This window comes from Dactylosporangium sp. NPDC000244 (genome assembly GCF_040300725.1).
In the GTDB taxonomy this organism is placed as follows: Bacteria; Actinomycetota; Actinomycetes; order Mycobacteriales; family Micromonosporaceae; genus Dactylosporangium.
This window is the reverse complement of the sequence record NZ_JBEPEH010000008.1, coordinates 227,500-317,769: the sequence shown is the minus strand read 5'-3', so window position 1 is coordinate 317,769 and position 90,270 is coordinate 227,500. Positions and strand designations below refer to the sequence as shown.

General features: G+C 70.5%; 80 protein-coding genes, 1 tRNA gene and 1 other RNA gene (1 of these 82 only partly in view). 28 read left to right on the top strand and 54 right to left on the bottom strand.

All coding sequences use genetic code 11. The annotated features are described in order from the left end of the window. Positions 1 to 75: 75 nt before the first annotated feature. Positions 76 to 342 carry a hypothetical protein gene (locus ABT369_RS14095; protein ID WP_350612142.1) on the bottom strand — a complete coding sequence of 89 codons (267 nt, stop codon included), beginning with the start codon at positions 340 to 342 and terminating at the stop codon, positions 76 to 78. A 367-nt stretch (positions 343 to 709) separates the two neighbouring features. On the opposite strand from ABT369_RS14095, the gene ABT369_RS14090 reads away from it, so the two are divergent. Both ABT369_RS14090 and ABT369_RS14085 read left to right on the top strand, forming a co-directional pair. Further along, positions 710 to 2,536: a S8 family serine peptidase gene (locus ABT369_RS14090; protein ID WP_350612141.1), complete on the top strand. Its 1,827-nt coding sequence runs from the start codon at positions 710 to 712 to the stop codon at positions 2,534 to 2,536. A gap of 5 nt (positions 2,537 to 2,541) precedes the next feature. Then, the gene (locus ABT369_RS14085; RefSeq protein ID WP_350612140.1) at positions 2,542 to 3,585 is read left to right on the top strand and encodes a ComEC/Rec2 family competence protein; all 1,044 of its coding nucleotides are present in this window, start codon (positions 2,542 to 2,544) and stop codon (positions 3,583 to 3,585) included. Between the two features lie 53 nt (positions 3,586 to 3,638). On the opposite strand, the gene ABT369_RS14080 is transcribed toward ABT369_RS14085, so the two are convergent. The 4 genes from ABT369_RS14080 to ABT369_RS14065 form a co-directional block, all read right to left on the bottom strand. Next, the gene (locus tag ABT369_RS14080) at positions 3,639 to 3,902 is read right to left on the bottom strand and encodes a hypothetical protein (RefSeq protein ID WP_350612139.1); all 264 of its coding nucleotides are present in this window, start codon (positions 3,900 to 3,902) and stop codon (positions 3,639 to 3,641) included. Between the two features lie 240 nt (positions 3,903 to 4,142). After that, positions 4,143 to 4,592, bottom strand: a complete 450-nt coding sequence (locus tag ABT369_RS14075) for an ASCH domain-containing protein (protein WP_350612138.1) — start codon at positions 4,590 to 4,592, stop codon at positions 4,143 to 4,145. Next, positions 4,589 to 6,709, bottom strand: a complete 2,121-nt coding sequence (locus tag ABT369_RS14070; protein ID WP_350612137.1) for a GNAT family N-acetyltransferase — start codon at positions 6,707 to 6,709, stop codon at positions 4,589 to 4,591. The genes ABT369_RS14075 and ABT369_RS14070 overlap by 4 nt, the downstream gene beginning before the upstream one ends. A gap of 52 nt (positions 6,710 to 6,761) precedes the next feature. Then, positions 6,762 to 6,965, bottom strand: a complete 204-nt coding sequence (locus tag ABT369_RS14065) for a hypothetical protein (protein ID WP_350612136.1) — start codon at positions 6,963 to 6,965, stop codon at positions 6,762 to 6,764. A gap of 103 nt (positions 6,966 to 7,068) precedes the next feature. Between ABT369_RS14065 and ABT369_RS14060 the strand changes: the two genes are divergently transcribed. Then, complete coding sequence (locus ABT369_RS14060; protein WP_350612135.1) at positions 7,069 to 7,701, top strand: hypothetical protein; 633 nt, start codon at positions 7,069 to 7,071, stop codon at positions 7,699 to 7,701. 225 nt (positions 7,702 to 7,926) lie between these two features. Here the strand turns inward: ABT369_RS14060 and ABT369_RS14055 are convergent, their stop codons facing one another. The 3 genes from ABT369_RS14055 to ABT369_RS14045 all read right to left on the bottom strand — a co-directional run bounded on the left by ABT369_RS14055 (position 7,927) and on the right by ABT369_RS14045 (position 10,189). Continuing rightward, positions 7,927 to 9,078, bottom strand: a complete 1,152-nt coding sequence (locus tag ABT369_RS14055) for a site-specific integrase (RefSeq protein ID WP_350612134.1) — start codon at positions 9,076 to 9,078, stop codon at positions 7,927 to 7,929. 407 nt (positions 9,079 to 9,485) lie between these two features. Beyond that, positions 9,486 to 9,558, bottom strand: a tRNA-Ala gene (locus ABT369_RS14050). A gap of 76 nt (positions 9,559 to 9,634) precedes the next feature. Next, a complete protein-coding gene (locus ABT369_RS14045; RefSeq protein ID WP_344619484.1) occupies positions 9,635 to 10,189 on the bottom strand; it encodes a YqgE/AlgH family protein in 555 nt (184 codons plus the stop codon). 220 nt (positions 10,190 to 10,409) lie between these two features. Here ABT369_RS14045 and ABT369_RS14040 point away from each other — a divergent pair, with 220 nt between their 5' ends. Next, positions 10,410 to 11,168, top strand: a complete 759-nt coding sequence (locus tag ABT369_RS14040) for an S-methyl-5'-thioadenosine phosphorylase (protein ID WP_497986707.1) — start codon at positions 10,410 to 10,412, stop codon at positions 11,166 to 11,168. On the opposite strand, the gene ABT369_RS14035 is transcribed toward ABT369_RS14040, so the two are convergent. Genes ABT369_RS14035 through ABT369_RS14020 form a run of 4 tightly spaced genes read right to left on the bottom strand, consistent with a single transcriptional unit; the run spans position 11,104 to position 13,734 of the window. Then, positions 11,104 to 12,147, bottom strand: coding sequence for a sensor histidine kinase (locus ABT369_RS14035; RefSeq protein ID WP_350612132.1), 1,044 nt, complete (start codon positions 12,145 to 12,147; stop codon positions 11,104 to 11,106). The genes ABT369_RS14040 and ABT369_RS14035 overlap by 65 nt on opposite strands. Beyond that, positions 12,140 to 12,820, bottom strand: a complete 681-nt coding sequence (locus ABT369_RS14030) for a response regulator transcription factor (RefSeq protein ID WP_350612131.1) — start codon at positions 12,818 to 12,820, stop codon at positions 12,140 to 12,142. Before ABT369_RS14030 ends, ABT369_RS14035 begins: the two co-directional genes overlap by 8 nt. A gap of 18 nt (positions 12,821 to 12,838) precedes the next feature. Beyond that, positions 12,839 to 13,231, bottom strand: coding sequence for a hypothetical protein (locus ABT369_RS14025; RefSeq protein WP_350612130.1), 393 nt, complete (start codon positions 13,229 to 13,231; stop codon positions 12,839 to 12,841). Between the two features lie 53 nt (positions 13,232 to 13,284). After that, on the bottom strand, positions 13,285 to 13,734 hold the full coding sequence (locus ABT369_RS14020) for a MarR family winged helix-turn-helix transcriptional regulator (RefSeq protein WP_350612129.1): 450 nt from the start codon (positions 13,732 to 13,734) through the stop codon (positions 13,285 to 13,287). 82 nt (positions 13,735 to 13,816) lie between these two features. Here ABT369_RS14020 and ABT369_RS14015 point away from each other — a divergent pair, with 82 nt between their 5' ends. Further along, the gene (locus ABT369_RS14015; protein ID WP_350612128.1) at positions 13,817 to 15,448 is read left to right on the top strand and encodes an MFS transporter; all 1,632 of its coding nucleotides are present in this window, start codon (positions 13,817 to 13,819) and stop codon (positions 15,446 to 15,448) included. A 664-nt stretch (positions 15,449 to 16,112) separates the two neighbouring features. On the opposite strand, the gene ABT369_RS14010 is transcribed toward ABT369_RS14015, so the two are convergent. Continuing rightward, the gene (locus ABT369_RS14010) at positions 16,113 to 17,285 is read right to left on the bottom strand and encodes an NAD(P)/FAD-dependent oxidoreductase (RefSeq protein ID WP_350612127.1); all 1,173 of its coding nucleotides are present in this window, start codon (positions 17,283 to 17,285) and stop codon (positions 16,113 to 16,115) included. A 93-nt stretch (positions 17,286 to 17,378) separates the two neighbouring features. Then, positions 17,379 to 18,323 carry an RNA polymerase sigma-70 factor gene (locus ABT369_RS14005; RefSeq protein ID WP_350612126.1) on the bottom strand — a complete coding sequence of 315 codons (945 nt, stop codon included), beginning with the start codon at positions 18,321 to 18,323 and terminating at the stop codon, positions 17,379 to 17,381. A gap of 105 nt (positions 18,324 to 18,428) precedes the next feature. On the opposite strand from ABT369_RS14005, the gene ABT369_RS14000 reads away from it, so the two are divergent. After that, positions 18,429 to 19,412, top strand: coding sequence for an aldo/keto reductase (locus ABT369_RS14000; RefSeq protein ID WP_350612125.1), 984 nt, complete (start codon positions 18,429 to 18,431; stop codon positions 19,410 to 19,412). A gap of 76 nt (positions 19,413 to 19,488) precedes the next feature. Continuing rightward, positions 19,489 to 20,109: a Uma2 family endonuclease gene (locus tag ABT369_RS13995; protein ID WP_350612124.1), complete on the top strand. Its 621-nt coding sequence runs from the start codon at positions 19,489 to 19,491 to the stop codon at positions 20,107 to 20,109. A gap of 99 nt (positions 20,110 to 20,208) precedes the next feature. Here ABT369_RS13995 and ABT369_RS13990 read toward each other — a convergent pair whose 3' ends face one another. Further along, positions 20,209 to 20,376 (bottom strand): hypothetical protein, encoded by a 168-nt coding sequence (locus tag ABT369_RS13990; protein ID WP_350612123.1) that lies wholly within the window; start codon positions 20,374 to 20,376, stop codon positions 20,209 to 20,211. Positions 20,377 to 21,276: 900 nt separating this feature from the next. Between ABT369_RS13990 and ABT369_RS13985 the strand changes: the two genes are divergently transcribed. Together ABT369_RS13985 and ABT369_RS13980 are read left to right on the top strand one after the other, a co-directional pair. Continuing rightward, entirely contained in the window at positions 21,277 to 21,528 is a 252-nt protein-coding gene (locus ABT369_RS13985; RefSeq protein WP_350612122.1) for a type II toxin-antitoxin system Phd/YefM family antitoxin, read from the top strand. Continuing rightward, positions 21,525 to 21,896, top strand: a complete 372-nt coding sequence (locus ABT369_RS13980) for a type II toxin-antitoxin system VapC family toxin (RefSeq protein WP_350612121.1) — start codon at positions 21,525 to 21,527, stop codon at positions 21,894 to 21,896. Before ABT369_RS13985 ends, ABT369_RS13980 begins: the two co-directional genes overlap by 4 nt. A 257-nt stretch (positions 21,897 to 22,153) precedes the next feature. Here ABT369_RS13980 and ABT369_RS13975 read toward each other — a convergent pair whose 3' ends face one another. From ABT369_RS13975 to ABT369_RS13920, 12 genes are all read right to left on the bottom strand, one after another. After that, on the bottom strand, positions 22,154 to 22,723 hold the full coding sequence (locus ABT369_RS13975) for a DUF6036 family nucleotidyltransferase (protein WP_350612120.1): 570 nt from the start codon (positions 22,721 to 22,723) through the stop codon (positions 22,154 to 22,156). Beyond that, a complete protein-coding gene (locus ABT369_RS13970) occupies positions 22,720 to 23,274 on the bottom strand; it encodes a helix-turn-helix domain-containing protein (RefSeq protein ID WP_350612119.1) in 555 nt (184 codons plus the stop codon). The genes ABT369_RS13975 and ABT369_RS13970 overlap by 4 nt, the downstream gene beginning before the upstream one ends. 231 nt (positions 23,275 to 23,505) lie before the next feature. After that, positions 23,506 to 23,879: a transfer-messenger RNA gene (gene ssrA / locus ABT369_RS13965) on the bottom strand. A gap of 71 nt (positions 23,880 to 23,950) precedes the next feature. Then, entirely contained in the window at positions 23,951 to 25,312 is a 1,362-nt protein-coding gene (locus tag ABT369_RS13960; protein WP_350612118.1) for an SRPBCC family protein, read from the bottom strand. A gap of 69 nt (positions 25,313 to 25,381) precedes the next feature. Next, complete coding sequence (gene smpB / locus ABT369_RS13955) at positions 25,382 to 25,861, bottom strand: SsrA-binding protein SmpB (RefSeq protein ID WP_350612117.1); 480 nt, start codon at positions 25,859 to 25,861, stop codon at positions 25,382 to 25,384. Positions 25,862 to 26,188: 327 nt separating this feature from the next. Next, positions 26,189 to 27,475 carry a peptidoglycan DD-metalloendopeptidase family protein gene (locus ABT369_RS13950; protein WP_350612116.1) on the bottom strand — a complete coding sequence of 429 codons (1,287 nt, stop codon included), beginning with the start codon at positions 27,473 to 27,475 and terminating at the stop codon, positions 26,189 to 26,191. A gap of 515 nt (positions 27,476 to 27,990) precedes the next feature. Beyond that, positions 27,991 to 28,866, bottom strand: a complete 876-nt coding sequence (gene ftsX / locus ABT369_RS13945) for a permease-like cell division protein FtsX (RefSeq protein ID WP_350612115.1) — start codon at positions 28,864 to 28,866, stop codon at positions 27,991 to 27,993. A 66-nt stretch (positions 28,867 to 28,932) separates the two neighbouring features. Further along, positions 28,933 to 29,613: a cell division ATP-binding protein FtsE gene (gene ftsE, locus ABT369_RS13940; RefSeq protein WP_190251422.1), complete on the bottom strand. Its 681-nt coding sequence runs from the start codon at positions 29,611 to 29,613 to the stop codon at positions 28,933 to 28,935. Between the two features lie 220 nt (positions 29,614 to 29,833). After that, the gene (prfB, locus tag ABT369_RS13935) at positions 29,834 to 30,952 is read right to left on the bottom strand and encodes a peptide chain release factor 2 (protein WP_350612114.1); all 1,119 of its coding nucleotides are present in this window, start codon (positions 30,950 to 30,952) and stop codon (positions 29,834 to 29,836) included. Between the two features lie 29 nt (positions 30,953 to 30,981). After that, positions 30,982 to 31,497 (bottom strand): PadR family transcriptional regulator, encoded by a 516-nt coding sequence (locus ABT369_RS13930; protein WP_350612113.1) that lies wholly within the window; start codon positions 31,495 to 31,497, stop codon positions 30,982 to 30,984. A 104-nt stretch (positions 31,498 to 31,601) separates the two neighbouring features. Next, complete coding sequence (locus ABT369_RS13925; RefSeq protein ID WP_350612112.1) at positions 31,602 to 33,449, bottom strand: serine/threonine-protein kinase; 1,848 nt, start codon at positions 33,447 to 33,449, stop codon at positions 31,602 to 31,604. A 90-nt stretch (positions 33,450 to 33,539) separates the two neighbouring features. Further along, positions 33,540 to 34,361, bottom strand: coding sequence for a tryptophan 2,3-dioxygenase (locus ABT369_RS13920; RefSeq protein WP_350612111.1), 822 nt, complete (start codon positions 34,359 to 34,361; stop codon positions 33,540 to 33,542). 26 nt (positions 34,362 to 34,387) lie between these two features. On the opposite strand from ABT369_RS13920, the gene ABT369_RS13915 reads away from it, so the two are divergent. After that, positions 34,388 to 36,121: a hypothetical protein gene (locus tag ABT369_RS13915; protein WP_350612110.1), complete on the top strand. Its 1,734-nt coding sequence runs from the start codon at positions 34,388 to 34,390 to the stop codon at positions 36,119 to 36,121. A gap of 536 nt (positions 36,122 to 36,657) precedes the next feature. On the opposite strand, the gene pruA is transcribed toward ABT369_RS13915, so the two are convergent. Next, complete coding sequence (gene pruA / locus ABT369_RS13910) at positions 36,658 to 38,277, bottom strand: L-glutamate gamma-semialdehyde dehydrogenase (protein ID WP_350612109.1); 1,620 nt, start codon at positions 38,275 to 38,277, stop codon at positions 36,658 to 36,660. 122 nt (positions 38,278 to 38,399) lie between these two features. Here pruA and ABT369_RS13905 point away from each other — a divergent pair, with 122 nt between their 5' ends. Beyond that, the gene (locus ABT369_RS13905) at positions 38,400 to 39,266 is read left to right on the top strand and encodes a hypothetical protein (protein WP_350612108.1); all 867 of its coding nucleotides are present in this window, start codon (positions 38,400 to 38,402) and stop codon (positions 39,264 to 39,266) included. Here the strand turns inward: ABT369_RS13905 and ABT369_RS13900 are convergent. Continuing rightward, complete coding sequence (locus ABT369_RS13900) at positions 39,263 to 39,775, bottom strand: DUF6912 family protein (RefSeq protein WP_350612107.1); 513 nt, start codon at positions 39,773 to 39,775, stop codon at positions 39,263 to 39,265. The genes ABT369_RS13905 and ABT369_RS13900 overlap by 4 nt on opposite strands. A 103-nt stretch (positions 39,776 to 39,878) precedes the next feature. Between ABT369_RS13900 and ABT369_RS13895 the strand changes: the two genes are divergently transcribed. Both ABT369_RS13895 and ABT369_RS13890 read left to right on the top strand, forming a co-directional pair. Then, positions 39,879 to 40,112: a helix-turn-helix domain-containing protein gene (locus tag ABT369_RS13895; RefSeq protein ID WP_350612106.1), complete on the top strand. Its 234-nt coding sequence runs from the start codon at positions 39,879 to 39,881 to the stop codon at positions 40,110 to 40,112. Between the two features lie 928 nt (positions 40,113 to 41,040). Beyond that, positions 41,041 to 41,406, top strand: a complete 366-nt coding sequence (locus tag ABT369_RS13890; protein WP_350612105.1) for an Rv3235 family protein — start codon at positions 41,041 to 41,043, stop codon at positions 41,404 to 41,406. A gap of 1,154 nt (positions 41,407 to 42,560) precedes the next feature. Here ABT369_RS13890 and secA read toward each other — a convergent pair. After that, complete coding sequence (secA, locus tag ABT369_RS13885; protein ID WP_350612104.1) at positions 42,561 to 45,476, bottom strand: preprotein translocase subunit SecA; 2,916 nt, start codon at positions 45,474 to 45,476, stop codon at positions 42,561 to 42,563. Positions 45,477 to 45,647: 171 nt separating this feature from the next. On the opposite strand from secA, the gene ABT369_RS13880 reads away from it, so the two are divergent. The 3 genes from ABT369_RS13880 to ABT369_RS13870 are packed head-to-tail and all read left to right on the top strand — an operon-like array spanning position 45,648 to position 49,052. Continuing rightward, positions 45,648 to 46,796, top strand: coding sequence for a GNAT family N-acetyltransferase (locus ABT369_RS13880; protein ID WP_350612103.1), 1,149 nt, complete (start codon positions 45,648 to 45,650; stop codon positions 46,794 to 46,796). A 7-nt stretch (positions 46,797 to 46,803) separates the two neighbouring features. Then, positions 46,804 to 47,856, top strand: a complete 1,053-nt coding sequence (locus ABT369_RS13875; protein WP_350612102.1) for a GNAT family N-acetyltransferase — start codon at positions 46,804 to 46,806, stop codon at positions 47,854 to 47,856. 41 nt (positions 47,857 to 47,897) lie between these two features. Beyond that, entirely contained in the window at positions 47,898 to 49,052 is a 1,155-nt protein-coding gene (locus tag ABT369_RS13870; RefSeq protein ID WP_350612101.1) for a glycerophosphodiester phosphodiesterase, read from the top strand. A 203-nt stretch (positions 49,053 to 49,255) separates the two neighbouring features. Here the strand turns inward: ABT369_RS13870 and hpf are convergent, their stop codons facing one another. From hpf to mtrA, 5 genes are all read right to left on the bottom strand, one after another. Further along, the gene (hpf, locus tag ABT369_RS13865) at positions 49,256 to 49,903 is read right to left on the bottom strand and encodes a ribosome hibernation-promoting factor, HPF/YfiA family (RefSeq protein ID WP_350612100.1); all 648 of its coding nucleotides are present in this window, start codon (positions 49,901 to 49,903) and stop codon (positions 49,256 to 49,258) included. Positions 49,904 to 50,236: 333 nt separating this feature from the next. Then, a complete protein-coding gene (locus ABT369_RS13860; RefSeq protein WP_350612099.1) occupies positions 50,237 to 51,136 on the bottom strand; it encodes a ComF family protein in 900 nt (299 codons plus the stop codon). A gap of 225 nt (positions 51,137 to 51,361) precedes the next feature. Next, the gene (locus tag ABT369_RS13855; protein WP_350612098.1) at positions 51,362 to 53,233 is read right to left on the bottom strand and encodes an LpqB family beta-propeller domain-containing protein; all 1,872 of its coding nucleotides are present in this window, start codon (positions 53,231 to 53,233) and stop codon (positions 51,362 to 51,364) included. A gap of 77 nt (positions 53,234 to 53,310) precedes the next feature. Further along, positions 53,311 to 54,909, bottom strand: a complete 1,599-nt coding sequence (gene mtrB, locus ABT369_RS13850; protein ID WP_350612154.1) for an MtrAB system histidine kinase MtrB — start codon at positions 54,907 to 54,909, stop codon at positions 53,311 to 53,313. A gap of 76 nt (positions 54,910 to 54,985) precedes the next feature. Next, positions 54,986 to 55,675 (bottom strand): MtrAB system response regulator MtrA, encoded by a 690-nt coding sequence (gene mtrA, locus ABT369_RS13845; RefSeq protein ID WP_223098678.1) that lies wholly within the window; start codon positions 55,673 to 55,675, stop codon positions 54,986 to 54,988. Between the two features lie 140 nt (positions 55,676 to 55,815). Between mtrA and ABT369_RS13840 the strand changes: the two genes are divergently transcribed. The 5 genes from ABT369_RS13840 to ABT369_RS13820 are packed head-to-tail and all read left to right on the top strand — an operon-like array spanning position 55,816 to position 61,001. Further along, complete coding sequence (locus tag ABT369_RS13840) at positions 55,816 to 56,673, top strand: hypothetical protein (protein WP_350612097.1); 858 nt, start codon at positions 55,816 to 55,818, stop codon at positions 56,671 to 56,673. Continuing rightward, on the top strand, positions 56,670 to 57,239 hold the full coding sequence (locus tag ABT369_RS13835; protein ID WP_350612096.1) for a DUF4129 domain-containing protein: 570 nt from the start codon (positions 56,670 to 56,672) through the stop codon (positions 57,237 to 57,239). The genes ABT369_RS13840 and ABT369_RS13835 overlap by 4 nt, the downstream gene beginning before the upstream one ends. Continuing rightward, the gene (locus ABT369_RS13830) at positions 57,236 to 58,663 is read left to right on the top strand and encodes a DUF4350 domain-containing protein (RefSeq protein WP_350612095.1); all 1,428 of its coding nucleotides are present in this window, start codon (positions 57,236 to 57,238) and stop codon (positions 58,661 to 58,663) included. The genes ABT369_RS13835 and ABT369_RS13830 overlap by 4 nt, the downstream gene beginning before the upstream one ends. 5 nt (positions 58,664 to 58,668) lie before the next feature. Then, positions 58,669 to 59,658, top strand: coding sequence for an AAA family ATPase (locus ABT369_RS13825; protein ID WP_350612153.1), 990 nt, complete (start codon positions 58,669 to 58,671; stop codon positions 59,656 to 59,658). Beyond that, complete coding sequence (locus ABT369_RS13820; RefSeq protein WP_502891743.1) at positions 59,655 to 61,001, top strand: DUF58 domain-containing protein; 1,347 nt, start codon at positions 59,655 to 59,657, stop codon at positions 60,999 to 61,001. Before ABT369_RS13825 ends, ABT369_RS13820 begins: the two co-directional genes overlap by 4 nt. On the opposite strand, the gene ABT369_RS13815 is transcribed toward ABT369_RS13820, so the two are convergent. Further along, positions 60,968 to 61,114 carry a hypothetical protein gene (locus tag ABT369_RS13815; protein WP_350612094.1) on the bottom strand — a complete coding sequence of 49 codons (147 nt, stop codon included), beginning with the start codon at positions 61,112 to 61,114 and terminating at the stop codon, positions 60,968 to 60,970. The two genes, ABT369_RS13820 and ABT369_RS13815, sit on opposite strands and share 34 nt — an antisense overlap. A gap of 139 nt (positions 61,115 to 61,253) precedes the next feature. Continuing rightward, the gene (locus ABT369_RS13810) at positions 61,254 to 62,252 is read right to left on the bottom strand and encodes a stage II sporulation protein M (RefSeq protein ID WP_350612093.1); all 999 of its coding nucleotides are present in this window, start codon (positions 62,250 to 62,252) and stop codon (positions 61,254 to 61,256) included. Positions 62,253 to 62,345: 93 nt separating this feature from the next. Here ABT369_RS13810 and ABT369_RS13805 point away from each other — a divergent pair, with 93 nt between their 5' ends. After that, complete coding sequence (locus ABT369_RS13805; RefSeq protein ID WP_350612092.1) at positions 62,346 to 63,314, top strand: RDD family protein; 969 nt, start codon at positions 62,346 to 62,348, stop codon at positions 63,312 to 63,314. A 22-nt stretch (positions 63,315 to 63,336) separates the two neighbouring features. Here the strand turns inward: ABT369_RS13805 and ABT369_RS13800 are convergent, their stop codons facing one another. The 10 genes from ABT369_RS13800 to ABT369_RS13755 form a co-directional block, all read right to left on the bottom strand. Further along, positions 63,337 to 65,094 carry an ABC transporter family substrate-binding protein gene (locus ABT369_RS13800; RefSeq protein ID WP_350612091.1) on the bottom strand — a complete coding sequence of 586 codons (1,758 nt, stop codon included), beginning with the start codon at positions 65,092 to 65,094 and terminating at the stop codon, positions 63,337 to 63,339. 22 nt (positions 65,095 to 65,116) lie between these two features. Further along, positions 65,117 to 66,355, bottom strand: coding sequence for an iron uptake transporter deferrochelatase/peroxidase subunit (efeB, locus tag ABT369_RS13795; protein ID WP_350612090.1), 1,239 nt, complete (start codon positions 66,353 to 66,355; stop codon positions 65,117 to 65,119). A gap of 17 nt (positions 66,356 to 66,372) precedes the next feature. Continuing rightward, the gene (gene efeO, locus ABT369_RS13790) at positions 66,373 to 67,521 is read right to left on the bottom strand and encodes an iron uptake system protein EfeO (protein WP_350612089.1); all 1,149 of its coding nucleotides are present in this window, start codon (positions 67,519 to 67,521) and stop codon (positions 66,373 to 66,375) included. A gap of 40 nt (positions 67,522 to 67,561) precedes the next feature. After that, positions 67,562 to 68,392, bottom strand: a complete 831-nt coding sequence (efeU, locus tag ABT369_RS13785; RefSeq protein ID WP_350612088.1) for an iron uptake transporter permease EfeU — start codon at positions 68,390 to 68,392, stop codon at positions 67,562 to 67,564. Between the two features lie 136 nt (positions 68,393 to 68,528). Further along, the gene (gene ahcY, locus ABT369_RS13780) at positions 68,529 to 69,995 is read right to left on the bottom strand and encodes an adenosylhomocysteinase (RefSeq protein ID WP_350612087.1); all 1,467 of its coding nucleotides are present in this window, start codon (positions 69,993 to 69,995) and stop codon (positions 68,529 to 68,531) included. 343 nt (positions 69,996 to 70,338) lie between these two features. Beyond that, positions 70,339 to 71,487 carry a mannose-6-phosphate isomerase, class I gene (gene manA / locus ABT369_RS13775; RefSeq protein WP_350612086.1) on the bottom strand — a complete coding sequence of 383 codons (1,149 nt, stop codon included), beginning with the start codon at positions 71,485 to 71,487 and terminating at the stop codon, positions 70,339 to 70,341. 2 nt (positions 71,488 to 71,489) lie between these two features. Next, a complete protein-coding gene (locus tag ABT369_RS13770; protein ID WP_350612085.1) occupies positions 71,490 to 72,458 on the bottom strand; it encodes a cation diffusion facilitator family transporter in 969 nt (322 codons plus the stop codon). Then, positions 72,455 to 73,663 carry an SIS domain-containing protein gene (locus ABT369_RS13765; protein WP_350612084.1) on the bottom strand — a complete coding sequence of 403 codons (1,209 nt, stop codon included), beginning with the start codon at positions 73,661 to 73,663 and terminating at the stop codon, positions 72,455 to 72,457. Before ABT369_RS13765 ends, ABT369_RS13770 begins: the two co-directional genes overlap by 4 nt. Continuing rightward, positions 73,660 to 73,899: a Trm112 family protein gene (locus ABT369_RS13760; protein ID WP_350612083.1), complete on the bottom strand. Its 240-nt coding sequence runs from the start codon at positions 73,897 to 73,899 to the stop codon at positions 73,660 to 73,662. The genes ABT369_RS13765 and ABT369_RS13760 overlap by 4 nt, the downstream gene beginning before the upstream one ends. Positions 73,900 to 73,930: 31 nt before the next feature. Next, the gene (locus ABT369_RS13755) at positions 73,931 to 75,301 is read right to left on the bottom strand and encodes a phosphomannomutase/phosphoglucomutase (RefSeq protein ID WP_350612082.1); all 1,371 of its coding nucleotides are present in this window, start codon (positions 75,299 to 75,301) and stop codon (positions 73,931 to 73,933) included. A gap of 126 nt (positions 75,302 to 75,427) precedes the next feature. Between ABT369_RS13755 and ABT369_RS13750 the strand changes: the two genes are divergently transcribed. Further along, complete coding sequence (locus ABT369_RS13750) at positions 75,428 to 76,408, top strand: cation diffusion facilitator family transporter (RefSeq protein WP_350612081.1); 981 nt, start codon at positions 75,428 to 75,430, stop codon at positions 76,406 to 76,408. Positions 76,409 to 76,566: 158 nt separating this feature from the next. Here the strand turns inward: ABT369_RS13750 and ABT369_RS13745 are convergent, their stop codons facing one another. Further along, complete coding sequence (locus tag ABT369_RS13745; RefSeq protein WP_350612080.1) at positions 76,567 to 78,003, bottom strand: aldehyde dehydrogenase family protein; 1,437 nt, start codon at positions 78,001 to 78,003, stop codon at positions 76,567 to 76,569. 97 nt (positions 78,004 to 78,100) lie between these two features. On the opposite strand from ABT369_RS13745, the gene ABT369_RS13740 reads away from it, so the two are divergent. From ABT369_RS13740 to ABT369_RS13720, 5 genes are read left to right on the top strand one after another with little or no spacing between them, the layout of a single operon-like run. Continuing rightward, positions 78,101 to 79,531, top strand: coding sequence for a gamma-aminobutyraldehyde dehydrogenase (locus tag ABT369_RS13740; RefSeq protein ID WP_350612079.1), 1,431 nt, complete (start codon positions 78,101 to 78,103; stop codon positions 79,529 to 79,531). Then, positions 79,531 to 80,853 (top strand): 4-aminobutyrate--2-oxoglutarate transaminase, encoded by a 1,323-nt coding sequence (gene gabT / locus ABT369_RS13735; protein ID WP_350612078.1) that lies wholly within the window; start codon positions 79,531 to 79,533, stop codon positions 80,851 to 80,853. The genes ABT369_RS13740 and gabT overlap by 1 nt, the downstream gene beginning before the upstream one ends. Positions 80,854 to 80,903: 50 nt before the next feature. After that, on the top strand, positions 80,904 to 82,157 hold the full coding sequence (locus ABT369_RS13730) for a GAF domain-containing protein (RefSeq protein ID WP_350612077.1): 1,254 nt from the start codon (positions 80,904 to 80,906) through the stop codon (positions 82,155 to 82,157). Between the two features lie 9 nt (positions 82,158 to 82,166). Beyond that, complete coding sequence (adh, locus tag ABT369_RS13725) at positions 82,167 to 83,690, top strand: aldehyde dehydrogenase (protein ID WP_350612076.1); 1,524 nt, start codon at positions 82,167 to 82,169, stop codon at positions 83,688 to 83,690. A gap of 2 nt (positions 83,691 to 83,692) precedes the next feature. Next, the gene (locus tag ABT369_RS13720; RefSeq protein WP_350612075.1) at positions 83,693 to 84,061 is read left to right on the top strand and encodes a DUF779 domain-containing protein; all 369 of its coding nucleotides are present in this window, start codon (positions 83,693 to 83,695) and stop codon (positions 84,059 to 84,061) included. A 17-nt stretch (positions 84,062 to 84,078) separates the two neighbouring features. Here the strand turns inward: ABT369_RS13720 and speB are convergent, their stop codons facing one another. From speB to ABT369_RS13690, 6 genes are all read right to left on the bottom strand, one after another. After that, positions 84,079 to 85,059 carry an agmatinase gene (speB, locus tag ABT369_RS13715; protein ID WP_350612074.1) on the bottom strand — a complete coding sequence of 327 codons (981 nt, stop codon included), beginning with the start codon at positions 85,057 to 85,059 and terminating at the stop codon, positions 84,079 to 84,081. 18 nt (positions 85,060 to 85,077) lie between these two features. After that, positions 85,078 to 86,283 (bottom strand): saccharopine dehydrogenase family protein, encoded by a 1,206-nt coding sequence (locus ABT369_RS13710; protein ID WP_350612073.1) that lies wholly within the window; start codon positions 86,281 to 86,283, stop codon positions 85,078 to 85,080. Between the two features lie 6 nt (positions 86,284 to 86,289). Then, positions 86,290 to 87,093 (bottom strand): ABC transporter permease, encoded by an 804-nt coding sequence (locus tag ABT369_RS13705; RefSeq protein WP_350612072.1) that lies wholly within the window; start codon positions 87,091 to 87,093, stop codon positions 86,290 to 86,292. After that, entirely contained in the window at positions 87,093 to 88,001 is a 909-nt protein-coding gene (locus tag ABT369_RS13700) for an ABC transporter permease (RefSeq protein WP_350612071.1), read from the bottom strand. Before ABT369_RS13700 ends, ABT369_RS13705 begins: the two co-directional genes overlap by 1 nt. A gap of 174 nt (positions 88,002 to 88,175) precedes the next feature. After that, positions 88,176 to 89,312, bottom strand: a complete 1,137-nt coding sequence (locus ABT369_RS13695; RefSeq protein ID WP_350612070.1) for an ABC transporter ATP-binding protein — start codon at positions 89,310 to 89,312, stop codon at positions 88,176 to 88,178. 3 nt (positions 89,313 to 89,315) lie between these two features. After that, on the bottom strand, positions 89,316 to 90,270 hold the 3' portion of the coding sequence (locus ABT369_RS13690; protein WP_350612069.1) for a polyamine ABC transporter substrate-binding protein. It continues 242 nt past the right edge of the window; the window shows 955 of its 1,197 coding nt (coding positions 243-1,197); its start codon lies beyond the right edge, outside the window; the stop codon is at positions 89,316 to 89,318.

Here is a 90,270-nt window from a genome sequence, read left to right as displayed (position 1 = left end):
CTGCGGGTGCCTTTCGTCGGGATGGATAAGACCCTCAGCAAGTCCTATCTTCCCAGCTCAGAAGGCACCCGTTCCTCATCCACCCACCATGTGGGAAGCCCTCAATGAAGGGCCGGGGCTAGCGCGCAGCTCACCGGGCTCGTAGTCCAGTTGGTGCACCGTCGCTGCGCCGCGACGCAGCCGGTACAGAACGATCGTCGACAGCAGACTCTCCTCGATAATGCGCGCCCTCTTCCGGTGCCGCTCGCTATCGTCGATCCACTCCTCGACCCGATTCGGCAACGTGAACGACAACCGGTACGCGTCCGGGCGCTCGCGCGGGAACAACTCCCACTGGGTCACATGCGAACCGGAACGCCGACGACGCAGACCGACCGTATGTCTCTGCCGATGCTGTGTGAACGTCAGGAAATGCTTCATCGTGTACGGCGGCTGTGCCTCTCGGATCTTGGCTCAAGGCACCGATGGCCTCGTCGTTCGCGCCCTCAAGGACTCTCCGAGCTCGTACACCCGGTCGGCAGCAGTCGCGACACCGGACGGAAGCCACGCGAAGCTGTCACCGACGGGTCAACAAGGGAGATCTGACGGGTGATCGCATACTCCTGGGCCAGGCGGAGAAGCCTGAGGTGGAGAACACTTGCGGCGTCGACAGCGGACCAGCCGGTTCTCGAATCTTCACGACCAAGGACAATATCGTTCGCTGAGTCCTGTGTCCTGTACCCTGCTAGTCGGCATTACCCCGGAGGTGTTTGTGCAACGTGAACAACTCGCCCGCGTGTTCTACGGTGACGTGCTTGCACCGTCACCGTGGGCTACGGATTGCCCGATCAAGTTCGACGTGTGGTGGGCCTTCGCGCAGCATGAGATTGGCCAAAGGGTCGAACTGATTCTGACAAACAGCGAGGACGACGATGGACAGGAAACATTCGTCCAACTGTCGGAAAAAACCGGGTCAATCGCCATGGGTGGTTTTATAGTGGTCCGATTGACCCTTCCAGAATTGGTCCGATCGGTGCTACCCATGACGCGACTAGCGGAACTTCTGCAACTGGCGCGCAATCTTCCCGAATTCCAAGAGGACGTCGCACAGTCTGATCTTCGTGAGCCGCCGATCGAACATGAAGGACTGATTCGACCCGAGCTTCGGTACTTTCAGGGCGACGAGACCGAACGACTGTACGAAGTAGATCGACAACTTGACTGGTTTCTACGGTTACTCCAAACCGTGGCCGAGGCTTCGCTCGAGCTCCACGACGATTTTCCGTTCCTATTCGTCGATGCAATGGAGGTTCGCGCGATGATGCGGCGCATAATCTCCGTGTCTCCGGCCGACCGGAACACTAGCCTCCAACCACAAAGCGAGTCGAGCACCATAACCGAGGGGTGGCAGCGATACCCGATAGCGTCGGTCAGCATAAACCGGCCCGCGTCAGTAGCCGTCACTCGCTCGCGCGCCACGGTGAAGGCCGACGCAGCCGAGCAACTCTTCTCGGTTGACTGCGGCCAAATCGGCTGGGCGGTTATTGACACCGGCATCGACGTCAACCACCCAGCCCTCGCCGAATGGGACGCCAGCACGGACCCGCCGAAGCAGATCAGAAGTCGCGTGGTGCGAGCGTTCGACTTCGTCGATGTCGTTACCAAACTCGGCCCCCACCTGGGCCAGCTCCGGTTCGTTGACTGGCCAAGGGTCCTACGGAACCTGGAGATCAAGCTGCCGGACAACCCGCGCTCCTCGGGACCGATGGGACCTCTGCTGCGCTACGAGGCCCCGACGGACCCTCACGGCACACATGTCGCGGGGGTGCTCGGCGGTTGCTGGCCCAAGCGCCGCTTCCGGGGCATCTGTCCCAACATCCGGCTATACGACTTCCGCGCCGTTGGTGCCGGCGGCACCGGCACCGAGGTCTCCATCATCGCCGCATTGCAGGCCATCCGGCACATCAATGAAGCGGCAGGGCGCCTCGTGATCGCGGGGGTAAACCTGAGTCTCTCGGTCCCGCACGACGTCGCCGTGGGCTCCTGTGGCTGGACCCCGGTCTGCCAGGAAGCCGAGCGGCTGGTCCGCTCGGGCGTCGTGGTGGTGGCCGCAGCCGGCAATGCTGGCTTCGGCAGCGCCACCCGCACCGTGGGTGCTGGCTACCACCCGACGAGCATCTCCGACCCCGGAAACGCGGATGCGGTTATCACCGTCGGTTCCACCCATCGCAGCAATCCCCATCGTCATGGCGTCAGCTACTTCTCTGGACGTGGCCCGACTGCGGACGGCCGTCCGAAGCCGGACCTGATCGCCCCCGGAGAGAACATAGACGGTCCGGTCATTGGCGACGGCCTCGCGGTGATGTCCGGCACCAGTCAGGCCGCTGCGCATGTCAGTGGTGCGGCAGCGATGCTCATCGCACGCCACCGGGAGCTTCTCGGGCGGCCAGAACGGGTGAAAGACGTGCTCTGCACCACTGCCACCGATCTGGGTCGCGAGCGGACGTTCCAGGGTGCTGGCCTGGTGGATGTGCTCCGCGCAATACAGTCCATCTGACTGCGATGATGACACTGGAGTTTATGAACGCCCGGCACGGCGACTGCTGCCTGCTGAGCTGGGCCGACGGTCAACGAGTTGTGCTGATCGACGGTGGACCCAGCGCGACCTATGACGAAGTGCTCGGTCCCCGGTTGGCGAGCCAGCCACACCTTGACGCGATCTGCGTCAGCCACATCGATGACGACCACATAGCCGGGGTGCTTCGGCTGCTACATACAATTGCACGCGACCGAGACGACGGACTGCCCGATCCGATCCACGTCACCACGCTTTGGTTCAACGGTCTCGATGAGCTGGTCGACTCCCGCTCCGCAGGCTTGTCCGCCGCCGTACGCGCGCAAAACGAGGCTCCTGGTCCATCAGCGCCGATCGGCGCCAGCTACCAGCAGGGCCAAGAACTGCACCGGCTGGCACGGCTCCTCCAACTTACTGGCAACGCCCCGTTCCATGGACCGCTAATACACGGTGCGCAGACCGACCTGGATGGGCTACGGATCACCGTCATTACGCCGGATGAGACTGCGCTGGCGGCACTCACCAGCAAGTGGCGTGAGGCGAGCGAAGGCAACGCGGACAGCGTGATCACAGCAGCCATTAAGGACCGCAGCGTGCCCAACCTATCGAGCATCTCGCTGCACTTTGACTTAGATGGCCGTACTGCACTCCTAACTGGCGACGCTCGCAGCGACCACCTCCTCACAGGCCTCACCGCCGCCGGACTTCGCAGACCAGGCCAACCGTTCTACGTCGACGTTTTGAAGCTTCCCCATCACGGCAGTGCTAAGAATGTGACCAAAGACTTCTTCCGGCACGTTCAAGCCGCGCACTACGTCGTGTCCGCCGATGGCGCTAAGAACCACCATCCCGATCCCGAAACGCTCGACTGGCTAGTCTCGTCCCGCCTGTCCACCGACCGGTACACCGTCCACCTGACGAACCACATCGCACACGCCGTCGACCAACTAAAGCGTCTCCAACAAGCCAGAAGCTTCGCCATCAAAGTCCGCACCGACCCTGAACTGGCGGCCACTATCCGGATTGGGTAAGAACCTTAGGTCCAAACAGCGAACCGGAGATCACAAACCGTGATATTCAGGTGTTACACGTACGCACGACACGGCCGCTGACCCTGAGCCAGATGGACATAGTTCTCGTTCACATCGCTCAACACGTCGAATGCATTCCGCACGTCGTAGGTGCCCATGGTCTCGTTGACTTGGCATCCACGAACAACCGGATCGGCATCGAGAGAGGTGATACGAACGCGACTCGCCGAGAGTATCCGCCTGATGGTTTGTCCCGCGTCCTTGACCAGCAGGCCGTTGCCGGCCCAGAGCGGCGCGCCATCCGGGTCATCGCTCACGTCGACCAGGCAGCCAGTAGCCGCTCGTACGAACCAGCCATGCGATGGTCTCTTCAAGGAGATGATCGTGGAGTGCCGCCAGCGAAGTCACTGACGAAAATACCGGTTCGGGGCCGAATCGGAATCGTGTCATGTCAATGGGCACGAGATCGAGTGAGCCGAAGGTGATCATCAGCGACCGAGTTGGCTGCGATGCCACCGTCATTGTCCCCCATGCTCTGGCGATGCGCCCTGGTGGCGTCAGCTGGTCAACGCTGCAGTCGGGTGGACGAGATCTCGTAGGCGGCTCGGGTCAGAGGCAGCGACGTAGCGAAAGCTCTGGGGCGGCTGGAACGGCGCGTCTTCTCGCAGGTGCTGCAGCGGCAAGGGCTGGTTGAGCCTGCATACGTTGCCTAGATGCAGCAGGTACACCTGGGAGGTGCCCTCGAGGTAGTCGTCAAACTCGCGGCGGGCTAGGCCGAGGGTGTGACGGTGTCTGCGCCATGCCGTGTTGTGGTCATAGCTGTGCACGGCGGCGAGGCGGGCGGTGCCGACGACAGCCCGCTGCGGGGAACTGGCGTAGAGGATGATCGGGGTGCCGGCGGACGCGTTGACGGGACGGCGTCGGACTTCGATGGTCTTGGTGCCGGCGAGGATCGCGTCGGCAAACCGGGGGCGCAGCGACAACAGCAGTGTGCGTTCGATGGTCATGGTGTTCTGCCCTCCTCGTACAGCGCCGTGAACAGGTCCGCCGGGATTGGCAGCGGGCCGAACGGCACTTGGTCGTGTGAGGCGTACCGCTGGCTCAGTTCGCGCAGCCTGGCCCGAGGCACAGGCGTCGGAAAGATCTCAGTGTTGGTGAAACGCAGGGCTTGGACATTGCCTCTGCGTGCCGCCTGAGCAACCGTCGCCCTGTCCCAGACGCCGAGGTGCTGGAACCGCGTGTGCAACTCGTCTGGAGCGCCGACGACGACTTCGTCGAGCTGAGAGCAGGCAACAACGGCAGCGGGCTGCGGGGTGGTACTGCCCCCTTCGCTCATGTACCACAGCAGCCTGGCGGGGGCCTTTACCTGTGTGCCACCGGGACGTTTGTAGTACACGTGCTCTCGGGCAAGGCCGAGAGAGTTGTTGCGAGGCAGTAGCCCCGACGGGATTCCCAGTAGGTCAGCCGAGTACGACTGCTGTATCGGGATGAGATACGACGGCAGCACGCTGTCGGTGATCTTCGCTGGCCACCAAACGCGCTCCAGTTCGGCGGCAGCGACAGCGGGCATACTTGATCGTAACGGACGGGGCTCTGGCAGGCCGGCCTGCCGTGCGGCAAGTACAGCGCGGTGTTCCACCACAGCAGTCGGGCCGGCAACATGAAGCGCATACCCGTACAGGTGCCCAGCGACCGTGTGGAAGCCCTCGTTATAGACAGCGATTCGTACCGCGGGCGACAAGTGAGGGTCACGGATGCGGATGACGTCGACGCCGGCTGTGCCGGCGTGCGCGCGCAGCAAGAACATCAGCTGCCGGGCGAAAGTGTCGGCGAGACCGTCGTTGGCGACCCGCAACAGCGGCACCTCCAGCACCCCGGCCGCCGCATAGGCCGAGAACACGGCGGTGATGTCCCCAGCGGGAGTGAAGATGCCGACGCGGTCGTGGCCGGCCAGAGCGAGCCCTCGCATCAGGTTGACCAGGTCTCGCGGCCGTTCCCCGGCCCCGGTATCGGCTAAGGGCACAGCGTCGTCTTCATGGCCGCTGCCGATGAGCTGCCGCGAGTATTCGGTGCTGAGCAACTCGACCGGCCGGTATGACTCGGCCCGCACGAGCTCGTCGATGTGGACGACAACGTCGACCGGCCGCAGGATCCGCAGCCCGTATCGCTGCTCGACGAAACCCAGCGTGCGGCTGAGGTTCTCGTCGCGGGTAATGAGGACGTTGAGGTTCGCGGCGACGGCGTCAGCGACGTGTTGCAGATCCCGCCGGTCCTGGTCGGTGCGTGGGTAGCCGGGGCTGGACGCCTGCGCCTCATTCTGGATATCCCGTGCAAGCTGCGCCTGCCGGTCAGGATCGGTCCGCACGGCGGTGAACGGTTGCGCCCTCCGGGCAAACTTCGCCCGCCGCTCGCCGCTCATCGCGTTGATCTCGGCGTCGAGCGCGGCGGTACGCACCAGCTCAAGCAGGCCGATGAGGTGATCGGCGAGCAGAGACTGGGACTCCTCGCTGTCGTGGCGCTGCTCGGCCATGTCGCGCAGCACGTTCATGTCGACGGCCGCGCGGACGAGGACCGTTTCCGGGTCCGGGGTGAACAGGTGGCCGTGGTGATGATCCCGCCACCAGTCCACGAGTGCCTGACGATCCTTGCCGCGTCCGGGTCGTTCGCCGAGCTGCGCGAAGCCGAGCTTGATCCACATTTCGCCGAGGTTGTAGCTGTGTCGGCAGCGTACGGCGATGCCGAGGTGGTCGGCGTGGCGATCGCTGATGAACTCAACCATCCGTAGGGCGACGCGGCGGTTGCGGAACGCTTGGTCGACGCAGAGGTGCGCCAGGCGGACCCGGCTTCTGGCCAGCGCGTACAGCGCGTAACCGATGACCTGGTCACCGGTATAGGCCAGCAGCAGCGTGCCCTTGGCCGCGGCATCGGTGTAGGCGGCGAACGGCATCGGCCCCAACCTGGCCCGCGAGCGATTGCCCAGCGCGATGGCTGCCTTGATTCCAGCCTCGTCACCAACATCGGCTGGAGCCAGTCGAAGATTCGAAATCGACTCCGCACGATCTACAGACATGAGCGCAGTGTGCACGAACATGTGCATGCAGTGGAAGGTGTCGGTGTAGGCCATCCGTACGGACTACTCGATCGGTGGTGGAGGTCGGCCCGGTCGAATGGCTAGCTCATTCCGCATCTATTCGCACGTCGATGGCACACCCTTCAACCACGTCGCGTTCGACTGGCATCGGCGACACCATCGCCGGCAGCCCGATCGGCCCGCTGGCCGGGGGGCCGGCAAGCGCGATGTGGTCGCCGATGCGTCGACCCGGTCCCTGACCGACTGCCTCGTTCCACCCGGCCGTGCGCGTATCGCCACGGAACGTCATCGAGCGAGAGGTTACCCGCGCGGCCTGACTCTACTTGGATCCTGGCGGGAAGTAATTTAGAGTTGAGTTGAAGTAAGTTTGGTTCCCTCTAAGAGGAGGTAGTATGCAACTGGATGGTGAAGCACTTGCCGCGCTTCGTATCGAGCTCGCCGCTGCCCGGGACTCCATCGCGCGGATTGAAGCGATCCTCGCTATCGGCGCTCCAGAGGCGGAGCAGGCGGCGGCCACCGCCGGCGAGTTCGAGATCTCGCCGCCGGAGAAGTTCGAGGAGTTCCAGTACCGGTGGCCGAACGGGACCGTGAAGTATCTGGATGCCCAGCGCTACCAGGTCCACCACGACGACTCGGACCTCTTCTTCGTGATCGGCGAGGAGGAGGGCGGCCGCCCTAGCTATCAGCGTGAGGACCGAGGCCGGGTAGTGGTGTTCATTCGCAGTGGACGTAAGGAGAGCACCTACTACCCGCTGGTGGAGTTCGCCGAGACCGACCGCGACCCGGAGCTGTATGCCGCCATCGTCCCCAAACCCTCCGCGCCGAGGAGCGGCACAACGACTGACGACCTCGACGAACTCCGCAAGGTTCCGCACCTCGAGTCGGCCCAACTTGAACGCGCCGATCAGGTGTTCACCTCACTGCGGAACGCGCCAAGTCTGAGGCTGCTGGCTCGCCGGAAAGACGTCCAGCTGATGATCGAGCATGCCTGGTGGGTCGGCGGCATCCGTGGGACCGGAGTCTGACCGTGTCATGTCTCGAAGGAGTCGCGCCGCGGCGGCGTTCCGGCGCACCGTGAAACACTACGGTGCGAGAGGCGTCGGTCGACGCCTCTCGCACCGAACGCGCCGCCACGATCCTCGTCGAGCACGCTGGGTGCGCGGCGCAGAAAGCACACCGCGCACCCCAACGGGTCAGACGCTCTTAAGTTGCGGGAGTAGAACTGGCGGATCAGTCCGCCGGCCATCAGGCTAAGCCGCTACCAGCTCAGCCGTCACCCACTCCGCGATCGTGCCGGCCAAGACCGCATCCTCCATGATCAGCGCCGCGCGGCGCTCCGCCTCCGGCAACACGTGGGTGTAGATCTCGTCAGTGGTCTTTTGGTGGGCGTGCCCAAGGCGCCGCTGCATTGCGTGGCGGGGAACGCCGTGGTCTGCGCCGACCGTTGCCGAAGTATGGCGTCCGTCATGCAGCGTGATGACCGGAACGCCGGCCGAACGGCAGAGTACGCGGAACTTGTCGGTAAAGTATTTCGGGTGGTAGGGCGTCCCGTCAGGCTTGCAGAATAGGTAGCCAAGTCGGTGATACAAGTCGCCGGCTGCTTCCATTTCCTTCTCTTGGCGGGATTGGTGATCACGGAAGAGTAGGCCGAGAATGGCGCCGAGAGCAATGGATCGTTTGCTCTTCCCTTTCGGCTCTTTCTCAACGACGCCGCCATCGACAACGACTCGCTGCCAACTCACGCGCAATGAAAGTGCTTCGAGGTTCACTCTCGGCCACTTGAGGCCGGCGACCTCGCCGCGGCGCATGCCGCAGACGACGATGATCACCCATGCGAGGTAGTGCCGGTCGTTCGCCACGTACGTCAGGAACTGCTGGCACTGGGCAGCTGTCCAGACTCCCTTGCGGCCATACTCCTCTCGCTCTTCCGGCGACGGCTGGATGATTCCGTCAATGGCCACGCCGAGGTCGCCCAGCGCCTTCATCAACATGCGGTGGACATGGCGGACCGTCTCCCGCGACAATGGCCCACCGTTACGATTCCCGTTCTTGAGTAGCGCCTTGTACATCTTGTTTACGTCGCGCGCCTCAAGGTCGTACAGCTTGGTGGTTCCGAGATGTTTTGCGATGTACTTCAGTGCATTGCGGTAGTTGCTGAGCGTCGTCGGCGCAAGGTCCAGCTCTCGATCTTCGAGCCACTGGCCAAGCTCCGCGACCACGGTGCCGTCAGAGGAAAGCTCCGCATCGCCGAACTGCTTGAGGAACTTCCGTTCCGCGGCCAGTGCGTCGGCCTCCGTCTTGAATCCCCGACGGAACACCTGGTGGCGCTTGCCGTCGTTGGTTCGCGGAGCGTCGACGACAAACAGCCAGGAACCCGCCTTGGGGTCGAATCTGGCGCTCACGCCGACCCCCAGGTGTTCAGGCCGCGGGAAACGCGCGTGAAACCGACGTAGAACCGCCCGGACGAGCAGCTGCGACTCATCGCCCTCAGGGGGCCGGATGGACGGCTTTTCAGCCCGCAGGTCTCCATGGTGTGACGATCGCCGCACACCGTTAGCGGAGGCGCTACGGGTGGGGCGTACGGCGCACTCGCCGTCGCATTGATGGGACCCCGGCCGATCCGAGGATTGGGCAGGCGCGTAGCCGCGCCGCTGGCGCCGAGTGATCGGCGCGCGCTGGTGGACATTGGTGATCATCCCGTCCCGTGCTCACACAACGGAGCAGGGGAGGCCAGGGATGTGGATCTCTGTGAGCAGAGGCGTGATCACAAGATCATCGCCCCTGATCTATATCCACAGGTCAAACCCTGTGGAGCCGAGGGGACTCGAACCCCTGACCCCCACACTGCCAGTGTGGTGCGCTACCAGCTGCGCCACGGCCCCATCATGCTGTGCTTCGCTCTCGCGGGCACTCACGGAATAGTACACATATCCGGGGTGGGGGTCACATCGGGTATCCCTAGTTCTGCGTCGGGTCCGCCGGATAGTGGGCCACCGCGGCCATCAGGCCGCCCTGCCGGCGCAGGACCATCTGCCACAGGTCGTCGGGGCGCGGCGCGAAGGCGTCGCTGGGCAGGGCGTCGAAGACGAACCAGGAGCCGCCCTCGATCTCGCGCTCCAACTGGCCCGGGGACCAGCCCGCGTAGCCGGCGAAGACGCGGACGCCGAGGACGCCGGCCACGAGGAGGTCCGGGTCGCCCGAGAGGTCGACGGTGCCGACCGCGCCCGAGACGCGGTTGAAGCCGGCCAGGTCCTCCACGCCGGGGCGGGTGCGGGCCAGGCAGATCGCGGCCTCGGGCTGGACCGGGCCGCCCTCGAAGACGACCGGGGGTTCACCCGCGAGGGCGCCCCATCCGCCGAGCACGTCGGCGACCTGGACCTCGGTGGCGCGGTTGAGCACGACGCCGAGCGCGCCGCCCTCCTCGTGCGCGACCACCAGCACGACGGTGCGCTCGAAGTTCGGGTCGCGGAGCGCGGGGGTCGCCACCAGCAGCCGCCCGGTCAACGACTCCATCGCCCTCCCTCGCCGCTGCCTGGACGTGCCCCGGCCGGTGCCGGAATTTCTCGGTCTCGGTGACCCGCGTCCCGTGGGGGGCTCACCCAGTTCGCCGGGCATCGACATCAGTCCCACCAGCAGACAAGGAAGCGGGGTGCGAGGGTCATGTCTCGCACCATAGCCTGACCCGCGCGTCCCGGTTAGGGTCTGTTCCGTGACCTCACTCGCGGACGTCGCCGTGATCGGCGGATCGGGGCTCTACGCTCTCCTCGACGACGCCGAGGAACACGTGGTCGACACGCCGTATGGCCCACCGTCCGACCCGATCACGGTCGCCACGGTGGGTGGGCGGCGCGCCGCTTTTCTTCCCCGGCACGGAAAGGATCACCGGTTTCCGCCGCATCGGATTCCCTATCGGGCGAACCTGTGGGCGCTCAAGGAGATCGGCGTGTCGCAGGTGCTGGCGCCGTGCGCGGTGGGCGGGCTGCGGCCGGAGCTGGGGCCGGGCACGTTCGTGGTGCCGGACCAGCTCATCGACCGGACCTCGGGGCGGGTGCAGACGTTCTACGACGAGGGCGCGGTGCACGTGAACTTCGCCGACCCGTACTGCGCGACCGGGCGTGACGTCGTGAAGAAGGTCGCGGGCGAGCACGGGATCGCGGCCGGGGACGGCACGATGGTGGTCGTGGAGGGGCCGCGGTTCTCCACGCGGGCCGAGTCGCGGTGGTTCACGGCGATCGGCGGCGCCGTGGTGAACATGACCGGGCACCCGGAGGCGGTGCTGGCCCGGGAGCTGGCGCTCTGCTACACCTCGATCGCCCTGGTCACCGACCTCGACGCCGGGGTGGAGGGCGAGCACGGGGTCACCCAGGAGGAGGTCTTCCGGGTCTTCGGGGAGAACACCGAGCGGCTCCGGCGGGTCCTGCTCGACGTCATCCCGCGACTGCCGGAGCGGCCGGACGATCCGTGCCGGCACGCCCTGGACGGTCTGCGCTAGGCAGCCGCACGACGAACCGGCAGCCGTCGCCCACGTTGGCCGCGGCGACGGTGCCCTGGTGAGCCTCGACGAGGCCACGCACGATGGCCAGGCCCAGTCCTCCGCCCGCGCTTTTCTCCGGTGTACGCGCCGGAGCCCCCCGGAACGCCACGTCGAACACCCTGGGCAGGTCCGCCTCGGGAATGCCGCCGCAGGTGTCGCTGACCGCGAGCCAGCCCCCGGCGTCGTCCTGCCCGCCGGTGACGGTCACGGTGCCGTCCGGCGGCGTGTACCGGATCGCGTTGCGGATGAGGTTGTTCACCACGCGCGAGAGCTCCGGCATCGAGCCGCGCACCACCGGCCAGCCCGTCGACGGCTCGGCGACGATGCTGATGTGCCCGGCGGTGGCCAGCGGCTCGGCGGAGGCGATGGCGTCGGAGACCACGTCGCCGAGCGGCACGTCGGCCACGGCCAGCCGCAGGGCGCCGGCGTTGATCCGGGACAGCTCGAACAGGTCGTCGACGAGCGCGGCCATGCGGTCGGTCTCGGCGCTGATGCGGCGGTGGTACTCGGCGACCGTCTCGGGATCGGACACGACCCCGTCGTCGAGCGCCTCGGCCATCGCGCGCAGCCCGGCCAGGGGCGTGCGCAGGTCGTGCGACACCCAGGCGACGAGCTCGCGGCGGCGCGCCTCGGCCTCCCGCTCCCAGGTGCTGGCCCGGGCCAGGCGGCGGCCGGACCAGAGTCCGACGGCGAGCGAGACGGTGGCCGCAGTGCCGACGACGATGAGCAGCACGTGCAGGTCGTGGTCGGAGATGAACATGCGCATGGCGGCGCTGAGGATGCCGGCGAGCACGCTGAGCACCGAGACGAGCAGGATGACCACGAAGTGCGCGGTCACCGAGCGGTGGCGCAGTGCCCGCAGCGCGGCCAGGCCCGCGAGGGCGACGAGCAGCGAGCCGCTCAGCGCCATCAGGAAGGTGTTGAGGACGTCACGCATATTCGTACCGGTACCCGACGCCCCACACCGTGAGGATCCGCTTCGGCTCGGCCGGATCGTCCTCGACCTTCTCCCGCAGGCGTCGCATGTGGACGGTGACGGTGGACTGGTCGCCGAAGGTCCAGCCCCACACCTGCTCCAGCAACTCCGCCCGGCGCAGCACGCGGCCCGGGTTGCGCATGAGGAACACCAGCAGGTCGAACTCGCGCACGGTCAGCGCGAGCTCCTTGCCCCGCCGGGTCGCGATCCGCCGCGCGACGTCGACGCGCAGGTCGCCGTCGGCCAGCTCGCCGGCCGCCGGGGCGGGGGCCGCGCGGCGCAGCACCGACTGCACGCGCAGGACCAGCTCGCGCGGGGAGAACGGCTTGGTGACGTAGTCGTCGGCGCCGACCTCGAGCCCGAGCACCCGGTCGGACTCCTCGCCGAGCGCGGTCAGCATGATGATGGGCAGGCCCGGGTCCTGGGCCCGCAGCCGCCGGCACACCTCGAGCCCGTCGAGGCCGGGCAGCATGAGGTCGAGCACGACGAGGTCGGGGCGCTCGCGGCGGTACTCCTCCAGAGCCCCCGGCCCGTCCCCGGCCAGCGTGACGCCGTAGTCGGCCCGCTCCAGGTATCGCCTGACGACGTCGCTGACGGTCGGGTCGTCATCGACGACCAGCACACGTTGCCCCATCGCTCGACTGTAGAGCGGTCAGGTCTCGCCGCCGAGGTCTGTCTCGTACGCCTCGTGGAGCAGGTCCGCGCCCCGCTGCCGGTGCTGCCACACCTCGCGGATGAGCCGGTCGGCGTCGCGCCGCACGGCCTCCGCCGGGTGCCGGCCGGACAGCCGCCCCTCGAGCTCGTCCAGGGCGTTCCACACCGAACGGTGGTCGCCGACGAGGGTGCTGAGGTACGGCGCCAGCCGCGGCGCGTCGTCCAGCACCTCCGCGTAGAGCCCGCTGGGCCCCTCCGTCTCCTCCACGTGGACCGCGAACGCCTCCTTGAGCTGCGCCACCGCGTGACTCACCCGGGTCCCGAACGCCGGGTCGCCGACCGGGGTCTGAATGGCGTGTTGCATGCCTTGAATGCCGCCGAGCAGTTCCATGCCGCACCTCCCGCCCACTCCATAATGTGACGCGGGACACACTGCTGTCCAGCTCAGAGGGTGGGGATCTCCTCGCTCGCAGTGGCCTCGGCCTCGGTCATGCGCGTGAGCCAGGCGTTGACGACGGCCAGCTCATCCGCGGTGAACCCGCCGGACAGGCGGGCCTCGACGGCCTGGACGGACGGCAGCGCCTCGCCGAGCCGCGCCCGCCCGCCCTCGGTCAGGAAGATCTGCTGCGAGCGCCGGTCGGACGGGTGCTGGCGGCGCTCGACCAGCCCGGCCCGCTCCAGGCCGGCGAGCATCTCGTTGGCCGACTGGCGGGCGGTGGAGACCTTGCGGGCCACGTCGGCCACGGACATCCCCGGCGCCTCGTCGAGCAGCATCAGCGACGCGAACTGCGCCACCGACAGCTCGTGCGGGACCAGCGCCTCGGCGACGACCCCGCGCAGGGCCAGCCAGGCGTGGCGGACGAGGAAGGTCGAGCAGGCGTCGCTGGGGTTCACACACTCATTGTGCGCCCGGGCACTATTGACAGGAACCTGTCATTCCGGGAGTGTGGCCGCTATGACCGTCAGGGACCTGTCAATGAATCTACCGCGGCAGCGCCGAGTGCTGTCCGTGCTCGTCTTCGCCGCGGTCCTCATCTGGATCGACACGACCATCCTGGGCATCGCCCTGGAGCGCATCGCGGACCCGCGCACCGGCCTCGGGGCCACGCCGGGCCAGCTCCAGTGGGCGGTCGGCTCCTACGCCCTGCTGTTCGCCACCGCGCTCTTCGCCGCCGGCGCGCTCGGCGACCGGTACGGCCACCGCACGATCCTGATCCTCGGCCTCGTCTGCTTCGGCGCCGCCTCGATCTGGGCCGCCTGGGCGGGCGACGCGACCGGCCTGATCCTGGCCCGCGGCCTGATGGGCCTCGGCGGCGCGATGATGATGCCGACGTCCATGGCGATCATCGGCGCCACGTTCCCGCCCGAGCGCCGGGCCGGGGCGATCGCCGCGTGGTCGGCCTCCAGCGGCGTCGGCGTCGCGCTCGGCCCGCTGCTCGGCGGCGTGCTCGTGGACCACTTCTGGTGGGGCTCGGTCTTCCTGGTCAACCTGCCCGTCGTGGGGCTCGCGCTGGCGGGGATCGTGTGGGCGGTACCGAATCCGAAGCTCGCCCAGCGGCGCCGCCCGGACCCGATCGGCCTGCTGCTGTCCACGGCCGGCCTGGCGTCCCTCGCCTACGGCCTCATCGAGGCCGGCCAGGACACCGACTGGACCCGCGTGCGGGTGTGGGGCCCGGTCCTGCTCGGCCTGGCCCTGCTCGCGCTGTTCACCGTCTTCGAGTGGCGCGCGCCGGAGCCGTCGTTCGACCCGCGCCTGTTCCGCAACGGCCGCTTCAGCGCCGGCAACATCGCCCTCGCCGCGCTGTTCTTCGCCATCACCGGCCAGATGTTCTACGGCAACTTCTATCTCCAGGGCGCCCGCGGCATGAGCGCCCTCGCCACCGGCCTGGCCTTCCTGCCCGGCGCCCTGGGCGTGGCGGTCGGCTCCGGCCTGGGCGCGAGGCTCGCGAAGCGGCACGGGGTGGCCCTGGTCAGCGGCGGCGGCCTGCTCGTCGTGGCGGCCGCGTTCCTGGCCAACCTGGCCTTCGACGTGGACACCCCGCTGGTCTGGTTCTGCGCCGTCGGCCTGGTCAGCGGCACCGCCATGGGCATGACGATCGCCCCGACCGTGGCCGCCGTCATTGCCGTGCTGCCCCTGGACCGCATGGGCGCCGGCTCGGCCGTGAACAACACCGTCCGGCAGGTCGGCAGCGTGCTGGGCATCGCCCTGCTGGGCACGGTGCTCACCACGACCTACCGCGACCGCATCGCCCCGGCCCTGGCCGGCCTCCCGCCCGCGGCCCGCACCGCGGCGGCCCCGTCGGCCGAGCACACCCGCGCGGTGGCCGACGCCCTGCACCGCCCGGACCTGGCCACGCGGGCGAACGACGCCTTCATCGCCGCGATGCACACCACGGCGGCGACCGCCGCGCTAGTCGCCTTCCTGGGCGCGGTCCTGCTGCTGCTCGCCTTTCGCGCTCGTCACGACAACGGCGCGCACGCCCGCCGCGAGCAGCAGCCCCAGGCCGGCGGCGAGCAGCGGCAGCCCGATGCCGACCGGGAACGCCGTGACGTAGTTGAGGCTGTCCCGCTCGGGAATCGTGGCGAAGCTGGCGGCGACGAGCGCTAGCGCGAACATCATCGACCCGGTGCCGCCGACGATGCCCCACATCGCGGCGGCCCGGCTGCGCGCGGCCCACAGACTCGCGGCGAGCGCGGCCGCCAGGAAGGCGAACGTGATGAGCGTCCAGCCGCCGCCGGTGCTGAGCGTCGCGTACGACCAGCCGCTGAACGACCAGTCGTAGGAGGGGCTGCGCTTGAACCACGGCAGGAGATAGCCGAGCGTCGCGAGGACGCCGCCGGTGAGCATCGCGTAATCGGGGGTCGGCTTCACTCGTGCATCATGACTCGGGTCCGCGGTGGTACGGACCGTCGCTCCCGCCAGACACCGCTCGGCGCTGGCGCGCCGACGCTGCCAGGCCCGCGTGTGGTCGCGCTTCTTTCATCTGCCCGGCGCGGACAAGGGCCTATGTGTTCTGACCACGGCGAGGGCCTTCCGGCTCGGTGTGCAGCGACCAAACTCGCACGCCGAACGCCAAGAAGGCCCTCATGCCACACGCTGACGCACCGTTGACCGAGACCGGCCGGCCCCGCCTGGCCCGTTGTTCGGCTCGTTTTCGCGTTGCCTGCTGAAAAAACCGCACCCCCCGCGCACCCGGCAGCAACGGCGCGAAGCGCCGAGCGGTGCCTGGCGGGAGCGACGGTCAGCACCACAACGAACCCGAGCAATGTTGTCAGGCGTTGACCTTGGTTTGGGTCGGGGTCGGGGTCATGGGGCGTTGGCGGGTTGGGAGGCCCAGGGTCGGGTTGGCTACGCCCCAGGCCGCGCCCTTGCAGACCAGTTCCTTGTAGAGCGCGGCCAGGCGGCCGGTCAGGACGGCGGGCTTGACCTGGTCGTCGGCGGTCACGTACTGGATCAGGCCGTCCTTGCGCCCCAAAGAGATGCACTGGTTGAAGTAGCGGATCGGGGCGTTCGGGAGCTTGCCGCCGGTCAGTCGCGCGGCGATGGCGTCGGCGGCCTGCCAGGCGGACGGGGTGCCCGAGGCGCAGGACATGCGCAGGGGCTTGTCGCCGGGGCCCATGGCCATGGCGGCGTCGCCGATGGCGTACACGTCCGGGTGCGAGACCGAGCGCAGGTAGCCGTCCACGACGATCTGGCCGGCCTCGGTCACCTCCAGCGTCGTGTTCGCCGCGATCGGGTGGACCGCGAAGCCGCCCGTCCAGATCGTCACGGCGGCCGGGATGGTGCGGTCCTCCGTGGTGCGCACGGTGCCGGGCTCGACGGCGGTCACCGTGGCGTGCTCGTGGGCCGTGATGCGCAGCTTCTGGAACACCCGGCGCAGGTGGGCACGGCCCTTCGGGGACAGCCAGTCGCCCAGGGCGCTGCTCGTCACCAGGGACACGTCCAGGTCCGGGCGGGACTCGGCGATCTCGGTGGCGGCCTCGATGCCGGTCAGGCCGCCGCCGACGATCACGACCGGGCGACGGGGCTCGAGGCCCGCCAGGCGTTCGCGCAGGCGGAGGGCGCCGGGGCGACCGGCGATCTCGTACGCGTGCTCGGCGGTTCCGGGCACGCCCCGCGCGTTCCAGGCGCTGCCGAGGGCGTAGACCAGCGTGTCGTAGCCGAGTTCGCCGTCGGTCAGGCTGACCGTCCTGCGTTCGACGTCCACGGCGGTGACCCTGGCGATGCGCAGGTCGACCCCGGTGCCGGCGAACATCTCGGCCAGCGGGCGGGGCTTGAGGGTCTGGCCGGTCGCGAGCTGGTGGTTGCGGACCCGCTCCACGAAGTCGGGCTCGGCGTTGACGAGGGTGACGGTGGCGTCCTCGCGCCGGAGGCGGCGGGCGAGGCGGCCGGCGGCGATGGCTCCGGCGTATCCGGCGCCCAGGACGACGATGCGGTGCGACATGGTGAGTGCTCCCGTCCAGCGTGGTTTTGCCCTTTGAGCCGGACGGCCCGCCGTTTCCTGACACCCACGCGCTGTGAAGCACCTCACAGGCGGTCAGAAGACCGTATACAGCGGCTTTCCGTGGTCCTCGGCCGCCCAAGTCGCGGTCGCGCGCTCGAGCTTGTCCGGGTTCACCTGGTTGCGCACCGCGGCGATGCCGTCCTCGGTCACCTGGAGGCACATGATCCCGACCACGCTGCCGTTCAGGACCGCGACGGCCGCCGGATCGCCGTTGGCCGTCGTGGCGTACACCTCGGGCGACCCGCCGACGGCGGCGCGCTTGCCGGCCCCGGGCCGGAACAGCCCCCACAGGAACTTGGCCACCGCCACGGCGCCCTCGAACGCCTTGGCCCGGGCCGGCACCTTCCCGCCGCCGTCGCCGATGCTCACGGCGTCGGCGGTGAGCAGCTTCACGAGCGGCTCGGTCCGGCCGTTGGCCGCCGCGGCCAGGAACTCCTCGACGATCCGCCGCGCCGCGGCCGCGTCGACCTCGGTGCGGGCCCGGCCCTCGGCGACGTGCTGCTTGGCGCGGTGGAAGATCTGCTGGCTGGCGGCCTCGCTGATGTCGAGGACCCCGGCGATCTCGCGGTGCGGGTAGTCGAACGCCTCACGCAGCACGTAGACGGCGCGCTCGTTGGGCGAGAGCCGCTCCATGAGCGTGAGCACCGCGAAGGACACGGACTCGCGCTGCTCGGCGGTGTCGGCCGGCCCGAGCATGGGGTCGCCGGCGAGCAGGGGCTCGGGCAACCACTGCCCGACGTAGGTCTCACGCCGCGCCCGCGCGGAGGTGAGCTGGTTGAGGCAGAGGTTCGTGAGCACCTTGGTGAGCCAGGCCTCGGGCACCTCGATGCGCTCGGGATCGGCCGCCTGCCAGCGCAGGTAGGTCTCCTGCACCACGTCCTCGGCCTCGGCCGCCGAGCCGAGCATCCGGTAGGCGATGGCCGCCAGCCGCCGGCGGGCGGCCTCGAACCGCTCCACGTCCTCGGCGGCCAGGCTCATAGCCCGATGCTAACCCTCCCCCGCCGAACCGCCCGGCGCGGCGGTGGTACCGCAACGCGGGTTTCGGTTGACCTGGAGCGCACTCCAGGTGACAGGCTCACAGCCATGAATACGCGATTCCTGGGACGCAGTGGTATCGAGGTCAGTGCGCTCGGCATGGGCTGCTGGGCGATCGGCGGGCCGTTCTGGGCCGGTGCGCAGCCGCTCGGCTGGGGAGAGGTCGACGACGACGAGTCGATCCGGGCGGTTCGCCGCGCGATCGAGCTCGGGGTGACGTTCTTCGACACCGCGAACGTGTACGGCGCCGGGCACAGCGAGAAGATCCTCGCCCGCGCGCTCGAGGGGCGGCGCGACGAGGTCGTGATCGCCACCAAGTTCGGGGGCACCTTCGACGAGCAGACGCGCCAGACCGGGCCGGACGACGGTACGCCCGCGAACGTCGAGCGCTCCGTGCGCGAGTCGCTGCGGCGGCTCGGCACCGACTACATCGACCTGTACCAGCTGCACATCAACAGCCTCCCGATCCCCGAGGCGCTCGACCTGGTGCCAGTGCTCGAGGGGCTCATCGACCAGGGGCTGATCCGAGCGTACGGCTGGAGCACCGACTTCCCCGAGCGCGCCGACGCCTTCGCGACCGAGGGGCGGCGCTGCGCCACGATCCAGGCCGACCTCTCGGTGCTGCGCGGCTCGTTCGAGGTGCTGCCCGTGGCCGCCAAGCACGACCTCGGCGTCATCATCCGCGGCCCGCTCGCGATGGGGCTGCTCGGCGGCCGCTACTCGGCAACCTCGGAACTCCCGCGCGACGACGTGCGCGGGCTGAGCCCCGAGTGGATGACGTACTTCCACGACGGCCGCCCCACCCCCGAGTTCCTCACCCGCATCGACGCCATCCGCGACATCCTCACCTCGAACGGCCGAACCCTGGCCCAGGGCGCGCTGGCGTGGCTGTGGGCGTTCGACGCGCGCACGATCCCGATCCCGGGCTGCCGCACGGTCGCCCAGGTCGAGGAGAACGCCGGCGCGCTGCAGTACGGCCCGCTGACGGAGCCGGAGCTGGCCGAGATCGAGCGGCTCATGGGCCGCGCCTAGACAAGGGCGATTTCAAGGCCATGACTCGGGTCCGTGTCGCTTGGCACTAGTGGCCATGTGGCCATATACTCCACTCGTGCCGACCCCCTGGACCAGAGCTCAACAGGCCGACGATGACCTGGCGGCCGGTAGCATGGGGCGATCGAGACTGCAGAAGGGCAGGCATGACATGACAGTCGCATCGAACCTGCCCGACCGGCCACTCACCCTGGACGACGTCACCCGCCTCGCCGAAGCCGACAGCAACCACCGCTTCGAGTTGAGCGAAGGGAACCTCATCGTCATGCCGCCAGGCACGTGGCGCCACCAGGAGATCAGCCTGCTCATCAGCGCGTGGCTCCTGCAGCACGGCTTCAGGGGGCGAGTGAACGTCGCACCCGGGATCCGGACAGCGGCCGATAACCTCAACGGCCGAATCCCAGACCTGGTGGTCACGAACGGCCCGGTGCCCGACGACACCGTCTGGCTGGATTCGGCCGCTGTCGCGCTCGCTGTCGAGATCGTCTCCAAGGGCTCCGAGCGCATGGACCGCTGGCTCAAGCCGATCGAATACGCCGAAGCCGGCATCCCGCTCTTCTGGCGCGTCGAACCGGACGACACCGTCGTGCAGTTCCGCCTCGACGGCAACCGCTACACGGAGTACGGCTCGGTCTCGCTCGAAAATCTCCTTGCCGGCGACGTTCCCGAACTCAGCTGACCTCACCGCAGAGGCGGGGTCACCGACATCGTTGACCCCGCCTCTGACGGCGATCTCCCCGCACCGCACGCCCTCCACGGCGAAGCTGACGATGGCCTGTCAGCCCAACGCCTCCATCCAGCCTGCGATGGCCCGCCCGATCTCGTCCGGCGAATCTTCCTGGACGAAGTGGATCCCCGCGACCGTCACCTCGGCCTGCGCCGGCCATCCGCGGACGATGTCGAGCAACCAGTCGCTGGCGAGAACCGCACCGGGCTCGGACTTCACTGGCTGGACATCACCGCTGCCCGCGTCGTGGACCTTGACACGCCTCCAGCCGAGATCAACCCCACCGGGCCCTACGCCTCGCCGGGACACAGTTGCCGGAGCGAGTGCGCTCGTCGCCCCTCACACAGGAGCGTCTCGCGGGCCGCCGGTCTTCATCCTGGAGGTCGATCGGCAAGGGCGGCGCTCCTCCGGCCGCAGCGATTGCCAACGGAGCCGAATTTTGCGTCCGTACATTGATTCGTCTCGCCCAACGCCGTCCGGCGACCGTCACGGAACGCGTCTGCCGTCCAGACAACCGGGCGGGCTCCGCCCTGCCCGTGTAGGTCAAGAATCGACCGAGGTGACGGGTTGCCGATCGGCGCGACGACAACGTTGAGGCCGGCCACAACGACGCCGCCGGCTCGCTTCAAACTCCGACGCTCGCAGAATTCGCACCAGACGCCCGGTGCGCTGCTCACTCCGAAGCACCCATCGAAACACCTCGAACCGAACGAGTGACACGAGTCCGGTTACACCCGCACCCACGGCTATGGCGAACACACCGAGCAGAACCATGATGTTGATGCTCGAGGTTCACCGCCGTCCCGGGAATACCGACTTACGGTCCGACTTACCGTACCGACTTGTTGTCCGACCGGACCTTGAGCAGGTCTTTTGCGACTGAAAGCCACGAGCGGCTCCGGCGCGACCTAGGGCCCGAAACAGCTGCGACGGCCCCACCTGTATCGCGATGTGCCCGCCGTCCATGGGCAGCAACGGGAACAGGTCCCGTGGCGATGACAGCATGATTCCGTCCCACTCACGCCTCCGGTTGCGGGCTGACGAAGGCCCGACCGTCCTCAAGGTTCGGACGGACGAGCGGCGCGCCTCTTAGCTAGACTGTTAGCTAAGGAGGTCGCAGTGTCCGAAGCAGCCGCATTCAACATCCACGACGCCAAGACCAACCTCTCGCGGATCATCGACCGCGTTGAGCACGGCGAGGAGATCGTCATCAGCCGGGCCGGCACGCCGGTGGCCAAGGTCGTCCCCTTGAACCGGCGAATCAACCGCGCCGGCCGGGGCTCGCTCGCTGGCCGTCTGGCCATGGCCGAAGACTGGGACTCATCCGACGTCAACGATGCGATTGCCCGTGACTTCGGCCTGACGTCGTGAGCCTTCTCCTCGATACGCACGTCGTCCTGTGGTGGCTCGCCAACGATCCGACCCTGCCCGACGACATCAAGGACCAGCTCGATCACGAGCCGGACGTCTACCTGAGCTCGGCAACCGTCTGGGAAGTGACAATCAAACAAGCCCTCGGCAAGCTCCAGCCAGCCGACCTACCTGAGCGCGTCCGCGACGCCGGTTTTCGCCCTTTGCCGATCACCGCCGAACACGCCATCGTCGCCGGCCGTCTGCCCCTCCTGCACCGCGATCCCTTTGACCGGATACTCATCGCCCAGGCCCAGGTCGAGGGCCTGACCCTGGCCACCCGCGATCCCGAAATCCAGAAGTACGACGTCAGCATCCTTCCGCTCTAGCGCAGGATCCGCGTCACAGCGCAGGGGTGCGGCAACCACCGGCCCATGCACTCCCGCTGTGCAGCCGAGCGGCGTGCGCACCTGACGCGACGCAACGGGCGTGGGCGAGCGAGGCGGACTTGACGATCGCGCATTTCCAAGCCACCGCAGAGCGTAGCGCCCGGGATGCGTGGCCCGACGCGCTCAGCGTGCGAAGTCCGCCGAAGTTGATCTCCAGTGGAGGCAACGGTGACTTACTTGAACCCAGGAAGACGTTGCTACGCGGTCGTCCCATCGGTTTCGGCCGGAGCGCTATCGCCGAAGGTCCCGATCCAATTCCGCAACCGCTGCAGTAACGCAGGCGCAATATCGAGCATGTCGACGCGCTGCGCGAGGAGCGCTGGATCGATGAGGCCCGCCTCCAGCAATGCCGTGGCGAACGCCAGGTCCTTCTCCCTTCCGGCGACCAGCTTCGACACAACGCAGTCGTACGGATCGAGCAGATATCCACGCCCTGGATGAGTGCTCGCAGTGTCGACCAGCACGAGGCGGTCTCGCCAACCCGCCGGGAGGGTGGCGGTCGAGACGCTGACCCCTTGGGCGTAATAGCCGAACTTTTCGTGGAACGGCGACAGTTCGCCGATCGCACCATCGACCTGGTCCGCCTTGAGATCGTCCGGGTCGTCGAAGAACGCCACATCAACCTCCATAGAGGCGGTGGCCGCCGGTGGAAGCCGGTCCTCCGCAATAGCGCCGAGGATGGCCTGGCTTCCGATCACCAGGATCTCCGCATCACCGACGACATGCGACGCCGCCCGGAGGACATGCTCCAGCTGCTCTCGCTTCACGCGGCCCGCTCCAGTCGCCACCAGGTGGCGAAGGCCGTCAGCACCGCCTGCCGATCCTCTTCCTTCAGCACTCCCGCAAATGGCGAGTTCTGCCGCAACTCGGTCGCTTCCGCATCGGTCGCGGTGAGCCTTTCGAGCACCGCCTCGGCCCCATTCCGCACAAGGCTCCGCCACCGGTCCAGCCAGAACGCCGTCATCCCATTGGGATGCACAACGCTCAGCCGTTCGAGGTTTTCCGCCGCCCGCGCAAGTACCGCGTCGGGCGCCGACACCAGCCGCCCGGCAACGGCCCGATGCAGCCACAGCGCCTTGAACTGATCCCGTGTCATCACCGGCCGCAACATTTCCTCGACATCGGCGCGCCGCACCCGCCGATGCGTTCCAACCCTGACGTACGGCAAACGTCCTCGATCACACAGGTCGACGACATGCTGGCGGGAGACGTGCAGCAACAAGGCCGCCTCGCCGGTAGTCAGAAGCCCCGAGTCGCCCATGAGGCAAGCATGACCAGCAGACGCCAAAAACACAACATCCCAGTTCAGAATGCCCATCGATCAAGCTCTGGATCCCTTGGCATCGGCTGACGGCGATCGACCGTTGCACAGCAATGCCGGCCCGCCACAACAGCCGGCAGTCCGATGCCGAACAGCGCGATGATCGCGCCGCCGGCGAGCGCGAGGGCAGAGCAGTTCATCGGCCGGCACCGACGGCGCCGATCCTAGGCAGTGCCACTTCATCAGAACGGCGGCCCACCAATCCGGTGGGCCGCCGTTGATCATCTCCAGTGGAGGTGCCGGGAATCGAACCCGGGTCCTTCGTCGCTTTGTTAGGGCTTCTCCGAGCGCAGCTCGCTATGCCTCTACTCGGCCCCACCAATCACGCGAGCGAGTTGGTGTGACAGGCCCAGCCACAATTAATCTCACCGCACGAGCCCCGTGACCGGGCTCGGTTGGCCAGCCTTCTAGCTGATGCCGGTTACTGGGCCGAAGGCAATCCCAGACCGACAGATCTCGGACCTGGCTTAGGCAGCGAGGGCGAGATCGGAGCGCTTGTAATCGGCGCTTATAACTTTCCGACGACTGATTCACGAGACAACGTCGGCTTCCTCGGCTCGCTTCCCCTATCGCTACAAACAAAGTCGAAACCAGTCACCCCCGCGCGGGTGGTGTTGGCTGCCGCGCCACCAACGGCGCGACGGATCAAGCGTAGCGCCTTCCCGCCACAACTTCATCCCGGTATGCCGGAGCACGTCTGGTGGTCGATCGTGCAGGTGAAGGGCTCGTTGCGTATGCCGAGGCCGTTGACGTCGAAGCGGACCGTGGCCGTGGTGCCGGGCTTCAGCGTGCGGGTCGCGTCGACCGGGGTGAAGGAGATGCGGCCCTGGGAGCGGGCCATCACGGCACCGGAGACGTTGCTCACGTTCAGGTCCAGCAGCGGGAGCTGGATGGTCAGCTCCCAGCCGTCGGCGGTGGCCGTGGTCGTGGCCGGGTTGGCGATGGTGACGGTCACGCGGTACGAGGTCAGGGTCAGGTTCTCGGTCTTGTACCCCGCTGTGAGCTGGGCCGCTGCCGCCAACGACGACGGGGTGGGCGACGGGGTCGGGGACGCGGACGGGGCGCGCGAGGCGGCCGCGACGATCGCGTCCGGCGTCGCGCGGGTCGGGGGGACCGCCGCGGCCGGCATCGAGGCCTGGACCGGGCCCTCGCTCGCGCCGCCGGTCTGCGGAGGGCCGGCCGGGTGCAGGGCGGTCGCCTTGCCGATGAGGATGGCGGCCAGGGCCAGCAGGAGCAGTACCGCCGCGCTCGTCGCGACCGCCTGACTGCGGCGGTCGGCGGACCAGTCACGGGCACCCACGAGCCGGTGCCAGGCCGCGCCGATGCGGCCGGCGAGCGTCGTCGGACGCGACGGGGCCGGGTCGGCGATCGTGGGGGCGGCGATCGTGGGGGCCGCGGTGGTCACCTGGGCGACGCCGGTGGCCCGCGCGCTCAGCACGGCCGCGGCGAAACCCGGCACGGACGTGGTCGGGCGCGGGCCGGCCGTCGAGCGCATGCGGGAGCTCAGGCCGGGCGCGGAGCGGCTGGGGGCGTTGCGCTGGCCGGGGAGGCGGTTGAACGGGCCGCCGTCGTTGCGCCGCGGTGTCGTCGGCGGGTCGGGCGCCGGGGTCGCGGGCTCGGGGGCCGCGGCGAGCCGGGCCAGAGTGGCGGTCAGCGGGCCGCTGAAGAGGGTGTTGTACGTCGTGAGCAGTACCCGCCGCCGCATCGTCCCCTGCGGCCCCAGGAACCCGCTCTGGGTCATCGTGAGCCGGGTGCCGCCCTCGCGCTCGTGCAGGGTCACCGCGACCACGGTGTGCAGGTTGCTGCCCTCCCAGCGCATCACGAGCCGGTGCGGTGCCTCGATGTTGACGATCTGGCCCTCGATCGGGTCCTCGAGGCCGGCGAGATCGGGTGCCTGGAACGTGAAGGTGCCGTCGTCGCGGACCATGAACCGAGTAGTCGGGAGCCAGTCGGTGACGATCTGGGCCTCGGTGAACGCACGCCACACCACGGCAGGTGGGTGCTCGAGGTCAGCATCGACCCGAATCTCGGTCACGCAGGGACTATATGGCCTTGACGCATTGCTTGCATTACCACGGCGTAGTACTCACGCGCGGGAGGTGCTCTACTCTGCGTTGCCCTTGCCCCGGCGGCCCATAACACGAGCGATCTCGCGGTCGGCGTCGCGTTTGGCCAGCGTCTGACGCTTGTCGTAGGCCTTCTTACCGCGCGCGAGGGCGAGCTCGACCTTCGCCCATCCGTCGGAGAAGTAGACCGACAGCGGCACCAGAGTCAGGCCGCTTTCCCGGACCTTGATCCCGATCCGGTCGATTTCCTGCCGCTTCAGCAGCAGTTTCCGGATCCGGCGGGGTGGATGGTTGGTCCACGTGCCCATCGTGTACTCCGGCACGTGCATCGCGTGCAGGAAGATCTCGCGATCGGAGATCTGGCCGAACGCGTCCACGAGCGAGCAACGCCCGGCGCGCAGCGACTTGACCTCGGTGCCCGTCAACGCGATCCCGGCCTCGAACGTCTCGAGGATCTCGTAGTCGTGACGCGCCTTCCGGTTGGACGCGACGAGCTTGCGCCCCTTTTCGCGCGGCATCGACCCCTCCTGAGTTGCTCGATCGAAGAGAAGCGTAGCGCGCCCGGCAAGACCATTTCGGCGACGCGGCCGCAAACACCATAGAGCCATGACTCGGGTCCGCCGTGGTACGGACCGTTCCTCCCGCGAGACACCGCTCGGCGCTGGCGCGCCGACGCTGCCACCTCCGCGGTTGGTAGCGCCTCGCCAATGTCACTGCGACGCGCTCATGAGCACAGCGGCTCCGAAGGGCAACTGGCCCCTACAGCATCGTCTATCTCCCGACAGGCGAAAAAAGCGAAATGTCCGGCGCGCCAGCGCCGGACATTTCGAGCTAATCGCCCCGGATCAGCAGAGGCACCCTGGCAGCCAGGTCAAGGGCTGGACCGGGCTCCCGTTGAGGCGCACCTCGAAGTGCAGGTGGTACCCGGTCGACGCCCCCGTAGTGCCGACGCGTCCGATCAGCTCGCCGCGGCTCACGCGCTCCCCGACGTGCACGAGGATCGCGGACTGGTGCGCGTAGCAGGTCGCGAGCCCCTTGCCCTGGTAGAGCCCGTGCGAGATGCAGGTGTAGTTGCCGTTGCCACCCGACGGGCCCGCGCGCACCACGACGCCGTCCGCCGCGGCGACGATGGGCTGTCCCCCGCCCGCCGCGATGTCGACGCCCGCGTGCAGCTGGTAGACCTTGTACACCGGGTCGAACCGCATCCCGAAGTTGCTCGACTTCCAGCCGTGCACCGGCATCAGGAAGAAGGCCCCGGTCTTCGGGCCGATGACCGTGTTCGGCGGAGCGTTGTTTCCCTTGGCCCCGCCCGAGCCCTGCTTCGCCTTCCGAGCCTCCGCCTGCGCCTCGGCCCGCAACTGCTCGGCGACCTTGTCGCTCTCGACCTTGAGCGCCTCGTAGCGGGCGAGCACCGCGCCGCGCTCCGCGTTCGCGGTCGCCTCGGCCGCCGCGCTGGTGTCGAGCAGCTGCTGCACGTCCGCCGCCGCCCGCTCGGCGCCGGCCTGGGCCGCCTGCGACTCGGTGAGGCTGCGCTGGGCGGCATCGGCGGCGTCCTGAGCGCGGCGTAGCGCGAGCAACGCGGTGTCGCTGCGCTTCTTCGCGTCCATCCGGGCCGCGGTGAGCTCGTCGACGGCCGCCTGGTTCTCCTCGGCGACGTGGTTGAGGTACTCGATGCGCAACGCCAGATCCGTCGGCCCCCCGGAGTCGAGCACCGAGTTGACCATGGCGAAGCCCCCGCCCTTGTACGCGGCCGACACGAAGACGGACACGTCCTGGCGGGCCTTGTCGACCTGCCGCTTCGCCTCGGCGTACCCGGCATCGGCCACCTGCGCGGCGGCGTCGGCGTCGGTGCGGTCGCGCTCGGCCTGCCGTACCGCCGCATCGGCCGCGATCACGCGCCCCTTGGCGTCGGCCAGGCTCTGCTGGGCCCCCGGCAGCGCCGCCTGCGCGCGATCGTGGTCGGCCGCGGCCTGCTGGGCCTTGTCGGTGGCCGCCTCGAGCGTGGCCTGAGTCTCCTGCAACTGCTTGTCGAGCCGAGCCTTGTCATCGCCGGTGTCCGCGTGGGCGACGGAGCCCGGGCCGAGCAGCATGAGCACGACGCCGAACGCGGCGACGATCCGGATTCGGTTCACAGAAGCAACCCTCCAGTACCACTTGAGGGTTACCGTACGCAGGAAAAAGCCCAGAAGTCCGGAATTTCGGTTAAATGCACCTATCGTGGCGGCCCAACGCGAATGCCCTATCACGAGCGCGCTCGCCTTCGGCCCGATCCCACGATGACCAGAGCCGCACCTCCCGCCCAGATCACGACTGCCGCACGCCCCAGCCGCTCCACACGGCCCGGACCTCCCAGCCGCACCACGCGGCCCGACGACGTGGCCCACACCGCACGGGCGAAGCACGGCGTGAGCGAGGCACCGCGCGGCGCGGCGCGAGCGAGACACGACACGGCGCGAGCGAGACACGGCGCGGCGCGGCGGCGGCGGCGCGAGCGAGACACGGCGCGGCGCGGCGCGAGCGAGACACGGCCGAACAAGCCGAACCGGAGCCCGAGCACGGCCGCCCGCCTCGAACGCCCGAAAAACGCGGCGAGGGCGGACCCCCGCAATGGGGATCCGCCCTCGAAGGAGCCGCTGGGTCGGTCGAGTCAGACGCGCACGTAGAAGCGCAGCGTGACCCAGGCCGTGATGGCGCTCACCAGACCGCCGGCCCCACACAGGACCGGAAGCATGATCCACACGTTGCCCCAGTCCACCGGTAGCAGGACCGTTGTCAGGGCTTTCAGTGAGCCGTCGATGAAGAAGACCTTGGCCGCGACCAGCCCACCGAAGGCGAGGATCGCGCCGATCAGGCCGGCGAAGACCGCCTCCAGGACGAAGGGCATCTGGATGAACCAGTTCGAGGCGCCCACCAGCTTCATGACGGCTACCTCGCGGCGCTTGCTGTAGGCGGCCACCTGGATCGTGTTGGCCACCAGGAGCAGGGCCGCGGCGCCCTGGACGATGGCGACGGTCAACGCCAGGGTCTGCAGCGCGCCCAAGAGGTCGAAGACCCGTTTCAGCAGCTGCTTCTGGTCGATGATGTCGCTGACGCCCTCCTGGGTCCGGAACTGGTCGCTGAAGTCCTGGACCTTGTTCGGGTCCTTCAGCTTGATCCGGAACGACTCGGGCAGCGAGTCCTGCTTGGTCGCGGCGACGAGGTCGGGCGCGTCCTTGAACTGCTCCTGGAATCGCTTCCAGGCGGCTTCCTTGGTCTCGTGCTCGTAGGACTTGACCAGGCCGTTGGACTTCAGTGCGCTCTCGATGCTGGCGCGCTGGTCGTCACTGACGTCGGCCTTGAGGAAGACGGACACCTCCACCCGCTGGTAGAAGAAGTCTTCCATCTTGCCGACCTGGAAGAAGAGCAGCAGGCTCGCGCCGAGCATGGTCAGCGACACGGTCATCGTGATGATCATCGCGATGGTCATCGTGACGTTGCGCCAAAGCCCGGTCAGGACTTCGGTCAGGATGTATCTCACGCGCATCGGGTGGGGGTTCCTTCCCAGCGGGCCCAGCAGGAGGACGGGGGGCGGTGCGGACTAGGGCTGGGGTCAGCCGTAGACACCGCGCGGCTGGTCCCGCACAATCCGGCCACTTTCGATCTCTACGACCCGGCGGCGCATCTGGTTCACGATGTTGGAGTCGTGGGTGACCATGACGACCGTGGTCCCGGTCCGGTTGATCCGGTCGAGCAGTCGCATGATCTCGATCGACGTGTCCGGGTCCAGGTTTCCGGTCGGCTCGTCCGCCAGCAGGATCAGCGGCCGGTTGACGAACGCCCGGGCGACCGCGACGCGCTGCTGCTCACCGCCGGAGAGCTCGTGGGGGTAGCGGTGCTCCTTGCCGCCGAGGCCGACGAGCTCGAGCACCTCGGGGACGACGCGGCGGGCGACGCCCTTGGACTTGCCGATCACCTCGAGGGCGAACGCCACGTTCTCGTAGGCCGTGCGGTTCGGCAGGAGGCGGAAGTCCTGGAACACGCAGCCGATCTGGCGCCGGAAGGCCGGGATCCGCCACGAGCGCATCGACGTCACGTCGCGCTCGTTCACGACGACCTTGCCCCGGTTCGGGGTGACCTCGTGCAGCAGCAGCTTGATGATCGTGGATTTGCCTGAGCCGGAGGGACCGATGAAGAAGACGAACTCGCCCTTCTCGATGTTCACGGAGACATCGTCAAGGGAGGGGCGAGACGCCTTCGGATACGTCTTCGTCACGTGGTCAAGCCGAATCACGGGAGGTGAGTCTACGCGGTGTGACAAGTGCGCCAAGTACACGCGGTGCGTCATGCGCGTTTTGCCAGGAATGCGAACCCGAACCGGGGACGCGAACAGCAGGACAGCGCTTGATTCCCACGCGCGAATGTGACGTACGCCACGTTTTGCTGCGGGCAAACAGAGTCACCGTCAGTGATTGACGGACTCCGAAGGGATGATCAAGCGCGAATTGGCGCCGTTATGCGGCCGGGTCGAGCTCCCGCTGCTTGCGCCAGCGGATGCCCGCGTCGATGAACCCGTCGAGGTCGCCGTCGAAGACCGCGGTCGGGTTGCCGGTCTCGTGCTCCGTGCGCAGGTCCTTGACCATCTGGTAGGGGTGCAGGACGTAGGAGCGCATCTGGTCGCCCCAGGAGCCGGCCACGTCGCCGCGCAGGGCGTCCATCTTCGCCGCCTCCTCGGCCCGTTTGACCGCCAGCAGCTTGGCCTTGAGCACGCCCATGGCGGTCGCCTTGTTCTGGATCTGCGAGCGCTCGTTCTGGCAGGAGACCACGATGCCGGTCGGGATGTGGGTCAGGCGCACCGCCGAGTCGGTGGTGTTGACGCCCTGGCCGCCGGGGCCGCTGGAGCGGTACACGTCGACGCGCAGCTCGTCGTCGGGGATCTCGACATCGTCGGTCTGCTCGACGACCGGCACGACCTCCAGCGCCGCGAACGAGGTCTGGCGGCGGCCCTGGTTGTCGAAGGGGCTGATCCGCACGAGCCGGTGGGTGCCCGACTCGACGGACAGCGTGCCGTACGCGAACGGGGCCTTGACCGCGAAGGTGGCCGACTTGATGCCGGCCTCCTCGGCGTAGGAGGTGTCATAGACGTCGGTCTCGTAGCCGTGCCGTTCCGCCCAGCGCAGATACATCCGCAGGAGCATGTCGGCGAAATCGGCCGCGTCCACCCCGCCGGCGCCGGCGCGAATGGTCACGAGCGCCTCGCGGGCGTCGTATTCGCCGGAGAGCAGCGTGCGGACCTCGAGGTCCGAGATCGACCTCGTCAGCCCGGCGATCTCGTCGGCGACCTCGCCGAGCGAGGAGGTGTCGCCCTCGGCCTCGGCCAGCTCGAGCAGCACCTGGGCGTCGTCCAGCCGCGACCGCAGCGACTCCAGCCGGTTGATCTCGCCCTGGACGTAGGACAGGCGGGACGTCACCTTCTGCGCGGCGACCTGGTCGTCCCACAGGTTGGGAGCCGACGCCTGCTCCTCGAGCGCGGCCTTCTCCTTGTGCAGGCGATCGAGGTCGAGGACCGCCTCGATGTTGCGCAGGGTGCCGTCGAGGTTCTTGAGGGATTCGGCGTGGTCCAGAGCAGTCACGCATCAAGGGTACGCCGAGGCGCCCCCGACTATTTGCCGGGCGCGCTCTTGAGCCAGGTGAGTGCCGCCTTGTGATATCCGACCGCGAACTCCAGCGAGGCCGCGAAGAAGTCGTCGCCGGACTTCTTGGCCTCCTTGGCCATTTCGCGCGCCTCGGTCAGCGCGGCATTGTGGTATTCGGCCGCGTGCGCATAGACGTCCTGCAGTTGCGTGGCGGACTGCTGCGCCCCGAATGCGACGCGCAGTGCCACCGGATTGCGCAGCGCCTCGCGGCCGGCCGGCTCGGAGAGCCACCGGGCGAAGGCACGCTTGCCCGCCGGCGTGATCGCATAGGGCTGGCTGGAGCGCGCGCCGGGCTTGCCGAGCTTGACGTATCCGGAGTCGGCGAGGGCCGGCAGCTCCCGGTAGACCTGGCTGCGCGTCATGGACCAGTAGGGCCCGAGCCGACGCTGCGCGGCCGCCATCAACTGGCCGCCCGTCATCGGTCCCTCGTGCAGGAGGCCGAGCAGCGCAGCCGCGGTCGCGTTGACTCCAGAATCCGCCATAGCCCCACGCTGTCATCTTTCGCCAGCACAGTCCAGCATTTCGGCAAATCCACTGTGAACTGTCGCGCTGCGACTGTCGAGTTAGGACAGCCGTACGGAGCTGCTCATTGCTTGAAGGTCGGGAATGCGGGCATCGACGGCATCGCGGGGAACGACGGCATCGGGTCGCCGAGGCCGGGCAGTCCGGTCTTCGTCGGCGCCGGGGTGCCGGGCTTCTTCGTCGGCTTCTGCTCGCCCGAACCCGGGTCGGTGGTCTGTCCGGGGCCGGCCGCCGTCTGGGTCTCCTCCGGCGTGGCGCTGACCGCGGGCGCGGCATCGGCCGAACTCGACGCGGCGGGTGCCGGCGTGGTGGCGTTGACCTTCTTATCGCCCGTATTGTCGGTTTTCGGGGCATTGCCGGTCAAGAGCAGCGCGCCGACCGCCAGGATGACGACGAGCAGCAGGCCGCCGCCGATCGCGGCGAGGACCCGGCGCTGCTTCTTCTGCGTGTCGGGGCGGCCGGGCGTGTCGGACTCGCCGAACTCCTCGAACAGACGGTCGGCGGTCTCCTCCGGGGTCGCCGAGGTCGGCTGCGCGAACGGGACAAAGGGCGCGATCGGGGCAACCTGCGCAACCGGGGCGGTCGGCGGCTCGGGAGCCGCGACGATCTCCGTCGGCGGCTCGTCAGCGACCGGCGCGGACTCGAAGCGCAGCTCCGTCGGCGGCTCGCCGGTGGACGCGGCACGCTGCGGCGGGATCATCATCTCGGCCGCGTCCGGACCGGCCCACAGGGGCGTCCCGGCCGCGACGGTCTCGATCGCCGGGTCGGCGACCGAAGGACCCTCCTCGGCGGCCGAGGAGCCCTCCTCGGCTTCCGAAGGGTCCTCCTCGGCTTCCGCGGCAGGAGCCTGCTCGGACGGTACCGCTGCCGAAATGACCTGCGTGGGAACCTCGGCGACGCCGTGGGGCTCGGTGGGCCGCTCCCCGATCGGCACCGCCATCATCAGCGCGGCGGACGCGGCCGCCGGCGAGGTCGGGGCGGTCGGCAGCGGCACCCAGTCGACGCGCCGGACCGGCGCCTGCATGGGCGCGGTCAGCTCGGCCGAGCGCTGCCAGAACGTGACGGCCTCGGCGGGCAGCCGCGGCAGCGGCTCGAACCCGTCGAGGGCGCCCTCGGCCGCGCGGAGGCGCCCGACGATCGAGGCCGCCGTCGGCCGCATGCGCGGGTCGATCTCCATGCACGCCTCGATCACCGGCCAGAGCGCGGCCGGCATCCCGGGCGGGGGCACCGGCACGCAGTCGGCGTGGCGGCGCAGGACGTCGTTGGGCGAGCCGCCACGGTACGGGCTGCGGCCGCAGATCAGCTCGAAGAGCACGACGCCGAGCGCGTACACGTCGGCGGCCGGGCTCGGCGAGCCCCCGGCCACGACCTCCGGCGCCACGTACTCGGGCGTGGCGTGCGTCGGCCCCGCCGGCCGGTCCAGGCGCCGGGCGACGCCGAAGTCGGCGAGGCGCACCGGCCCGCCGTCGGTGGGAACGAGCAGGTTCCCCGGCTTCACGTCGCCGTGGACGATGTTGTTCGCGTGCACGTACGCGAGCGCGTCGGCGACCTGCGCGACCACCTCGGCCGCGACCGCGGGCGGCAGCGGGCCCTCGGCGCGCAGCCGGCGGCGCAGGTCCGGCCCGGCGACGAGCTCCATGGCGATCGCGAGCACGTGCTTGTCGCTGACCAGGTTCTTGACCCGGATGACGGAGGGGTGCTCCAGCCCGGCGAGCAGCTCGGCCTCGCCGAGGAAGCCGTCCTTGAGCTCGGCCACCTCGGCGGCCTCGGCCCGCAGCACCTTGACCGCGACCCACTCGCCGGCCTGCGTGTCGTACGCGCGCCAGACCGCGCCGATCGCGCCCCGGGCCACCTCCGACTCGAGCCGGTAGCGGTTGCCCAGGATCGTCTTCGCGCCCGTGACCGTCTTCATGACCGTCCCTCCCCTTACCCGAGACGGTAGGCGAGGGCCGCCACGCCGCAGCTCCCCCACCGGGCCGGATGGCACAAACCGGGGAGTCGGCTACATCCGGCTGCGCAGCTCCCACAGCTCGGGGTAGAACCGCAGCTCGACGCGGGAACGCAGGTACGCCCCGCCGGCGCTGCCGCCCGTGCCCGCCTTGGTGCCGATCTGGCGCTCGGCCATGAGCACGTGCCGGGCCCGCCACATCGACCAGGCCTGATCATGGGCGAGCATCGCCTCGGCGAGATCCCACAGCGGGCCATAGCGCTCCCGGTCCCGCGAGATCGTCAGCAGCGACTCGACGCGCTGCTCGGCGTCGCCGACCGCGAAGCCGTGCTTGCCGAGCATGGTCAGGAACGCATCCCACAGGCTCGGCTCGGCCAGCCGCCGCTCCAGCCGGGCGCGCTCGAGCTCCGACAGGCCGCGGAAGCGCTGCAGGTACGTGTGATCCTTCAGCCCGGACAGGAACTCGATCTCGCGGAACTGCGCGGACTGGAACCCCGAGGCCGGGGACAGCTTGCTGCGGAAGCGCAGAAAATCCTGCGGAGTCATGGTGTCGATGACGTCGACCTGGCCCACGAGCACCCGCTGGATCGACAGGCACCGCTCGAGCCGGACCCGGGGCAGATACGTCTCACCGTCCAGCAGGCGATCCCGCGCGTCCTCGAGCTCGTGCAGCACCAGCTTGAACCACAGCTCGTACACCTGATGAATCGTGATGAAGAGCAACTCGTCGTGCGCGGGCGGGCTGGACTCTGGAACCTGGGCCTCGAGCAACCCCGACAGACGCAGATAGTCACCGTACGTGAGGCGGCCGCCCTGCTCCCCGAAATGCGCATCGGTCCAGTTGCCGGCGGCGCTGCCGGCAGATTCGTTGGTCACCTGCCAACGCTATAAGGTCACCAGTCGTGGCGAGAGGCGCACTGGTCCGGTGGCTGCAGGGTCTCGATGCTTCGGAGCTGGGCGAGCTGCTGCGCCGCCGCCCCGACGCCCTCACCGCCCCGTCCCCCGGCGACCTCACGGCGCTGGCCGCGCGCCTGTCCACGCGCACCGCGGTCACCGACGTCGTGGCAACCCTCCCGCTGCCGGCCCTGCAGGTCCTCGAGACCCTGGCCGCGCTGGGCGAGCCGCCGATCCCGCGCGCCCGGCTGGCCGAGGAGCTGAGCCTGGCCCCCGACGACTCCTCCCTGGACGCGACCCTGCGCGTGCTGAGCCAGCGCGCGCTCGTCTGGCCCGAGGGCGACGACCTGTGGGTCTCGACGGGCCTGGCGGTCGAGCCCACCGCGGAACGAGCATTCGATCCGATTCCCCCCGCGCCCGCGCTGGGCCCAGCCGACCGGGGCGCCATCCGAACCGCCGCCGGGGAGTCCGCGGCGGCCCTGCTCGACCACGCGGCCGCCCTGCTCACGGAGGCCGCCGAGCATCCCCTGGCCCGCCAGCGCAACGGCGGCGTGGCGGCGCGCGAGCTCGCCCGGCTGGCCGCGGAGCTCGGCCTCGATGAGCCCCTCGTGGCGCATTTCGCGGATGTCGTACTACAAGCAGGCCTCCTGGCCCCCGACGGCGCCCACCTGGTGCCGACCACCACGGCGCTCACCGACGAGCCGGCGCCCGATCGCCTGGCCCGGCTCCTGTCGGGCTGGTGGTCGGGCCCGCCCCTGCGCCGGGTCGTGATCCGCGTGCTGCACGACCTGCCGCCGGACACCGCGGTGCACGGCACCGAGTCCCTGGCGCCGCTGGTGCGCTGGACCGCTCCCCTGCCCGCACGCGCCGTGTCCGCTCCCCCTCCCCTCCGCCTGGTCCCGCCGCCCTCCTCGCCTTCTTCACCCGCGCGCACGGGGTCGCTCTCTTCTTTCGCGCGCACGGGGTCGCCCTCCTCTTCCGTGCGCAACGGGTCGTCTTCCTCGCCCGATCGCGCGACGTCTGGGCACACTGGGTCGACGCTTGAGGATGCGGTGAGCGGGATCGTGGCCGAGGCGACGCTCCTCGGCGTGTGCGTGATGATCGAGCCGGACGCGTTCGCAATCAGCCCGCTGGGCCGCGCCCTGGCCGACGGCCGCCCGCTCGCCGAAGTGGCCGAGCGCCTCCTGCCAGCACCCCTGCGGGTGACACCCGCGGCGAGCGTGATCGTCTGCGAGGACGTCCCCCTCCTGGACGAGGTGGTAGCGGCCCTGGAGCTCGAACGCCTGGCGCCCACCGTCGCCGCCTCGTCCTCGCCCGTCCCGTCGCTGCTGGCCGCACTCCGGGACTTGGGCCACCGAGCCGAGCAGTCGGGCCCGAAGCTCACCGTGCGCCGCTCCGCTCCCGCAGCACTGGGCACGCGCCGCCCCAAGCCAACCGTGGACCCGGGCGAGCTGGCACGCCGCCTGGCCGTACCAATGCAGCGGGGCGCCTCACCCCTGGAACAGATCCGCCATCGAGCCCCACAGCTACGCCCGGAGCAGGCACAGCTGCTCGCGGACGCGGTCGAGCACGGCACCCCGATCTGGATCCGCTACGTGGACGCGAACGGCCGCGCCTCAGAGCGCGTGATCGAGAACGCCGAACTGTCCGGCACGGTGATCGAGGCCTGGTGCCGCCTACGCCGCGACGATCGAGCCTTCACCCTGGACAAGATCGTCGCCGTAGCCCGCCCCCGCCACTGACACGCACGCCACCCACAGCCCCGGCGCACCCCGACATCCGGCCGCATCGGAAAACCACCTCGGCTTCACGGACGCGCCGGAGCCAGCCACCCGCAGACGGACCTCACACAGCCGCACGCCCGCACGAAGGAATGCCGCACACGAGCCCAGCCGATAGCGAGCCACCCGCCGACGGACCACAGGGCTGCGAGCGGGGCACACGCGCACGGATCGGATGCGGGGCGCGGCGCGCGGGCCGAACGCCAGCGCGCCGCATGGCAGGACGCGGCCGAACGCTGGTGCACTACGCGCGGGCCGGACACGGGCGCATCACGGGCCGGACCTGGGTGCGCCGCACGCGGGCCGCACGCGCGTGCGCCGCACGCGGGCCGCACGCGAATACGCCGCGCACAGGTCGGACGCCGGTGCACCGCATGGGCCGGACGCGGATGCGCTGCACGCGGGCCGCACGCCGGTGCACCACGCACGCGTCGGACGTGGGTGCGCCGTGCGCGGGCCGGACGTGAGACCGGCCCGCGGTGGCGTGGAGCCCGAGGTCAGCCCATGTGCGGGTAGCGGTGGTCGGTCGGCGGGACGAAGGTCTCCTTGATCGTGCGCGGGGAAGTCCAGCGCAGCAGGTTGTGCCAGGACCCGGCCTTGTCGTTGGTCCCCGAAGCCCGCCCGCCGCCGAAGGGCTGCTGCCCCACCACGGCCCCGGTCGGCTTGTCGTTGATGTAGAAGTTGCCGGCCGCGAAGCGCAGGGCCTGCGTAGCCCGGTCGACGGCGGCCCGGTCGGTGGCGAAGATCGAACCCGTCAGCGCGTAGGGCGCCGCGGACTCGGCCTGGGTCACGACCGCCTCGAAGTCCGCGTCGGCGAAGACGTGCACCGCGAGGATCGGGCCGAAGTATTCGGTCGTGAACACCTCGTGCTCCGGATCGGTGCACTCGACGATCGTCGGGCGCACGAAGAAGCCCTCGGAGTCATCGGCAGTGCCACCGGCGACCACCGTGCACGAGGACGAGTTCTTGATCCGGTCCAGCGCCGCGGCGTGCCGGTCGAAGGCGCGCTGGTCGATCACCGCGCCGCCGAAGTTCGTGAAGTCGGTGACGTCGCCGTAGGCGAGGGAGTCCGCGGTCGCCACGAGCTCGTCCTTGATCTGCGACCACAGGCTGGCCGGCACGTAGGCGCGCGAGGCCGCCGAGCACTTCTGCCCCTGGTACTCGAACGCGCCCCGCACCAGCGCGGTGATCAGCGCCGCCGGGTCGGCCGACGGGTGGGCGATCACGAAGTCCTTGCCGCCGGTCTCCCCGACGACGCGGGGGTAGGAGCGGTAGACGTTCTCGGCGACGGTCCGGTTCAGCTTGCGGAACACCGCGGTCGAGCCGGTGAAGTGGATGCCGGCCAGGTCCGGATCGGTCAGCGCGACCTCGGAGACGGCCAGCCCGTCGCCGGTGACGAGGTTGATCACGCCGGGCGGCAGGCCCGCGGCCTCGAACAGTCGCATCGTGTAGTGCGCGGCCAGCTGCTGGGTGGGCGAGGGCTTCCAGAGCACCGTGTTGCCCATCAGCGCCGGCGCGGAGGGCAGGTTGCCGGCGATCGCGGTGAAGTTGAAGGGCGTGATCGCGTAGACGAACCCCTCCAGCGGGCGGTGGTCGAAACGGTTCCACACGCCGGCCGAGGAGCGGGGCTGGTCGGCAAGGATCTGCTGCCCGAAGTACACATTGAATCGCAGGAAATCGATGAGTTCGCAGGCGCTGTCGATCTCGGCCTGGATCGCCGTCTTGGACTGCCCGAGCATCGTGGCGGCGTTGAGCGTGTCCCGCCACGGGCCGCTGAGCAGGTCGGCGGCGCGCAGGAACACGGCGGCGCGCTCGGCGTAGGGCAGGTCTCGCCAGGCGGGGGCGGCACGCTTGGCCGCGGCCACGGCCCGGGCGGCGTCGTCGGTGGTCGCGTTGTGCGTCACACCCAGCACGTGCCGGTGGCGGTGCGGCTGCACGACGTCGATCGGCTCACCGGCGGCCATCCGCCGCTCGCCGTCGATCGTCATCGTCAGCTCGTGCCGCTCGCCGGCCAGCTCGCCGAGGCGGCGCTGCAGGCTCGCCCGTTCCGGGGTGTCGGGGGCGTATCCGCGGACCGGCTCGTTTACGGGCTCGGGCACGGTGATCAAGGCATCCATGAGGGTCTCCCACGTCGTCTCGGCAGCGTTGGCGAGGTCTTTCCCATCCTCCCACGCACTCACGGACTGCTCGAAGTTGTCCACAGGCGGGCTCCAAAAGGAACTCGCGTACGCTGCAGATCGTGGGTGCGAAGCGTGCTGCGGTGGCGGAGCCGGCAGTGGAGACGTGGCGGCCGGCGCGTGCGGTGTTCGTGGCCGCGTTCGCGCTCGTGCTGCTGTTCCTGACGCTCTTCTCGGCGTACGGGCACGTCCCCGACGCCGCCGTCGCCGCGCTGGTGCTGCCGGGCGTGCTGACCCCGACGCTGATCGCCGGGGCGGCCGTCGGAGTGCTGGCCGTCGGGCGTTTCGCGGCCGAGACCGGGGCGCGCGGGCGACTGCTGTACGGCGCCCTCGGCGGACTCCCCGTCGGGCTGCTCGCGATGGGCGGGATGCTCGCGGCGTACCACTCGGGCCCCTCCGTGGCCTACGTCGCCGCCACGGTGGCCGTCACCGGGGTGCTGGGCGGCCTCATCGCCGCGGCGCACCCGATCAGCGCGGTCGCGGCGGGCGCGGCGGCGGGCGTGCTGGCCTCGGCGATCGGGCTGCTGGCGGCGTACTTCCAGAACGACCTCGCCGACCTCTTCGGCAACCGCGAGACGGTCGGGAGCATGGCCGACGCGGCGTACCGGCTCCAGCTCACGACCTCGATCGTCTCCGGCATCGCGGCCGGCGCCATGGCCTTCGGCTACCTGCGGCGCACCGGGCTCGCACTGCCGTGGCCGTCGTACCCGCTGGCCGGGGCCTTCCCCGGGCTGCTCACCCTCGCGGCGGCGCTGGTCGGCTGGATCGGCGCTCTGCCGCTGTCGCACGCGGTGGCGAAGCAGAGCGAGTTCGACGCGGCGATCATCGCCAACCGGCTCCCCGAGCAGGTCAACCACGGGTTGATCCTGCTGTTCGCGGGCGCGTTCGTGGCGATGATCCTGGTCGGGCGCACCCTCAAACGCGCTTAGGCCCGGTCGACGAGCTGGTCGAGCTCGGAGGGGTCATACCACTCCAGTTCGTGATCCTCGGCGCCGTCCACAGTGAACTGCGCATCCGGGTCGCCCGCCTCCGCCTCCTCGACCACATCGGCCGCCGCGGCGACGTCGGCCTCGGCGTCGTGGCCGTCCACGTGGATCGCGGCCACGGTGCGCAGCGCGATCTTCCCGGAGATCTCGACGTTGCTCGAGCCGAGGTCGAGCCCGTTCATCTTCACCATCGCGCCCGGCAGGTCGGCCGAGAGCACGACCCGGCGCCGGGGCGCCTTCGCGTCGTGCCGAAGCAGGCGCAGACCGCTCTGGGCGGCACGCGTGAAGGCGACGTACTCCAACTCCTCCTCGTCGCCCTCGGCGTACCACTCCCGCAGCGAGGGCGTGACCGCGTGCGCCTCGGTCGGCGGCGGCAGCTCGCCACTCTCCCGCAGCACGGCGAGCTGAGCGAGCGTCGCGGGCAGGTACACGCGCGTGAGGTCCGTCGTCACGCTTCCTTGTACTACACCCTTGCCCGGGTTTCGACACGCAGGTCGGGCGTGTCGGACCGATTCGTCGTAACCAGTGCTAAGCGAACGGTGGCAAACTGAGGCGATGGAGCCGCGATTCCTGCTCATGGCCGATGTTGCCGAGCAGTTGAACGTGTCTGCCTCGCAGGTGTACCACATGGTGCGCAGCGGGGAGCTGCCGGCGATCAAGGTCGGCGGACGCGGCCAGTGGCGCATCGAGCGGAGCAAGCTCGAGGAGTACATCGAGCGCAAGTACGCGGAGACGGCCGAGTGGGTGCGCAGCAACCCCCTCGTCGATCCCTCTCCGGACCTCGACTGACCTGCGCCTTTACGCCTTTCGCCACTTTCCATATTTCGCTCGTACCGCCTGAATCGGTCACGGCAGTCCCGCGCGCGCGAAAGGACGAGTCGGTCTTAACCACCCATATGCCGCCACAAGCCCCCGCAGCATTCTTGACGGCATCGCGCCCCCTCGATACAACAGTTCCTGAAGGCAAACGAAAGCAAACGCAAGCATCGGGGGGCTTCTCATGACGGTGTCGACCGAGCAACGTCCGGGCCGCGGCTCACGCGGCGGATCTGCGGCCACCCGCGGCGGCACCGGCAGCGCCGCTCACACGACCACGGCCGCCCGCGGCGGCAACGGCAGGTCCGCTCGCATGACCACGCCCGCCCGCGACGGCACCACCCCTCGAAGAAGCCCCGCGATCCGAGACGGCGACGCTCCTCCAGGGAAGAGAACGGCCCGAGGAGGTGCCGCTGTTGGCGACGACGGTCCGGCTCGCGACGATGCCGCCCATCTCCGGGCCGGGCCCGTTCAGCGGCGCAGGGCCGGCTTGCGAGCCGTCCCGAGTCGCGCCCCGTCCGCCGACTCCGGCCGCGGCTCGGACGACGGGGTGGACCGCGACGATGGTCATGAGCGACGACCGGCACTCAGCGCCGTCCCACGCATAGCCGATACCCCACCAACGCGGCGCCGGGCCGGCGATACGCGCACCAGGGCGAGCCGAAGCCCCGAAGTCCGCGGCCTGCGGACCAGCGCGAGGCCGACCCCGGGCGCCCCCGCCGTCATCCTGCGCCTGCCCCCGCCGCTGGACCCGCCGATCGTCAATCCGCCGCCCGAGCCGCCACGCCCGCTCGGCTACACGATGGAGCCGCTGCCGTTCGACTGGCCGCCCGGCTCCGCTCCCGCGCCCCGGCCGCCGGTACGCGAGTCCAGGCTCCCGGCCGCCCCGCCGCAACCGACCGTGCGATCCGACTCGTATCAGGCCGTCAAGCGCTTCGCCGCCATGTGCGTGGAGATCCTCAACGGCTACCGCCCACCGAGCCAGCTCCGGCCCCTGGCCCACCCACAGAAGTTCGGGGACGTCAGCGACCAGGTGCTGCGCCGGACCGTGCGCATCCGCATGAACCCCAGCCACGCCGCACGCAAGGGCGCCCTCGTCCGCGTCCGCCGCGTGCTCGTGACCGAACCCCTGGCCGGCGTGGCCGAAGGCGTGGTCGTGCTCGAGCACGGCACGTCGAGCTGGGCCATGGCCGTCCGCTTCGAGAAGGCCAACCGCCCCAACTTCGGCGTATTCGGCTGGGTCTGCACCCTGGTCCAGGTCCTCTGAGCCACCTCACCCGCGATGGCGAGGTCGGGGCGGCTCCGATCACGGGGCCGAGCGGCCCGACCCCGTCAATGCTCCCGCCGCTCGTGGCTCCGGGGAGGGACAGCACACGAGCGGCGGCTCCGGAGGGCGGTCGTCCCGGATTCGGTGGGCCGGGACGACCCCTCCAAGGCGGCCATCGCGCTCAATCGTGCCGGGGCGCGATGGCCGCCGCCCACCACGCGTACCCCCGGTGTGCTCGGTAGCTCGATGAAGCGGCGGGTGCACTGGGTTCCAACCACCACCAATGGCGCGGCCGCCGCGGGTCGAATGGGCCCGGCTCGCGGCGGCCGCCTACAACCGAAGACCACCGCACCGGACGCGGCCGCCGCATTTCCCCCAGAGCCCATGCGGCGGCCGCCCTCCCCTTTCACCGACCGATCCACTCGTAATGAACGGCTGACCTTCGACCCCGGCGAGCGCCACAAATCCCGCCCCGCCCCGCCGAACCCGACAACCCCAAACCCGCCCGGCGAACCCCACGAACGCGAACCCGCTCGGAGATCGCCCCGAACCCGGAACGCACCGCGCCCGCCCGTCAGCACCCACGAACCCCGCGCTCGCTCGGCTAGCCCCCGCGAACTCCTAGCCCGCCCGGTCAGCACCCGCGAACGCCGCCCTCGCCCGGCAAGCGCCACGGACCCGGAACCCGCCCGGCCACCGCATGAACTCCAACGCGCTCGACGAACGCTGCGAATTCCAGGCCGGCCGGATGTGCACCGCGACGCCAAGCGCCCGCAACTGCGCATCCGCAGCGCGCAACCCGCGGCCCAGAGCCAGAGCCGGAGCCCGGGTGAGAGCCGCGCCCGCACAAACGCCGGAGCCCGCGCTGGGGCCAGAGGCCGCGCTTGCGCCAGAGCCGAGCGCCCGAGCCCGCACGAGAGTCCGAGCCCGCGCACGAACAAGAGTCGAGCGCCCGACCCCGAGCCCGCGCAATAGCCAGAGCCGAGTGCCCGAACGCGATCCCCGCTAGGGCCAGAGGTCAGCGGCCGAGCCGGAGTCCAGGTCAGAGGTCGGCGCCAGGGGCCGACTGGTGTCGCGACCGGATGTGGCCCAAAGAAGCGGGCGCTCCCTGGCGAACCAGGGAGCGCCCGTTTCGGTAGCGCAAAGGGGCCGGGTTAGGCGGGGCCGCCCGGGGCGCCGTGGCAGCGCTTGTACTTCTTGCCCGAGCCGCACGGGCACGGCGCGTTGCGCGACGGGCCGTTGCTCGCCGCCGCCTGGCCCGGTGAAGGCTTGCGCGCGCCCGCGTTCGGCGCCGGCGGGCCCGAACGGCGGGCCGAGGGCGACGGCCGCTGGCCCGCGGTCGAGCCGTCGGCGCCATTGGCACCGCTGCCGAGGCCGAGGGCCGGGGCCTGCTCCTGCTCGATGACGACCCCGGACTCGCCGGCCGCGCCGTCGATGGTCGGGGCGGAGTACTGCAGGGCGCGGGGGGCGCGGCTTCCGCCGAGGCCCTTCGCGCGGATCTCGACGTGCGGCTCCGGCAGCGGCACGGCAGGAGTCTCCTCGGCGGCCACGGGCTCCTCCACCGCCTCCTCGACGTGGACCTCGAGGTTGAAGAGGAAGCCGATCGCCTCCTCCTTGATGCCCTCCTGCATCTGCTGGAACATGTCGAAGCCCTCGCGCTGGTACTCGACCACGGGGTCGCGCTGCGCGTAGGCGCGGAGGGTGATGCCCTCCTGCAGGTAGTCCATCTCGTAGAGGTGCTCGCGCCACTTGCGGTCGATGACGTTGAGCAGCACCTGACGCTCGAGCTCGCGAACGGCCTCGGCGCCGAGCTCCTCCTCGCGGCGGTCGTACGCGCTGTGGGCGTCCTCGATGAGCTGGACGCGCAGGAACTCGGGGTCGAGCTGGCCGCCCGCCTCCTCCTCGAGGTCCTCGATCGTGACGCCGACCGGGTAGAGCTGCTTGAGGCTGGTCCACAGCTGCTCGAGGTCCCAGTCCTCCGAGGTCTCGCCGAGGGAGGTGGCGCCGACGACGTAGGCGCCGATGACGTCGTCGATCATGTTGCGGACCTGCTCGCTGAGGTCCTCGCCGTCGAGCACGCGCTTGCGCTCGGCGTAGATGACCTTGCGCTGCTTGTTGAGCACCTCGTCGTACTTCAGAACGTTCTTGCGGATCTCCGCGTTCTGCGCCTCGATCTGGGTCTGCGCGCTCTTGATCTGGCGCGTGACCATCTTCGACTCGATCGGCACGTCCTCGGGGATGTTGAACCGGTCCATGACGGCCTCGACCGCGCTGGCGCGGAAGCGGCGCATGAGCTCGTCCTGCAGCGAGAGGTAGAAGCGCGACTCGCCGGGGTCGCCCTGCCGGCCGGAGCGGCCGCGGAGCTGGTTGTCGATGCGGCGGGACTCGTGCCGCTCGGTGCCGAGCACGTAGAGGCCGCCGGCGTCGGTGACCTCGTCGGACTCCTCCTCGACCAGCTTCTCGAACTCGGGCAGGATCTCCGCGAACGCCTTCTCGTACTCCTCCGGCGTCTCGTCCTCGGTGATCCCGCGCTGGCGCAGCTCGGCGTTGGCGAGGTATTCCGCGTTGCCCCCGAGCAGGATGTCGGTGCCACGGCCGGCCATGTTGGTCGCGACCGTCACCGCGCCCTTGCGGCCGGCCTGCGCGACGATCTCCGCCTCCTTGGCGTGGAACTTCGCGTTCAGCACGGCGTGCGGGACACCCTTGCGGCGCAGCAGCTGGGACAGCAGCTCGGACTTCTCGACGGAGACGGTGCCGACGAGGATCGGCTGGCCGAGGCTGTGACGCTCGACGATGTCCTCGACGACGGCGTTGTACTTCGCCTTCTCCGTCTTGTAGATCACGTCGGGGTGGTCCATGCGGATCATCGAGCGGTGCGTCGGGATGGAGACCACGCCCACGCTGTACACCTTGTTGAACTCCGCGGCCTCCGTCTGCGCCGTTCCGGTCATGCCGGAGAGCTTGCCGTAGAGGCGGAAGAAGTTCTGCAGGGTGATCGAGGCGAGGGTCTGGTTCTCCTGCTTGATCTCGACGCCCTCTTTGGCCTCGATGGCCTGGTGCATGCCCTCGTTGTAGCGCCGGCCGTGCAGGATGCGGCCGGTGAACTCGTCGACGATGAGGACCTCGCCCTCGTTGACGACGTAGTCCTTGTCGCGCTTGTAGAGCTCCTTGGCCTTGATCGCGTTGTTGAGGTATCCGACCAGGGGCGTGTTCACCGACTCGTACAGGTTGTCGATGCCCAGCTGGTCCTCGACCTTGGCGACGCCGCGCTCGGTGACGGAGATGGTCCGCTTCGACTCGTCGACGTCGTAGTCGGCCTCGCCCTCCTTGCCCCGCTTGAGGCGGTTCACCACGCGGGCGAACTCCTGATACCACCGGGCGGACTGCTCAGCCGGGCCGGCGATGATCAGCGGGGTGCGGGCCTCGTCGATGAGGATCGAGTCGACCTCGTCGACGATCGCGAAGTTGTGACCCCGCTGCACGAGCTCGTCGCGCGACCAGGCCATGTTGTCGCGCAGGTAGTCGAAGCCGAACTCGTTGTTCGTGCCGTAGGTGATGTCGCACTCGTAGGCGGCCTTGTGCGCGCTGGAGGGCTGGTTGGGCAGCACCGTGCCGACGGTGAGGCCGAGGAAGCGGTGGACCCGCCCCATCCACTCGGCGTCGCGCTGGGCCAGGTAGTCGTTGGTGGTGACGACGTGCACGCCCTTGCCGGACAGCGCGTTGAGGTAGGCCGGGAGCACACAGGTGAGGGTCTTGCCCTCACCGGTCTTCATCTCGGCGATGTTGCCGTAGTGCAGGGCCGCGCCGCCCATGATCTGCACGTCGTAGTGGCGCTGGCCGAGCACCCGGGAGGCCGCCTCGCGCGCGACCGCGAACGCCTCCGGCAGGATGTCGTCCAGCGTCTGACCGTCGGCGAGCCGCTCCTTGAACTGCTCGGTCATGCCGGCGAGCTCTTCGTCGGTCAGGTCGGCATACTCGTCCTCCAGCGAGTTGACGGCGTCCGCGACGGCCTTCAACTTGCGCACCATGCGGCCCTCGCCGGCGCGGAGGATCTTCTCGAAAATCGACACGGGTCAGCGCTCCCTCAAACGTCTGCGACCCATCGTAGGCGGCTTTCCCGCCGACCTGCCGCCCCCGCCCGGCTACTCTTCGGACACTAACCCCCATACTGGGACAAATCACCCGAGGTACCGCGGAAATATCCGTCTCAGGGCGCCTGACGTACGGCAGGATCGGCGTTCATGGACCCGATCGAACTCGCCACCGGTGACGGGCTCGTCCTGCGCGCCTGGCAGCCCGAGGACGCCGTGGACGTCTTCCGGGCGTGCCAGGACCCGCTCATCCAGCGCTGGACCATGGTGCCCGTCCCGTACCTGCTCGAGCACGCCGAGGACTTCACCGGCCCGGTCACCCAGACGGCGTGGGCGGAGCAGACCTCCGCCCCGCTGGGGGTCTTCGACGCCCGCTCGGGTGAACTGCTCGCCTCGGCCGGGCTGGTGGCGCTGGACAAGGCCGGCGGCAACGCGGAGCTCGGCACCTGGGTGGCGCCGTGGGCGCGGGGCCGCCGGGTGGCCGAGCGCGCCGGGCGCGCGGTCGCGCACTGGGCGTTCGAGGTGCTGGGCCTGCGCCGGCTGACCTGGCGCGCCGAGGTGGGCAACCACGCCTCGAAGCTCACCGCCGAGCGGATCGGGTTCTCCTTCGACGGGGTCACGCGCGCCGCGCTGCCCGCCCGCGGGGGCGGCTTCGTCGACGGCTGGCACGGCGTGCTGCTGCCGGGCGAGGTCTGCGACACCCCACCGGCCTGGGTGGCGCCGGGAGGCCCGGGCGCGCGGCGGGCCCAGGCGCTCAGCCACCCGCCCGGCCGCCTGCCGGCCGGTCCGTGCACGCTGCGCCTCCTGCGCGAGAGCGACCTGGACGACGTCGTGGCCACCTTCCGCGACCCGGGCACCGTGCAGTGGACCTCGATCCCGCTGGACTACCGCCCCGAGCAGGGCCTGGACTTCATCCGCCACGCGTACCCGGCGATGTGGCTGCGCGGCACCGGCGTCGGCTTCGCGTTCGCCGACGGCGACGACCGCTTCGCCGGCACCATCGACCTGCGCATCAACCCGCTGGACCCGGTGACGGCCGAGGTCGGGTACTCCGCGGCGCCCTGGGCGCGCGGGAAGGGCTACACCACGGAGGCCGTGCGGGCCGCGTGCGGCTACGGTTTCGAGCGTCTGGCGCTGGGCCGCATCGTGTGGCGCGCGCACGTGGGCAACGACGCGTCCCGCCGGGTGGCGGAGAAGGTGGGGTTCAAGGTGGAGGGCGTGCAGCGCGACAGTTGCGTCCAGCGCGGCGAGCGCGTCGACGGCTGGGTGGCCACGCTGCTGCCGAGGGACTTGGTGTGAGCATCATATGAGCGTCGAGCTGCGAATGTGGCGCCCCGAGGACGCCGAGACCATCGTCGCCGCCGTCAACGACCCGACGACGCGGCGGTACCTGCCGATGCTCCCGGACCCGTACACCCGCGAGGACGCCCTGGACTTCATCGAGCGCGGCGCCAACGAGCGCGCGGTGATCGACGGGGCCACCGGCGAGGTGCTCGGCTGCATCGGCTTCATCCCGCGCGGCCCCGGCGTCGCCTCGGTCGGCTACTGGGTCAGCCCGGCGGCGCGCGGGCGCGGGGTCGCCTCGGCCGCGCTCGGGCGGCTGAGCCAGGAGCTCTTCAAGGGCGAGTTCCATCGGCTGTACCTCGAGATCGAGGCCGAGAACATCGCCAGCCAACGGGTCGCGGTGACGGCCGGCTTCATCCGCGAGGGCATCGCGCGCGGGGGCGGGCGGCGGCCGGACGGCTCGCGGTTCGACATGGTGGTCTGGGCGCTGCTCGACGACGATCCGGCCGGCCCGAGCCCGCGGGCGCTGCCCGACCTGCCCGGGGGCCGGCTCACCGACGGCGTGGTGACCCTGCGGCCTTTGGTGCCGGCCGACGCCGGCCTGACGTACACCTTGCGGATCCGGCCCGACGTGAGCGGAAGGTCCGTCGCCGCCGCCCCGCTGGACCTGGCCGTGGTCGAGCGCCACTGCGCCGAGGCCGCCTCGAAATGGCTGGCCGGGCAGCGGGCCGAGCTCACCATCCGCCGGGCGTCGGACGAGGAGTACCTCGGCGAGATCGCGCTGTTCTACTTCGAGCCCGCGCTGCGGGAGGCGATGATCGGGTACAGCCTCACGCCCGAGGCGCGCGGCCACGGGTACGCATCGCGGGCCGCCCGCCTGGTCACCGACTGGGGCTTCGAGATCGGCATGGCCCGCATGGTCGCCGGCACCGCCGTGGACAACGTGGCCTCCCAGCGCGTGCTGGAGGCGGCCGGGTACCACCGCGAGGCCCTCCAGCTCGCCCGCCTCCCCGGACCCGACGGAGGGCGAATCGACAACATCGCGTTCGCCAAGGTGCGCCCATCGGTCACCTGAACGTCATGTGACGTTGCCGTACGGCCTCTTTCGTAACATCTATGCGCCGTCGTGCAGTCATTTCCGGGGTGGGTGCCGCCGCCGGTGCGGCCGTGCTGCCCGCCGCCCTCGTCAGCCCCGCCTACGCCGTCGACACCGCCTCGGGCACCGCCCCCGCCACATCGACCGACCGCCACCGCCCGGCCCGCCCGCTGGTCATCGGCCACCGCGGCGCCAGCGGCCACCGCCCCGAGCACACGCTGGCCTCCTACCGCCTCGCCATCGACCTCGGCGCCGACTACATCGAGCCCGACCTCGTGCCGACCAAGGACGGCCAGCTCGTCGCCCGGCACGAGAACGAGATCGGCGGCACCACGGACGTCTCGACGAAGCCGCAGTTCGCCTCGCGCAAGACCACCAAGACGATCGACGGGCTGACGGTGACCGGCTGGTTCACCGAGGACTTCACGCTCGCCGAGCTCAAGACCCTGCGCGCGGTCGAGCGGCTGCCCTCGGTGCGCCCGCACAACACCATCTACAACGGCCTGTTCGAGGTGCCCACGTTCCAGGAGGTCATCGACCTCGCCCGCGTGGAGGGCAAGCGCGTCGGGCGGACGATCGGCGTGTACCCCGAGACGAAGCACCCGACCTACTTCAACTCGATCGGCCTCGCGCTGGAGCCGCTGGTCGCCCGGGTCCTGAAGCGCAACGGCCTCGCCGGGCGCACGGCCGCCGTGTTCCTGCAGTCGTTCGAGCCGACGAGCATCAGGAAGCTGCGCGGTCTCGTGGACACCCCATCGGTCGTACTGCTCGATGCCACCGGGCAGCCCTTCGACTTCCGCACGAGCGGCGACCCCCGCACCTGGGCCGACCTCGCCAAGCCCGCGGGCCTGGACTACCTCAAGGCGTTCACGGACGGCGTCGGCGCCACGAAGAACCTCGTCGTCGCCCGCGACTCGGCCGGCAACCTGCTGGCGCCCACGCCGCTGATCGGCGACGCGCACGCGCGCGGCCTGAAGGTGCACGCGTGGACGTTCCGCAACGAGAACCAGTTCCTGCCGCTGAACCTGCGCACCGGCGACGACCCCAACGCCTGGGGCAACGTCCTCGAGGAGATCGGGGTCTTCCTGGCCGCCGGCCTCGACGGGCTCTTCGCCGACTACGCGGACACGGCGGCAATGGCCCGCGACCTGCACCTACAGGCCACGACCCGCTGAGCCGCCCCGCCGCGCGGACGCCCGACGCGGGACGACCGCCGGCCCACGCAGCTGCGCGGGCCGGCGGTGAGGGGGTTGGACAACCGGCCCCGGTGGGCCGCCCGGGGCAGCGGACTGCCCACCGGGGCACGGTCGTGCTCGGCGTGTTGCTCGACGACGGTCCGGCGTCGAGCCCGACAAGGATGTTCGGCGTGGAGCTCCGGCTACATGCCGAGGCTCATGACGCCGTAGTCGTACGCACGGCGGCGGTAGACCACGCTCGGGCGTCCCGACTCCTTGTCGTTGAACAGGTAGAAGTCGTGGCCGAGCAGCTCCATGTGGAACAGTGCATCGTCCACGGTCATCGGCTCACCGGGGTGTTCTTTCTCGCGCACGATGTGCCACGGCTGGTCGTCGGCTTCCTCGATGAGCTCGAAGCCTTCGGCGCGCTCGGCCTGGACCGGCGTTTCGGCCCTGGTGGCGAGCGCGGTCGTGGTGTGCCGCTCGGGTGGCGTGAATGCGAGTGACGCGGTCGCGGCGGCGACGGACACCGGCGCGTGCCGGCCCCGGTGCACTCGCCGCCGATCTGCGGCGCGGCTCAGCCGGCTGTCAAGCTTGCTGATCGCGGCGTCCAGGGCGCTGTAGAAGTCGGCGGCGCAGGCCTCCGCTCGGATCACCGGACCACGTGAGTAGCACGTGATCTCGACTCGCTGGCAGTGATCGGATTGGCGCGGATTGCGCTCGTGAAACAACTCGACGTCGACGCGGATGAGCTTGTGGTCGTAGCGCTCGATCTTCTGCAGCTTGTCTGCCACGTGCTGCCGGTAGTGATCGGGCACCTCGACGTTGCGGCCCTTGACGACGATGTCCACTCCTGACCTCCCCCACGGGTTCTTCCAAAGAAACGGGTTCGGGTTTCGGTATCGAGACTCGGCCGGAACGCGCCTCCCCAGAGGCTGAGCCCACGCGGCACGCGACCGAACAGCGGGTGTCAGGTCCTCCCTTCGCGGCCTTCTCGCCGCGGCTCACCAGGAGCGCCGCCGTGGCGAGCATTGGTCGTCTCTCGACGTTAAACCGAGGACAGCCGCTAGTCACCCCCCGTTCAAAAGAACGGTCAGTTCCCCGCCCGAAACCCACCCCGAGGGATTACCCCACGCTACGCACGAAGTAACATTCGGTATAAATCGACCAAATCGCGTGATCCATTACTGACGTAGCGTAGTGCCGCGTACCGTCCACCCGGCCCGCCGTCGTCCACTCAGCCGAGCCGAACCCCGCTGAACCACGCCATCCGCCGACACCCGCTCCGAGCCGTCCGCCGCAACCGGAGCCGAGCCGTCCACCGGCAGCCGCCCCGAACCGTCCGCCGGCTCCCGGAGCCAGCCGTCCGCCGGCACCCGCTCCGAACCCCGCCGAACCGGACTCCGCCCGGCCGGCGCGCGAACCACCGCACCGACCGAGACGCCCCCAGCCCGGCTCACCTCCAAGACTGCCGCGTCGCGCCTCTCCCCGACACTCAGCACCGGGTCGCGTTCCTCCGCAAAGCCCCGCACCGCGTCGCGCTTGGCGCCCCCGCGGCGAGTCCCGTCGCGCTGGGTCGCGGCGAGCACGGCCGCGCCGTCGACCCGCACGCCCGCCCCCGCGAGCCGCTCCGCCGCCGCGGCCAGGGTGACCCCGGTGGTGACGATGTCGTCGAGGAGTACGACCGCGGCGCCCTCACGGTTCACCAGAGCCCGCAGCGCCGCCGCGGGCCGGGGCCGCACCGCGAACGCGTGCCGGGCCGCCACCGCGCGCCGGGCGGCCGTGAGCTCCGCCGAGTCGTCGTGGCGAGGGAGCGCCCGCAACGGTCGCGCGATCGCGACCCCGGGCCGCCCGCGCGCCGCCGCCCGGGCCAGGCGAAGCATGTGATCCCCGTGCCGCCGCCGCACGGCCGCCGCCGTGGCGGGGACGGGCACCAGCACGACCGGCCCACCGGCCACGGCCCGATCCACCACGCGGCCGAGCTGAGCCCCGAGCACTCCGCTCAACTCGTGGCGATTCTTCTCCTTGTACTGCACAATCGCCCGCCGCACCGCCCCCGCGTACGCCGCGAGCGCAAAGGTCACCGGCATCCCCTCCGGCGACGGATCCGGCGAGGTCCGCTGCGGCCGGGCCCCTTCCATCGCCGAACGGCACCGCTCGCACAACGCCCGCGGCGAGGGCTCGTCACACCCCGCACACGTGGCCGGCAGCACCAGGTCGAGCAACGACTCCGCCAGCCCCCACATCCCCGCCCACGCTCCAGCCCGCATCGACTCACCCACCCCGGCCGAGCCCCACCACAGGCCGGTTTAGTCCGCGTAGAAGGGGGCAGTGACGAGTCCAGCGGGGTTCGGTTCCGGCGTCACGGGGATGGGGTCGTTGCTTGTCGAGTACATGCGCTGGGCCACCCCGTTCGCCTCGGAGACGATCGAGTAGTCCAGCGGGAAGCCCGGACGGTTCACGCGCGTCACCAGCTCGGTGACGTCCGTAACTGCGTCCGTCGTGCGCGAGAAGGCCGGCAGCGGCTCCTCCTGCGCCCCGTCGATGGTGACGGCCACGATGTTGTACCGCGGGCCGTCGTTGCCCACCCCGATCGGGTGCACCGACCGGGGAGACGGCTTGCCGCCCACGGCCAGCGTCGTCTCCGTGAGCCAGCCGACCGCCTGGCTGTCGCCGAGCGACGTGGTCACCGGCTGCGGCGTGCCGATGCTGAACTTGTTGCTGTCCTTGTCGTAGAGCAACGGCGCGACCATGAGCTGCCGGTTGGAGACGAACGCGATGCGCCGGCCCTCGGGCGCCACCGCGAAGGCCGTGATCGCCGCGCTCGACAGCGCGCCGAGCTCCACGGGGTCGTACTCCTTGTTGCCCTCCTCCGTGCGGCTCACCCACAGCTGGTTGCCATCGGCGATCATCAGGCGCTTGACCGGATAGCTGATCCAGGCCGGCCGGCTCAGCCGCGGCGCGGCGATGCCGACGTCGGCGTATTTGGGCGTGCCGCCCACCGACTGGTCCGGCGTGTAGACGAGCAGGTGCTGCTCGCTTTTGCCGGCGGTCTGGGACTTGGTCACGAGCGCCGCCCGGCTGCCCTGCCGGTTGATCGCCGCCGACACGACCCCCTTGTTCTGACCGCCGGGCATGAACAGCGGGTTTTCGGTCACGCCCGAGCTCAGGGTCATGCTGCGCACGGCCTCGTTGACGATCACGTAGACCTTGCCCTGGTCCACCGTTGCCGCCTCGACCGCGGGGTTGTAGTCGAGATACCCCTCCGAGTCCACGCCCGAGTCCTGGTTCTCGATGGTGAGCTTCACCGGCTTGTGGTCGGGCAGCGACCAGCGGATCTGCCACGCGAGCCGGAACAGGTCGTCCTTGCTCTGCGCGGCCGCCTTGCCGTTGAGGTTGACCCTGATGTCGTTGTCCTCGATGACCGGGTTGTCCGGGACCGTCAACGAGTTCAACCACTTGTTCACCACGGGCGACAGCAGCTGCCCCGGGCCGTTCTGCAGCCACCCCAGCGTCTCGGCCACCTGCTTGGCCGGCGACAGCGAGCTGGGCATGTATCGCAGTTCCGGCACCAGCCGCGGGCTGTCGCCCCCGTTGCTCCAGAAGTAGATGGGCTGCTGCGCATACCACTCCCGCAGGCCCGACTCGCTCATGTAGATGTAGTCGGTCGGCACGTCCTGCAGCCGGCGTTGGCCGCCGACCAGGACCGTGGAGAAGGTCGCCGTCGGCAACGGGCCGCCCTTCCAGCCGGTGACCTCGCCTTTGACGTTGAGGACGCCCAGAGGCGTCAGCTTCACCTCGGCGGTGTCGCGGCCGTTGCCGTTGGGGACCGGCTCGATGCGCGGGTCCCGCACGATGACCACGCCGCCCGGCTTCTGCGGCTTCCAGGCCTCGGCCGTCGAGGCGACCATGAACAGCTTCATCCGGTCCAGCGCCTCTTTGTTGGCGTCGTCCGGCTCGCCCCCGTCACCGCCGCCGCCCAGGTTGGCCCCGACCGACGCCTGCAGGAACCGCTCGATCAGCTGCTCCGAGGTCATCCCGTCAGTGGGCTTCGGCGGCGTCTTCTGGCCGCCCTGGGTCGCGGCCGGGCTCTGCGCCGGGCCCGCGTATCTCGGCTCGGTCTGCGACGGCAGCCCGCACCCGCCGCCGAGCACGGCGAACGCGGCGAGCGTCGCCACCATGGCCAGTCCCCGCCGCAGCCGGGCGGCCACGGCGGTCCGGGGAGCAGGGGGAGGCGGGGAAGGGCGGAACGAGCGGGTCACGGGGTCTCGCCGATCAGCGCGGCCTCGTCGGCGCGGGCGTCGTCCGGCACCAGCCGCAGCGGCGAGGAGACCAGCCGGTCCCCGCTGCGGGCCGGCAGCGTGAGGCGGAACTGGGCGCCCTTGCCGGCCGCGCCCCAGGCCTCCAGCCAGCCCCCGTGCAGGCGGGCGTCCTCGAGGCTGATGGACAGGCCGAGGCCGGTCCCACCCGTCTGCCGGGCGCGCGAGGGGTCGGCGCGCCAGAACCGGTTGAACACCAGCTTCTCCTCCCCCGGCTTGAGCCCGACGCCGTGGTCGCGGACGGTCACGGCGACGGCCGAGCTGTCGGCGGCCAGGGTCACCACGACCGGCTTGCCCTCGCCGTGCTCGACCGCGTTGCCGACGAGGTTGCGCAGCACGCGCTCGACGCGGCGCGGGTCGACCTCGGCGATGACGTCGCCCTCGGGCACGACGACCTTCAGCTCGACCTTGCACCGCTCGGCGAGCGACTGGAGCTGGTCGGTGACCCGCCGCACGACGGGGACCAGGTCGGTGGGCTCGGCGTCCAGCGCGGCGAACCCGGCGTCGAACCGGCTGATCTCCAGCAGGTCGGTGAGCAGGCCCTCGAACCGGTCGAGCTCCGCCTGCAACAGCTCCGCGCTGCGGGCCGAGGCCGGGTCGAACTCGTCGCGCGAGGCGAAGAGCAGGTCGGCCGCCATCCGCACGGTCGTCAGCGGCGTCCGCAGCTCGTGCGACACGTCGGAGGTGAACCGCCGCTGCAGCCGGGACATCTCCTCCAGCCGCACGATCTGGCGCTGGAGATTGGCGGCCATCTGGTTGAACGCGGCGGCGAGCCGCGCCAGATCGTCCTCCCCGCGCACCACCATGCGCTGATCGAGCAGGCCGGCCGAGAGCCGCTGGGCGGTGCGCGCGGCCACCCGCACGGGTGTGACCACGAGCCGGGTCATCATGGCCGCGATGAGGGCGAGCAGTGCGACGAGCGCAATGCCGGTCCCGGTCACGACGGCGCCCGTGAACCGGACGAGCTCGTCCTCGTTGTCCAGGGGAATCACGTAGTACAGCTCGATCGGCACCGAGCCCACCGCGACGGGGGTGCCCATCACGAGGTATTTCTGCGTGCCGTCGCCGATGTTGAGCGTGGCGATCTGCTGGTAGGTGCCGCCCTTCGACCCGACCACGAGCGACCGCAGGCCACTGACCTGCGGGTTGTTCATCACGTCCTTGTCGCGGGTGGGCGGCCAGGAGGCGGCCAGGGGCCCGCTGCGGCGCAGCATGACGACCTCGGCCCGCTGGTTGTTGATCGACCCGTAGAGCTGGGTGACGACGTTCTTCACGCTCGGCGGCAGCCCGGGGTCGTCGGGCTGGGTGAAGCCGGCGAGCTCGCGCATCGCGTAGGAGGACCCGCTGTCGATCATCAACTTGGACTGGTCGAGCTTGCCCTCCAGCACGCTGTTGCTGATCAGCGACGCGACCGTGTAGCTGAAGGCCAGCACGAGCGCGGCGGAGAGCGACAGCGTGATGCCGACGACCCGGAACTGCAGCGAGCGGCGCCACTGCCGGCGGGCGACGGCCCAGAGCCGGCGCAGCCGCCGGCTCATGGCCTGCGGGACGAGCCGCCGGGGTCGCAGACGGCGGGCTCGCACGATGATGGGGTCGATGCGCACCACGAAAGGCCTATCCGGTCCCGGCCTTGTAGCCGACGCCGCGCACGGTCAGGATGATCTCCGGCTTCTCGGGATCCGGCTCGATCTTGGCCCGCAGGCGCTGCACGTGGACGTTGACCAGGCGCGTGTCGGCCGCGTGGCGGTAGCCCCAGACCTGCTCGAGCAGCACCTCGCGGGTGAACACCTGCCGCGGCTTGCGGGCGAGCGCGACCAGCAGGTCGAACTCGAGCGGGGTCAGCTTGACCTCCTCGCCGTCGCGCATCACGGTGTGCGCGGGCACGTCGATGGTGATCTGGTTCCCCGGCGGCCCTATGGTCAGCAGCTCCGGCGCCACGTCCTCGCCCCGGCGCAGCCGCGCGCGCATGCGGGCGACGAGCTCCTTCGGCTTGAACGGCTTCATCACGTAGTCGTCGGCACCCGACTCCAGGCCCAGCACCACGTCGACCGTGTCGCTCTTGGCGGTGAGCATCACGATCGGCACGCCCGACTCGGCCCGGATGGACCGACACACGTCGATCCCGCTCATCCCGGGAAGCATGAGGTCGAGCAGCACGATGTCGGGGCGGGTGTCCCGGAAAGCGGCAAGAGCGCGCTCACCGTCTGCGACGAAGGACGGCAGGAAGCCCTCGCTGCGCAGGACGATGCCGAGCATCTCGGCGAGGGCGGGGTCGTCGTCGACCACCAGGACACGGGCTCTCATGCGGTCCAATATTTCACCTCGACGCCCGAAGTTGGGAACCCGATCGCCGATCTTGGAATTTTCGCGCCCGGTAGTGTCGACCCAACGACTCTCGGTAATCAGGCCACCCGGAGTCGCGCGGGCCGACTACGGTGTCCCGCGTGGAGGAGACCCGGGCCGTGATACCGATGCGTCCGCTCACCTTCGGGGAGCTGCTCGACGCCGCCGTGTCACTGCTGCGCGCCCAGGCCCCGCTGCTGCTGGGCACCGCCTTCGTGCTCTCCGCCGTCCAGCAGGTGCTGCTCTACCCGCTGCGGGAGTGGGCGCACATGCGGCCGCCGGCCTACTGGCTCGATCTCGACGACCACCCCGCCGAGTCCTGGATGGTGTTCTGCGTCTCCATGGCGCTGGAGGCCGGGATCCTGACGCTGCTCGGCGGGTTCGCGGGCGCCGCGGCCGGCCCGGGCCTGCTCGGCCGCAACGCCCGCGGCCGCGACCTGCTGCGCCAGGTGGCCCGCCGCGCGCTGCCGCTGGGCGTGATCGCGCTGGCGACCACCGCCCTGATCTTCGTCACCGCGTTCATGCTCATGCTGCCCTGGCCGCTGCTCTACGGGCTGCTCGGGCTCGCCCCGGCCGCCCTGGTGGTCGACCGCGTCGGGCCGTTCGCGGCCATCGGCCGCTCGTTCAAGCTCGCCGGGCGCGGGTTGCGGGGCATGTCCATCCGGGTCGGGGGCTACGTCAGCTGGGCGGCCATCCGCATCGCCCTCGGCCTCGGCGGCGGGGCGCTGCTCGAGATCTGGCTGCGGCCCTACACCACCGGTTACGCGATCGCCATGGTCGCCGTCTGGGTGCTCGTCGACACGGTGGCATACGCGATGCTCGCCTGCGTCGACGCCGTGCTCTACCTGGAGATCCGGATGCGGGTCGAGGGGCTCGACGTGGCGATCGGGCGCCTGCGCCGCCTCAACCGCCCGATCGACCTGGCCGGATCGGTCATCCTCGGGGCGGCGGTCCGATGACCCGGGCCTGGGCCGGCTTTCTGCAGGCCGTCGACGACCTGACCGGCGTGCCGCTGGCGACGCTGCTACTGATCGTCGCCGCGATCGCGTTCGGCCTGCTGTACTACTTCTACCCGAGATGGATCCCCCGGCGCTTCCCCAGCCTGCGCCTGCGCCGCCAGCGCAAGGCCAAGCAGGACAGCGAGCAGCTCGACGTCGACCTCGGCGCGGACGAGGAGCCCGAGCCCGAGGCGGAGCCGTCCGATGGCGAGGAGGTCCCGGAGCTGCCCGCGCACGTGTTCGCCTCCCTGGCCGACCGGCTCGCCGCCGAGGGCCGCTACGCCGAGGCCGTCCGCGAGCGGCTCCGCTCGATGGTCCGTGGCCTCGTCGAGCGCCAGGTCCTCGAGCACGCGCCGGGGATGACCGTCACCGAGCTGGCCCGCGCGGCCGGCGCGGCCCGCCCCGCCGTCGAGGCGCCCATGCGCAGCGCGTCCGGGATCTTCTCCGACATCTGGTACGGCGAGCGCCCGGCCACCGCCGAGCACGACAGTCGCATGCGGGACCTCGCCGCGGAGGTCGGCCGATGACCACAACGGCGACGCGACCGACGCCGTCCGCAACGGCGAAGAAGCCGAAGAAGCCGCGCAGTTGGCGATGGCTGCGACTCGTCGTGCCCCCGGCGGCCGCGCTGCTGCTCATGCTCGTGGGCACGCTCGTCTACCAGGCGGGCGAGCCGAGCGACGACGACCCCGCGTTCCTCTCCCCCACCAGCCGGTCCGGCATCGGCGCGGCCGACCTCGCCGACCGGGTGCGCCGGGCGGGCGTCGAGGTCGTCGCCGAGCAGAAGAGCTCCGACGCGCTCGTCGCCGCCTCGGCCGGCAACGCCACGCTGCTGATCACCACGCCGCAGCTGATGCACAAGTACTACCTGCGCATGCTCAAGGTCCTCCCGTCCTCGACCCGCGTGGTGATCGTCGAGCCGAACGCGAGCGCGATCGTCGGCGGGCTGCTGCCGATGCGGGGCACGAGCCGCAACTACATCGCCAAGACCGCCGCACCCGGCTGCTCCTACGCGCCCGCGGCCAAGGCCGGGACCGCGGCGGTGGTGCGCACCCGCTACGGGTCGCTGGACGAGGACCTCGGCCGCGAGGTCGCGCGCTGCTACGCCGACTCGCTGGTGGTGTACGAGCGCGCCGCCGTCACCGTGACCGTCGTGGGCTCGGCAGACGTGTTCCGCAACGACCGCATCGGCGAGCACGGCAACGCGGCGCTCGCCACCGGCCTGCTCACCGCGGCGCCCCGGCTCATCTGGCTGGACCTGCACCGGCGCGAACCCCCGCCCGGCATCACGAACGATCCCGCGCTCGCGGGCGCCTCGGGCGCGCCGCCGTCGCTGCGCCCCGTCGACCCGTCCAACCCGGCGGACCCGGCCGACCGCGACTTCCCGCAGCCGGGCCAGCGCGCCACCGGGAACCAGCCCACGAGCCAGGCCAACTCGAAGAACGAGGACCCGAAGCCGCCGCAGGAGCCGCCCAACCCGCTCTGGAGCGCGTTCCCGCCGTGGACGTACGTCGCGACCGCCCTCGTCGTGCTCGGCGTCATCGCGCTCGCGGTGGCGATGGCCCGGCGGCTCGGCGCGCCCGTGGTCGAGCCGCTGCCGGTGGTCGTGCGCTCCAGCGAGACCGCGATCGGCCGGGGCCGGCTCTACCAGCGCGCGAAGGCCCGCGGCGAGTCGCTGCAGGTGCTGCGCGACGCCGCCGTGGTCCGGCTGGTCCGGCTGCTGCGCCTCGCGCCCGACGTCGAGCGGCCGGTCCTGGTCGCGGCGGTCGCGGCGGGCAGCGGCTGGCCGCCGCCCTCGGTCGAGCACACGCTCTTCGGGCCGCCGCCCGAGACCGACGACGAGCTGGTCGCCGCGGCGCAGCGCCTCGAGCAGCTGGTCAACGCCGTCACAACCGAACAACCCGGGACGCAGCCGGCCCCGGCCGCCCCATTCGAAGGAGAGCCACGGTGACCGACATCGCCACCCCGCTGATCGAAGGCTCGCCCGAGGCCGGCGCGCAGCAGGCCCGGGCCGCGCTCGGGCGCCTGCGCGCCGAGGTGGCCAAGGTCGTCGTCGGGCAGGACGCGGTCGTGACCGGCATGGTCATCGCGCTGCTCGCCCGCGGCCACGTGCTGCTGGAGGGCGTGCCCGGCGTCGCCAAGACGCTGCTCATCCGCACCATCGCCGCGGCGCTGGACCTCGACTCGAAGCGAGTGCAGTTCACTCCGGACCTGATGCCCGGCGACGTCACCGGCTCGCTGATCTTCGACGCCCGCACCGCGGAGTTCCAGTTCCGCGAGGGGCCGGTCTTCACCAACCTGCTGCTCGCCGACGAGATCAACCGGACCCCGCCGAAGACCCAGGCCTCGCTGCTGGAGGTCATGGAGGAGCGGCAGGTGTCGGTCGAGGGCACCGCGCGCCCGCTGCCCGACCCGTTCCTGGTCGCCGCGACGCAGAACCCGATCGAGTACGAGGGCACCTACCCGCTGCCGGAGGCCCAGCTCGACCGGTTCCTGCTCAAGCTCACGGTCCCGCTGCCGACCCGCGACGAGGAGCTCGGCGTGCTGCGGGCGCACCACCGCGGCTTCGACCCGCGCAAGCTGCGCGAGGCCGGCGTGCAGTCGGTGGCCACCGCGGCCGACCTGGCCCTCGGGCGCGCCGCGGTGCAGCGGGTGCAGGTGGCCGACGGTGTCCTGGCGTACATCGTCGATCTCTGCCGCGCGACCCGCACCTCGCCGTCGCTGGAGCTGGGCGCCTCCCCGCGCGGGGCGACCGCGCTGCTGGCCGCGTCCAAGGCTTGGGCCTGGCTCACCGGGCGCGACTACGTGACCCCGGACGACGTGAAGGCCCTGGCCCGCCCGACGCTGCGCCACCGCGTGCGCCTGCGGGCCGAGGCCGAGCTCGAGGGCGTCACCACGGACAACGTGCTCGAGTCGGTGCTGGCCACCGTGCCGACCCCGCGATGATCACCTGGCGGGCCGCGGCGCTGCTCGGCGGCGGGGCCGTGATCCTGGCGCTCGCCGGCGTCGTCGCGGGCGACGCGATCCCGGCCGCCGGGCTGTGGGTCGCGGCCGGGGTGCTCGTGCTCGCCGTCGCCGGCGCGTGCGCGCTGGACTGGCACAACGCCGCGTCGCCGAAGCTGCTGCGGATGAGCCGCACCGGCGACCAGTCGCTCTGGCTGGGCGAGTCCGGCCAGGTGAGCCTGCTGCTGCAGAACCGCTCCGACCGGGTCCTCACCGGCCGGGTGCGCGACGCCTGGGTGCCGTCCGCGGGCGCCGCGCCCACGATGCACGACGTGCGGATCGAGCCGGGCCGCGCGGTCGCCGTGGCCACCACGCTCACCCCGACGCGGCGCGGCGACCGCCCGGCCGTGCGCGTGCTGGTGCGCTCGGTCGGGCCGCTCGGGCTGATGTACCGCCAGACGAGCCGGCGAACCGCGGACCGTCTCACGCCGGCGTGGCGGTTGCGGGTGTACCCGCGCTTCCACAGCCGCCGCCTGCTGCCGGAGAAGCTCTCGCGCCTGCGCGTGCTGGACGGCTCGGTGGTGACCCGGGGCCGCGGCCAGGGCACCGAGTTCGACACGCTGCGCGAATACGTGGTCGGCGACGACGTGCGCTCGATCGACTGGCGGGGCAGCGCCCGGCGCTCCGACGTCGTGGTGCGCACCTGGCGGCCCGAGCGCGACCGGCGCCTGGTGTGCGTGCTCGACACGGGCCGCACCTCCGCCGCCCGCATCGGCGACGAGCCCCGCCTGGACGCGGCCATGGACGCCGCCCTCCTGCTCGCTTCCGTGGCCGCCCGCGCGGACGACCGCGTCGACCTGCTGGCCGTGGACACCGCCGTGCGCGCGTCGGTCACCAACGTCGACAAGCGCACGCTGCTGTTCCGCCTGGTCACGACCATGGCCCCGCTGGAGCCGGCGCTGGTGGAGACCGACTTCGGCCTGGTCGCGGGCGAGGTGCTGCGCCGCGAGCGCAAGCGGGCCCTGGTCGTGCTGTTCACCGCTCTGGAGCCCGGCGCGCTCGGCGAGGGGCTGCTGCCCGTGCTGCCCCAGCTCGCCGCGCGGCACAAGGTGATCGTCGCCGCCGTGCACGACCCGGAGCTGATCCGCATGGCGCGCGTGACGCCCGACGCCACCCCGGCCGACGTGTACGCCGCGGCCGCCGCCCAGCGCGGCCTGGCCGAGCGCGACCGGGTCGCCGCCGCCCTGCGCCGCCACGGCGTCGAGGTCGTGGACGCCCCCGCGGACGAGTTCGCCTCCCGGCTGACCGATCACTACCTCGCGCTCAAGGCCACCGGCCGGCTCTGATCCGCCAGCCGCGGCAGCAGCACCGGGGTGGCGAGGATCAGCAGGCCCGCGACCAGCAGCGCCGTGCGCGGGCCGGTGAGGTCGGCGAGCACGCCGCCGAGCGCGCTCAGCACGGCGATGGACAGGCCGCTGCCGATCGACCAGGCCGACAGGGCGCGTCAGCTCCAGCAGGCCGTGCGGGACGATGAGCCCGAAGAACGTGTCGGCGCGCGCACGCGGCCCCGGACGGCGAGGTCTGGGCGCCCGCGTGGCTCAGGCGGCCGGGAGCGACTCCTGGGCGATCTCTCCCTCGATAGCCGTCGTCGCGCCCTCCAGGTGGGCCCGGCGCCCGAGCACGAAGACGTAGACCAGGAACGCGGCCCAGACCACGAAGCCGATGAAGTCGCGCACGATGTAGGGCAGCATGCTCGCCGGGGTCACGAACGCCTCCAGCAGGCCGCTGACCAGAAGCACGGCGACGAGCCCGAGGGCGACCAGCATGCCTTCCATCGCCGTCTCGGCCAGCGCCCGGCCGCGGGTGCGCAGCGGGCCCGGGGCGACCCAGGACCAGCCGATGCGCAGGCCCACGCCCGCCCCGACGAACACGGCGGTCAGCTCCAGCAGGCCGTGCGGGACGATGAGCCCGAAGAACGTGTCGGCGCGGCCGTAGCCGATCATGACCCCGCCGATGAGCCCGACGTTCATGGCGTTCTGGAACAGCAGGTACACGACCGGGAAGAAGACCACGCCCGCGGCCAGGCACTCGCCGGTGAGCAGCGCGTTGTGGGTCCACACGCGCAGGAACTGGTTCTGCGGGAGGTACTGGCTGTAGTAGCCCTCGAACTCCTCGTTGACCAGCGCGCTGATCTGGGCGTCGGAGAGGAAGTACCCGGCCACCGAGGGGTTGGCCGCCACGTATCCCATCAGCGCGAACGTGAACAGCGAGAACACGGTCGCCACGCCGCACCACCAGGGCCACGCGCGGTACACGGCCATCGGGAAGGTGTGGGTGAAGAAGCGCACCACCGTGGCGGGCGAGAACGAGGGGGCGCCCGTGAGCGCGTTGCGGGCACTCAGGACCAGCCGGGACAGCCGCGCGACCAGAATCGGGTCGGGCGATCGGCTGCGGATGAGGCTCAGGTGGGTGGCGGCGCGCTGGTACAGCGCCACGAGCTCGTCCGCCTCCGCCGCGCCGAGCTTGCGGCGCTTCGCCAGCTCCTCCAGGCGCCGCCACTCGATGTTGTGCTCGGCGACGAAGGCGTCCAGGTCCACTCCGGCAGCGTAGACGGCCCCCGCACGCCCCGGGTGCCCGTTCTCCCCGGCTGCGGCCCCCACGAGGTGCGCGGCTGTAGCAAACTGTCAGCCATGACCGACCCCTCGGCCGCGGCCGCCCCCGGCGAGCGCCTCGTCAGCGGCGAGGCCGTCGAGCTCGAGGTGCGCGTGGCCCGGGCCGGTTCCCGCGTCCTCGCCCTGATGCTCGACATCGCGCTGCAGTGCCTGCTGCTGGTCGCGCTGCTCTTCGCCACCGCCCTGGTGGTCTGGCTGACCCTACGCGCGAACGTCTTCGACGGGGGCCTGTTCCAGGCGATCATCGTGATCCTGCTGGCCGTCACCCTGATCGGGTATCCGGTGTTCTGGGAGACCCTCCTGCGCGGCCGGACGCCCGGCAAGGCGGCGATGGGGCTGCGCGTGGTCCGCGACGACGGCGGCCCGGTGCGCTTCCGCCACGCCCTCGCCCGCGCGCTCGTCGGCATGGCGGTCGAGTGGCCGGGCCTGCTCTTCCCCGTGGTCTCCTGGCTGGGCAGCCTGGGCGTGCTGATGCTGAACCCGAGCGGCAAGCGCATCGGCGACCTGGTCGCCGGCACGATCGTGATCCACGAGCGCACCCCGGCGGGCTGGGGCTGGGTCCCGGCGATGCCCCCGCCCCTGGTGCGCTGGGCCGCCCTGCTCGACCTGACCGGGCTGGACGACAGCCTGGCGCTGGCCGTGCGGCACTTCCTGGCCCGCAACCGCGAGATCGCCGAGCCCGCGCGCACGGCCCTGGGCCAGGCCCTCGCCCGCGAGGTGTCGCAGCGCACGACGCCTCCGCCGCCCCCGGGCGTGCCGGGCTGGGCCTACCTGGCGGCGGTCCTGGCCGAGCGGCACCGGCGGTCGAGCTACCGCCTGGCGAAGGCCCGGGCGGCCTCGGCGGCGGTGTGGCCAGGGCTGTACGCGGTCGTCACGCCGCGCTTCCAGCCCCCGAAGCACCAGCCCAACGTGACCAGCTCGTGGGCGCCGCCGCAGCCGCCGGCCGACCGGCCGCCGATGCCGCGCCCGCCGGTCCCGCACGCCTGATCAGGCGGTCCCGCACGCGCGATCAGGCGGAGCGCAGGCCCCATTCGCCGATGTTGTACGTCGGGCCCCACACGGACGGGTTGTCGCGGATGTTGGCGTACTCCGAGTAGGTGAACGTGAGCGTCGGGCGCTGCATGAGCGGCAGCACGTACGCGTCCTTCGTCAGCAGGTCGTCGGCCTGGTTCAGCAGGTCGGCCGCGTGCCGCGGGTCCACGTCCGTCGCCGCCGAGTGCACCAGCCGGTCCAGCTCCGGGTTCGTGTACCCGCCGTAGTTGCCCGCGGCCCCCGTGGCCCAGCGCCGCTCGGCCGCGCCCTGGTAGAGCGGGCCGTTCACGAAGTCGGCCAGCACCAGGTCGAAGTCGGCGGAGGTCAGGGTCTGCGGCAGGCTGTCGGTGGCCGCGGGGTGGGCGTCGATCCCGATGTTCTTCAGCGCGGCCGAGATCAGCTCGGCCGCGGCCGCGCGGGTGGCGTTGCCCTTGTCGTAGCGCAGCCGCAGCGCCGGCACGGCCTCGCCCGCCTTCGTGGACAGGCGGCCGTTGTCCAGCTTGTAGCCGGCGGTGGTGAGCAGCTTCTTCGCCTTCTCGGTGTCGCCGGTGCCCTGGCCGGTGCCGGAGATCACGTCCTTGTAGGCGGTGTCCCCGGGCACGAAGTTGTGGCTGCCCAGCGGCTTGAGGTTCTTGTCGAAGGCGCCGTACGTCTTCTCGACCACCGTCTTGACGCTCACCGCGGTGAACAGCGCGCGGCGCAGGACCGGGTCGGCGAGGTACTTGTTGCGCACGTTGAGCGTCAGGTGCTCCCACGCGTAGCTCTCGCCCACCGAGTAGATCACCCCGGGCGTGCCCGCCACGCCGGCGACGAGGGCCTGGCTCGGGCTCGGCGACATGCCGGTGAGCTCCTTGGCCTTCAGCGCGGGCAGGATCGCGTTGGGATCGGTGATGAACCTGAACGTGATGGTGTCGAGGCTCGGCTTGATCTTGCCGTACCACTTGTCGTTCTTCTTGAGCACCAGGCTCTGGCCCTGGTTGTAGCTGTCGACCTGGTAGGGGCCGCCGGACCAGGTCGGCACCGTGCGGGCGAACCAGTCGGACGCGGCCGCGATGCCGGCGGGCTTGGCCAGGTCGAAGCCCTGCTTGGTGGCCAGGTGCGAGGGGTACAGCCCGTCGTTGGAGAAGATGCCCTTCCAGTCGCCGAAGGTCTTGCCGTCGGTGAAGGTCATCGTGACGGTCTTGCCGCCGTCGGAGCCGACGATGCTCTTGATCACGTCGTAGCCGGCGGTGGCCGCGGGCGTGCAGTTCGAGCAGTGCGCCGGGTTGCCCGAGTTCTGCTTCCACGCGAAGACGAAGTCGTCGGCGGTGATCGGGATGCCGTCGCTCCAGACCGCGTCGGGACGGATCTTGTAGACGATCGTCTCGGGGTTCTGGTTGGTGATGTCGGCCGAGCTCACCAGGTCGGCGTTGAGCTGGAGGCGGCCCTGCGGGTCGACCTTGAACACCTGCGGCAGGAGGCCCGACAGCGCCTGCTTGGTCGCGGGCGAGGCGCCGTCGCGGGTGTTCACGTTCCAGTTGGCGATGGGCTGTTCGAGGCCGTACGTGTACGCCCCGCCGAGCTTGAGATCGCCACCGTTGCAGGTGGTCGGGTTCTTCTCGCAGTCCGCGAACCCGATGGTGGCCGTCGGTGACGGCTTGCTGGATCCGCCGCCGGTGCACGCGCCGAGCAGCAGCGCGGCCACCGCCAGCGCCGTGATCGAGCCCCGCATCTGCCTTCCAGTTACAAACGCCACCCGGCCACCATAGGGGGCGGGCCTAGACGAAGAGGGCACGACCCCACGAGTCGCCCGCGGCGGAGACGCCGGGTGGGCAGGCGAACAGGCCGCTGGAGACGTGCCGGATGTACTCGTTGAGCGTGTCCTGCCGCGACAACCGGGTCTGGATCGGCACGAACTGCTTGCGGGGGTCGCGCTGGTAGGCGATGAAGAACAGGCCCGCGTCGAGCCGGCCCAGGCCGTCGGAGCCGTCGACGAAGTTGTAGCCGCGGCGCAGCAGCCGTGCCCCGTCGTTGAACTGCGGGTGCGCCAGGCGCACGTGGGAGTCCCGCGGGATCGTCTCGCCCGAGAAGTCCGGCTCGTCGAACTCGCCCGCCTTGCCCAGCGCCGCGCCCTCGCCCTTGTTCCGGCCGATGATCGCCTCCTGCTCGGCCAGGGAGGTGCGGTCCCACGTCTCGATCACCATCCGGATCTTGCGGGTGACCATGTAGGAGCCGCCGGTCATCCACTCCGGGCCGTCGCCCGGCTGCACCCAGAGCTGCTCGTCGAGCAGCTTCGTGTCCTCGGCCTTCAGGTTGGCCGTGCCGTCCTTGAAGCCGAACAGGTTCCGGGCGGTCTGCTGGGTTCGCGACGTCGAGGAGGTACGGCCGAAACCCAGCTGCGACCAGCGCACGCTCACCACCCCGAAGCCGATGCGGGCCAGGTTGCGCACCGCGTGCACGGCCACCTGGGGGTCATGCGCGCACGCCTGCACGCAGATGTCCCCGCCGGAGATCTCGGGCTTCAGCGTGTCCTTGGCGAACTTCGGCAGGTCGGCCAGCGCCTCGGGGCGCCGGTCCGCGATGCCGAAGCGGTCCTTGCCCTCGGCCGTGCGGAAGAACGTCGGGCCGAAGCCGACGGTCAGCGTCAGCCCGGACGGCGGCAGCCCGATGGCCTCGCCGGTGTCGTCGGGCGCCGCCTCCGGCACCCCGTTCACGGCCCCGATGGCGCCGGCGTCCTGCCCCGCCGTCATCCGGGCCGCGGCCGCCGTCCACTTCTGCAGCAGCTCGGCGACCTCGGCCTTCTTGTCCGTGATCACGTCGAACGCGACGAAGTGGAGCCGGTCCTGGGCGGGCGTGACGATCCCGGCCTGCCGGGCCCCGTAGAAGGGCACCGCCGCGCCCGTGTCATTGGCCCGGGCGGGCGGCGGCTCGTCGAAGACCTGCAGGCCGACGGCCCCGCCGGCCGCGGCCCCGAGGGCCCCGGCTCCGGCGAGTCCGAGCATCTTGCGACGATCCATGGCGAAAACTCCAGCAGTTACTTGGAGGCGACGAGCGGGGCGACCTTGCTGATCGGCTCGGCGAGCGCGTTGATCGCGTCGGCGAGCGCCTTGAGCTGGGCCTCGGAGAGCTCGTTGTGGAACTTCCAGCCGTCGCCGTTGCGGTGTTTGTCGAGCTCCGCCTGCGCCGCCGCGAACTTCTCGTCGAGGCTCTTGGCCAGGGCGGCGTCCTTCTCCTCGATGACCGGGCGCAGCGCCGCGATCGCGGCCCGGGAGCCCTCGAGGTTGGCCTGGAAGTCCCACAGGTCGGTGTGCGAGAAGGTGTCCTCCTCGCCGGTGATCTTGCCGGTGGCGACCTCGTCGAGCAGCTCCTTGGCCCCGTTGGCGAGCTCGATCGGGGACAGCTGGACCGTCTCGGCCTTGCTCACGATGGTCTTGACGTCCGCAAGCAGCTTGTCGGCGGTCGGGCCGGACTTGCTGATGTCCTTGGTGACCCAGAGGTCCTTCTCGATCTTGTGGAAGCCGGTCCACTCCTGGCCGGGCTCGAGGTCGGCCTCGCGGGCGTCGATCGCCGGGTCGAGGTCGCCGAAGCTCTCGGCCACGGGCTCGATGCGCTCCCAGTACGTGCGGGCGATCGGGAACAGCGCCTTGGCCTTCTCGGCGTCGCCGGCCTTGACCGCGTTGACGAACTCGGTCGTCTTGTCGATCAGGGCGCCCGTGTTGTTCTTCACGTACGTCTGGTAGTCCTTGGTCGCCTGGGCGAGCTTGGCGTCGTCGGTCAGCGGCTTGCTCTCGCCGGTGGCCTTGAACTGGCCGCGGATGCCGTTGCCGATCATGCCCGGCTTGCAGGCGGTCTCGTAGGTGCCGGCCGGCAGCTCCACGATGAGGTCGCGGGTGAGGCCCGGCGCGACGTTCTCGACCTCGCCGACGATGCGGTCGCCGGTGGCGTACACGTAGAACTCGGTGACCTTGCCGCCCTTGTTGCTGACGGTGAAGGTGATCGGCCCCGACGCCGCCTCGGTCTTCTCGACCTTGCACTCGGAGTCGGTGGCGGTGACGGCGATCTTGCCGTTGGAGCTGGCCTCAGCCCCGGCTTCCGATCCGCTCTTGTCGTCGCCGCAGCCGGTCAGCGCGACGACGGCCAGCGCCGGTACGGCACCGAGCGCGAGCAGGCGTGATGTACGCATGGTTCTCCTACGAGACGTGGAAAGAGGGGGAGGTGCGGCGTCAGGCTTTGGAGGCGACCGGCTCCGGTGCCGGCCGGCGCAGGAGCGGCAGCAGGAAGAGGATCAGGACCGGCACCCCGTAGGCGACCCAGGCGATGGTCTCGAGCACGGACGGCTGCGGCGTGAAGTTGAACATGCCGCGCAGCAGCTCCGCGTACCACGCGGTGGGCGGCAGCGCGTTGGAGAGGTCGAACGCGTGGTTGTTCAGCCCTGGCAGGACGTTGGCCTCCTGCAGGTCGTGCACCCCGTACTTGAAGATCCCGGCGGCCACGAGCACGAGCAGCGCGCCGGTCCAGGTGAAGAACTTCGTCAAGTTGATCCGGATGGCGCTGGCGTAGAGCAGCCAGCCGAGCACGACCGATGTGGCCAGGCCGAGCGAGATGCCGACGATCGGCTGCCAGGTGTCGGCGCCCTGGGCCGCGGCGAAGAAGAGGATCGACGTCTCCAGGCCCTCGCGGGCGACGGCCAGGAAGGCCATGCCGGCGACCGCGAAGGGGCCGACCTGGATCGCGTCCTCGAGCTTGCCGCGCAGCTCCTTGGCCATCTGGCGGGCCATCCGCCGCATCCAGAAGATCATGAAGGTGACGAACACGACGGCGATCAGCGAGGCGATCGCGTCCACCATCTCCTGGTGGGGGCCGGAGAGGTACGCGGTGCCGGCCTGCAGCAGCGCGGCGACCCCGATGGACAGCAGCGCCGCGACCGCGACGCCGGTCCAGACCCACCTCAGCAGGTGCTTGCGGTCACTCTTGACCAGGAAAGCGACGAGGATCGAGACCACGAGCGTGATCTCGAGCCCCTCGCGCAGGCCGATCAGGTAGATGGCGGTCATTCGAGCTCCGCAGGTAAGCCTTGTCTTACTTAGGTCAGCATTACCTTAGACCTCACCGGCATCTGCTACAAGCTTGTGGCACTTGAACACCAAGGGCCCCGCCGGAGTACTCCGGCGGGGCCCTTGACGATCAGACTCAGTAGCGGTAGTGGTCCGCCTTGTAGGGGCCCTCCACCGGGATGCCGAGGTATTCGGCCTGCTTCTTGGTCAGCTCGGTGAGCCGGACGCCGAGCGCGTCCAGGTGCAGCCGGGCGACCTTCTCGTCGAGGTGCTTGGCCAGCGTGTAGACGCCGATCGGGTACTCCTCGATCTTCGTGAACAGCTCGATCTGGGCGATCGTCTGGTTCGCGAAGCTGTTGGACATGACGAACGACGGGTGGCCGGTCGCGTTGCCCAGGTTGAGCAGGCGGCCCTCGCTCAGCACGATGATCGAGTGACCGTCGTCGAACTTCCACTCGTCGACCTGCGGCTTGATGTTGATCCGGGTCACGTCGGAGCGGTGGGCGAGGCCGGCCATGTCGATCTCGTTGTCGAAGTGGCCGATGTTGCCGACGATCGCCTGGTGCTTCATCCGGCCCATGTGCTCGGCGGTGATGACGTCGAGGCAGCCGGTGGCGGTGATGAAGATGTCGGCGGTCTCGACGACGTCCTCCATCGTGGCGACCTGGTAGCCGTCCATCGCGGCCTGCAGGGCGCAGATCGGGTCGACCTCGGTGACGATGACCCGGGCGCCCTGGCCGCGCAGCGACTCGGCACAGCCCTTGCCCACGTCGCCGTAGCCGAAGACCACGGCCACCTTGCCGCCGATGAGGACGTCGGTGGCGCGGTTGATGCCGTCGATGAGCGAGTGACGGCAGCCGTACTTGTTGTCGAACTTCGACTTCGTGACGGAGTCGTTGACGTTGATCGCCGGGAAGAGCAGCGTGCCGGACTGCTGCATCTCGTAGAGGCGGTGCACGCCGGTGGTGGTCTCCTCGGTCACACCCTTGATGCCGGCCGCGACGCGGGTCCAGCGGCGGTTGTCCTCGCCGATGGAGCGCTGCAGCAGCTTGAGGATGACCGCGTACTCCTCCGAGTCGGCGGTGTCCGGCGACGGCACGGCTCCCGCGCCCTCGAACTCGGCGCCCTTGTGCACCAGCAGCGTGGCGTCGCCGCCGTCGTCGAGGATCATGTTCGGGCCCTGGCCGTCGGGCCAGAGCAGCACCTGCTCGGTGCACCACCAGTACTCGTCGAGCGTCTCGCCCTTCCAGGCGTAGACCGGGACGCCGGCCGGCTTCTCGGGGGTGCCCTCGGGGCCGACGGCGATCGCGGCGGCGGCGTGGTCCTGGGTCGAGAAGATGTTGCAGCTGGCCCAGCGCACCTGCGCACCGAGCGCCACGAGGGTCTCGATCAGCACCGCGGTCTGGATCGTCATGTGCAGCGAGCCGGTGATCCGCGCGCCCTTCAGGGGCTGCGTCGCGGCGAACTCGCGCCGGATGGCCATGAGGCCCGGCATCTCGTGCTCGGCGAGCTGGATCTCCTTGCGCCCGAACGCGGCGAGGGACAGATCGGCCACCTTGAAGTCACCGTCGGCGACGGTGCTCGGCGGCAGCGTGCTGGTCAATGCGATCTCCTGGTCTGCAGAGGCGTACGGCGACCCTTCACGGTACGCGGCGGCGGGAAAGCCTTCCAATCGCCCCTGGACGAAGTGACCGGGACAGCGAGCGGGGCGGCGGGATTGCTCCCACCGCCCCGCTCTTCCCCCCGGTTTGGTTCCCCCGCATTGGCTTGGAGCGCCGTCTCAAACCCTGCGTAGCTATGACACTACTCTGTGCAACTCAAATGTCAAGCAAATGCTCCGAATTCGGGCACCTTGGATTGGTAACGAGACCGGCCGCGCCGCGAGGATCGCGACGCGGCCGGTTCAGCAGCCCGCGCTTCGCGCGAGTCTGCCCGTGTGGGTGAACTCAGGACAGGGGCGTCGCCGCCTGGAAGGCCTCGCCGGACCCGCTGAGCGCGAGCTCCGGCCGGCTCGCCGGCGCGAACGCCGCCTGGCCGGGGCTCAGCGTCACCGGGACCGCCCCGTCGTCGACCCGGACGGAGCCCCGGGTGCACAACACGATCCGCGGTCCCGAGCCCGGCAGCCGCACCGCCGACCGGTCGGCGCTGAGCACCGCTCGGTGCAGCGCGAAGTCGGGCACGGGCACCGGGTAGGCCCACAGACCGCCGCCCAGGTCCTCCGCGTGGGTGACGGGCTCATCGAGCACCTCGAAGCGCAGCACCCGCAGCAGTTCCTCGACGTCCACGTGCTTCGGGGTCAGGCCGCCGCGCAGCACGTTGTCCGAGGCGGCCATGATCTCGACGCCGACGCCGCGCAGGTAGGCGTGCAGGTTCCCGGCCGGCATCCAGACCGCCTCGGCCGGGCGCAGCCGGATCCGGTTGAGCAGCGTGGCCACGATGACCCCGCTGTCGCCCGGATACTGCTCGGCCAGCCCGGTGACCAGGTCGTAGGCCGGCTTCTCGGCCGCCCGCGGCGCGCACGCGGCCACGACCTCGCCGACGAGGTCCGCGTCCGGATGCCCGAGCAGGCCCTGGACCGCGTCGTGCAGGGCCGCGGCCGGGTCGGCCTGGCTCAGCGCGTCGATCGTCGGCTTGAGCCGCGCCACGCCGAGCGCGGCGAGGTCGGCCGCGGCCGCCGCCGGGTCGCGGAAGCCGCACAGCGCGTCGAAGTCGGTCAACGCGACCAGCATCTCCGGCTTGTGCCAGGCGTCGACGTAGGACTGGTGCCCGGCCCCGTGCGCCGCCCGGGCCTGCTCCAGCGTCGGGTGCGCCTGCAGCGACAGCGGCTGGGCGGCCGCGAGCACCTTGAGCAGGAACGGCAGCCGGGTGCCGAAGCGCTCGACGTTGGCCGCGCCGAGCAGCGTCCGCGGGTCGGCGGCGATCGCGTCGACCAGCGAGGCGCCGCTCACCGCGAGCCGCGACGGGCTGGCCGGGTGGGCCCCCATCCACAGCTCGGCCTCGGGGTCCGGGGTCGGCGTGGGCCGGCCCTGCAACGTGGCGATCGCGGTGCGTGAGCCCCAGGCGTACTTGCGGATCGGGCTGTCGAGCAGTTCCACGGTCAGTGCGCCTCCGCGCTGGTCGGGACGGTGTTCTGGTCGGCCTCGCCCGCCTTGGCGGCGCGGTAGATGTCGGGCTCCAGGTAGATCACGCGGGCGATCGGCACCGCGGCCCGGATGCGGGCCTCGGCGGCGTCGATGCCGCGGGCGATCTCGTCGGCCGTCTCGTTGTGCCGGACCGCGATCTTCGCCGCGACCAGCAGCTCGTCCGGGCCCAGGTGCACGGTGCGCATGTGGATCACGCGCTCGACCTCCGGGCCGTCGACGATCGCCTGCTCGATCGCGGCGACCTGGTCCGGCGTGGCCGACTCGCCGACGAGCAGGCTCTTCATCTCGACCGCGAGCACGGCCGCGACCGCGATGAGCAGCACGCCGATGGCCGCGGTGCCGATGCCGTCCCAGATGCCGTTGCCGGTGATCAGGGTCAGCCCGACGCCGAAGAGCGCGAGCACCAGGCCGAGCAGGGCCGCGAAGTCCTCGAGCAGGATGACCGGCAGCTCCGGCTCCTTGGCCCGCCGGATGAACTGCACCCAGGTCGCCTTGCCCTTGATCTTCTTCGTCTCGCCGATCGCGGTGCGGAAGGACAGGCCCTCCATGACGATCGCGGCGAGGAGGACCGCCACCGGCACCCACTGCCAGGACTCGATCGGCTCCGGGTGGGAGATCTTGTGCCAGGCCTCGTAGATGGCGAAGACGCCGCCGACGAAGAACAGCACGACGGCGACGATGAAGGCGTAGATGTACCGCTCGCGGCCGTAGCCGAACGGGTGGCGCGCGGTGGCCCGCTTCGAGGCCTGCTTGCCGCCGAGCAGCAGCAGGCCCTGGTTGCCGGAGTCGGCCACCGAGTGGATGGCCTCGGCCAGCATCGACGACGACCCGGTCAGGAAGAACGCGACGAACTTGGTGACGGCAATGCCGAGGTTCGCGGCCAGCGCCGCCAAGATCGCTTTAGTCCCACCCTCAGTACTCACGGACTCACCAGATCCTTCATTTCCGACACAGCAGGGACGGCCATGGGGTCGAAGCCATGCGCCAGACCCAGGTAGATCGAGGTGAAGTCCGGCACGGCGACGAGCGACGCCAATCGTTCCAGAGCGGAGCCACCCTCGGCGGTGATCAGGCTCACCCGCACCCCCCGGCGCTCGGCCAGCTCCTGCACGGCCTCGGCCCGGCGCTCCTCGACCGCGACCGGCTCGCCGTCGTCCTCGTCCTCGCCGGCCAGCCCGCCGTCGCGCAGCAGCACCAGCCGCAGCCGGGTGGCCGGGTTGTCGGCGTCCTCGTCCGGGTCGGCGAAGATGTCCCGGTCGGCCTCGGCCAGGCCGCCGTAGACGCCGTCGAGCAGGCCGACCCGGCCCCGGCCCGCCTCGCCGAGCGCGCCGACGACTGCGGGGTAGCGGGCGTTGGCCGACAGCGTGTCGCCGAAGCGGCGGGCCGCCACGGTGGCCAGCGGCGAGGAGCCCCAGACGATCGGCACCGAGTGGGCCAGGTCCAGGGCCAGGCTCTTGCCCGGGTTCACGAACGTCTCCATCGCCGTGCGGCACCGCTCGGCGTCGGCGTCCAGCCGCGCGGCGGTCTCGGCGAAGTCGGCCTCGGTGACCTTGACCAGGCCGAGCTGGCGCGCGGCGAGCAGCACCGGGACGGTCAGGCCCCAGAGGCTGGCCCGGGCCGGCGCCCGCCGCGGCACCGGAATGAACGGCGCGCGGAAGCGGTCGGCCAGGGCGTGCAGCTGGGTGTCGGGCGCGCCGATGGCCACGAGCCGGGCCCCGCGGCGACCGGCGGCCTCGGCGGCGGCGAGCGCCTCCGGGGAGCGGCCGGACGCCGAGACGGCGATGACCACGTCGGCCGCGCCGACCCAGCCGGGGATGCCCGCGCTGCGGTGGGCCAGGACCGGCACCGGGCAGCGCGGCCCGGCGACGGTCTCGAGGATGTCGCCGGTGCGCGCGGCCGTGCCGACGCCCGCGACGACCACGGCCCGCGGGCGGCCCTCGTCGGCCAGCGCGCTCAGGTCGGTCTCGGCGGCCAGCGCCGCCGACTCCCGCACCTGGGCGCCGGCCGACGCGGTCGCCCGCAGCATGCCGCCCGGGTCGTTCTTCTCCAGCGCCTCGGCGTTGTCCAGCAGCGCCAGGTCGATCTCGCGATGCCCGCGGACCCCCGCAGTGCCTTCCAGTGGATTCATGCCGCACCACCCTCTTCGGTCTTGGCGGATTCCCCGCCGGTGCCGTTCTCAACCGCACCATCGGCAGAGGGCTGGCGCGCCTCGTCGAGCAGGAGCACCGGGATGCCATCGCGGATCTCGAAGATCCGCCCGCATTCGGTGCAGGTCAGCGTCTGCGCATCGGCGTCGAGGGTGAGCTCGGCGTGGTGCTCGTCGGGGCAGCGCAGGATCGACAGCAGGGCGGGGTCCACGGACACGCGTTCCAACTCCTTCTCAGCGGCGTACGACTCAGCGGCGGATGACGGCCAGCATCTCATCGCGCAGCGCCGCCATCCGCTCGGCGGTCGGCGCCTCAACGTTAAGCCGCAGAAGCGGCTCCGTGTTGGACGGGCGCACGTTGGCCCAGCTGCCGTCGGGGAAGCTGAGGGTGATCCCGTCGAGCCGGTCGATCTCCACCGGGAACGCCTGCTCGACCTCGGCCATCTTCGCGGCGGTGTCGGGGACCGTCGAGTTGATCTCGCCCGAGGCCGCGTAGCGCTCGTAGTCCTTGGCCAGCGCCGACAGCGGGGCGGGCTGGCCGCCGAGCAGGGCCAGCGTGTGCAGGGCGGCGAGCATGCCGGTGTCGGCGCCCCAGAAGTCGCGGAAGTAGTAGTGCGCCGAGTGCTCACCGCCGAAGACCGCGCCGGTGCGGGCCATCTCGGCCTTGATGAACGAGTGCCCGACCCGGGTGCGCACCGGCTCGCCGCCGTGCTCGCGGACGATCTCGGGCACCACCTTCGAGGTGATGAGGTTGTGGATGATCGTCGCGCCCGGGTCCTTGGCCAGCTCGCGGACCGCCACCATCGCCGTGATCACCGACGGGGAGACGGCCTCGCCCCGCTCGTCGACCACGAAGCAGCGGTCGGCGTCGCCGTCGAAGGCCAGGCCGATGTCGGCGCCGGTCGCGCGGACCTTGGCCTGCAGATCGACCAGGTTGGCCGGCTCCAGCGGGTTGGCCTCGTGGTTCGGGAAGGTGCCGTCGAGCTCGAAGTACAGCGGGATGATCGTCAGTGGCAGGCCCGAGCCGAGCACGGCCGGCACGGTGTAGCCGCCCATGCCGTTGCCGGCGTCGACCACGACCGTCAGCGGCCGGATGTCGGAGAGGTCCACGAGCTTGAGCAGGTGGGTGGCGTACCGCTCCAGGAGGCTGTACTGCTCCAGGCCGCCCTTGAGCTCACCCTCAGGGACCCGGGCCCCGCTGTCGAGGATCTGCTGCGCGCGCTCGCGGATCTCGGTCAGGCCGGTGTCCTGCCCGACCGGCTTGGCGCCCTGCTTGCACAGCTTGATCCCGTTGTACTGCGCGGGATTGTGGCTCGCGGTGAACATGGCGCCGGGCAGGTCGAGCACGCCCGAGGCGTAGTACAGCAGATCGGTGGAGCCCAGGCCGGCCTCCAGCACGTCGGCGCCCTCGGCGCGCGCACCGTTGGCGAACGCCGTCGCCAGCGCCGGGCCCGACGCCCGCATGTCGTGCGCGGTCACGATCTTCTCGGCGAACTCCCCGCGGCTGCGCAGCGTCTGGACGAACGCCCGCCCGAGTGCCTCCGCCACCGGCTCGTTGAGCTGGTCGGGCACCGTCCCCCGCACGTCGTAGGCCTTGACGATCCGGCTCAGGTCGATCACAGTCTCGCACCCCTAGTCGTGGTCGCTGTTCCTACGACGGAGCCTAGTGCGGTTGCGTTCCGTGCACGTGTCAGTCCTAAGTTGCGCATGTGAGATCCGGGAAAGCATGTGGTGCAGGATGAGCACATGGCGGAGGAAGGCAACTCCCTGCGGGCGATCGTCGCGGCCCTGTCCGCGAACCTCGGCATCGCGCTGAGCAAGTTCGTCGCGTTCCTGTTCACCGGCTCGTCGTCGCTGCTCGCGGAGGCGGTGCACTCGGTGGCCGACACCGCCAACCAGGTCCTGCTGCTCATCGGCGGCCGGCGCGCCCAGCAGCGGGCCAGCCAGCTGCACCCGTTCGGTTACGCTCGGTTCCGATACTTCTACGGCTTCCTCGTCACCCTGGTGATCTTCCTCGTCGGCGGCGTCTTCGCGCTCTTCGAGGGCTGGCAGAAGCTGCACCACCCGGAGCCGGTCGAGGACCCGATCTGGGCGTTCGTGGTGCTGGGCATCTCGGTCGGGCTGGAGTCGTTCTCGCTGCGCACCGCGGTGCACGAGGCCGAGCCGTCCCGCCGCGGGGCGCCCTGGCTGCGGTTCATCCGGACCACCCGCTCCCCCGAGCTGCCGGTCGTGCTCGCCGAGGACTTCGGCGCGCTGACCGGCCTCACCTTCGCCTTCGTCGGCATCACCCTCGCGGTGGTCACCGGCGACGGGCGCTGGGACGCGGCCGGCACGCTGGCCATCGGCGCGCTGCTCGTGGTCATCTCGATCACCCTGTCGCAGCGGATGCGCAGCCTGCTCATCGGCGAGTCGGCCGACAACGGCACCCTGCTGGCGATCGAGGCGGCGATCGAGCGGGAGCCGCTGATCGAACGCGTGATCCATCTGCGCACCATGCACCTCGGCCCCGACCAGCTGCTGATCGCGGCCAAGGTGGCGGTGCGGGCCAGCGAGACGATGGCGCACGTGGCCCAGGCGATCAACCGCGCCGAGAAGCAGGTCCGCGACGCCCTGAGCTACGAGTGCTTCATTTTTCTGGAGCCGGACGTGTTCGACGCCAAGCTCTTCGAGACCGCCGAGCGCCCGCCCGGCTCCTCCGCGACCGAGCACCGTGAGGCGTGGGAATGACCGGGCGCGGATTTTGAGGGGGTGCGGGTGGAGCGAAGCTCCCCCGCCGCTTTTGGAGGCACAGCTTGGAGCCCGACGTGTTCGACCCGAAGTTGTACGAGACCGCCGAACGTCCGCCGGGCTCCTCGTCGAAGGAGCCGCGCGAGGCCTGGGAGTGACTACAGCTGGAGTCCGGTGAGGACCATGACGCGCTCCTCGGTGTAGTCGGCCATCGCGCTGGCCAGGCCCTCGCGCCCGACCCCGCTGGCCTTGGACCCGCCGTAGGGCATCTGGTCGGCCCGGTAGCTGGGCACGTCGCCCACGATCACCCCGCCGACGTCGAGCACCCGGTGGGCCTCGAAGGCCCGGTCCAGCCGCCGGGTGAACACGCCGGCCTGCAGCCCGTAGGGCGAGGCGTTGACCGCCGCGAACCCGTCGGCGTCGGAGGCGACGCGCTCGAGCACCAGCACCGGGCCGAAGACCTCCTCGGCGCTGACCTTGGCGTCGGCCGGCGCGTGCGCGATGACGGTCGGGGCGTAGGCGGCGCCGTCGCGGGTGCCACCGGTGAGCACCTTGGCCCCGGCCGCGACCGCCTCGCCGACCCACTCCTCGACCCGGCGGGCCGCGGACTCGCTGATGAGCGGGCCGACGTCGGTCTCGTCGGCGGCCGGGTCGCCGGTCACCTGGGCCTCGACCGCGGCCACCAGCTTCTCGGCCAGCGCGTCGTGGTGGCGCTCGTGGACGTACACCCGCTGGACCGCGATGCAGCTCTGCCCGGCCTGATAGTTGGAGAAGGTGGCGATCCGGGTCGCCGCCCAGTCCAGGTCGTCCCAGTCCTCGCACACCACCACGGCCGCGTTGCCGCCGAGTTCGAGGGTGACGTGCTTGCGCGGCACGGCGTCGCGGATCTGCCAGCCGACCGGGCCCGAACCGGTGAACGACACGACGGGCAGTCGCGGGTCGGCGACCAGGGCGGACGCGCGGTCGTTCGGGATCGGCACGATCGACCACATCCCCGCGGGCAGGTCGGTCCTGTCGGAAGCTTCGGCCAGGATCTCGCCGAGCAGCAGCGCGCTGAGCGGGGTCGCCGGGGCCGGCTTGAGCACGATCGGCGCGCCGACGGCCAGGGCCGGGGCGACCTTGTGGGCGACCAGGTTGAGCGGGAAGTTGAACGGGGAGATGCCCAGCACCGGACCCCGCGGCACCCGCTTGACCAGGGCGATGCGGCCGGTCGCGGCCGGGTCGGTGTCGAGGCGCTGCAGCGAGCCGGAGAACCGGCGGGCCTCCTCGGCGGCCCAGCGGAACGTCGACACCGCGCGGGCGACCTCGCCCCGCGACCACTTCATCGGCTTGCCGTTCTCGGCGGTGATGAGCCGGGCGACCTCGTCGGCGCGCTCCCTGAGCCGGGCGCTGACGTGGTCGAGGGCGGCGGCCCGGGCGCTCGCGGGCAGGGCCGCGGCCTCGGCGGCGACGGCGGCCGCGGCGGCGACCGCCGCCTCCACCTGCTCGGGGGTCGCGTTGGAGGTGGTGCCGACCTGACGCCCGTCGTAGGGATGGCGGATCTCGACGGCGTCGTCGCTGGTTGCCGGGCGCCCGGCAATGAAGAACGGGGTCACGATTCCACCCTAACTCCAACGGAAACGGTTGCCCGAGGGCTTGTGTGCGACGGATTCGATGGAAAGATGTCCGTGCCGGGCACTCAAGGGAGCGGACATGACCAAGCAGCTGCAGAACTTCGTCGACGGCGCCTACACCGACCCCGCCGACGGCCGATACTCCGACCTGATCGACCCGTCCACCGGCGAGGTGTTCGCCTCCGCGCCGGTCTCCAGCGCCGAGGACGTCGACCGCGCCGTGGGGGCCGCGGCGAAGGCCTTCGAGACCTGGCGCGACGCCACGCCCTCGGAGCGGCAGCGGGCCCTGCTCAAGCTCGCCGACGCGATGGAGGACCGGGCGTCGGAGATCATCGACGCCGAGGTGCGCAACACCGGCAAGCCGCGCGGGATGACCGCCAGCGAGGAGCTGCCGCCGTCGATCGACCAGATCCGGTTCTTCGCCGGCGCCGCCCGGGTCCTCGAGGGCAAGTCGGCCGGCGAGTACATGAAGGGCCACACCAGCTACGTGCGGCGCGAGCCGATCGGCGTCTGTGCCCAGGTCACCCCGTGGAACTACCCGCTGATGATGGCGGTGTGGAAGATCGCCCCGGCGCTGGCCGCGGGCAACACGGTCGTGCTGAAGCCGTCCGACACCACGCCCGTCTCGTCGCTGCTGCTGGCCGAGCTGGCCGCCGAGTTCCTGCCGCCGGGCGTGCTCAACGTGATCACGGGCGACCGGGACACCGGCCGCGCCCTGGTCGCCCACCCGACCCCGAACTTCGTCTCCATCACCGGCTCGGTCCGGGCCGGGCGCGAGGTGGCCGCCGGGGCCGCCCCGTCACTCAAGCGCACCCACCTGGAGCTGGGCGGCAAGGCCCCGGTCGTGGTCTTCGACGACGCCGACCTGGCCGCCGCCGCCGAGGCGATCGCGGTCGCCGGCTACTTCAACGCGGGCCAGGACTGCACCGCGGCCACCCGCGTGCTGGCCGGGCCGGGCATCTACGACGACTTCGTGGCCGCGCTCGCCGAGCAGGCGGCCGGGACGAAGACCGGCGCCCCGGACGACGAGGACATCCTCTACGGCCCGCTGAACAACGCCAACCAGCTCGCCCGGGTCGGCGGCTTCATCGACCGGCTGCCCGATCACGCCCGGCTCGACACCGGCGGGGCCCGGGTCGGCGACAAGGGCTACTTCTACTCCCCCACCGTCGTCTCCGGCCTGCGCCAGGACGACGAGATCATCCAGGACGAGGTGTTCGGGCCGGTCATCACCGTGCAGCGCTTCACCGACGAGGACGAGGCGGTGCGCTGGGCCAACGGGGTGGAGTACGGCCTGTCGTCCTCGGTCTGGACCCGCGACCACGGCCGCGCGATGCGCATGACCCGGCGGCTCGACTTCGGCTGCGTCTGGGTCAACGCGCACATCCCGATCGTCGCCGAAATGCCGCACGGCGGGTTCAAACAGTCCGGATACGGTAAGGACCTCTCCATGTACGGCCTCGAGGACTACACCCGGATCAAGCACGTCATGCACAACATCGAGCTGTGATGACGTCCTCCGAGGATCTGCGCAAGCGCCGCTCCGCCGCCGTCGCGCGCGGGGTCAGCAGCATGATCGGTTCGTACGTCGACCACGCCTCCGGCGGCACCCTCACGGACGTCGACGGGCGGGAGTGGATCGACCTCGCGGCCGGCATCGCGGTCACGAACGTCGGCAACGCGAACCCGCGGGTGGTCGAGGCGGTTCGGCGGCAGGCGGAGCGGTTCACGCACACCTGCTTCATGATCGCGCCGTACGAGGGCTACGTCGCCGTCTGCGAGCAGCTCAACGCGCTCACCCCGGGCACGTTCGAGAAGCGCTCGGCCCTGTTCAACTCGGGCGCCGAGGCGGTCGAGAACGCGGTGAAGATCGCCCGGCACGCCACCGGGCGCCGGGCCGTCGTCGTGTTCGACCACGCGTACCACGGCCGGACCAACCTCACCATGGCGCTCACCGCCAAGGACATGCCCTACAAGCGCGGCTTCGGCCCGTTCGCCGGCGAGATCTACCGGGTGCCGATGTCCTACCCGTTCCGCGACGGCCTCGCCGGCCCGGACGCCGCCGCGCTGGCCATCGGCATGATCGAGAAGCAGGTGGGCGCCGACCAGGTGGCCGCGGTGCTGATCGAGCCGATCCAGGGCGAGGGCGGCTTCGTGGTGCCCGCGCCGGGCTTCCTGCCGTCCCTGGCCACCTGGGCGAAGGCGAACGGGGCGCTGTTCGTCGCCGACGAGATCCAGACCGGCTTCTGCCGCACCGGGGACTGGTTCGCCAGCACCCACGAGCGGCTGGAACCGGACCTGGTCACCACCGCGAAGGGCATTGCCGGCGGCCTGCCCCTGGCCGGGGTGACCGGGCGGGCCGAGCTCATGGACGCCGTGCACCCGGGCGGCCTCGGCGGCACCTACGGCGGCAACCCGGTGGCCTGCGCGGCCGCGCTCGCCTCGATCGAGACCATGCGGGAGCTCGACCTGGCCGCGGCCGCCCGGCGGATCGAGTCCGTCATGCTGCCCCGCCTGCGCGACCTGCAGACCCGCTTCCCGTTCATCGGCGACGTCCGCGGCCGGGGCGCGATGCTGGCCCTGGAGATCGTGGTGCCCGAGTCCGCCGCGCCGGGCGAGCTCACCGCCGAACGGGGCTGGGCGAAGGGCGCGCCGCTGGGCGCGACCCCGGACGCGGCCAAGACGGCCGACATCCAGCGCCTGGCCCACGAGGCCGGGCTGCTCCTGCTCACCTGCGGCACCTACGGCAACGTGATCCGTTTCCTTCCCCCGCTCGTGATGGACGACCCGACCCTCGAACGCGCGCTCGACCTGCTGGAAACGGCACTGTAGAAAGCCGTTCGCCCCTTGGCGATCGGGGGTGACCCGGGTCACTATGAGGCATGAACAATCCCTGGCTCGCCCTGCCCACGGGGGCCAACCCCCGCAAGCGGAGCGGCCAGGTCGGCCGCGCCCGGGACGCGTTCCTGGGCGGCGGCCGGGTCGGGACGCAGGTGCGCGGCGTCGTGGCCGACTCGTGGCGGCGCAGCGCGGCCGCCCGGCTGGACCCGGATGCCACCGCCCCCGTCGACCTCAGCGACGACGAGCTCGAGGACTACCGGCGCGACCATCCGCTCCGGCACGCGCTGCCGCTCTTCCGGGACCTGCTGGGCAGCTTCGCCGAGGACGGCGATCACCTGATGGCGGTCTGCGACGCCCACGGCCGGCTGCTGTGGGTCGAGGGGCACAAGACCGTGCTGCGGCGGGCCGAGGGCATGAACTTCGTCGCCGGGGCGCAGTGGGACGAGGCCCACGCCGGCACCAATGCGCCCGGCACCGCGGTCGCCGTCGACCACGCCGTGCAGATCTTCGCCACCGAGCACTTCAGCCGCCGCGTCCAGCGGTTCACCTGCTCCGCCGCGCCGATCCACGACCCGCGCACCGGCCGCCTGCTGGGCGCGATCGACGTGACGGGCGGCGACCACCTGGCCAGCCCGCACTCGCTGGCGCTGGTCGTCGCCACCGCCCGCGCGGCCGAGGCGCACCTGGCCACCCTCGCGCCGTCCGGCCCCACGTTCACCGCGCTCGGCCGCGACGAGGGCGTGCTGCACGCGCAGCGGCTGAGCCGGCGGCACAGCGAGATCGTCGCCCTGCTGTGCGCCCATCCCGAGGGGCTCACCGGCGACCAGCTCGCCCTGGAGCTCTACGGCGATGAGTGCGTCAACCCGGTCACCCTGCGCGCGGAGCTGTCGCGGCTGCGTCACGTGCTCGGTCCGCTGCTGCTGTCGCGCCCCTACCGGCTGCGCGACGCGGTCGCCTCCGACTTCGCCGAGATCGCCGGGTGCCTCGCGGCCGGGGACGTGAAGGGTGCCCTGCGGGCCTACCCCGGCCCGCTGCTGCCCCTCTCCGAGGCGCCCGGCATCGTGCGGCTGCGCCGGCTCATCGAGGGCCAGCTGCGCGCCGGGGTCCGGGCCAGCGGCGACCCGGCGATGCTCGCGGCCTGGACCGCGGCCGCCTGGGGCGCCGAGGACCTGTGGATGTGGGAGGCCCTCGCCGCCGCCCTGCCGCCCGGCTCGCCCCGCCAGGCCCTTGCCCTGGAGCGGGTCGCGTGCCTGTCGGAGGAGTACGCAACGTTGTTGCAACGTAGCCGTAACTAGCTTCTGGGCATGACTCGCTACGCAGCCCCGGGCCAGGACGGATCCCTGGTCAACTTCGAGTCCCGCTACGACCACTGGATCGGCGGCGACTACGTCAAGCCCGCCCGCGGCCAGTACTTCGAGAACCCGACCCCGGTGACCGGCCAGGCCTTCACCGAGATCGCGCGGGGCACAGCCGAGGACGTGGAAGCCGCCCTCGACGCCGCGCACGGCGCGGCCGACGCGTGGGGCCGCACCTCGGTGGCCGACCGCGCCAACATCCTCAACAAGATCGCCGACCGGATCGAGGCCAACCTCGAGACCCTCGCCGTCGCCGAGACCTGGGAGAACGGCAAGCCGATCCGGGAGACGCTCGCCGCCGACCTGCCGCTGGCCGTCGACCACTTCCGGTACTTCGCCGGCGCCATCCGCGCCCAGGAGGGCAGCCTCGGCGAGCTCGACGACGACACCGTGGCGTACCACTTCCACGAGCCCCTGGGCGTGGTCGCGCAGATCATCCCGTGGAACTTCCCGCTGCTCATGGCCACCTGGAAGCTCGCCCCCGCCCTCGCCGCCGGCAACGCGGTCGTGCTCAAGCCGGCCGAGCAGACCCCCGCCTCCATCCACGTGCTCATGGGCCTCATCGCCGACCTGCTCCCGCCGGGCGTGGTCAACATCGTCAACGGCTTCGGCGTTGAGGCCGGCAAGCCGCTGGCCAGCAGCCCGCGGGTCGCCAAGGTCGCGTTCACGGGCGAGACCACGACCGGGCGGCTGATCATGCAGTACGCCAGCGAGAACATCAAGCCGGTGACCCTGGAGCTCGGCGGCAAGAGCCCCAACATCTTCTTCGACGACGTCTCCGCCGCCGACGACGCCTTCTTCGACAAGGCGCTCGAGGGCTTCGCGATGTTCGCGCTCAACCAGGGCGAGGTGTGCACCTGCCCGTCCCGCGCGCTCATCCAGCAGGGCCACTACGGCACGTTCATGGACGCCGCGACCGAGCGCGTCCGGGCGATCAAGCAGGGCCACCCGCTCGACACCGACACGATGATCGGCGCGCAGGCCTCCAACGACCAGCTCGAGAAGATCCTCTCCTACCTCGACATCGGCCGGCAGGAGGGCGCGAAGGTCCGCATCGGCGGCGAGCGCGCGGACCTCGGCGGGGAGCTCTCCGGCGGGTACTACGTGCAGCCCACGGTCTTCGAGGGCGACAACGCGATGCGCATCTTCCAGGAGGAGATCTTCGGCCCGGTGGTCTCGGTGACCTCGTTCTCCGACTTCGCCGACGCCGTCAAGATCGCCAACGACACCCTCTACGGCCTCGGCGCCGGCGTGTGGACCCGCGACACGAACACCGCCTACCGCGCGGGCCGGGCGATCCAGGCCGGCCGGGTCTGGACCAACTGCTACCACGCCTACCCGGCGCACGCGGCGTTCGGCGGCTACAAGCAGTCCGGCATCGGCCGCGAGAACCACAAGATGATGCTCGAGCACTACCAGCAGACCAAGAACCTGCTCGTCAGCTACAGCCCGAACAAGCTCGGGTTCTTCTAGAGATGGAGCGAGTGGCGGTGACCCCCGCGGCGGCCGACCTGATCCGGTCGCTGCGGGGCACGCACGGACCCCTGATGTTCCACCAGTCCGGCGGCTGCTGCGACGGCAGCTCGCCGATGTGCTACCCGGAGGGCGAGTTCCGCACCGGCTCCTCCGACGTGCTCCTCGCGTCGCTGGCCGTGGACGGCGTCGACGAGCCGGTGACGTTCTGGATGTCGAAGTCGCAGTTCGAGCTCTGGCGGCACACCCACCTCACGGTGGACGTGGTGCCCGGGCGCGGCTCCGGCTTCTCGCTGGAGGCTCCGGAGGGCGTCCGCTTCCTGATCAGGTCCCGGCTGCTGACCCCGGAGGAGTTAGCGGCCCTCGAGTAGTCAGCGGCCCCGAGTAGTCAGCGGCCCTCGAGTAGCGGCCGGCGCGGGTCCCACGGGTCTCCGCGCCGGCGCCGGGCGATCGCGGACAGGGTCTCCAGGACCACGCGGTTGGCCAGGTACGCCGTGATCTCGGCGTGGTCGTAGGGCGGCGAAACCTCGACCACGTCCATGCCGACGATCGGCAGTTCGTAGCAGCACCGGCGGACCGCGTCCAGCAGCTGCCGGGAGGTCAGGCCGCCCGGCTCCGGGGTTCCCGTCCCCGGGGCCATGCCGGGATCGACCACGTCCACGTCGACCGAGAGGAAGACGCCGTCGCACTCGTCGGTGGCGATGGTGAAGGCCTCGGTCAGGCACTCGTCCAGGCCGCGGGCGACGATCTCGGTCATCTCGTAGGAGCGCAGGCCCCGACCGGCCATCCAGTCCAGCGTCTCCGGTCCGGGCCAGTAGCCGCGCAGGCCCAGCTGCAGGAACCGGTCGCCGCGCAGGGCGCCGGACTCGATCAGGCGGCGCATCGGCTGCCCGTGGCCGACGAGCGAGCCCATCTCGACGTCGCCGGTGTCGGCGTGGGCGTCGAAGTGGACCATCGAGACGCGGCCGTAGCCGAGCTTGCGGGCCACGCCGGTCGCGTCGGGCCACGCGATGGTGTGATCGCCCCCGAGCACGACCGGGATCGCGCCCGAGTCGGCGACCGCGAAGACGGCGTCCTCCAGCGTCTTGAGCGCGGCCGTGGAGTCCGGGGCGTACATGTGGACGTCCCCGGCGTCGAAGACCCTCAGATCCTTGAGCGCGTCGACCCGCATGGCGAGCGAGGGCCGGGAGCCGTCGTGGGGCAGGTAGCAGGCCTGGCGGATGGCCTGCGGGCCGAAGCGGGTGCCGGGCCGGTGGGAGGTGCCGCCGTCATAGGGCGCGCCGATGATCACCACGTCGGCCTCGGGCAGCGCGGCCAGGTCGCAGCGCGGCACCCCGAGGAACGTGAAGTCCGGACCGAACTGGTTCATGGCTCGATCATGACTCCTTCATAGCTCCTGCATACTCCACGGCACCCCGTGCTCGGCGAGCAGATCGAGGAACGGTCGCGGCGGGAAGGCCTCGGGGCCGAGCACGCCCGTGCCCGTCCACGTGCCGGCCGCGAGCAGTTCGAGGCCGACCACCGCGTTGACCGCGGTCTGCCACACGACGGCCTGGCAGCCGTACTCGCGCATGGTCCACGCGTTGTCGACGACGTGGTACAGGTAGGTGGCCCGCGGCCGCCCGTCGCGCCCGAGCCCGGTGACGTAGGTGCCGGCGCAGGTGCGGCCGTGCATCCGCTCGCCGAGCTTCGCCGGGTCGGGCAGGACCGCGGCCACCACGTCGCGCGGGGACACCGGGACGCCGCCGACCATCACCTTCCTCGTCGAGTCGAGCCCGAGCTTGTGGATGGTCTTGAGCACCCGGATGAACTCGTCGCCCAGGCCGTATTTGAAGGTGACCCGCCGCACGTCGATCCAGCGCGGGATGAGCAGCACCTCCTCGTGCTCCACGTTCACGCACTCGATCGGGCCGATGCCGGCCGGGAAGTCGAAGATCTCGGGCTCGGAGAAGGGCCTCGTGACGTACACCCCGCGGTTCTTCTCATAGATGAGCGGCGGGTTGAGGCACTCCTCGATCGTCGTCCAGATCGAGAACGAGGGGGCGAACTCGTAGCCGTCCACCACCAGGTCCGAGCCGTCGCGGATGCCGATGTCGTGCACCTCGGCGAAGAGCACGTCGGCGGCGTAGCGGGCGAAGACGTCGGACAGCCCGGGCTCGACGCCCATGCCCACGAGCGCCAGCCGGTCGGCCGCCTGCCACTGGTCCTCGACCGCGAACTGCGCGGCGCCGAGCAGCACGCCGACCTTCTCGTAGGGCCGCTCCGGATGCGGCTGGGACAGCGACATCGCCATGTCGACGTAGTGCGCGCGGGCCTCCAGGGCCCCGGTGAAGACCGGGACCACGAAGCGGGGGTCGACGGCGTTGAGCACGTGCGTGATGCGCAGGCTCCGGCACAGCTGCGCGACCGCGGCGGCGGAGGAGGCGTCGAGGACGGCCGCGGCGAACCGGGGATCGTCCACCGAGGACACCGCGGCCTCGGCCCGGGCGGCGTCGTAGTCGGTCACGACGCAGTGTTCGAAGAAGGGACGGCGGGCGGCGATGCGCACCGCGGCGGTGCCGACGCCACCGGCGCCGACGATCAGTAATCGCATGTGCTCCTAGGCCTTCCGGCGCAGGCGCGGCAACTGGCCGATCAGGACGATCAGGAACGAGATCAGGAACATCGCGGTGCCGATGACGTTGATCTGGGCGGGAATGCCGCGCTGCGAGGCCCCCCAGACGAACATCGGGAACGTCACGACGGTCCCGGAGTTGAAGTTGGTGACGATGAAGTCGTCGAAGGACAGCGAGAACGACAGCAGGGCGGCCGCGACGATGCCGGGCATCACCAGCGGCAGGGTCACGCGCAGGAACGTCTGCCGCTCGTCGGCGTAGAGGTCCATGGCCGCCTCCTGCAGCCGCGGGTCGAGCCCGGCCAGGCGCGCCTTGACCGTGACGACCACGAACGACAGGCAGAACAGCACGTGGGCAATGACGACGGTCCAGAAGCCCAGCGGCACGCCCGAGGCGACGAAGAGCGCCAGCAGCGACGAGCCCATCACGATCTCCGGCGTCGCCATGGGCAGGAAGATCAGCGTGTTGGTCGCGCCGCGGCCGCGGAAGCTGTGCCGGGCCAGGGCGAAGGACATCAGCGTGCCCAGCACCGTCGCGCCGACGGTGGCCAGCAGCGCGACGCCGATGCTGAGCCAGAAGGCGTCGCCGATGCCGGCCACGCCGAAGGGGTGCTTCCAGTGATCCAGCGTGAACTTGTAGTTGTCCAGCGTGTAGGGGGCGTTGGCGCGGGCGTCCCGGAACGACATCGCGGCCACGACGGCGATCGGCACGAAGAGGTACAGCAGGACGATCAGCCCGATCGCGAGGACCCAGTGATCGGCGAGGAACCTGCGCAGGCGGTGGAGCATCAGAGCACCTCGTCCGTTCCGGCGCGCTTGACGTAGACGAAGACCAGCACGAGGATCGCCGCCATCAGGGTGAACGACAGCGCGGCCGCGGCCGGGTAGTCGCCGACCTTGAGGAACTTGGACTGGATGACATTGCCGATCATGTACTGCCGGTTGGTCCCCAGCAGCTGCGCGTTGATGTAGTCGCCGGCCGCCGGGATGAACGTCAGCAGCGTGCCCGCCACGACGCCGGGCATCGACAGCGGCAGCACGACCCGCGTGAAGCGCGCGACCGGGCGGGCGTAGAGGTCGCCGGCCGCCTCGATGAGCCGCGGGTCGAGCTTCTCCAGGCTGGCGTAGAGCGGCAGCACCATGAACGGCAGGAAGTTGTAGACCAGCCCCGCGATCACCGCCGGCGTGGTGGCCAGCAGCCGGCCGTCGGGCAGCGGGACGTGCAGCGCGTTGAGCACCGACACGACCGTGCCGTTGTCGGACAGGATGACCTTCCAGGCCAGCGTGCGGATCAGGAAGCTGGTGAAGAACGGCGCGATGACGCAGATGAGCAGCACGTTCTTCCAGCGGCCGGCCTTGAGCGCGATCGCGTAGGCCAGCGGGTAGCCCAGCAGCAGGGAGAACGCGGTGGTCAGCAGCGCGTACCACAGCGAGCGGCCGAACTGGGGCAGATATTCGGCGATGGCGTCGGAGTAGTTGCTGAACTGCCAGGTCATCGCGTATCCGTCCTCCAGCGACCCGCTCGGGTCGTAGAGGCTGGTCGCGAAGAGCTGGATGCACGGCACCGCGAAGAACAGGATCAGCCACAGGCCGCCGGGGAGCAGCAGCAGGTACGGCAGCCACTTCTTCTTGGGTTGTTCGAGCTTGACCGGCGCACCAGTGCCAGCTCCAGCCCCGAGTTGCCCCAGGGCGCTCATGCCGACACCTCCGCTTCGCTCCGGCGCCGGCATGAGGAGGACCCGAGCTTATGATGAGCGGCCACTCCGCTTCGCTCCGTACCACTCATGCCGACACCTCCGCTGCGCTCCGGCGCCGGCATGAGGAGGACCCGAGCTTATGATGAGCGGCCACTCCGCTTCGCTCCGTACCGCTCATGCCGCGACTTCCTCGGCATCCACCACCGGCGCGTGGGTCTCGCCGGCCGGGCGGGGCAGGAGGAACGCGTGGTCGGGGCGCCAGTGCACGGTCACCTCGCTGGCCACGGCGAGCGGCGCGGCCACGCCCGAGTTGGGCACGAAGACGGTCAGCTCGTCGCCCCAGGGCGCGCGCACGAGGTACTGCGTGCTGACCCCCATGTAGGAGGAGTCGGTCACGAGCCCGGTGACGCTCTGGTGGCCGGCCGGCACCTCCCCGGTGCTCAGGTGCATCTTCTCCGGCCGCACGCCGAGCCACACCGTGCCCTCGGTGGCGCGGGCGCGGGCGGCCGGGACCGTGTAGCGGCCCTCGTAGGCCCCGACCAGCAGGTCGTCGCCGGAGCGCCCGGTCACGTCGGCGGCGAGCAGGTTGGACTGGCCCAGGAAGTTGGCCACGAAGGCGGTGCCGGGGAAGTCGTACATCTCCACGGGCGCGCCGAGCTGCTCGATGCGCCCGGCGTTCATCACCGCGACCGTGTCGGCCATCGTCATGGCCTCCTCCTGGTCGTGCGTGACGTGCACGAAGGTGATGCCGACCTCGGTCTGGATGCGCTTGAGCTCGACCTGCATCTGCCGGCGCAGCTTCAGGTCCAGCGCGCCGAGCGGCTCGTCGAGCAGCAGCACCTGGGGCCGGTTGATCAGCGCCCGGGCGAGCGCCACCCGCTGCTGCTGGCCGCCGGAGAGCTGGGCCGGGCGGCGCTTGCCGAAGCCGTCGAGGTCGACCAGGTGGAGCATCTCCTCCACCTGGTCGGTGCACTTGCGGATGCCGCGCCGGCGCAGGCCGAACGCGACGTTGTCCTCGATGTTGAGGTGCGGAAACAGCGCGTAGCTCTGAAACACCGTGTTGACCGGCCGCTTGTAGGGCCGCAGCCGGGTGACGTCGGCGTCGCCGAGCAGGACCTGGCCCTCGGTCGGCTCCTCGAGCCCCGCGATCATCCGCAGGGTGGTCGTCTTGCCGCAGCCGGACGCGCCCAGCAGCGCGAAGAACGAACCCCGGGGCACGGTGAGGGTCAGGTCGTCGACCGCGGTGAAGGTGCCGAACCGCTTCGTCACACCGGTGAGGCGGAGATCGGCGCCGCTGGGCTGTTCGGTCATGTATCAAGCCCCCGATACGGCTTCGAACTTGGCGGCGTACTTCTTGTCCTCGTCCTCGGTGAGCGCCTTGAACGAGTGCGTCTTGGCCAGCGTCGCCGAGTCCGGGAAGATCAGCGGGTTGGTGGCCAGCTCCGGGTCGATCTTCTGCATCGCTTCCTGCGCGCCCTGGACCGGGCAGATGTAGTTGACCGTCGCGGCCACCTGGGCGGCCACCGCGGGGTCGTAGTAGTAGTCGATGAGCTGCTCGGCGTTGGCCTTGTGGGTCGCCGGGGCCGGGACGAGCATGTTGTCCGACCAGATGATCAGACCCTCCTCCGGCGTGACGAACGCGACCTTCGAGCCCTCCTCGGCGGCGAGCTGGATGACGTCGCCGGACCACGCGATGCACGCCGCGAGGTCGCCCTTGGCGAGGTCCTCCTTGTAGTCGTTGCCGGTGAACTTGCGGATCTGGCCGGAGTCGACCGCCTTCTTGAGCTTCTCGATCGCGGCGTCGAAGTCGGCGTCGCTGACCGTGGCCGGGTCCTTGCCCATCGACAGCAGCAGCAGGCCGACGGTGTCGCGCATCTCGGTGAGCACCGCGACCTTGCCCTTGAGGTCCGGGCGGGTCAGCAGCTCGTCGATGGTGCGGACCTCCTTGGTCACCGCACCGTTGTAGGCGATGCCGGTGAGGCCGGACTGCCACGGCGCGGCGTACTTCATGTCCTTGTCCCACGGCCGGTTGCGCAGCGTCTTGATCACGTTCGCGGTGAAGTTGGGGGTCTTCGCCGGGTCGAAGGGCTGCACCCAGCCCAGGTTGACCACCCGCGAGGCCATCCAGTCGGTGAGCACCATGACGTCGCGGTCGATCGACTGGCACGCCTGGAGCTGGTTGCGCACCTTGCCGAAGAACTCGTTGTTGTCGTTGACGTCCTCGGTGTAGTTGACCGCGATCCCGGTCTTGGCCGTGAACGCGTCCAGC

What these genes read in the sequence shown, in the direction of transcription:
- ABT369_RS13720 (WP_350612075.1), top strand. Translation starts at nt 83,693, where the DNA reads ATGGAGCGAGTGGCGGTGACCCCCGCGGCGGCCGACCTGATCCGGTCG.
- ABT369_RS13700 (WP_350612071.1), bottom strand. Translation starts at nt 88,001, where the DNA reads ATGAGCGCCCTGGGGCAACTCGGGGCTGGAGCTGGCACTGGTGCGCCG.
- ABT369_RS13855 (WP_350612098.1), bottom strand. Translation starts at nt 53,233, where the DNA reads ATGGTGGCGACGCTCGCCGCGTTCGCCGTGCTCGGCGGCGGGTGCGGG.
- efeO (WP_350612089.1), bottom strand. Translation starts at nt 67,521, where the DNA reads ATGCGTACATCACGCCTGCTCGCGCTCGGTGCCGTACCGGCGCTGGCC.
- pruA (WP_350612109.1), bottom strand. Translation starts at nt 38,277, where the DNA reads ATGGATGCCTTGATCACCGTGCCCGAGCCCGTAAACGAGCCGGTCCGC.
- gabT (WP_350612078.1), top strand. Translation starts at nt 79,531, where the DNA reads ATGACGTCCTCCGAGGATCTGCGCAAGCGCCGCTCCGCCGCCGTCGCG.
- ABT369_RS13730 (WP_350612077.1), top strand. Translation starts at nt 80,904, where the DNA reads ATGAACAATCCCTGGCTCGCCCTGCCCACGGGGGCCAACCCCCGCAAG.
- ABT369_RS13830 (WP_350612095.1), top strand. Translation starts at nt 57,236, where the DNA reads ATGACCACAACGGCGACGCGACCGACGCCGTCCGCAACGGCGAAGAAG.
- mtrB (WP_350612154.1), bottom strand. Translation starts at nt 54,909, where the DNA reads ATGAGCCGGCGGCTGCGCCGGCTCTGGGCCGTCGCCCGCCGGCAGTGG.
- ABT369_RS13740 (WP_350612079.1), top strand. Translation starts at nt 78,101, where the DNA reads ATGACCAAGCAGCTGCAGAACTTCGTCGACGGCGCCTACACCGACCCC.
- ABT369_RS14015 (WP_350612128.1), top strand. Translation starts at nt 13,817, where the DNA reads ATGAATCTACCGCGGCAGCGCCGAGTGCTGTCCGTGCTCGTCTTCGCC.
- ABT369_RS13970 (WP_350612119.1), bottom strand. Translation starts at nt 23,274, where the DNA reads ATGGGCATTCTGAACTGGGATGTTGTGTTTTTGGCGTCTGCTGGTCAT.
- ABT369_RS13805 (WP_350612092.1), top strand. Translation starts at nt 62,346, where the DNA reads ATGACCGACCCCTCGGCCGCGGCCGCCCCCGGCGAGCGCCTCGTCAGC.
- ABT369_RS13870 (WP_350612101.1), top strand. Translation starts at nt 47,898, where the DNA reads ATGCGCCGTCGTGCAGTCATTTCCGGGGTGGGTGCCGCCGCCGGTGCG.
- ABT369_RS14085 (WP_350612140.1), top strand. Translation starts at nt 2,542, where the DNA reads ATGATGACACTGGAGTTTATGAACGCCCGGCACGGCGACTGCTGCCTG.
- ABT369_RS14000 (WP_350612125.1), top strand. Translation starts at nt 18,429, where the DNA reads ATGAATACGCGATTCCTGGGACGCAGTGGTATCGAGGTCAGTGCGCTC.
- ABT369_RS13835 (WP_350612096.1), top strand. Translation starts at nt 56,670, where the DNA reads ATGACCCGGGCCTGGGCCGGCTTTCTGCAGGCCGTCGACGACCTGACC.
- adh (WP_350612076.1), top strand. Translation starts at nt 82,167, where the DNA reads ATGACTCGCTACGCAGCCCCGGGCCAGGACGGATCCCTGGTCAACTTC.
- ABT369_RS13880 (WP_350612103.1), top strand. Translation starts at nt 45,648, where the DNA reads ATGGACCCGATCGAACTCGCCACCGGTGACGGGCTCGTCCTGCGCGCC.
- ABT369_RS13695 (WP_350612070.1), bottom strand. Translation starts at nt 89,312, where the DNA reads ATGACCGAACAGCCCAGCGGCGCCGATCTCCGCCTCACCGGTGTGACG.
- ABT369_RS14035 (WP_350612132.1), bottom strand. Translation starts at nt 12,147, where the DNA reads ATGCGTGACGTCCTCAACACCTTCCTGATGGCGCTGAGCGGCTCGCTG.
- ABT369_RS14065 (WP_350612136.1), bottom strand. Translation starts at nt 6,965, where the DNA reads ATGACGTTCCGTGGCGATACGCGCACGGCCGGGTGGAACGAGGCAGTC.
- ABT369_RS13705 (WP_350612072.1), bottom strand. Translation starts at nt 87,093, where the DNA reads ATGCTCCACCGCCTGCGCAGGTTCCTCGCCGATCACTGGGTCCTCGCG.
- ABT369_RS13750 (WP_350612081.1), top strand. Translation starts at nt 75,428, where the DNA reads ATGGCGGAGGAAGGCAACTCCCTGCGGGCGATCGTCGCGGCCCTGTCC.
- smpB (WP_350612117.1), bottom strand. Translation starts at nt 25,861, where the DNA reads ATGCCGCGCGAAAAGGGGCGCAAGCTCGTCGCGTCCAACCGGAAGGCG.
- ABT369_RS13875 (WP_350612102.1), top strand. Translation starts at nt 46,804, where the DNA reads ATGAGCGTCGAGCTGCGAATGTGGCGCCCCGAGGACGCCGAGACCATC.
- efeU (WP_350612088.1), bottom strand. Translation starts at nt 68,392, where the DNA reads ATGACCGCCATCTACCTGATCGGCCTGCGCGAGGGGCTCGAGATCACG.
- ABT369_RS14025 (WP_350612130.1), bottom strand. Translation starts at nt 13,231, where the DNA reads ATGGAACTGCTCGGCGGCATTCAAGGCATGCAACACGCCATTCAGACC.
- ABT369_RS13820 (WP_502891743.1), top strand. Translation starts at nt 59,655, where the DNA reads ATGATCACCTGGCGGGCCGCGGCGCTGCTCGGCGGCGGGGCCGTGATC.
- speB (WP_350612074.1), bottom strand. Translation starts at nt 85,059, where the DNA reads ATGAACCAGTTCGGTCCGGACTTCACGTTCCTCGGGGTGCCGCGCTGC.
- ABT369_RS13765 (WP_350612084.1), bottom strand. Translation starts at nt 73,663, where the DNA reads ATGAATCCACTGGAAGGCACTGCGGGGGTCCGCGGGCATCGCGAGATC.
- ABT369_RS14045 (WP_344619484.1), bottom strand. Translation starts at nt 10,189, where the DNA reads ATGGAGTCGTTGACCGGGCGGCTGCTGGTGGCGACCCCCGCGCTCCGC.
- ABT369_RS14060 (WP_350612135.1), top strand. Translation starts at nt 7,069, where the DNA reads ATGCAACTGGATGGTGAAGCACTTGCCGCGCTTCGTATCGAGCTCGCC.
- ABT369_RS14070 (WP_350612137.1), bottom strand. Translation starts at nt 6,709, where the DNA reads ATGGCCTACACCGACACCTTCCACTGCATGCACATGTTCGTGCACACT.
- ABT369_RS14075 (WP_350612138.1), bottom strand. Translation starts at nt 4,592, where the DNA reads ATGACCATCGAACGCACACTGCTGTTGTCGCTGCGCCCCCGGTTTGCC.
- ABT369_RS13930 (WP_350612113.1), bottom strand. Translation starts at nt 31,497, where the DNA reads ATGGCGGATTCTGGAGTCAACGCGACCGCGGCTGCGCTGCTCGGCCTC.
- ABT369_RS14005 (WP_350612126.1), bottom strand. Translation starts at nt 18,323, where the DNA reads ATGAGCCTGGCCGCCGAGGACGTGGAGCGGTTCGAGGCCGCCCGCCGG.
- ABT369_RS13895 (WP_350612106.1), top strand. Translation starts at nt 39,879, where the DNA reads ATGGAGCCGCGATTCCTGCTCATGGCCGATGTTGCCGAGCAGTTGAAC.
- ABT369_RS13710 (WP_350612073.1), bottom strand. Translation starts at nt 86,283, where the DNA reads ATGCGATTACTGATCGTCGGCGCCGGTGGCGTCGGCACCGCCGCGGTG.
- efeB (WP_350612090.1), bottom strand. Translation starts at nt 66,355, where the DNA reads ATGGATCGTCGCAAGATGCTCGGACTCGCCGGAGCCGGGGCCCTCGGG.
- ABT369_RS14030 (WP_350612131.1), bottom strand. Translation starts at nt 12,820, where the DNA reads ATGGGGCAACGTGTGCTGGTCGTCGATGACGACCCGACCGTCAGCGAC.
- ABT369_RS13925 (WP_350612112.1), bottom strand. Translation starts at nt 33,449, where the DNA reads ATGAAGACGGTCACGGGCGCGAAGACGATCCTGGGCAACCGCTACCGG.
- ABT369_RS14010 (WP_350612127.1), bottom strand. Translation starts at nt 17,285, where the DNA reads ATGTCGCACCGCATCGTCGTCCTGGGCGCCGGATACGCCGGAGCCATC.
- ftsX (WP_350612115.1), bottom strand. Translation starts at nt 28,866, where the DNA reads ATGCGCGTGAGATACATCCTGACCGAAGTCCTGACCGGGCTTTGGCGC.
- mtrA (WP_223098678.1), bottom strand. Translation starts at nt 55,675, where the DNA reads ATGAGAGCCCGTGTCCTGGTGGTCGACGACGACCCCGCCCTCGCCGAG.